The sequence below is a fragment of the Bradyrhizobium sp. GW821-FHT13H05 genome (genome assembly GCF_058804065.1).
Genome location: NZ_JBXAPO010000005.1, coordinates 396,792 through 507,839, shown reverse-complemented (window position 1 = coordinate 507,839; position 111,048 = coordinate 396,792). Strand labels below are relative to the sequence as shown.

Annotated in this window: 111 protein-coding genes and 2 tRNA genes (2 of these 113 running past the window's edge); 54 read left to right on the top strand and 59 right to left on the bottom strand. The window is 64.5% G+C overall.

Features of this window, described 5'->3' with window-relative positions; genetic code table 11:
• The 7 genes from AC1RR3_RS19095 to hemJ form a co-directional block, all read right to left on the bottom strand.
• On the bottom strand, positions 1–228 hold the beginning of the coding sequence (locus AC1RR3_RS19095; RefSeq protein ID WP_492824648.1) for a ParB/RepB/Spo0J family partition protein. Its footprint begins 660 nt before the window's first position; 228 of the gene's 888 nt are visible here — the first part of the coding sequence; it begins with the start codon at positions 226–228; its stop codon lies beyond the left edge, outside the window.
• Positions 229–377: 149 nt separating this feature from the next.
• A complete protein-coding gene (locus tag AC1RR3_RS19090; RefSeq protein WP_492824647.1) occupies positions 378–1,244 on the bottom strand; it encodes a ParA family protein in 867 nt (288 codons plus the stop codon).
• A gap of 30 nt (positions 1,245–1,274) precedes the next feature.
• Positions 1,275–1,946, bottom strand: a complete 672-nt coding sequence (rsmG, locus tag AC1RR3_RS19085; protein ID WP_492824738.1) for a 16S rRNA (guanine(527)-N(7))-methyltransferase RsmG — start codon at positions 1,944–1,946, stop codon at positions 1,275–1,277.
• Between the two features lie 111 nt (positions 1,947–2,057).
• Entirely contained in the window at positions 2,058–3,938 is a 1,881-nt protein-coding gene (mnmG, locus tag AC1RR3_RS19080) for a tRNA uridine-5-carboxymethylaminomethyl(34) synthesis enzyme MnmG (RefSeq protein ID WP_492824646.1), read from the bottom strand.
• Positions 3,939–4,504: 566 nt separating this feature from the next.
• Positions 4,505–5,809, bottom strand: a complete 1,305-nt coding sequence (mnmE, locus tag AC1RR3_RS19075; RefSeq protein ID WP_492824645.1) for a tRNA uridine-5-carboxymethylaminomethyl(34) synthesis GTPase MnmE — start codon at positions 5,807–5,809, stop codon at positions 4,505–4,507.
• Between the two features lie 311 nt (positions 5,810–6,120).
• On the bottom strand, positions 6,121–7,386 hold the full coding sequence (gene rho / locus AC1RR3_RS19070) for a transcription termination factor Rho (protein ID WP_011083462.1): 1,266 nt from the start codon (positions 7,384–7,386) through the stop codon (positions 6,121–6,123).
• A 247-nt stretch (positions 7,387–7,633) separates the two neighbouring features.
• Positions 7,634–8,068 (bottom strand): protoporphyrinogen oxidase HemJ, encoded by a 435-nt coding sequence (gene hemJ / locus AC1RR3_RS19065; protein ID WP_492824644.1) that lies wholly within the window; start codon positions 8,066–8,068, stop codon positions 7,634–7,636.
• A gap of 460 nt (positions 8,069–8,528) precedes the next feature.
• On the opposite strand from hemJ, the gene AC1RR3_RS19060 reads away from it, so the two are divergent.
• Genes AC1RR3_RS19060 through dnaQ form a run of 4 tightly spaced genes read left to right on the top strand, consistent with a single transcriptional unit; the run spans position 8,529 to position 11,356 of the window.
• The gene (locus AC1RR3_RS19060; protein WP_492824643.1) at positions 8,529–9,368 is read left to right on the top strand and encodes a pyruvate, water dikinase regulatory protein; all 840 of its coding nucleotides are present in this window, start codon (positions 8,529–8,531) and stop codon (positions 9,366–9,368) included.
• A gap of 9 nt (positions 9,369–9,377) precedes the next feature.
• Entirely contained in the window at positions 9,378–9,986 is a 609-nt protein-coding gene (locus AC1RR3_RS19055; protein WP_492824642.1) for a Maf family protein, read from the top strand.
• Positions 9,987–10,009: 23 nt separating this feature from the next.
• The gene (gene coaE / locus AC1RR3_RS19050) at positions 10,010–10,609 is read left to right on the top strand and encodes a dephospho-CoA kinase (RefSeq protein ID WP_492824641.1); all 600 of its coding nucleotides are present in this window, start codon (positions 10,010–10,012) and stop codon (positions 10,607–10,609) included.
• A 30-nt stretch (positions 10,610–10,639) separates the two neighbouring features.
• Positions 10,640–11,356 (top strand): DNA polymerase III subunit epsilon, encoded by a 717-nt coding sequence (dnaQ, locus tag AC1RR3_RS19045; RefSeq protein WP_492824640.1) that lies wholly within the window; start codon positions 10,640–10,642, stop codon positions 11,354–11,356.
• A 9-nt stretch (positions 11,357–11,365) separates the two neighbouring features.
• Here dnaQ and secB read toward each other — a convergent pair whose 3' ends face one another.
• Entirely contained in the window at positions 11,366–11,851 is a 486-nt protein-coding gene (gene secB, locus AC1RR3_RS19040; RefSeq protein WP_492824639.1) for a protein-export chaperone SecB, read from the bottom strand.
• A 414-nt stretch (positions 11,852–12,265) separates the two neighbouring features.
• On the opposite strand from secB, the gene AC1RR3_RS19035 reads away from it, so the two are divergent.
• The 3 genes from AC1RR3_RS19035 to AC1RR3_RS19025 are packed head-to-tail and all read left to right on the top strand — an operon-like array spanning position 12,266 to position 15,073.
• Positions 12,266–12,973, top strand: coding sequence for a Tim44/TimA family putative adaptor protein (locus tag AC1RR3_RS19035; protein WP_492824638.1), 708 nt, complete (start codon positions 12,266–12,268; stop codon positions 12,971–12,973).
• Positions 12,951–14,486 (top strand): murein transglycosylase A, encoded by a 1,536-nt coding sequence (gene mltA, locus AC1RR3_RS19030; protein WP_492824637.1) that lies wholly within the window; start codon positions 12,951–12,953, stop codon positions 14,484–14,486. Before AC1RR3_RS19035 ends, mltA begins: the two co-directional genes overlap by 23 nt.
• On the top strand, positions 14,483–15,073 hold the full coding sequence (locus AC1RR3_RS19025) for a Smr/MutS family protein (RefSeq protein WP_492824636.1): 591 nt from the start codon (positions 14,483–14,485) through the stop codon (positions 15,071–15,073). The genes mltA and AC1RR3_RS19025 overlap by 4 nt, the downstream gene beginning before the upstream one ends.
• Before the next feature lie 63 nt (positions 15,074–15,136).
• Here AC1RR3_RS19025 and AC1RR3_RS19020 read toward each other — a convergent pair whose 3' ends face one another.
• From AC1RR3_RS19020 to hslV, 4 genes are read right to left on the bottom strand one after another with little or no spacing between them, the layout of a single operon-like run.
• A complete protein-coding gene (locus AC1RR3_RS19020; protein WP_492824635.1) occupies positions 15,137–16,261 on the bottom strand; it encodes a hypothetical protein in 1,125 nt (374 codons plus the stop codon).
• Between the two features lie 28 nt (positions 16,262–16,289).
• Positions 16,290–17,603, bottom strand: coding sequence for an ATP-dependent protease ATPase subunit HslU (gene hslU, locus AC1RR3_RS19015; protein WP_492824634.1), 1,314 nt, complete (start codon positions 17,601–17,603; stop codon positions 16,290–16,292).
• Positions 17,604–17,652: 49 nt separating this feature from the next.
• A complete protein-coding gene (locus AC1RR3_RS19010) occupies positions 17,653–18,273 on the bottom strand; it encodes a DUF2585 domain-containing protein (protein ID WP_492824633.1) in 621 nt (206 codons plus the stop codon).
• A gap of 4 nt (positions 18,274–18,277) precedes the next feature.
• Entirely contained in the window at positions 18,278–18,838 is a 561-nt protein-coding gene (gene hslV, locus AC1RR3_RS19005; RefSeq protein ID WP_492824632.1) for an ATP-dependent protease subunit HslV, read from the bottom strand.
• A 242-nt stretch (positions 18,839–19,080) separates the two neighbouring features.
• Between hslV and hisB the strand changes: the two genes are divergently transcribed.
• From hisB to coaA, 7 genes are all read left to right on the top strand, one after another.
• Entirely contained in the window at positions 19,081–19,674 is a 594-nt protein-coding gene (gene hisB, locus AC1RR3_RS19000; protein WP_492824631.1) for an imidazoleglycerol-phosphate dehydratase HisB, read from the top strand.
• A gap of 64 nt (positions 19,675–19,738) precedes the next feature.
• The gene (locus tag AC1RR3_RS18995) at positions 19,739–20,269 is read left to right on the top strand and encodes a DUF2628 domain-containing protein (protein ID WP_492824630.1); all 531 of its coding nucleotides are present in this window, start codon (positions 19,739–19,741) and stop codon (positions 20,267–20,269) included.
• Positions 20,266–20,916 carry an imidazole glycerol phosphate synthase subunit HisH gene (gene hisH / locus AC1RR3_RS18990; protein WP_492824629.1) on the top strand — a complete coding sequence of 217 codons (651 nt, stop codon included), beginning with the start codon at positions 20,266–20,268 and terminating at the stop codon, positions 20,914–20,916. The genes AC1RR3_RS18995 and hisH overlap by 4 nt, the downstream gene beginning before the upstream one ends.
• Positions 20,913–21,647 carry a 1-(5-phosphoribosyl)-5-[(5-phosphoribosylamino)methylideneamino]imidazole-4-carboxamide isomerase gene (hisA, locus tag AC1RR3_RS18985; protein ID WP_492824628.1) on the top strand — a complete coding sequence of 245 codons (735 nt, stop codon included), beginning with the start codon at positions 20,913–20,915 and terminating at the stop codon, positions 21,645–21,647. The genes hisH and hisA overlap by 4 nt, the downstream gene beginning before the upstream one ends.
• A gap of 10 nt (positions 21,648–21,657) precedes the next feature.
• A complete protein-coding gene (gene hisF, locus AC1RR3_RS18980) occupies positions 21,658–22,434 on the top strand; it encodes an imidazole glycerol phosphate synthase subunit HisF (RefSeq protein WP_492824627.1) in 777 nt (258 codons plus the stop codon).
• A gap of 79 nt (positions 22,435–22,513) precedes the next feature.
• Entirely contained in the window at positions 22,514–22,840 is a 327-nt protein-coding gene (locus AC1RR3_RS18975; protein WP_492824626.1) for a phosphoribosyl-ATP diphosphatase, read from the top strand.
• A 21-nt stretch (positions 22,841–22,861) separates the two neighbouring features.
• The gene (gene coaA / locus AC1RR3_RS18970; RefSeq protein ID WP_492824625.1) at positions 22,862–23,818 is read left to right on the top strand and encodes a type I pantothenate kinase; all 957 of its coding nucleotides are present in this window, start codon (positions 22,862–22,864) and stop codon (positions 23,816–23,818) included.
• Positions 23,819–23,958: 140 nt separating this feature from the next.
• Here coaA and AC1RR3_RS18965 read toward each other — a convergent pair whose 3' ends face one another.
• From AC1RR3_RS18965 to AC1RR3_RS18955, 3 genes are all read right to left on the bottom strand, one after another.
• Positions 23,959–26,184, bottom strand: a complete 2,226-nt coding sequence (locus tag AC1RR3_RS18965) for a PAS domain-containing hybrid sensor histidine kinase/response regulator (RefSeq protein WP_492824624.1) — start codon at positions 26,182–26,184, stop codon at positions 23,959–23,961.
• Between the two features lie 126 nt (positions 26,185–26,310).
• Complete coding sequence (locus AC1RR3_RS18960; RefSeq protein WP_492824623.1) at positions 26,311–26,784, bottom strand: hypothetical protein; 474 nt, start codon at positions 26,782–26,784, stop codon at positions 26,311–26,313.
• 95 nt (positions 26,785–26,879) lie between these two features.
• Positions 26,880–28,418 (bottom strand): YifB family Mg chelatase-like AAA ATPase, encoded by a 1,539-nt coding sequence (locus tag AC1RR3_RS18955; RefSeq protein WP_492824622.1) that lies wholly within the window; start codon positions 28,416–28,418, stop codon positions 26,880–26,882.
• A 227-nt stretch (positions 28,419–28,645) separates the two neighbouring features.
• On the opposite strand from AC1RR3_RS18955, the gene AC1RR3_RS18950 reads away from it, so the two are divergent.
• Together AC1RR3_RS18950 and AC1RR3_RS18945 are read left to right on the top strand one after the other, a co-directional pair.
• Positions 28,646–28,891, top strand: a complete 246-nt coding sequence (locus tag AC1RR3_RS18950) for a PilZ domain-containing protein (protein WP_027534981.1) — start codon at positions 28,646–28,648, stop codon at positions 28,889–28,891.
• A 134-nt stretch (positions 28,892–29,025) separates the two neighbouring features.
• The gene (locus AC1RR3_RS18945) at positions 29,026–29,814 is read left to right on the top strand and encodes a tetratricopeptide repeat protein (RefSeq protein WP_492824621.1); all 789 of its coding nucleotides are present in this window, start codon (positions 29,026–29,028) and stop codon (positions 29,812–29,814) included.
• Positions 29,815–29,832: 18 nt separating this feature from the next.
• On the opposite strand, the gene AC1RR3_RS18940 is transcribed toward AC1RR3_RS18945, so the two are convergent.
• From AC1RR3_RS18940 to rsmI, 7 genes are all read right to left on the bottom strand, one after another.
• Positions 29,833–31,122, bottom strand: coding sequence for a CpaE/TadZ family protein (locus tag AC1RR3_RS18940; RefSeq protein WP_492824620.1), 1,290 nt, complete (start codon positions 31,120–31,122; stop codon positions 29,833–29,835).
• On the bottom strand, positions 31,119–31,853 hold the full coding sequence (locus tag AC1RR3_RS18935; RefSeq protein WP_492824619.1) for a CpaD family pilus assembly protein: 735 nt from the start codon (positions 31,851–31,853) through the stop codon (positions 31,119–31,121). The genes AC1RR3_RS18940 and AC1RR3_RS18935 overlap by 4 nt, the downstream gene beginning before the upstream one ends.
• 51 nt (positions 31,854–31,904) lie before the next feature.
• The gene (locus AC1RR3_RS18930; protein ID WP_492824618.1) at positions 31,905–33,422 is read right to left on the bottom strand and encodes a type II and III secretion system protein family protein; all 1,518 of its coding nucleotides are present in this window, start codon (positions 33,420–33,422) and stop codon (positions 31,905–31,907) included.
• Positions 33,423–33,435: 13 nt separating this feature from the next.
• The gene (cpaB, locus tag AC1RR3_RS18925; RefSeq protein ID WP_492824617.1) at positions 33,436–34,263 is read right to left on the bottom strand and encodes a Flp pilus assembly protein CpaB; all 828 of its coding nucleotides are present in this window, start codon (positions 34,261–34,263) and stop codon (positions 33,436–33,438) included.
• Between the two features lie 333 nt (positions 34,264–34,596).
• Complete coding sequence (gene gshB, locus AC1RR3_RS18920) at positions 34,597–35,541, bottom strand: glutathione synthase (RefSeq protein ID WP_492824616.1); 945 nt, start codon at positions 35,539–35,541, stop codon at positions 34,597–34,599.
• Positions 35,542–35,551: 10 nt separating this feature from the next.
• On the bottom strand, positions 35,552–35,953 hold the full coding sequence (locus AC1RR3_RS18915) for a YraN family protein (RefSeq protein ID WP_492824615.1): 402 nt from the start codon (positions 35,951–35,953) through the stop codon (positions 35,552–35,554).
• On the bottom strand, positions 35,940–36,890 hold the full coding sequence (rsmI, locus tag AC1RR3_RS18910) for a 16S rRNA (cytidine(1402)-2'-O)-methyltransferase (RefSeq protein ID WP_492824614.1): 951 nt from the start codon (positions 36,888–36,890) through the stop codon (positions 35,940–35,942). The genes AC1RR3_RS18915 and rsmI overlap by 14 nt, the downstream gene beginning before the upstream one ends.
• A gap of 348 nt (positions 36,891–37,238) precedes the next feature.
• On the opposite strand from rsmI, the gene AC1RR3_RS18905 reads away from it, so the two are divergent.
• Positions 37,239–38,468 (top strand): penicillin-binding protein activator, encoded by a 1,230-nt coding sequence (locus AC1RR3_RS18905; RefSeq protein WP_492824613.1) that lies wholly within the window; start codon positions 37,239–37,241, stop codon positions 38,466–38,468.
• A 101-nt stretch (positions 38,469–38,569) separates the two neighbouring features.
• On the opposite strand, the gene hemW is transcribed toward AC1RR3_RS18905, so the two are convergent.
• From hemW to rph, 3 genes are read right to left on the bottom strand one after another with little or no spacing between them, the layout of a single operon-like run.
• Positions 38,570–39,724, bottom strand: coding sequence for a radical SAM family heme chaperone HemW (gene hemW / locus AC1RR3_RS18900; protein WP_492824612.1), 1,155 nt, complete (start codon positions 39,722–39,724; stop codon positions 38,570–38,572).
• Entirely contained in the window at positions 39,711–40,346 is a 636-nt protein-coding gene (gene rdgB, locus AC1RR3_RS18895) for an RdgB/HAM1 family non-canonical purine NTP pyrophosphatase (protein WP_492824611.1), read from the bottom strand. The genes hemW and rdgB overlap by 14 nt, the downstream gene beginning before the upstream one ends.
• 11 nt (positions 40,347–40,357) lie before the next feature.
• Complete coding sequence (gene rph / locus AC1RR3_RS18890; RefSeq protein WP_492824610.1) at positions 40,358–41,071, bottom strand: ribonuclease PH; 714 nt, start codon at positions 41,069–41,071, stop codon at positions 40,358–40,360.
• 163 nt (positions 41,072–41,234) lie between these two features.
• On the opposite strand from rph, the gene hrcA reads away from it, so the two are divergent.
• Both hrcA and grpE read left to right on the top strand, forming a co-directional pair.
• Positions 41,235–42,323 (top strand): heat-inducible transcriptional repressor HrcA, encoded by a 1,089-nt coding sequence (gene hrcA / locus AC1RR3_RS18885; RefSeq protein ID WP_492824609.1) that lies wholly within the window; start codon positions 41,235–41,237, stop codon positions 42,321–42,323.
• A gap of 98 nt (positions 42,324–42,421) precedes the next feature.
• Positions 42,422–43,027, top strand: a complete 606-nt coding sequence (gene grpE / locus AC1RR3_RS18880) for a nucleotide exchange factor GrpE (protein WP_492824608.1) — start codon at positions 42,422–42,424, stop codon at positions 43,025–43,027.
• Between the two features lie 16 nt (positions 43,028–43,043).
• Here grpE and pncA read toward each other — a convergent pair whose 3' ends face one another.
• Together pncA and AC1RR3_RS18870 are read right to left on the bottom strand one after the other, a co-directional pair.
• A complete protein-coding gene (gene pncA, locus AC1RR3_RS18875; protein WP_492824607.1) occupies positions 43,044–43,766 on the bottom strand; it encodes a bifunctional nicotinamidase/pyrazinamidase in 723 nt (240 codons plus the stop codon).
• 269 nt (positions 43,767–44,035) lie between these two features.
• Positions 44,036–44,977 (bottom strand): hypothetical protein, encoded by a 942-nt coding sequence (locus tag AC1RR3_RS18870; protein WP_492824606.1) that lies wholly within the window; start codon positions 44,975–44,977, stop codon positions 44,036–44,038.
• Positions 44,978–45,370: 393 nt separating this feature from the next.
• Here AC1RR3_RS18870 and dnaK point away from each other — a divergent pair, with 393 nt between their 5' ends.
• The 8 genes from dnaK to AC1RR3_RS18830 all read left to right on the top strand — a co-directional run bounded on the left by dnaK (position 45,371) and on the right by AC1RR3_RS18830 (position 52,666).
• On the top strand, positions 45,371–47,272 hold the full coding sequence (gene dnaK / locus AC1RR3_RS18865; RefSeq protein ID WP_492824605.1) for a molecular chaperone DnaK: 1,902 nt from the start codon (positions 45,371–45,373) through the stop codon (positions 47,270–47,272).
• Positions 47,273–47,516: 244 nt separating this feature from the next.
• Positions 47,517–48,650: a molecular chaperone DnaJ gene (gene dnaJ / locus AC1RR3_RS18860; protein ID WP_492824604.1), complete on the top strand. Its 1,134-nt coding sequence runs from the start codon at positions 47,517–47,519 to the stop codon at positions 48,648–48,650.
• A gap of 88 nt (positions 48,651–48,738) precedes the next feature.
• Entirely contained in the window at positions 48,739–49,338 is a 600-nt protein-coding gene (locus AC1RR3_RS18855) for a class I SAM-dependent methyltransferase (protein ID WP_148743606.1), read from the top strand.
• A 57-nt stretch (positions 49,339–49,395) separates the two neighbouring features.
• A complete protein-coding gene (locus tag AC1RR3_RS18850; protein WP_492824603.1) occupies positions 49,396–49,974 on the top strand; it encodes an NADPH-dependent FMN reductase in 579 nt (192 codons plus the stop codon).
• A gap of 6 nt (positions 49,975–49,980) precedes the next feature.
• A complete protein-coding gene (pyrF, locus tag AC1RR3_RS18845; protein WP_492824602.1) occupies positions 49,981–50,691 on the top strand; it encodes an orotidine-5'-phosphate decarboxylase in 711 nt (236 codons plus the stop codon).
• 25 nt (positions 50,692–50,716) lie between these two features.
• Positions 50,717–51,028: a DUF1330 domain-containing protein gene (locus AC1RR3_RS18840; protein WP_492824601.1), complete on the top strand. Its 312-nt coding sequence runs from the start codon at positions 50,717–50,719 to the stop codon at positions 51,026–51,028.
• Between the two features lie 171 nt (positions 51,029–51,199).
• On the top strand, positions 51,200–52,015 hold the full coding sequence (dapB, locus tag AC1RR3_RS18835; protein ID WP_492824600.1) for a 4-hydroxy-tetrahydrodipicolinate reductase: 816 nt from the start codon (positions 51,200–51,202) through the stop codon (positions 52,013–52,015).
• Positions 52,016–52,042: 27 nt separating this feature from the next.
• Positions 52,043–52,666 (top strand): 2,3-bisphosphoglycerate-dependent phosphoglycerate mutase, encoded by a 624-nt coding sequence (locus tag AC1RR3_RS18830; protein ID WP_492824599.1) that lies wholly within the window; start codon positions 52,043–52,045, stop codon positions 52,664–52,666.
• Between the two features lie 45 nt (positions 52,667–52,711).
• Here AC1RR3_RS18830 and AC1RR3_RS18825 read toward each other — a convergent pair whose 3' ends face one another.
• Positions 52,712–53,608, bottom strand: a complete 897-nt coding sequence (locus AC1RR3_RS18825) for a methylated-DNA--[protein]-cysteine S-methyltransferase (protein ID WP_492824598.1) — start codon at positions 53,606–53,608, stop codon at positions 52,712–52,714.
• A gap of 56 nt (positions 53,609–53,664) precedes the next feature.
• Positions 53,665–54,198, bottom strand: coding sequence for a DUF2244 domain-containing protein (locus AC1RR3_RS18820; protein ID WP_492824597.1), 534 nt, complete (start codon positions 54,196–54,198; stop codon positions 53,665–53,667).
• 22 nt (positions 54,199–54,220) lie between these two features.
• Between AC1RR3_RS18820 and nth the strand changes: the two genes are divergently transcribed.
• From nth to AC1RR3_RS18805, 3 genes are read left to right on the top strand one after another with little or no spacing between them, the layout of a single operon-like run.
• Positions 54,221–54,988: an endonuclease III gene (gene nth / locus AC1RR3_RS18815; protein ID WP_492824596.1), complete on the top strand. Its 768-nt coding sequence runs from the start codon at positions 54,221–54,223 to the stop codon at positions 54,986–54,988.
• A 58-nt stretch (positions 54,989–55,046) separates the two neighbouring features.
• A complete protein-coding gene (locus AC1RR3_RS18810) occupies positions 55,047–56,183 on the top strand; it encodes an HlyD family secretion protein (protein WP_492824595.1) in 1,137 nt (378 codons plus the stop codon).
• On the top strand, positions 56,170–57,798 hold the full coding sequence (locus tag AC1RR3_RS18805; protein ID WP_492824594.1) for an MFS transporter: 1,629 nt from the start codon (positions 56,170–56,172) through the stop codon (positions 57,796–57,798). Before AC1RR3_RS18810 ends, AC1RR3_RS18805 begins: the two co-directional genes overlap by 14 nt.
• A gap of 136 nt (positions 57,799–57,934) precedes the next feature.
• Here the strand turns inward: AC1RR3_RS18805 and AC1RR3_RS18800 are convergent, their stop codons facing one another.
• Together AC1RR3_RS18800 and AC1RR3_RS18795 are read right to left on the bottom strand one after the other, a co-directional pair.
• The gene (locus AC1RR3_RS18800; protein ID WP_492824593.1) at positions 57,935–58,675 is read right to left on the bottom strand and encodes a sulfate transporter family protein; all 741 of its coding nucleotides are present in this window, start codon (positions 58,673–58,675) and stop codon (positions 57,935–57,937) included.
• Positions 58,676–58,762: 87 nt separating this feature from the next.
• Positions 58,763–59,935, bottom strand: a complete 1,173-nt coding sequence (locus tag AC1RR3_RS18795; RefSeq protein WP_492824592.1) for a phosphorylase family protein — start codon at positions 59,933–59,935, stop codon at positions 58,763–58,765.
• A 287-nt stretch (positions 59,936–60,222) separates the two neighbouring features.
• On the opposite strand from AC1RR3_RS18795, the gene AC1RR3_RS18790 reads away from it, so the two are divergent.
• Complete coding sequence (locus AC1RR3_RS18790) at positions 60,223–61,875, top strand: S53 family peptidase (protein ID WP_492824591.1); 1,653 nt, start codon at positions 60,223–60,225, stop codon at positions 61,873–61,875.
• A gap of 124 nt (positions 61,876–61,999) precedes the next feature.
• Here the strand turns inward: AC1RR3_RS18790 and AC1RR3_RS18785 are convergent, their stop codons facing one another.
• Positions 62,000–63,415 (bottom strand): MFS transporter, encoded by a 1,416-nt coding sequence (locus tag AC1RR3_RS18785; protein WP_492824590.1) that lies wholly within the window; start codon positions 63,413–63,415, stop codon positions 62,000–62,002.
• Between the two features lie 320 nt (positions 63,416–63,735).
• Positions 63,736–64,668 carry a LysR family transcriptional regulator gene (locus tag AC1RR3_RS18780; protein WP_492824589.1) on the bottom strand — a complete coding sequence of 311 codons (933 nt, stop codon included), beginning with the start codon at positions 64,666–64,668 and terminating at the stop codon, positions 63,736–63,738.
• 103 nt (positions 64,669–64,771) lie between these two features.
• Here AC1RR3_RS18780 and AC1RR3_RS18775 point away from each other — a divergent pair, with 103 nt between their 5' ends.
• Together AC1RR3_RS18775 and AC1RR3_RS18770 are read left to right on the top strand one after the other, a co-directional pair.
• Positions 64,772–65,950 (top strand): CoA transferase, encoded by a 1,179-nt coding sequence (locus AC1RR3_RS18775; protein ID WP_492824588.1) that lies wholly within the window; start codon positions 64,772–64,774, stop codon positions 65,948–65,950.
• The gene (locus AC1RR3_RS18770; RefSeq protein WP_492824587.1) at positions 65,947–66,894 is read left to right on the top strand and encodes a hydroxymethylglutaryl-CoA lyase-like TIM-barrel protein; all 948 of its coding nucleotides are present in this window, start codon (positions 65,947–65,949) and stop codon (positions 66,892–66,894) included. The genes AC1RR3_RS18775 and AC1RR3_RS18770 overlap by 4 nt, the downstream gene beginning before the upstream one ends.
• A 167-nt stretch (positions 66,895–67,061) precedes the next feature.
• On the opposite strand, the gene nikR is transcribed toward AC1RR3_RS18770, so the two are convergent.
• Positions 67,062–67,508 carry a nickel-responsive transcriptional regulator NikR gene (gene nikR, locus AC1RR3_RS18765; protein ID WP_008143982.1) on the bottom strand — a complete coding sequence of 149 codons (447 nt, stop codon included), beginning with the start codon at positions 67,506–67,508 and terminating at the stop codon, positions 67,062–67,064.
• Positions 67,509–67,647: 139 nt separating this feature from the next.
• Positions 67,648–70,113, bottom strand: a complete 2,466-nt coding sequence (locus tag AC1RR3_RS18760; protein WP_492824586.1) for a heavy metal translocating P-type ATPase — start codon at positions 70,111–70,113, stop codon at positions 67,648–67,650.
• 64 nt (positions 70,114–70,177) lie between these two features.
• On the opposite strand from AC1RR3_RS18760, the gene AC1RR3_RS18755 reads away from it, so the two are divergent.
• Entirely contained in the window at positions 70,178–70,453 is a 276-nt protein-coding gene (locus AC1RR3_RS18755; protein WP_492824585.1) for a metal-sensitive transcriptional regulator, read from the top strand.
• Between the two features lie 123 nt (positions 70,454–70,576).
• Here the strand turns inward: AC1RR3_RS18755 and AC1RR3_RS18750 are convergent, their stop codons facing one another.
• On the bottom strand, positions 70,577–71,551 hold the full coding sequence (locus tag AC1RR3_RS18750; protein WP_492824584.1) for a YiiX/YebB-like N1pC/P60 family cysteine hydrolase: 975 nt from the start codon (positions 71,549–71,551) through the stop codon (positions 70,577–70,579).
• 192 nt (positions 71,552–71,743) lie between these two features.
• On the opposite strand from AC1RR3_RS18750, the gene AC1RR3_RS18745 reads away from it, so the two are divergent.
• Positions 71,744–73,141: a flavin monoamine oxidase family protein gene (locus AC1RR3_RS18745; protein ID WP_492824583.1), complete on the top strand. Its 1,398-nt coding sequence runs from the start codon at positions 71,744–71,746 to the stop codon at positions 73,139–73,141.
• 99 nt (positions 73,142–73,240) lie between these two features.
• On the opposite strand, the gene AC1RR3_RS18740 is transcribed toward AC1RR3_RS18745, so the two are convergent.
• Genes AC1RR3_RS18740 through pheS form a run of 3 tightly spaced genes read right to left on the bottom strand, consistent with a single transcriptional unit; the run spans position 73,241 to position 77,495 of the window.
• Positions 73,241–74,011, bottom strand: a complete 771-nt coding sequence (locus tag AC1RR3_RS18740; protein WP_492824582.1) for a sulfite exporter TauE/SafE family protein — start codon at positions 74,009–74,011, stop codon at positions 73,241–73,243.
• Positions 74,008–76,416, bottom strand: a complete 2,409-nt coding sequence (gene pheT, locus AC1RR3_RS18735; protein ID WP_492824581.1) for a phenylalanine--tRNA ligase subunit beta — start codon at positions 76,414–76,416, stop codon at positions 74,008–74,010. Before pheT ends, AC1RR3_RS18740 begins: the two co-directional genes overlap by 4 nt.
• A complete protein-coding gene (gene pheS, locus AC1RR3_RS18730) occupies positions 76,413–77,495 on the bottom strand; it encodes a phenylalanine--tRNA ligase subunit alpha (protein WP_492824580.1) in 1,083 nt (360 codons plus the stop codon). The genes pheT and pheS overlap by 4 nt, the downstream gene beginning before the upstream one ends.
• Positions 77,496–77,646: 151 nt before the next feature.
• Between pheS and AC1RR3_RS18725 the strand changes: the two genes are divergently transcribed.
• Positions 77,647–78,060, top strand: coding sequence for a hypothetical protein (locus AC1RR3_RS18725; protein ID WP_492824579.1), 414 nt, complete (start codon positions 77,647–77,649; stop codon positions 78,058–78,060).
• Between the two features lie 8 nt (positions 78,061–78,068).
• Here AC1RR3_RS18725 and rplT read toward each other — a convergent pair whose 3' ends face one another.
• Together rplT and rpmI are read right to left on the bottom strand one after the other, a co-directional pair.
• Positions 78,069–78,428 carry a 50S ribosomal protein L20 gene (rplT, locus tag AC1RR3_RS18720; RefSeq protein ID WP_008143961.1) on the bottom strand — a complete coding sequence of 120 codons (360 nt, stop codon included), beginning with the start codon at positions 78,426–78,428 and terminating at the stop codon, positions 78,069–78,071.
• 80 nt (positions 78,429–78,508) lie between these two features.
• Positions 78,509–78,709, bottom strand: coding sequence for a 50S ribosomal protein L35 (gene rpmI, locus AC1RR3_RS18715; protein ID WP_007598540.1), 201 nt, complete (start codon positions 78,707–78,709; stop codon positions 78,509–78,511).
• A 274-nt stretch (positions 78,710–78,983) separates the two neighbouring features.
• On the opposite strand from rpmI, the gene AC1RR3_RS18710 reads away from it, so the two are divergent.
• The gene (locus AC1RR3_RS18710; protein WP_492824578.1) at positions 78,984–79,388 is read left to right on the top strand and encodes a hypothetical protein; all 405 of its coding nucleotides are present in this window, start codon (positions 78,984–78,986) and stop codon (positions 79,386–79,388) included.
• Between the two features lie 79 nt (positions 79,389–79,467).
• Here the strand turns inward: AC1RR3_RS18710 and infC are convergent, their stop codons facing one another.
• Entirely contained in the window at positions 79,468–80,007 is a 540-nt protein-coding gene (gene infC / locus AC1RR3_RS18705) for a translation initiation factor IF-3 (RefSeq protein ID WP_085969949.1), read from the bottom strand.
• A 272-nt stretch (positions 80,008–80,279) separates the two neighbouring features.
• Here infC and AC1RR3_RS18700 point away from each other — a divergent pair, with 272 nt between their 5' ends.
• Together AC1RR3_RS18700 and AC1RR3_RS18695 are read left to right on the top strand one after the other, a co-directional pair.
• A complete protein-coding gene (locus tag AC1RR3_RS18700; protein WP_492824577.1) occupies positions 80,280–81,068 on the top strand; it encodes an alpha/beta hydrolase in 789 nt (262 codons plus the stop codon).
• Positions 81,069–81,216: 148 nt separating this feature from the next.
• Positions 81,217–81,684, top strand: a complete 468-nt coding sequence (locus AC1RR3_RS18695) for a nuclear transport factor 2 family protein (RefSeq protein WP_492824576.1) — start codon at positions 81,217–81,219, stop codon at positions 81,682–81,684.
• Between the two features lie 9 nt (positions 81,685–81,693).
• Here AC1RR3_RS18695 and AC1RR3_RS18690 read toward each other — a convergent pair whose 3' ends face one another.
• The 3 genes from AC1RR3_RS18690 to AC1RR3_RS18680 form a co-directional block, all read right to left on the bottom strand.
• Positions 81,694–82,491 (bottom strand): acyl-CoA thioesterase domain-containing protein, encoded by a 798-nt coding sequence (locus AC1RR3_RS18690; protein WP_492824575.1) that lies wholly within the window; start codon positions 82,489–82,491, stop codon positions 81,694–81,696.
• 199 nt (positions 82,492–82,690) lie between these two features.
• A complete protein-coding gene (gene queG, locus AC1RR3_RS18685; protein WP_492824574.1) occupies positions 82,691–83,866 on the bottom strand; it encodes a tRNA epoxyqueuosine(34) reductase QueG in 1,176 nt (391 codons plus the stop codon).
• Positions 83,815–84,507, bottom strand: a complete 693-nt coding sequence (locus tag AC1RR3_RS18680) for a glutathione S-transferase family protein (RefSeq protein WP_492824573.1) — start codon at positions 84,505–84,507, stop codon at positions 83,815–83,817. Before AC1RR3_RS18680 ends, queG begins: the two co-directional genes overlap by 52 nt.
• A 169-nt stretch (positions 84,508–84,676) precedes the next feature.
• Between AC1RR3_RS18680 and AC1RR3_RS18675 the strand changes: the two genes are divergently transcribed.
• Entirely contained in the window at positions 84,677–85,483 is an 807-nt protein-coding gene (locus AC1RR3_RS18675) for an undecaprenyl-diphosphate phosphatase (RefSeq protein WP_492824572.1), read from the top strand.
• Positions 85,484–85,675: 192 nt separating this feature from the next.
• On the opposite strand, the gene AC1RR3_RS18670 is transcribed toward AC1RR3_RS18675, so the two are convergent.
• Entirely contained in the window at positions 85,676–86,641 is a 966-nt protein-coding gene (locus AC1RR3_RS18670) for a complex I NDUFA9 subunit family protein (RefSeq protein WP_492824571.1), read from the bottom strand.
• 151 nt (positions 86,642–86,792) lie between these two features.
• On the opposite strand from AC1RR3_RS18670, the gene AC1RR3_RS18665 reads away from it, so the two are divergent.
• A tRNA-Leu gene (locus AC1RR3_RS18665) sits at positions 86,793–86,879 on the top strand.
• 64 nt (positions 86,880–86,943) lie between these two features.
• On the opposite strand, the gene AC1RR3_RS18660 is transcribed toward AC1RR3_RS18665, so the two are convergent.
• Positions 86,944–88,134, bottom strand: coding sequence for a GAF domain-containing sensor histidine kinase (locus AC1RR3_RS18660; RefSeq protein WP_492824570.1), 1,191 nt, complete (start codon positions 88,132–88,134; stop codon positions 86,944–86,946).
• Between the two features lie 101 nt (positions 88,135–88,235).
• Here AC1RR3_RS18660 and AC1RR3_RS18655 point away from each other — a divergent pair, with 101 nt between their 5' ends.
• Positions 88,236–88,619, top strand: a complete 384-nt coding sequence (locus AC1RR3_RS18655) for a response regulator (protein ID WP_492824569.1) — start codon at positions 88,236–88,238, stop codon at positions 88,617–88,619.
• Positions 88,620–88,659: 40 nt separating this feature from the next.
• Here the strand turns inward: AC1RR3_RS18655 and AC1RR3_RS18650 are convergent, their stop codons facing one another.
• Positions 88,660–89,931: an MFS transporter gene (locus AC1RR3_RS18650; RefSeq protein WP_492824568.1), complete on the bottom strand. Its 1,272-nt coding sequence runs from the start codon at positions 89,929–89,931 to the stop codon at positions 88,660–88,662.
• A gap of 418 nt (positions 89,932–90,349) precedes the next feature.
• Here AC1RR3_RS18650 and AC1RR3_RS18645 point away from each other — a divergent pair, with 418 nt between their 5' ends.
• The 9 genes from AC1RR3_RS18645 to AC1RR3_RS18605 all read left to right on the top strand — a co-directional run bounded on the left by AC1RR3_RS18645 (position 90,350) and on the right by AC1RR3_RS18605 (position 99,804).
• Positions 90,350–91,873, top strand: a complete 1,524-nt coding sequence (locus AC1RR3_RS18645; protein WP_492824567.1) for a glycosyltransferase family protein — start codon at positions 90,350–90,352, stop codon at positions 91,871–91,873.
• Positions 91,874–92,006: 133 nt separating this feature from the next.
• On the top strand, positions 92,007–92,621 hold the full coding sequence (locus AC1RR3_RS18640) for a ribonuclease D (protein ID WP_212328139.1): 615 nt from the start codon (positions 92,007–92,009) through the stop codon (positions 92,619–92,621).
• 144 nt (positions 92,622–92,765) lie between these two features.
• Complete coding sequence (gene lptC, locus AC1RR3_RS18635; protein WP_492824566.1) at positions 92,766–93,497, top strand: LPS export ABC transporter periplasmic protein LptC; 732 nt, start codon at positions 92,766–92,768, stop codon at positions 93,495–93,497.
• 5 nt (positions 93,498–93,502) lie between these two features.
• Positions 93,503–94,234, top strand: a complete 732-nt coding sequence (locus AC1RR3_RS18630) for an LptA/OstA family protein (protein WP_492824565.1) — start codon at positions 93,503–93,505, stop codon at positions 94,232–94,234.
• 216 nt (positions 94,235–94,450) lie between these two features.
• Positions 94,451–95,473 (top strand): LPS export ABC transporter ATP-binding protein, encoded by a 1,023-nt coding sequence (gene lptB / locus AC1RR3_RS18625; RefSeq protein WP_492824564.1) that lies wholly within the window; start codon positions 94,451–94,453, stop codon positions 95,471–95,473.
• Between the two features lie 91 nt (positions 95,474–95,564).
• Positions 95,565–97,178: an RNA polymerase factor sigma-54 gene (gene rpoN / locus AC1RR3_RS18620; RefSeq protein WP_492824563.1), complete on the top strand. Its 1,614-nt coding sequence runs from the start codon at positions 95,565–95,567 to the stop codon at positions 97,176–97,178.
• Positions 97,179–97,262: 84 nt separating this feature from the next.
• Positions 97,263–97,874 carry a ribosome hibernation-promoting factor, HPF/YfiA family gene (gene hpf, locus AC1RR3_RS18615; RefSeq protein WP_492824562.1) on the top strand — a complete coding sequence of 204 codons (612 nt, stop codon included), beginning with the start codon at positions 97,263–97,265 and terminating at the stop codon, positions 97,872–97,874.
• Between the two features lie 229 nt (positions 97,875–98,103).
• On the top strand, positions 98,104–98,565 hold the full coding sequence (gene ptsN / locus AC1RR3_RS18610) for a PTS IIA-like nitrogen regulatory protein PtsN (protein ID WP_008141251.1): 462 nt from the start codon (positions 98,104–98,106) through the stop codon (positions 98,563–98,565).
• 120 nt (positions 98,566–98,685) lie between these two features.
• Positions 98,686–99,804, top strand: a complete 1,119-nt coding sequence (locus AC1RR3_RS18605; RefSeq protein ID WP_492824561.1) for a tetratricopeptide repeat protein — start codon at positions 98,686–98,688, stop codon at positions 99,802–99,804.
• A gap of 284 nt (positions 99,805–100,088) precedes the next feature.
• Here the strand turns inward: AC1RR3_RS18605 and AC1RR3_RS18600 are convergent, their stop codons facing one another.
• From AC1RR3_RS18600 to AC1RR3_RS18565, 8 genes are all read right to left on the bottom strand, one after another.
• Positions 100,089–100,361, bottom strand: coding sequence for a BQ00720 family protein (locus AC1RR3_RS18600; protein ID WP_129270350.1), 273 nt, complete (start codon positions 100,359–100,361; stop codon positions 100,089–100,091).
• Between the two features lie 51 nt (positions 100,362–100,412).
• Positions 100,413–100,838, bottom strand: coding sequence for an Hsp20 family protein (locus tag AC1RR3_RS18595; RefSeq protein ID WP_492824560.1), 426 nt, complete (start codon positions 100,836–100,838; stop codon positions 100,413–100,415).
• Positions 100,839–101,133: 295 nt separating this feature from the next.
• A complete protein-coding gene (locus AC1RR3_RS18590) occupies positions 101,134–102,219 on the bottom strand; it encodes a sn-glycerol-3-phosphate import ATP-binding protein UgpC (protein WP_492824559.1) in 1,086 nt (361 codons plus the stop codon).
• Positions 102,220–102,231: 12 nt separating this feature from the next.
• Complete coding sequence (gene ugpE / locus AC1RR3_RS18585) at positions 102,232–103,080, bottom strand: sn-glycerol-3-phosphate ABC transporter permease UgpE (protein ID WP_492824558.1); 849 nt, start codon at positions 103,078–103,080, stop codon at positions 102,232–102,234.
• On the bottom strand, positions 103,080–103,961 hold the full coding sequence (gene ugpA / locus AC1RR3_RS18580; RefSeq protein ID WP_492824557.1) for a sn-glycerol-3-phosphate ABC transporter permease UgpA: 882 nt from the start codon (positions 103,959–103,961) through the stop codon (positions 103,080–103,082). The genes ugpE and ugpA overlap by 1 nt, the downstream gene beginning before the upstream one ends.
• A 45-nt stretch (positions 103,962–104,006) precedes the next feature.
• Entirely contained in the window at positions 104,007–105,323 is a 1,317-nt protein-coding gene (gene ugpB, locus AC1RR3_RS18575; RefSeq protein WP_492824556.1) for a sn-glycerol-3-phosphate ABC transporter substrate-binding protein UgpB, read from the bottom strand.
• Between the two features lie 397 nt (positions 105,324–105,720).
• On the bottom strand, positions 105,721–106,923 hold the full coding sequence (locus AC1RR3_RS18570; RefSeq protein WP_492824555.1) for a CaiB/BaiF CoA transferase family protein: 1,203 nt from the start codon (positions 106,921–106,923) through the stop codon (positions 105,721–105,723).
• 174 nt (positions 106,924–107,097) lie between these two features.
• Entirely contained in the window at positions 107,098–107,523 is a 426-nt protein-coding gene (locus AC1RR3_RS18565; RefSeq protein WP_014490914.1) for an organic hydroperoxide resistance protein, read from the bottom strand.
• Positions 107,524–107,676: 153 nt separating this feature from the next.
• On the opposite strand from AC1RR3_RS18565, the gene AC1RR3_RS18560 reads away from it, so the two are divergent.
• The gene (locus tag AC1RR3_RS18560; RefSeq protein WP_492824554.1) at positions 107,677–108,135 is read left to right on the top strand and encodes a MarR family winged helix-turn-helix transcriptional regulator; all 459 of its coding nucleotides are present in this window, start codon (positions 107,677–107,679) and stop codon (positions 108,133–108,135) included.
• 5 nt (positions 108,136–108,140) lie between these two features.
• On the opposite strand, the gene AC1RR3_RS18555 is transcribed toward AC1RR3_RS18560, so the two are convergent.
• The 3 genes from AC1RR3_RS18555 to AC1RR3_RS18545 form a co-directional block, all read right to left on the bottom strand.
• Positions 108,141–108,377 carry a GIY-YIG nuclease family protein gene (locus tag AC1RR3_RS18555; protein WP_492824553.1) on the bottom strand — a complete coding sequence of 79 codons (237 nt, stop codon included), beginning with the start codon at positions 108,375–108,377 and terminating at the stop codon, positions 108,141–108,143.
• Positions 108,378–108,536: 159 nt separating this feature from the next.
• Positions 108,537–108,612, bottom strand: a tRNA-Ala gene (locus tag AC1RR3_RS18550).
• A gap of 96 nt (positions 108,613–108,708) precedes the next feature.
• A complete protein-coding gene (locus AC1RR3_RS18545) occupies positions 108,709–109,116 on the bottom strand; it encodes a TIGR02300 family protein (RefSeq protein ID WP_008141220.1) in 408 nt (135 codons plus the stop codon).
• 111 nt (positions 109,117–109,227) lie between these two features.
• On the opposite strand from AC1RR3_RS18545, the gene aroA reads away from it, so the two are divergent.
• Positions 109,228–110,613, top strand: coding sequence for a 3-phosphoshikimate 1-carboxyvinyltransferase (gene aroA, locus AC1RR3_RS18540; protein WP_492824552.1), 1,386 nt, complete (start codon positions 109,228–109,230; stop codon positions 110,611–110,613).
• Positions 110,610–111,048: the 5' portion of a (d)CMP kinase gene (gene cmk / locus AC1RR3_RS18535; RefSeq protein WP_492824551.1), read on the top strand. The gene runs 200 nt beyond the window's last position; 439 of the gene's 639 nt are visible here — the first part of the coding sequence; the start codon lies at positions 110,610–110,612; its stop codon lies beyond the right edge, outside the window. The genes aroA and cmk overlap by 4 nt, the downstream gene beginning before the upstream one ends.

Here is a 111,048-nt window from a genome sequence, read left to right as displayed (position 1 = left end):
ACGCACCACGATCGGCTGGATCACGCCATGCTGCTTGATCGAGTCGCTGAGCTCCTTCAGCTCCGCATCCGAAAACGTGCGGCGCGGATTGCGCGGGTTGGGCTTGATGAATTCGATCGGCACCTTGCGTTGCGCGCGCGGACGATCGACATGCTGAGCCTCGCCGCCGACGTCACCGATCAGACTTGCAAGACCCCGGCCCAGTCGCGAACGCGCTTCGTCGGCCATCGCCAGCTCCCTTGGATTCACGGTGCAGCACTCCAGAACTGAATTGTCGAAACCTGTAGGATGGGTAGAGCGAAGCGAAACCCATCGCTGTTCGTTCGTGTGGTGATGGGTTTCGCTGAGCTCTACCCATCCTACGAATCAACGTCGCTTCAATGCGTGACGCGCAGCTCGCGCTCGCGCTGGATCACCTCGGTGGCGAGCCGCAGGTACGCTTCGCTGCCGACGCATTTGAGATCATAGACCAGCACCGGCTTGCCGTAGGACGGCGCCTCCGAGATGCGCACGTTGCGCGGGATCATGGTCTTGTAGACCTTCTCGCCCATGAACTGGCGGACGTCGGCGACGACCTGGTTCGAGAGGTTGTTGCGCGAGTCGAACATGGTCAGCACGATACCGTGGATCGACAGGTTCGGGTTCAGCGTCGAACGCACCTGCTCCACCGTCTGCAGCAATTGCGACAGACCTTCGAGCGCGAAGAACTCGCACTGCAGCGGCACCAGGATCGCGTCGGATGCGGCCATCGCGTTCACCGTGAGCAGGTTGAGCGAGGGCGGGCAATCGATCAGCACATAGGTGTAGTCGGCATCCGGCGAAACGTTGTTGTTGAGCGCGCCGATCGCGTCGCGCAGCTTGAAGGCGCGGCCGGGCGTGGTGCCGAGCTCGAGCTCGAGGCCGGAGAGATCCATGGTCGAGGGCGCGATGTGCAGCCGCGGCACCGCGGTCGACACCACCGCTTCGCGCAAACTCGATTCGCCGATCAGCACGTCGTAGGTCGAACAGGAGCGATTGCGGCGATCGATGCCGAGGCCAGTCGAGGCATTGCCCTGCGGATCGAGATCGACGATCAGGACGCGCTCGCCAATCGCTGCGAGCGCGGTGCCGAGGTTGATCGCTGTGGTTGTTTTTCCCACACCGCCCTTCTGATTCGCCAGCGCCAGGATGCGCGGGTGGCCATGAGGCACCTCAGCCTTCTCTTGGGCCGTCTGCTCTTGCTGCGGCTCGTCAATCACGCTCATCGCAAATTCCCCACTCAGCCCCTGAACGCCTCACCCGCGCCGCTCGACGGAAGTCAGCTCGACGATCCAGCCGTCGCCTGTGCGGCTTTGGTGGAGCTGCGGCTGAATATTCCAATATTTAGCGGCTTCGGTCAATTCAGCCTCTACATCTTGACCCTTCGGAAATAGCGCCTTTGCGCCGTGGCGCATCAGCGGCTCCGCGAAGCCGATGAGTTGATGTAGCGGAGCCAGCGCACGCGCGGTGACGCAATCGACGGGGCCGGTGATTCTATCCACATTATCCCCGATCTCAGCGAGATGTACGACTCCCGGAGATGTGGTGATGCGAATCGCTTCGCGCAAAAACGCGGCCTTCTTGGCGATTCGCTCGACCAGATGGACGCGGGCGTCCGCCGTTCCGGCCATGACGCAGGCCAGCACGACGCCGGGAAAACCGCCGCCGCTGCCGAGGTCGGCCCAGCGCTTTGCCGCTGGGGCGAGATCGACGAGCTGAAGCGAGTCGGCGATGTGCCGCGTCCAGAGATGCGGCAGGGTCGAGGGCGCGACCAGATTGGTCTTGGCCTGCCACTCCCGCAGCAGCGCGATGTAGCGATCGAGCCGCTGTTCGGTTTCACGTGAAACGGGCGCGAGCTTGAGCGCCTCGCGCTTATCGGCAGCGATGACGGCGTCGAGCGCCTGATCGTTGGCGCTGGCCTTGTCGATCTTCGGACGAGCCGGCGACGGCTCGGATCGATGACCGGCGCCCTCACCTGCTGCAGGTCGTCGCGTTAGCGGCCTGTCCCCGCCCGGTCCGCGCTGTTTCACGTGAAACGCCTATGCAATTGCTTTGGAAGTCTTCCGTGCTTCACGGCGCAGATAAGCCGCGAGGATGCCGAGCGCCGCCGGTGTCATGCCATCGATCCGGCCGGCCTGGCCGACAGTGAACGGCCGCGCCTTCTCCAGCTTGGCGCGGACCTCGTTGGAGAGCCCGGGCACGAGCTGATAGTCGACCTCGGACAGCACCATTCTCTCATCGCGCCGGAAGGCTTCGACGTCGGCGCTTTGGCGCTCCAGATAGACGTCGTATTTCGCGTCAATCTCGAGATGGGTGGCGATAACAGCATCGATAGCGGACAGCTCCGGCCAGATCGCACGGACCTGGCTCCAGCCGATGTCCGGATAGGCCATCAGCTCGAAGGCCGAGCGGCGCTGGCCATCGCGGTTCAGAGACAGCCCGTGCTTGATCGCCTCGTTCGGGGTGATGGTCAGCGACTTCGACAGCGTCCGGGCCGCGTTCAGGCCGTCCATCTTGGCCCGATGATGCTGGGTCCGAGCGCTGCCGACGCATCCGAGCGCGATCCCCTTCTCGGTCAGGCGCTGGTCGGCATTGTCAGCCCGCAATGTCAGCCGGTATTCGGCCCTGGAGGTGAACATCCGATAGGGCTCGCTGATCCCGCGGGTGACGAGGTCGTCGATCATCACCCCGAGATAGCCGTCGGCACGGTCGAACACGGTTAGAGCGGCACCGCTGGCGGAGAGCGCAGCATTCAGGCCGGCCACGATGCCCTGCCCGGCGGCTTCTTCGTATCCGGTCGTACCGTTGATCTGTCCGGCCAGGAACAGACCACGCAGACGCTTGGTCTGCAGGGTCGGATCGAGCTCGCGGGGATCGATGTGGTCGTACTCGATGGCGTAGCCTGGGCGCACCATCTTGACTTGCTCCAGGCCAGGGATCGTGGCGAGGATCGCGAGCTGGACCTCCTCCGGCAGCGAGGTCGAGATGCCGTTGGGATAGACGGTGCTGTCGTCGAGCCCCTCCGGCTCCAGGAAGATCTGGTGGCCGTCCCGATCGCCGAAGCGGACGATCTTGTCCTCGATCGAGGGGCAATAGCGCGGACCGGAGCTCTTGATCTGGCCGGAATACATCGGCGAGCGGTGGACATTGGCCCGGATCACCTCATGGGTCGCCGCCGTGGTCCGGGTGATCCCGCACTGGATCTGCGGGGTCGTGATCCGCTCGGTCAGCACCGAGAACGGCTCCGGCGGCTCGTCTCCGGGCTGCATTTCGACCGCAGACCAATCGATCGTGGTGCCGTCCAGACGAGGTGGAGTCCCTGTCTTGAGCCGCCCAAGAGTGAAGCCGGCACGCTCAAAGGAGCGCGAAAGGCCCATCGCCGGCGCCTCCCCGACGCGACCGGCGGGCCAGTTCTTCTCACCGAGATGGATCAGACCACGCAGGAAGGTGCCGGTCGTGACGACGACTGCCCCCGCTCGAAGCTCGCGGCCATCAGCCAGGCGCAGTCCGGTCACCCGTCCCTCAACCACGATCAGCTCATCGGCTTCGCCTTCGATGACGGAGAGACCCTCAGTCTCCCGGATCGCGGTCTGCATGGCGGCGGCATAGAGTTTTCGGTCAGCCTGGGCCCTGGGACCGCGAACAGCCGGACCCTTGCGACGATTGAGGACCCGAAACTGGATACCGCCGGCATCACCGACCCGGCCCATCAGACCATCGAGAGCATCGACTTCGCGGACCAGATGTCCCTTGCCGAGGCCGCCGATCGCGGGATTGCAGGACATCGCACCGACGGTCGAGAAACGGTGCGTCACCAGAGCGGTCGTCGCACCCATCCGGGCAGACGCGGCCGCGGCTTCACAGCCGGCGTGGCCGCCGCCAATCACGATGACGTCGAAACTCTCTCGCTCTGTTCGCATGGGCGGACTTCTAGCTCAGAGAGCAAAAAGCCGGAAGTGGAAACTGGGGGAGGCGGGTGTTTCACGTGAAACAGGGCAGCTAGGGGCGAAATACATTTTCGCGAAAACAACCCCATGCACCGTAGGAAGGGCGCTGTTCCGTCTACTGTTTCACGTGAAACAAGACCGCCCACGAAGAAGAGCTAACGGCAGACCCCCGCTTCATTTGGCGCAGGTAGATGGGATGGCCAAAGTTACCCGCTTGCTCCGTCATTGCGAGCGCAGCGAAGCAATCCAGTCTCGCTCGGCGGCGACGGTCTGGATTGCTTCGTCGCAAGGGCTCCTCGCAATGACGGAGTGTGAGGAGCCGACGCCAATTCCCAACCGTCACTGGCGGCGAGGCGATATCAGATCACGAACCCCGCGACCAAGGCTGGTTCAACACGCTGCTGTTTCACGTGAAACAGGCTGGAACTCGCAAGGATGGTTCGCATGTGATTTGGGTGGAGCTGAACCCTTGCTGCCTGCGTTTCACGTGAAACACCAAGCAATGGAACAAGTGCTAGTTCTACAATGAAGAACTAGCGCTACTTTCCGATGCAGAATTTCTGGAAGATGGCCCCAAGGACGTCCTCGACATCCACCCGGCCCAGCAGCCGCCCCAAGGCATAGGCGGCGGAACGAAGTTCTTCGGCCGCGAGCTCCTCGCCCTCTTCTACAAGCTCCAGACTCCGGCGCAAGCCGTCCGATGCCTGGCGCAGCAGATCTCGTTGGCGAGCCCGGGTCACCAGCGCGCCCTCGGTGGTTCCAAAAAACTCGGCCGCGAATTTCACGAGCGCGTCGACCAGCTCAGGAATGCCATCGCCTCGGCTCGCCGAGATCCCGAACTCGCCGCCCGACCCCGCTCCACCGAGATCGATCTTGTTGCGGACGATCCAGACGTGGCCGCCCGACGGATCGACAGCCCGCTCGCCCTCCACCAGCCAAAGCACCAGGTCAGCGTCTTCGGCCCGCGCCCTCGCCCGGCGCACGCCCTCCTGCTCGACAGGATCGTCGGTCTCGCGAATGCCGGCGGTGTCGATCACCGTGACCGGATAGCCGTCGAGATCGAGATGCACCTCGATCACGTCGCGCGTAGTACCGGCGTGCGGTGAGACGATCGCGACCTCGCGGCGCGCGAGCTGATTCATGAGCGTCGACTTGCCGACATTCGGCTCGCCCGCGATGGCAACGACTAGGCCGTCGCGCAGGCGTTCAGCTTGTCCCTGTGCCGCAAGGACTTTTGCAATTTCGCCGTGCAGCGCCTTGATCGCTTTGACTGCCGGCGCCATCAATTCGGCGGGTACATCGCCCTCGTCTGAAAAATCGATGCCGGCCTCGATCAGCGCCGAAGCCTCGATGATGCGCTCGCGCCAGTCCCGCGCGCGATCGCCGAGCAGACCCTGCAACTGGCGCAGTGCCTGGCGACGCTGACGATCGGTGTCGGCGTGGATGAGATCATCCAGGCCCTCGGCTTCGGTCAGGTCGAGCTTGCCGTTCTCGAACGCCCGCCGCGTGAACTCGCCCGGCTCGGCCGCCCGCGTGTTCGGAATTAGCGAAATATTGGCAAGGAGCGCCGCCAGCACGGCGCGACCGCCATGGACGTGAAACTCGACGACGTCCTCGCCGGTCGCGCTTGCAGGCCCGGGAAACCAGAGCACGACCGCATCGTCGACCGGTTGGCCTGTCCCGTCACGGAGCAGCCGGCGGCTTGCCTGTCGCGGTGCCGGCAGCTTGCCCGCGAGCGTCGTCAGAACCGTGCCAGCTTGTGAGCCCGAGACGCGCACCACAGCGATCGCGCTCGGCGCCCGGCCGGACGACAGCGCAAAGATGGTCTGGTCTCGCGGATGCATGGCCTATTTGTCCGGCTCCCTTCGAAAAGGCAAACATCCGTTTCAGCCGGCCTATGACTGGATTTGCTGCACCAAATCTCGCAGCAAATGATCTATTGCAGTGCAATATAAGCGCAGCATTTTGCTGCAAAATGCTCCTCCCCGCAGAGGATAGGCCAAACAAAATTGAAGTATTATTTCGATATATCAATAGCTTAAAGGAAGCAAAGATCAGACGATCGATTAATCTTTATGCTGCAGATTCGCCGCAGCAAATGCCGCGAACAAAAAGGGCGCCCGAAGGCGCCCCTGAATTCTTTGCTGCACTGCACTCAGGTGTTCATCGAGTCGAAGAACTCTGAATTGCTCTTGGTCGAACGCAGCTTGTCGAGCAGGAAATCGATCGCGTCCATCGTACCCATCGGATTGAGGATGCGGCGGAGGACGTACATCTTCTTGAGCACCTGCGGGTCGGTGATGAGCTCCTCCTTGCGAGTGCCGGAGCGGGAGATGTCGATCGCCGGGAAGGTCCGCTTGTCCGAGACCTTGCGGTCCAGGATCAGCTCGGAGTTACCGGTTCCCTTGAACTCTTCGAAGATGACTTCGTCCATGCGGCTGCCGGTATCGACCAGTGCGGTCGCGATAATCGTCAGCGAGCCGCCCTCCTCGATGTTACGGGCGGCACCGAAGAAGCGCTTCGGGCGCTGCAACGCGTTGGCGTCGACACCGCCGGTCAGCACCTTGCCGGATGACGGCACCACAGTGTTGTAGGCGCGGCCGAGGCGCGTGATCGAATCGAGCAGGATCACGACGTCGCGACCGTGCTCGACCAGACGTTTTGCTTTTTCGATCACCATCTCAGCGACCTGGACGTGGCGCACGGCCGGCTCGTCGAAGGTCGAGGACACGACTTCGCCCTTCACCGAACGCTGCATGTCCGTGACTTCCTCCGGACGCTCGTCGATCAGCAGCACGATCAGATAGCATTCGGGATGATTGTGCGTGATCGAATGCGCGATGTTCTGCATCAGCACGGTCTTACCGGTGCGCGGCGGCGCGACGATCAACGCGCGCTGGCCCTTGCCGATCGGCGCGACGATGTCGATCACCCTTGCAGAAAGGTCTTTTCGCGTCGGATCGTCAATTTCCATACGGAAACGCTGATTCGGAAACAGCGGCGTGAGGTTGTCGAAATTGACCTTGTGCTTGGCCTTTTCCGGGTCCTCGAAATTGAGCGTGTTGACCTTCAGCAGCGCGAAATAGCGCTCGCCCTCTTTCGGGCTGCGGATGTGGCCTTCGATGGTATCGCCGGTGCGCAGGCCGAAACGGCGGATCTGCGAGGGCGAAACATAGATGTCATCAGGGCCCGGCAAATAATTCGCATCGGGCGAGCGGAGGAAGCCGAAGCCGTCGGAGAGTACCTCGACGACACCCTCGCCGACGATATCGGTCTCGGCGAGCGAGAGTTGCTTGAGGATGGCAAACAGCAACTCCTGCTTGCGCATGGTGCTGGCATTCTCGACCCCGTTCTCTTCCGCGAACGAGACGAGCTCGGCCGGCGTCTTCGACTTGAGGTCCTGGAGTTTAATTTCCCGCATTGGGGTGGTCCTGTGGGGTAACCTTGGGAGGGGGTGCGAGGAGGCTCTGAAATGCGGACGTGAGAAGATAAGGTCCGCAGGTCTGGCAAGGTGAGCGCCGGTGAGGCTTCAAACCTGATGCGGTGTCCGGCCTCTGGAAAGCTCGGACACAACCACATCCGCCTGCGTTAGGTGGGATATCGCTAATATAGAAAATCGCCCCTCGCTCCGCAAGCCGAAGCGCTGAGCGATCGTTCGCGATCGTTGCCTAGAACGGCTTCACGACCACCATGATCACGATGAGAATCATCAGGACGGTCGGCACCTCATTGATAATCCGATAGAATTTCTGGCTTCGCGGACGTCGGTCGGCGGCGAAATCCTTGACCCAGCGGGAAAAAAAGCCGTGGACCGCGGACATCGCCAGGACCAGTGCCAGTTTTACGTGCAGCCAGCCGAACGTGAACCAGTGGCCGGACCAGGCGAGATAGAGCCCGGCAAGCCAGGTCACGATCATGGCAGGGTTGATGATCGCCTTGAGCAACCGGCGTTCCATGACCTTGAACGTCTCCGACTGCTTCGAGCCGATCTCGGCCTCGCAATGATAGACGAACAGCCTGGGCAGATAGAGCATGCCGGCCATCCAGGAGATGACGGCGATCACATGCAGAGATTTGATCCAGAGATAGACGTCTTCAAACATTTTCAGCGTCCGGATTCCCGTCCAGCTCAGGGACGGCTGGGGATAGTAAGAACTCGTTAAGGTCTTACCCTGCACACATATCCGTCCGTAGCGCCTCTCCTAAATCTAAGAATCTTAGATTCTTAAGGTTTGAGTCTATGTGACCGTGGATAGGACTCACAAGATTCCTTCCGCACGTTCACGCGCGCTTGTTCACATTCATCAACATATCCCTGACGGCTCTGGCGGCTTCCGATAAGTCGGCCACCTTCAACGGCTTGCGGGTTTTTGTCGGCAGCTTATCAAAGGGGTTGTCCGCGCAATCCCGTGTCTGCATTTTCCGGGTGCCGAACTTGTTCAGACAGGCAGCGGTGTGAAGAAAATTGGCACTTGTCCCGCTCCTGGTGTCGCGCAACCCTTTCCGAGGGGTTAAGGTCCACAGAAATCCACAAACCACACCGCCTCCATACAAAGGGATTTTGTGCCGACCTCGAACAATTATTTCCATCTGCACCTGGTCTCCGACTCGACCGGCGAGACGCTGATCACTGTCGCGCGTGCCGTCGCGGCGCAGTACGCGAATGTCACCCCGGTCGAGCATGTCTATCCGCTGGTGCGCAGCCAGAAGCAGCTCGATCGCGTGCTCGACGAGATCGAGGAAGCGCCGGGGATCGTGCTGTTCACGCTGCTGGAGAAGGATCTGGTCGCCAGGCTCGAGGACAAGTGCAAGAACATCAATGTTCCGAGCCTGTCGATCATCGGCCCGGTGATGCAGCTGTTCGAGGCGTATCTCGGCGCCGCGACGACAGGGCGCGTCGGCGCCCAGCACGTGCTCAACGCGGAATATTTCAAGCGCATCGACGCGCTGAACTACACGATGATCCATGACGACGGCCAGCATGTCGAAGGCCTCGACGATGCCGATGTCGTGCTCGTCGGTGTCTCCCGCACGTCGAAAACACCGACGTCGATCTATCTCGCTAACCGCGGCATCCGCACCGCCAACGTCCCGCTGGTGCCCGGCATTCCGGTGCCGGCGCAATTGGAGACGCTGACGCGGCCTCTGGTGGTCAGCCTGCACGCGACGCCGGAACGGCTGATCCAGGTGCGCCAGAATCGCCTGCTCTCGATGGGCGCCGATTCCAGCAGCGACACCTATACCGACAGACAGTCGGTCGCCGAGGAGGTCGCCTTCGCCCGCAAGCTGAGCGCCAAGCACGACTGGCCCCTGCTCGACGTCACGCGGCGCTCGATCGAGGAAACTGCGGCCGCGATCATGAAGCTCTACAGCGATCGCCAGCGTAACCGGCCTACTGAGTAAGTGCCGGCAATGGGTCTGTGGCTCGGGAAAGCTCCGTTGATCCTGGCGTCGCAGAGCAGCGCGCGAAAGATGCTGCTCGCGAATGCCGGGTTCGAATTCGAAGCTGTCACAGCTGACATCGACGAGCGCGGCATTCAGGCCGCCTCCAAGCTTTCCAATCCGCGCGAGATCGGCCTGCTGCTGGCGCGCGAGAAGGCCAAGGCCGTCTCGGTCAATCGTTCGGGTAGCTACGTCATCGGCGCTGACCAGACGCTGGCGCTCGGCGAACGTCTCTTCAACAAACCCGCCGGCCGTGTGCAGGCGCTGGCACAGCTGCGGGATCTCGCCGGCAACAGCCATGAGCTGAATTCGGCGGTCGCCGTGGCGCATGACGGCAAGATTGTTTTCGAGGACGTTTCGGTGGCCCGCATGACCATGCGGAAAATGACCGAGGCTGAGCTTTCAGCCTATCTCGATGCCGCCGGCGCCGCCGTGACGACCAGCGTTGGCGCCTATCAGCTCGAAGGCCTCGGCGTCCACCTGTTCGAGCACATCGAGGGCGACCATTTCACCATTCTCGGCCTGCCGCTGCTGCCGCTGCTTGCGTTCCTGCGCAGCGAACAGCTAATTGCGGTGTAGATGCGAGAGAAGGCTCGGCACTGATGCGGATTCTCGGACTGACCGGCTCGATCGGGATGGGCAAATCCACCACCGCGAAATTGTTCGCGGAGGCTGGCGTGCCCGTCTACGACGCCGATGCGTCCGTCCATCAACTCTATGAGGGCGAGGCCGCGCCTGCGATCGAGGCCGCTTTCCCCGGCACCACCGTGAACGGCAAGGTCGATCGTCCCAAACTGTCCGCGCGCGTGGTGCATGATCCCGCCGCGATCAAGCAGCTCGAGCAGATCGTTCATCCGATGCTCGGCGCCTCCCGGCAAAAATTCTTTGCCGATGCGGAAGCAGCCAAGGCGCCGGTCGTGGTGCTCGATATCCCGCTGCTGTTCGAGACCGGCGGTGAAAAGCGGGTCGACGCCGTCGTTGTGGTATCGACCTCGCCGGAACTCCAGCGCGAGCGGGTGCTGGCGCGCGGCACGATGGACGAAGCCAAGCTCGATGCCATCATCGCCAAGCAGACGCCGGACGTCGAAAAGCGCAAGCGCGCCGATTTCGTGGTGGATACGTCACACGGACTTGAACCGGTGCGCGCCCAAATCACGCACATCCTGGCCGAGGTCGTTAAGATGCCGCAGCGGCGAGCCTGATTCGCTGCGCTCACACGGCGTCTAAAGATCATGCGCGAAATCGTTCTCGATACCGAAACCACCGGCCTCGATCCGCTCCGCGGCGATCGCCTGGTCGAAATCGGCTGTGTCGAGATGTTGAACCGGATGCCGACGGGGCAGACGTATCACGTCTATATCAACCCTGAGAGGGACATGCCGGCGGAAGCCTTTGCGGTGCACGGGTTGTCAGCCGAATTTCTGTCGACCAAGCCGTTATTCCACGAGGTCGTCGATGCGTTCCTGGAGTTCATCGGCGATGCGCCGCTGGTGATCCACAACGCCTCGTTCGATATCAGCTTCATCAATGCCGAGCTCGACCGGATCAAGCGCGCCGCGATCCCGCGTGAGCGGCTGGTCGATACGCTGCTGCTGGCGCGGCGTAAGCATCCCGGTGTGTCGAACCGGCTCGACGATCTCTGCTCGCGCTATTCGATCGACAATTCACGCCGTACCAAGCACGGCGCGCTGCTCGACGCCGAACTGCTTGCGGAAGTCTATGTCGATCTGGTGGGGGCGCGGCAGTCGCAGCTGCTGCTGGCTTCGGAAGCCGAGGACATCAGGGTCAATGCGGCTGGCGATGCGCCGCGGCGGCAGCGGACGGTGCCGCTCGCGCCGCGGATTTCCGATGCCGAGCGCGAGGCCCACCGGACCTTCATTGCGACGCTCGGCGACAAGGCGATCTGGAACGAGTTTTTGCCCGCTCCAGCTGCCCCTCCAGCCGGCTAGGCCGTTTGGTTAGGCTTGGCCTGCCTGGCCACCGGCGGCCATTTGCCGCTCCATGTTCTGACGATAGAGACCGACGAAATCGACCGGGTCCAGCATCAGCGGCGGGAACCCGCCGTCGCGCACGGCGGTGGCAATGATCTCACGGGCGAACGGGAACAGCAGGCGCGGGCATTCGATCATGACCAGCGGGTGCAGGTTCTCCTTCGGCACGTTGGTGATGCGGAACACGCCGGCATAGGCGAGTTCGAACGAGAACATGACCTTGCCTGCGGTCTCGGCCTTGCCCTCGACCGACAGCGTCACCTCGAACTCGGTTTCGCTGAGGTTGTTGGCGCCGACATTGATCTGGATGTTGATCTGGGGCGGCTGGCTCTGCTGCTGGAGCGAGCTCGGAGCGTTCGGATTCTCGAACGACAGGTCCTTGGTGTATTGCGCCAGCACATTGAGCTGGGGAGCCTGGGCCGCCTCGGGAGGGGTGCCGTTACCGTTGGTCATGAAAGTCTCTCCTTACCCGATTGGGGCTGAATTTCGCGGCGGTTGGCTAACATAGGGCTACCTCATTCCACAAGGACGAACGGCTCCGGATCGGGTGTCCGGGCCATGGCCACAACTGTGACGTTCAAGCCGGCCCGCCTGCCAAATCGCGCGTTAAACGATTGAAGATGCGCGATTTCCGGGCAGGATCGGGTTTCCCCTTAAGCATAAAACGCGCTACACTCGGCGCTGTGCCAATTGGCGCCATTGGCCGGGCAAGATTTCGTGCCTACATCCCTCGGACCTGACGCGGACCCAAAATGGTGATGTAGACTTGCCGTTCCCGTATGGAACGGTCTACTGGCCGGATCGATTTTCCCGGCGACGACCCTTCTAGTCGGCCCCTTCTTGAGAAGACCAGAAAGCGAATACGACGTGGACATCTACACCATTATCTTCCTGGCGCTGGCGGTCTTCATCTTTCTGAGGCTGCGCAGCGTGCTGGGGCAACGCACGGGCAGCGAGCGGCCGCCGTTCGACCATACCGCCGCCCGCAACGCGCTGGGTGGTGCCCAGGACAAGAACGTCGTGACCATGCCGGGCAAGGTGATCGACCAGGCCCCGCTGGCGCCGTCGGTGGAGCCGACCACGCCCTCCGACCGCTGGAAGGGCCTGACCGAGCCGGGCACCGTACTGGCGCAGGGCCTCGATGCCATCGTCGACAAGGATTCCACTTTCGATCCGCGCCACTTCATCTCGGGCGCCCGCGGCGCCTACGAGATGATCGTGCTGGCCTTTGCCAATGGCGACCGCCGCTCGTTGAAAGACCTGCTGTCGTCGGAGGTCTATGAGAGCTTCGACAGCGCGATCAAGGAACGTGAAAAGAACGAGCAGAAGACCGAGACGCGCTTCGTCTCGATCGACAAGGCCGAGCTCGTCGGCGCCGAGCTGCGGGATCGCACCGCCCAGCTCACCATCCGCTTCGTCTCGCAGATGATCTCGGCCACCCGCGACAAGGCCGGCAACATCGTCGACGGCAGCGCCGATACGGTTGCCGACATTACCGATATCTGGACTTTCGCCCGCGACACCACCTCTCGCGATCCGAACTGGAAGCTGGTTGGCACCGGAAGCGCGAATTAAGGTCTTCCTGAAGACCAGCGCGACGGCGCTTTGCGCGGGCGCCGTCGTGCTGTCGTCGTTTTCGCTCGGCGCCGAAGCGGCGCGGCGCCACTACCGCAGCCACCACCATCATGCCCCGCAATTGCCGGCCGCCCCGGCGAGGGCCTTGCCCTACCCGCAGCTTCCCCTGCCGTTCGAGATATCAGGCGCGCAATATCTGCCGCTGCCCTGGGCGGACGTGAAGGGGTGGAGCGACGACGATCATCTCGCGGCGTACAAGACGTTTCGCGCGAGCTGCAAGTCGATCAATGCGCAGACCGGTGCCTCTGAACCGAAGGCGCTGGCCGGCTCACTGAACGAACCTTGCCGAGCCGCCAAATCGCTCGAACTTGCCGACGACGCGAAAGCAAAGACCTTCTTCGAGGAAAATTTTGCGCCGCTGCGCATCTCGCGGCTTGGCGAGCCCGACGGCTTCGTCACCGGCTATTACGAGCCGGTGCTGGAGGGATCGCGGACGCAGACCGACATCTACAACGTTCCGGTCTATCGTCGCCCATCGAACCTGTTCGTGCGCGGCTATAAGCAGGATTCCGTCAGCCTGCCCAACAAGGGCCCGGTCTATCGCAAGATCGGCCGCCGCAAGCTGGTGCCCTATTACGATCGCGGCGAGATCGAGGACGGCAAGATCGCCGGCCGCGGGCTCGAAGTCGCCTGGCTGAAAGACCCGACCGATTTGCTGTTTGCGCAGATCCAGGGCTCGGCGCGGATCAAGTTCGAGGACGGCACGACGCTCCGGCTCAACTACGACGCCTATAACGGCTATCCCTACACGGCGGTCGGACGCATCCTGATCGAGCGCGGCATCATCCCGAGGGAAGAGATGTCGATGCAGAAGATCAGGGAGTGGATGGCCCAGAACCCCGACGGAGCCAAGGAGCTGCGGCGCCAGAACCGCGCCTATATCTTCTTCCGCGAGGTCAATCTCTCCGACAAGGACGAGGCGGTGGGCGCGCAAGGCATTCCGCTGACCGCCGGCCGTTCGATCGCGGTCGACAAGTCGCTGCATGTCTACGGTACGCCGTTCTTCATCGAGGGCGAGCTGCCGATCGACTCGGAGCGCTCCAAGACGCCGTTCCATCGGCTGATGATCGCGCAGGACACCGGCTCGGCCATCATCGGCCCCGCGCGTGCCGATCTCTATTTCGGCGCCGGCGCGGATGCCGGCCGCGTCTCCGGGCGGCTGCGCCATCCCATGCACTTTGTCATGTTGGTGCCGAAGGGTCTCGATCCCACGGCGCGCGCCGCGCGGCTGCCAGTGCCGGATCCGCGTCCCTCGGAGAAAATCGCAAAACTGTTCCCGCAAATCGATCCCGCGAAGGACAAACCGGCGGCTCCGGCCGCTGCCGTGGCGCAAGGCAAGGGCGAGACGGTCGCTATCGCGGGTCCAGTCCCATTGCCGGTGCCGCGTCCCGTGATCGAGCCCGCTTCCGAGCCGCGGCGGCCGGTGAAGAATCGTCCCCATCGGCAGCAATGAAGCGATCGTCCCGTCCGCCCGTGCTGGAGCCTCGCCCCTCGCCGCGCCGCCGCGCGCTGAGCGAGGAAGAGCGCGCGCTGTGGGACCTCGTTGCAAAGCAGGTCAAGCCGTTGAAGAGGCATCGCGCGGTCAAGGTCCATGCCCCGCCGCGCGCCGAGCCTGCACCTGCAGTGCCGGTTACGCGATCTGCGCCATCGCCACGTCCGATTGCTGCCGCGCCGGCGCCGCGCGTGGCAAAGCCGGCCATGCCGCCATTGGCTCCGCTCGGCAAGCGCGAGCGCACAAAACTGTCGCGCGGCCGCAGCGAGATCGAGGCACGGCTCGATCTTCACGGCATGACCCAGATGCGCGCCCATCGCGCCTTGACCGGTTTCCTGCACCGCGCTCATCATGATGGTCTGACCTTCGTGCTCGTCATCACCGGCAAAGGCCGCAGCGGCGGCGAAAGCGGCGTGCTGCGCCGCCAGGTGCCGGAATGGCTGAGCCTGCCGGAGTTTCGTGCGTTCGTGGTGGGCTTCGAGGAGGCCGCGATCGGCCACGGCGGCGAGGGCGCGCTTTATGTGCGGATCAGGCGGGCGAGATTTTAGTTGTTTACACCTCTCCCGCAAGCGGGGGAGGGAGTGCACCGCCGATGCGGCTCGAGCAGAGCGCTAAAACGGCCGGACGATTCCGACGCGCGGGATCAGCGTGAGGACCAGGCCGAAGATATTTGTCCTTTGATCCTCCGCCGGAATCGGCGGTGTCTCCCGCGCGGCCGGCAGCATCTTCACCGCATGCAGGATCAGGAACATGCAGACCGCCCAGTTCGAGATCCAGCGCGAATAGTCGAACACCATCGCGAACATCACGAGATAGGCGAGGCTGATGCCGGCCAGCGCCGCGACGACGAGGCGGCGATGCGTCGCGCTCGCGAGCGCGCAGATCAGGTTCGAAAAATAGCGCCACAGCGGCGTGTGCAGCCAGATCAGCAGGGCGAAGACCGGCACGCCGAGGATGTTGTGCGGCAGGCGCCCCCAGGTATCTGAAATCTCCTTCGCCAGCGGCTGATACCAGATGTAGGCGAATTGCAGCAGATCGGTGCGAGTTGGATCGGCCATCCGGGTTTTCAGGTACGCAACGAAGTCCGCTTCCGGGATCGGCATCGTTCCCCAGAATTGCGCGGCGAAGAACAGCGCGGAGACGACGGCGAGGGCGGTTATGCCGAACGCGACATTGGTGCGATTGCAGCCATAGGTCAGATAGTGCCTGATCCCGACGATGGTGATGATGACAGGCACATACATCAGGAGATGAATGTGATGGATCAGCACGAGCACGATCGCGAACAGCGCGGCCGTTGCCACGAACAGCAACGAGCCGGCGGGCATCAGCAGCAGGATGATCGCCAGCGCGCAGCCATAGATGTCGAAATGGCCGAGCGTGTGCATGAAATTCTTCAGGAAGAACGGCGAGCCCGCGATGAAGACGAACAGCGGCAGCGTCTTCGCGGTGAAGCCGAACGTCTTCTGGAATAGTCTTGCGTACAGCCCAAGCGTCACCAGCCAGGTCACGCCGCCGAGCGCGAACACCAGCCAGACCGGTACCTTGTCGGTGAACAGCGCGACGATCGCCCCGATCAGCGCGCGCTTGATGAAGCCGAAATGATAGTCGACGAGGAGGTGGATGTAGGGAACGTAAGGCGGCAGCTGGATCTTGTGGACGAACACGCCGACGATGACCGCCGCGTTGATCGCGAGCAGAATGCGCCAGGGGTTTTGCAGGATGCGTGCGGTCACGCCGCATCCATAGCGTGCCCGCGCGGAATTACAAAATGAACCGGCTCAGATCCGCGTTCTTGGCGAGATCGCCGACGTGCTTCTGCACGAAATCGGCGTCGACCTTGACGGTTTCGCCGTTGCGGTCGGGGGCGGTGAAGGAGATCTCGTCCAGCACCCGCTCCATCACGGTCTGGAGCCGCCGCGCGCCGATATTCTCGACGGTGGAATTGACGGCGACCGCGACGTCGGCGAGCGCATCGATGGCACTGTCGGTGATGTCCAGCGTCACGCCCTCGGTCTGCATCAGCGCGACATATTGCTTGATCAGCGACGCCTCGGGCTCGGTCAGGATGCGCCGCATGTCGTCGCGGGTCAGTGCCTGCAACTCGACGCGGATCGGCAGGCGGCCCTGCAATTCCGGCAACAGGTCGGACGGTTTTGCGACATGGAAGGCGCCGGAGGCAATGAACAGGATGTGGTCGGTCTTCACCGCGCCGTGCTTGGTCGAGACCGTGGTGCCCTCGATCAGCGGCAGCAGATCGCGCTGCACGCCCTCGCGCGAGACGTCGCCGCCGACGCGGCCGTCGCGGCCGTCGCGGGCGCAGATCTTGTCGATCTCGTCCAGAAACACGATGCCGTTGTTCTCGACCGCGCTGATCGCTTCCAGCGTCAGCTGGTCGGTGTCGAGCAGCTTGTCGGATTCCTCGTTGACCAGGATCTCGTGCGAGCCTTCCACCGTCAGCCGCCGCGTCTTGCTGCGGCCGCCGAGCTTGCCAAAAATGTCGCCGATCGAGATCGCGCCCATCTGCGCGCCCGGCATGCCCGGGATCTCGAACATCGGCATGCCGCTGCCGCCGCCCTGCGTCTCGATCTCGATTTCCTTGTCGTTCATTTCGCCGGCGCGCAGCTTCTTGCGGAACGATTCCCGCGTCGCGGCGCTGGCATTGGCGCCGACCAGCGCATCGAGCACGCGCTCTTCCGCCGCGAGCTGCGCGCGCGCCTGCACGTCCTTGCGCTTGCGCTCGCGCACCTGGGAGATCGCGACCTCGACGAGATCGCGGATGATCTGCTCGACATCGCGGCCGACATAGCCGACCTCGGTGAACTTCGTCGCCTCAACCTTCAGGAACGGCGCATTCGCGAGCTTTGCCAATCGCCGTGCGATTTCCGTCTTGCCGACGCCGGTCGGGCCGATCATCAGGATGTTCTTCGGCAGCACCTCTTCGCGCAGGGAGCCTTCGAGCTGCTGCCGCCGCCAGCGGTTGCGCAGCGCGATCGAGACGGCGCGCTTGGCATCGGCCTGGCCGACGATGAAACGGTCGAGTTCGGAAACGATTTCGCGGGGAGAGAAGTCTGTCATGTCTGCTTAGCTAGGGCGGGAGATGGTCGAGGACAAGCTGCATTTTAGGTCAGATGATGGGCGGACCCGATTGCCATTGTTTCACGGCCTCGATCGGATGGATCAGCATCAATACATTCAGCGTCAGATTGTCGCGAATGTGGAGCGCCAGCATGATTTCGAAGGCAAGCCCGAGCAGGACGATCACCGATACCGGGAGCATGCGCGCGGCCAGAAACCCGAGCATCATGAACAGATTGTCGGAGACCGAATTGACGATGCTGTCGCCGAAATAATCCAGCGAGATGGTGCCGGCGCGGTAGCGCTCGATGATGAAGGGCGAGTTCTCGACGATCTCCCAGGCGCCCTCGATCAGCATGGCGATGATCAGGCGGGCGGGCCAGGACAGGCGTAGCAACGGCAAACGCGCGAACAGGAGCCAGGTCAATCCGTAGAACAGGAAGCCGTGCAGGACGTGCGAGAAACTGTACCAGTCCGCGATATGCTGCGAATTCTCCGAGCTGTTCACCACCCCGTGCCAGAGCTTGACGTAGCCGCAGGTGCAGATCGGCACCCGCCCCATCGCGAACAGGATTAAGGCCTGCAGCGCCAGCAGCAACAGCGCGATGCCGACCCAGGCCAGCGGTGGAAACGCGGGTTGGGTCGAACCGGTGCTGCGGACCAATGTCATCCGCTCAGCCGGCCGACAGGGCTTCGATGGTGACGTTGCGGTTGGTGTAGACGCAGATGTCGGCGGCGATGTCGAGGGAGCGGCGGACGATGGTCTCGGCGTCCTTGTCGGTGTCGAGCAGGGCGCGGGCCGCGGCGAGGGCATAATTGCCGCCGGAGCCGATCGCCATCACGCCGGCCTCGGGCTCGAGCACGTCGCCGGTGCCGGTCAGCACCAGGGAGACGTCCTTGTCGGCCACGATCATCATGGCCTCCAGCCGCCGCAGGTAACGGTCGGTGCGCCAGTCCTTGGCCAGCTCGACCGCGGCGCGGGTCAATTGCCCCGGATATTGCTCGAGCTTGGCTTCCAGGCGCTCAAACAGCGTGAAAGCGTCGGCCGTGGCGCCGGCAAAGCCGCCGATCACGTCGCCCTTGCCGAGTTTCCGGACCTTCTTGGCGTTCGACTTGATCACGGTCTGGCCGATCGAGACCTGACCGTCGCCGCCGACCACCACCTTGCCGCCCTTGCGGACGGTCAAAATCGTGGTGCCGTGCCAGCCCGGCGAGCTGTTCTGGGAATCCTGCATGAAGTACCTCGTTGTCCGGCCTGATTTAGGCGGTCGGGGGCTGGGGCACAACGGGCCGATGCGGGCCCAATTTCGCTCACCATAGGCAGAAGTAGAGGCCCGGCCGGCCGTTCCCGCAGTAGCGAAGGTGTCATGGGGCTGTTAAAAGACCGGCGTTTTCGGCCCCCGAGCATGATCCGGAAAAGTGGGTACCGGTTTTCCGAGAAGGATCATGCTCAAATAGAAGCGAAAGCCAGCTTTCAATGCGCACCGCGACGATCAAGCGCAAGACCAAGGAAACCGAGATCGAGGTCAGCGTGAACCTCGATGGCACCGGCGTGGCCAATATCGCGACCGGCATCGGCTTTTTCGACCATATGCTCGATCTCCTCGCCCGCCATTCCCGCATCGACCTCACGGTCAAGGCGGTCGGCGATTTGCACATTGATCATCATCATACCACCGAAGACACCGGCATCGCGCTCGGCCAGGCGGTCAAGCAGGCGCTCGGCAACATGGCGGGCATCACCCGCTATGCCGGCGTGCACATGCCCATGGACGAGACGCTGTCGCGCGTGGTCATCGACATCTCGGGCCGCCCGTTCCTGGTGTTCAAGGCCGAATTCCCCCGCGACAAGATCGGCGAGTTCGATACCGAGCTGGTGCGCGAGTGGTTCCAGGCCTTCGCCATGAATGCCGGCGTGACTCTCCACGTCGAGACCCTATATGGCGATAACAGCCATCATATCGCCGAGTCCTGCTTCAAGGGTCTGGCGCGGGCGCTGCGCACGGCGGTCGCGATCGATCCGAAGGCTGTGGGCGAAATCCCGTCCACCAAGGGCTCGCTCGGCGGCTGATATCTCCGTTTTGCGGCAAACGCTGCTAGCGGCATCACTGAATTCTTGGGAACGAGGCATCACCATGCCTGTCTACACAGTTCATGCTCCCTCCCCTGCCGGAGCCGATCTGCGCGCGACCGACAAGTTCGTGTTCGTGCGCGACGGTTTCCATTTCTGGGCGATGATTTTCGGCCCGTTCTGGCTGCTGTGGAACCGGCTGTGGCTCGCGCTGATCGGCTGGATCGTCTTCCTGGCCGCGTTCGATGCTGGGCTGCACAGCCTCGGCGTCGGCCGCAGCTCGATCTTCTTCGCCAACATGATCGTTGCGCTGCTGATGGGCTTCGAAGCTTCAAGCTTGCGCCGCTGGACCCTGTCGCGCGGCAAGTGGCGGCAGCTCGATATCGTCGTTGCCGATGACGAGGATACCGCCGAGCGCCGCTTCTTCGAGCGCTGGAGCCAGAAGCAGCACGGCATCGTCAATGATCAATGGGCCGTCGATCGCGGCGGCCCGCCGCCGACCCGCAATTCGCCGGGCCAACAGTTTTCGAACCCGCCGCCCATTCCGGCCGGCGGCATCATTGGTTTGTTTCCCGAACCGGGAGGGTCACGATGAGCGTCGCCATCATCGATTACGGTTCCGGGAATCTGCATTCCGCCGCGAAAGCCTTCGAGCGTGCCGCGCGCAGCATGGAGAACCCGCAGAAGGTCTTCGTCACCAGCGATCCCGATCAGGCCTACAGCGCTGACCGCCTGGTGCTGCCGGGCGTCGGCGCCTTCGCCGATTGCCGGCGCGGGCTCGATGCGGTCAACGGCATGGTCGAGGCGATCACCGAGGCGGTGCGCGTCAAGGCGCGGCCGTTCTTCGGCATCTGCGTCGGCATGCAGTTGATGGCGAGCCGCGGCAAGGAGCATGTCACGACGGATGGTTTGAACTGGATCGGCGGCGACGTCGAAAAAATCACGCCGCGCGACGAGAGCCTTAAGATCCCGCACATGGGCTGGAACACGCTCGACGTGCTCAGGGAGCATCCGGTGCTGGAGAGGCTGCCGCTCGGCCCCAAGGGCCAGCACGCCTATTTCGTGCACTCCTACCACCTCAATGCCGCCAACGAGGCCGACGTGCTCGCGCGCGCCGATTATGGCGGGTCTGTCACCGCGATCGTCGCGAAGGACACCGCCATCGGCACGCAATTCCACCCCGAGAAGAGCCAGCGCTTTGGTCTGGCCCTGATCTCGAACTTTTTGCGATGGAAACCGTGATTCTCTTTCCCGCGATCGACCTCAAGAACGGGCAATGCGTGCGCCTCGAGCAAGGCGACATGGCGCGCGCGACCGTGTTCAATCTCAACCCGGCAGCGCAGGCGCAGAGCTTCGTCGAGCAGGGTTTTGAATATCTCCACGTCGTCGACCTCGACGGTGCTTTCGCCGGCAAGCCGGTGAACGCGCAAGCCGTCGAGGCGATGCTGAAGACGATCAAGATTCCGGTGCAGCTCGGCGGCGGCATTCGCGATCTCAAGACCGTCGAGGCCTGGCTCGACAAGGGCATCACCCGTGTCATCATCGGCACCGCCGCGGTGCGCGATCCTGAACTGGTGAAGGCTGCCGCGAAGAAATTCCCCGGCCGTGTCGCTGTCGGGCTCGATGCACGCGACGGCAAGGTCGCGGTCGAAGGCTGGGCCGAGACCTCGCAGGTCACGGTGCTGGAGATCGCACAGCGTTTCGAGGATGCCGGCGTTGCCGCCATCATCTTCACCGACATCGCGCGCGACGGCCTGCTCAAGGGCCTGAACCTCGACGCGACCATCGCGCTGGCCGACGCCATCTCGATTCCGGTGATTGCCTCCGGCGGCCTCGCCTCGATCGAGGACGTCAAGGCGATGCTGACCCCGCGCGCCAAGAAGCTCGCCGGCGCGATCGCCGGCCGCGCGCTCTACGACGGCCGGCTCGATCCGGCTTCTGCCCTCACCCTGATCCGCAACGCGCGCGGCTAGGAGACATCCGATGTTCAAGGTGCGCGTGATCCCCTGCCTCGACGTCAAGGACGGCCGGGTCGTCAAGGGCGTCAATTTCGTCGATCTGCGCGATGCCGGCGATCCCGTCGAGGCCGCGATCGCCTACGACGCCGCCGGCGCCGACGAGCTCACTTTCCTCGACATCACCGCGACCCATGAGAACCGCGGCATCATGCTGGACGTGGTCCGGCGCACGGCGGAGGCCTGTTTCATGCCTGTGACCGTGGGCGGTGGGGTGCGTGAGGTCAACGACATCAAGACGCTGCTGCGCGCCGGCGCCGACAAGGTCTCGATCAATAGCGCGGCCGTGTCGCGGCGCGAATTCGTCAAGGAAGCCGCCGAAAAATTCGGCGAGCAGTGCGTGGTGGTCGCGATCGACGCCAAGCGGGTCAAGCGCGCAGGCGGCGGCGAGCGCTGGGAGATCTTTACCCATGGCGGCCGCAACTCGACCGGCATCGATGCGATCGAATATGCCCAGGAAGTGGTCTCGCTCGGTGCCGGTGAAATCCTGCTCACCTCGATGGACCGCGACGGCACCAGGCAGGGTTTCGACATTCCGCTGACCCGGGCGATCGCCGACAGCATTCCCGTTCCCGTGATCGCCTCGGGCGGTGTCGGCAATCTCGACCACCTCGTCGACGGTATCCGCGAGGGGCATGCCACCGCCGTGCTGGCCGCCTCGATCTTCCATTTCGGGGAATTTACCATCCGCGAGGCCAAGGAGCACATGGCCCGGCGCGGCCTGCCCATGCGCCTGGATGCCTGACGACTCCGCTTCATAAAAATGCTACACAGGCCGGCGGGGAATGGCCTCCGTGGTCTTTGTGTGTTTCCGAGTAAGTCCGATGCCGCGCTTCACGATCCACGATCTGGCCGACACCATCGACGCCCGCGCCGCGGCCGGAGGCGAAGCCTCCTATACCCGCAAGCTCCTGGACAAGGGCGCCGAACATTGCGCCAAGAAGTTCGGTGAGGAAGCAGTCGAAACCGTAATCGCAGCAGTCGAAAACGATCGCGATCATCTGATCGCGGAAGGCGCCGATTTGCTCTACCATTTCCTTGTGTTGCTGAAGGCCCGCGGCGTAAAGCTGGATGAGGTCGAGGCCGCGCTGGACAAGCGGACCACGATGTCAGGGTTGGAAGAGAAGGCGTCGCGCAAAGGCGGCAGCTAGCCGAGGTGGAAAGGTCGCGTCATGGATATCCGCGCACCCGAGCAGCAATATAATCCCTACCGCGTCTATACGCGCGAGGAATGGGCGCGACTTCGCGACGATACGCCGATGACGCTGGAGCCGGGCGAGTTCGACCGGCTACGCTCGCTGCATGACCGCCTCGACCTCAAGGAAGTCGAGGACATCTATCTTCCGTTGTCGCGCCTGCTCTCGATCTATGTCGATGCGATGCAGCGGCTGTATTACGCCGAGCGCCAGTTCCTCAACATCCGCGACCGCAAGATGCCCTACATCATCGGCGTCGCCGGCTCGGTCGCTGTTGGAAAGTCCACCACGGCCCGCGTGCTTCAGGCGCTGCTGGCGCGCTGGTCACCGCGGCCGAAGGTCGAGCTGATCACCACCGACGGATTTCTCTATCCGAAGGCGCTGCTCGAGCAGCAAGGCATCTTGCAGAAGAAGGGCTTTCCCGAGAGCTATGATTTGCCGCTGCTGCTGAGCTTCCTGTCCGACATCAAATCGGGCCGTCGCCATGTGCGCTCGCCGGTCTACTCGCATCTGACCTACGACATCGTGCCGAACGAATGGGCGGAGATCGACCAGCCGGACATCCTGATCGTCGAGGGCGTCAACGTGCTGCAGACCGGCAAGCTGCCGCGTGACGGCAAGGCGGTGCCGGTCGTCTCCGACTTCTTCGATTTCTCGGTCTATATCGACGCCGACGAGACGGCGCTGCGCCGATGGTACATCAAGCGTTTCCTGGCGCTGCGCGACACCGCATTCACGGATCCAAAATCCTACTTCAACCGCTATGCGCTGCTGTCGGACGAGGAGGCCACCGCGACGGCCACCGCGATCTGGGAGCGCACCAACCTCGCCAATCTCGAGGACAACATTTTGCCGACACGCCCGCGTGCGACGCTGATCCTGAAGAAGGGCGCGGATCACGCGGTGGAGAGCGTGGCGTTGCGAAGGCTGTAAGCGACCCTACGAGATTCGTGCTTGAGGCACGCCTGTCCCCACATCGTCATTGCGAACGCAGCGAAGCAATCCAGAATCTCTCCGCGGAGACAGTCTGGATTGCTTCGCTGCGCTCGCAATGACGGGGGAGAGACTTCCCCCTACACCGCCAGATGCCGCGCCGCCGCCAGTCCCGCCAGCGCCTCGTCCAGCTTGTCGCGATCGAGCGGCTTGATCAAGAAGCCGTTCATGCCCGCCTCGAAGCAGGCGTAGCGATCCTCGACCAGCGTATTGGCGGTCAGCGCCAGGATCGGCGTGTGATGGCCGCCGGTGGCCGCTTCATGCGCGCGGATGCGTTTGGTCGCCTCGATGCCGTCGAGCTGCGGCATCTGGATGTCCATCAGCACGAGATCATAGGGCGTGCCGGCCGACGACGCGGCCAGCCAGGATTCCAGCGCGGCCTCGCCGTGCACGGCGATGACGACGCGGTGGCCGAGCTTTGTCAGCAACGAGCGCATCAGCAGCGCGTTGATCTCGTTGTCCTCGGCGACGAGGATTGAGAGGCCCTTTGCCGGCGTTCGGATCGCGGCGGGTTCGACAGGCTCCGGCGCGAGCTCGGGCGAGGCGATCTCCGGCGTCAGCGCGAGGCGTGCGGCCAGCGAGGCCGCGCGCAGCGGCTTCACCAGGAAGCCGGTGAAGGCAGGCGAAAGCTTTTCATGGCGCGAGCCCGACGTCAGCAGCACCAACCGTTGCGGCGCATGGGCACGGGCCATCTCGCCGAGCTGGTCCGCCGCGGCAGGACCGATCGCGCGATCGACCAGCACCGCGTGCCATGAGCGTTCCGGCAGCAGCGCCTCCGCCACGGCGACATCCGTCACCAGGCAGGTCTGACTGCCCCAGCGCTCCAGCCGCCGCGCGATCAACGAGGCCTCGATGCCCTCGGCGATCAGGAGGATCGACTTGCCCGTGAGGTCAGGGCTCGGGAATGCGGTCTGTCCCGCGCCGGTCTGTGCCGGCGTGAGCGGCACCGCGACCTCGAAGGTCGCGCCCTTGCCGGGCTCGCTCGTGAGCGTGATGCGGCCGCCCATGCGCTTGACGATGCGCTCGCTGATGGCAAGGCCAAGCCCGGTGCCGCCATAGGTGCGGGCGACGCGCTCGTCGGCCTGCTCGAATTCGCGGAAGATGCGCTGCTGTGCGTCCGTGGCGATGCCGATACCGGTGTCGCGGACCAGGAAGCTGATCTCGTTCGGCCAGATGCCGGGCTCGACGATCAGCGCCACGCCGCCGCTTGCGGTGAACTTGATGGCGTTGCCGGCGAGGTTGAGCAACACCTGGCGCAGCCGCGCGGCATCGCCGATGACTTCGAGCGGCAGGCGCTCGTCGACATAGGCGGCGATCTCGAGCGTCTTTGCCTGCGCGCGGGGCGCCAGCAACTCGGTGATCTCCTCGATCAGGGTCGAGAGCGCGAACGGGCGCTGCTCGAGATCGAGCTTGCCGGCCTCGATCTTGGAATAGTCGAGCAGCTCCTCGATCAGCGCCATCAGCGCTTCGCCGGAGGTTTTCACCGCCCTGGCATAGGTCGCCTGCTCCGGCGTCAACGTGGTGTCGAGCAAGAGGCCGCCCATGCCGATGATGCCATTCAACGGCGTGCGAATCTCGTGCGAGGCCATCGCGAGGAAACGCGATTTGGCGCGGTTGGCGGCATCGGCCTGGTCGCGCGCCTCCGACAGCGCGCGCTCGGTCTCGGTGCGGTCGGTGACGTCGCGTCCGACGCTCTGCAATTCGGCGGCCTGACCGGCATCGAGGCGGACATAGCCCTCGCGCCAGGCGATCCAGCGTGCGCCGAGCGGTGTGGTGATCCTCTGATCGTGGATGCGCGTGCCGTTGCTTTCCCGGGCGCTGTCGCCCTGCTCCAGCACGTCGAAATCGAAACGCGTTCCCACCAGCGCGCTGCGCGCCTGGCCGGTGAGCGTGCAATAGGCGTCGTTGGCGAAGGTGATGCGGCCCTGATGATCGCGCAGCACGATCAAATCGCCCTGCTGCTCGAACAGGCTGCGGGCGCGTTCCTCGGCTTCCTTGAGCTCCCAATTGCGGTCGATCAGCGCCTCGTTATGGACGGCGAGCTTGCGCATCCGCTTGTTGACGAAGCGCAGCCGCATGCTCAGCGTGGCAAGGCCTAGGCAGGCGATGGCGAACAGGAAGCTCGCGCCGATCGCAAAGGCGTTGGGATCGTAGCCGGAATTTTCAGCGCGGCTGCCCGTGACGAAGCCATAGGCGCCGCCGAACGTCGCCGAGAAGATCATGAAGGAGCGGATCGCGAAGGCGATCTTGGGATACTGCCGCCTGAAGCGGCGCATGCGCACCTTGATCCGGAACGTCCGACCCATCGCCACCGACCCCGACCCTTTCCCGAAAGCCCCGCCACTGCCGTGTGCGACGATGTCTCGCCGACCTTGCGAACAGCTTGAGGCTTTGGTTCTGCCTCCCAACAGGGTTAGCGAGGTGTTAACGCCTCAAAGCGAGGCGGCCTGCAGCGGGAGCGGGCGGTGGCCGCCATGGGCGCCGACGATCAGTGCCGCGGCCTCGCGCTGCGAGAACGTCTTCGAGCGCACATAGATGCGATAGTCGGCCGGCCCGTCGGTGGAGAGATAGATCACCGGTCCGCCGTCGACCGGCTGTGCGGCGATCGTGATGAGGCTGGTTTGCGGATTGGCCTGGCAGGAATCCGATTCTGACCCGAGGCCATCGTCCACGACCGCGAAGTCCGCACCGCCAGCATCGTCGGTGATCTGAACCCGCACCGTGGCGCGCGTGGGATCGTCGGTGAAGGCGACATGGACGCCGGCTGTCCAGAACAGGGTGGTCAGCTCGACGGAGGTGTCGCCCAGGGCGATGCAGGGATGCGAGACCGATCCGATCTCGCTGCGGGCAAACACCGCAGCTGCCAGCAGGGGAACAACCGAGGCCAGGATCTTGAAACGCAACATGACACTCTACTCGCCAGGCCCGGGGAACTTTCTGGGCCTTATGGTTTGCAGAGCGTAAAGGAAACTCGTTACCGCCGGGTTGATGCGCGGAATGATCAGGCCATCTGGCGCACATCCTCCGCGAGTGCGCGGTAGGACAGCGCCTCGGCGAGATGCAGCCGGCCGATCTTGTCGGCGCCGTCGAGGTCGGCCAGCGTGCGCGCCACGCGCAGCACGCGGTGATAGCCACGCGCCGACAGCCGCATGGTCTCGGCGGCATCGCGCAGCAGCTTGGCGCCTTGCGCGTCGGGCTTTGCGATCTCCTCAAGCACCGAGGCCGGCGCCTCGGCATTGGTGCGGACCTGCGGCAGGCCGATATCCGCGTAACGCGCAAGCTGGATATCGCGTGCGACCGCGACGCGCGCGGCGACTTCGGCGGACCCTTCGGCCGGCGGCGGCAGGATCAGATCGGCTGCGGTCACCGCCGGCACCTCGATGCGCAGATCGATGCGGTCCATCAGCGGGCCGGAGATCCGCGCCTGGTAGTCGCCGGTGCAGCGATCGATGCGGCCGCGCTTGCAGGCATAGCCGGGCTCGAACGCATGGCCGCAGCGGCAGGGGTTCATCGCTGCCACCAGCATGAAGCGCGCCGGATAAGTGACGCGGTGATTGGCGCGGGAGACGGAGACCTCACCGTTCTCCAGCGGCTGGCGCAGCGAATCGAGCACGCGCGGATCGAACTCCGGCAATTCGTCGAGGAACAGCACGCCCTGATGCGCGAGCGAGATCTCGCCGGGTTTTGCGCGCATGCCGCCTCCGGTGAGCGCGGCCATGCTGGCGGAATGATGCGGCGAGCGGAACGGCCGCCGCGCGGTCAGCGCACCGCCTTCGATCTCGCCGGCGACCGAGGCAATCATCGAGACCTCGAGCAATTCGCCCGGCGACAGCGGCGGCAGGATCGAGGGCAGGCGCGCCGCCAGCATCGATTTGCCGGCGCCGGGTGCGCCGATCATCAGGAGGTGATGGCCGCCGGCGGCCGCGATCTCCAGCGCGCGCTTGGCGCTCTCCTGGCCCTTGATGTCACGCAGGTCGAGCGTGGAGGCCGCGGCTTCATGCACCTTCGGCGAGGGCCGCGACAGCACTTGCGTGCCTTTGAAGTGATTGGCGATCTGGATCAGCGATTGTGCGGCGATGATCTGGATATCCGGGCTCGCCCATGCCGCTTCAGAGCCGCAGGACGCCGGACAGATCAAACCTTCCTCGCGCACATTGGCGCCGATCGCGGCAGGAAGAACGCCGGCGACGGGTGCGATCGATCCGTCGAGGCCGAGCTCGCCGAGCACGGTAAAGCCCGTCAGCGCATCCGGGGGGATCGCGCCGATCGCCGCCATCAGCCCGAGTGCGATCGGCAGGTCGTAATGGCTGCCTTCCTTGGGGAGATCAGCGGGCGCCAGATTGACGATGATCCGGCGCGCCGGCAGCGCCAGGCCTGACGCAATCAACGCCGAGCGGACCCGCTCGCGCGCCTCCGACACCGCCTTGTCAGGCAGGCCGACGATGGCAAAGGCCGGCAGGCCCGGCGCGACCTGCACCTGCACGTCGACCGCGCGGGCCTCGATCCCCTCAAAGGCGACGGTAGAAACCCGTTGAACCATGCCCGAACCAACCTGCCCTCTCGTACAATCGAGGGTAGCAGAGCGCAGCGTCTTCCGCAAGAACAATACGGGAACATATTCGGAGGCCCGGCAAGCCCTAACCGATCGTAAACGCAGGTCAGACACTACGCTTCGAATGCGAGCGGCTGTCCTCAGCACATTCCAACGAATGTCCGTTACTCCTAGGGGTGCGGGATGGGCCGTGATGTAACGGGTGAACAATTCAAATGCTTGCAAATCGCCGCAGAAGCGAACGTCGGGTGTGCACGCGGCTCGCCAAGATTCATTTTGGCGCGGGCTCGCTGCCGCGGGACTGCACGATCACGGATATCTCGGATGGGGGCGTGAAAGTGGTGGCGGAATTTCTGGAAGTGCCGCCGCAATTCACCATCATCTTCGCGCCGGACTATTCCCGCCAGTGCCGCCTGCGCTGGCGCATCGGCTGCGAATTCGGCGCTGAGTTCACCGATTGAGCGAGCATCATCCGGAAACGCGTGACGCGGTCTCCGGATCATGCCCAGACAATAGATCCCGAACCCCCGCGTCCTTAACGGGACTTTAGCGTTAATCGGTAAGCATCTCTGATCAGTTGCCGAGTGATCAGAGTATGTCCAAGCGTTCGTCCCTCGCCTCCTCCCCGGCGAGATTTCTGCTTCCCGCGCTCCTGGTGCTCGTCCTCGGCGGTTGCCAGACTGTGAGCCTGGAAGACGTGACCGGCGCGCTCGGCGGCAAGTCCGAGGCCGCTGCCAAGGTTGACGCCAAGGCCGACGCCAGGCCGGACATGGACGCGCTTCGCGAGCGCTATCGCGCCAAGCCGAGTGATCCCAACATTGCGCTCGACTACGGCAAGGCGCTGCGCGAGACCGGCCAGCGCGCCCAGGCGGTCGCGGTGCTCGAGCAGGCGGTGCTCGCCCATCCCAGCAACAAGGCGTTGCTCGCAGGCTATGGCCGCGCGCTCGCCGACAATGGCAATTTCCAGCAGGCGTTCGATGTGCTCGGCCGCGCGCATACGCCTGAGGATCCCGACTGGCGCATCCTCTCGGCGCAGGGCGCCGCGCTCGATCAGCTCGGCCGCAACGAAGAGGCGCAGCAATATTATGCGAGCGCGCTGAAGATCGTGCCCGACGAGCCGCAGGTCCTGTCCAATCTCGGCCTGTCCTACATGCTCCAGAACAACCTGCCGAGGGCCGAGGAAACGATGCGCCGCGCCCATGAGCGCAATCCCGCCGACCCCCGCGTGCGCGCCAATCTCGCGCTGGTGTTGGGGTTGGAGGGCAAGCAGGCCGAGGCCGAGTCCATCGTGAAGGGCGATCTGCCGCCTGATCAGGCCGCGGCCAAGGTCACGGCGCTGCGCCAGCTGCTGGCGAAGAAGCAGCAGCAGCGGGCGGACAAGTAGCCCGCCCTGTATTTGTGCTTACGACGCCTTGCGATGCGGGGCGGATCCGCGGCCCGTCCGGCCCTTCAGCTTCTTCAGCAGCGGTCCGAGCAGCGAGCGCTTCGGCTTCTTCACCTCGCCGCGACCGGCGAGACGGTTCGCCATGTTCTGGAACAGCTCGGTGGTGTGGTGGCTCCTGGAGACCTCCGCGATCATCTGGCCGTTGTTGGCCGCTGTCGAGAACAGCTTCGAATCGAACGGGATCACCGCGATCGGTTGGCTCTCCATCGTCTTGGCGAACGACTTCACGTCGATCTCCGCGCGCTTGTGCATGCCGACCTGGTTGATGCAGTACAGCGGCGGCCGGTCGTTTGGCCGTGCCGCCTTCAGCACGCTCAGCATGTTCTTGGTATTGCGCAAATTGGCGAGATCGGGTTCGGCCACGATCACGATGTCGTCGGCATTGACCAGCGCGCGGCGCGTCCAGCCCGACCATTGATGGGGAACGTCGAGCACGATGCAGGGCGTGGTCATGCGCAGCGTGTCGAACACAGCGTCGAAGGCCTCCGCGCCGAAATCATAGACGCGATCGAGCGTCGCGGGCGCAGCGAGGAGGCTGAGGCGGTCGGTGCATTTGGCGAGCAGGCGTTCCATCAGCGCGGTGTCGGGCCGGTCCTGCGACAGCACCGCGTTGGCGATGCCCTGCATCGGATCCTGGTTGTAGTCGAGGCCGGCGGTGCCGAAGGCGAGGTCGAGATCGATCACGACGGAATCGAGTGCGAGGTCGCGGGCGATGGTCCAGGCCACGTTGTGCGCGACAGTGGAGGCGCCGACGCCGCCTTTGGCGCCGACCACCGCGATGACGCGGCCGGTGATGATGGCTTCGGATGCCGAGAACAGGCTGCAGATCGAGCGGACCACGTCGAGGGTTTCGACCGGTCCGATCACATAGTCGTTGACGCCGCGGCGCACCAGCTCGCGATAGGGGGCGGTGTCGTTGGGATTGCCGATCACGACCACGCGGGTGCCGGGATCGCAGACGCCGGCGAGATCGTCGAGCCCTTCGAGGATGTCGCGCGTGCCGTCGGATTCGATCACGATCACGTTCGGCGTCGGCATCGTGTCATAGACTTCGATCGCCGCGGCAAGTCCGCCGCTCTTGGCGGTGAGATGCGCCTTGGCGAGCCGGCGGTCCTGACCGGCCGCGGTCACCGCTTTGAGCGTCTGATCGGTCTCGCAAAACGCCTGCACCGAGATGCGCGGAACCGGCGCAATGTGTTCCTCGGGGTGCTGCGGATCGTCCGCTTCTTCGTCGTTGAGGCTTGTCATTTGCCGGTGTCGCTGAGTTTGGCCTTGTCGGCATCGGGTGAGGCGGTGGAGATCGGGGAGCCCTTGCGGTAGCGCTCGAAGGCGATGTCGCGCCGCGCGGTATAGACCGGTGTTTCCGCACGCGGCTGCTCGAGGTCGGCGGGATTGTCGATCATCGCCGCGAGATTGCGTTGGGTGGCGCAGCCGAGATTGAAGTACGGCCGGTTCTCGTTGTAGCCGGGGTCGAGGATGGACGGACCGACGTCTTCCGGCCATAGCCCGCAGGGACCGGCGACCGCGGCGATCTGCGAATAGCTCAGGCGGATCGTGGGCAGCAGTCCGGGATCCTCGGGGCGATAGGGATGCTGTACGATGGCGCGTGACGGCACGCCGCCGGATCCCAGCACGGAACGGATTTCCTGATAGGTCGCCGCTGCCGCGCGCGAATTCGTGGCGTCGATCGGTACGTCGACGACGACCGAGCCGGTGCCTTCGCTCACCCAGTCCCGGGCGATGCCCGTGACGTCCGCGCGCTGCGCGGCCGTAAGGCCGCCGCGCGCCTTGCCGACGAAGATCACGATCGATTTCTTGGCTTCCTGCACCGCGATCGGATGACGCTGGCGATAGTCGGTCGGCACCGTCTGGGTGACGATCTCGCCGGTGGTGTTGCAGGCGCCGAGCAGGACGGAGAGCCCCGTCAGCGCCAGCGCTGCGCGCAGCTTGCGACGTCGATCCGCCATCGTCTTCGTCATCGCTTGATCCCCTCTTGCCCCGTTTCTTGCCCGGTCCCCAAACCGTTCGTCTCAGTCGATGATGAAGCCGAAATCGCCAGGCGTGCCGTTGATCGGATCGACGCGACGCGCGACACCATAGAGGCGGTTCATGCGGCCGAGCAGCGCCGATTGCGCATCGGACGACGGCGCGAACCCGTCATCGGGCCGTGACAATTCCTTCTGGGCGACGGCACGGACCACATAGGGCGTCACGATCACCATCAGCTCGGTCTCGTTGTTGACGTAGTCCTGGCTGCGGAACAGCGCGCCGAGGATCGGCACCTGGTCGACGCCGGGCAGGCCGTTGATCGCCTGCTTGGTCTGCTGCTGGATCAGGCCGGCCATCGCCATCGAGCCACCCGACGGGATTTCGAGCGTGGTCTCGGCGCGGCGGGTCTGGATCGAGGGAATGGTGATGGAGTTGCTGGCGGTCGACGACACCGCCTGCGTCACGGTGATCGCCTGCTGGTTCGACAGCTCCGAGACCTCGGTCATCACGCGCAGGCTGATCCGGCCCTCGCTGAGCACGACCGGCGTGAAGTTCAGCGAGATGCCGAACTTCTTGTAGGAAATCTGGGTGGTGCAGACATGCGTGGTCGGGTCGCAGGAATAGCCCGCAGGGATCGGGAATTCGCCGCCGGCAATGAAGGTGGCGGACTCGCCCGAGATCGCCGTCAGGCTCGGCTCGGCCAAAGTGCGCATCACGCCGGCGCTCTCCATTGCCCGCATGGTGGCGCTGACGGTGGCGACGCCCTTGGTGAGACCGGCGACGCCGAGCCCATTGCTGCTGACCAGCGGGCCGCCGGAGACCGAGAACGGATTGGAATTGTTGAAATTCACGACCGCGGTGCCGGCGTTGAGGCTGGCGCTGAGATCGACGCCCAATTGCTTGACGATGTCGCGGCGCACTTCGCCGACGACGACCTTGAGCATCACCTGGTCGCGGCCGCGCACGACGATGTTGTTGACGACCTTGTCGCTGCCGCCGACGAGCTTTGCGGCGACGTCGCCGGCCTGCTGCGCCTCGACCGGGCTCGACACCGAGCCGGTCAGCATTACGCTCTCGCCGACGCCTTCGATCTGCACACCCGGCAGCGCCGAGCGCAGCGCGGTACGCATGCCGTTGAGGTCGCGCTTCACCGCGATGTCGTAGGCGGCGACCTGCTGGCCGTCGGCGGTGAAGAACACGACGTTGGTCTGGCCGACCTGGCCGCCGATGATATAGGCGCGCTGGGCCGAGCGGATTACTGCGTTGGCGATCTTGGGATCGGCCACCAGCACGTCCTTGACCTCGCGCGGCAGGTCGATGACCACAGATTTGCCCACGCCAAGCGAGAGAAAGCGCGTCTTCGCCGGCGCGATCGTTCCGACCGTCGACACGCCGAGATCCGGCACCTGCATCGGCGCCTGGTCGCCGACCGGCGCATCCGCGGCGCTGACGACGTCAGGAGCCGCGAGCAGCCCCAGTATCAGCATTACCCCTGCCCAGAACGTGTGCGCGCGCTTCCCCCGAATGCGCATGCCCGTCCGATCATCCCCGTAGTTCATGGTATCCCCATCATCACTTCTGTGACGTCAGCTGCCGCGCCTGCACCCCGTAACGGATGATGTTCACGCCGCCCGGACGCTTGATCGACTGGTCTTCGGCGGTGCCGTCCACTGCATTGGCATCGACGATGCTCCGCAGCGCGAGCGTCAGCGTGCCGCCCTGGCGCGCGGCCGACAGCGTGGCAACCTGGTCGGGCTTGAGCTCGAGCGTGACGGTCTTGCCGACCACGGCGTTCTGGCCCTCCTTCTCTTTCGGCGCCTGATCGATCGCGAGCACGCGGATATTGGTCAGGAGGACTTCGGAGAGGACGAGGTCGTTGCCGCCGGTCGGGCCATTGTTGTTGTTGTTGGCGCCGTCAGGGTTCTTCAGGCGGCGGGTCAGGACGATGTCGACGCGGTCGTTCGGCAGGATGAAGCCGCCAGCGCCGGTCTCGGCGGAAATTTCGGTGGAGACGGCCCGCATGCCCGACGGCAGGATCGCAGCCATGAAGCCGGAGCCCTCGGCCTTGACCAGCTTCTGCTCGCGGATCGGTTCGCCCTGCATCAACGGCACGCGCGCGATCGAGCCGGCGATCTGGGTCTGGGCCTCGGGCCTGTTGTCGCGGCGGATGAACGCGTTGCTTGCGGTCCCTGCCGGCCAAGCCTGCCATTGCAGGTCCTCGGGCTTCAGGGCCTGGCCGAGCTGGATGTCGTTCTTGGCGACGAGAACCTCGACCGTCGGCAGCTTCTCGGCGACCGGGAGGACGGGCACGGGTGCGTTCTGGTAGCCGTTCGCCAGATACGCAGCGACGCCGCCGGCGCCCAGCGCGATGACGAGAACGACAATGCGTGCGGTGTTCATACGCTTCTACTCTTACGCGGGGTACTCGAACCGCACGTGGCGGGTTCCCCTGCATCGATGAGTAGGCAGTAAAAGTATAAGGGGTGTTGCGAGGCCGAGTGTGATGGCCCGTGACGATGCGCGTTCTCGGCAGATGGTGAACGTGGCGTTATCTAGTCGGCCAGCGGCCCCGTAGATTCACGCAAGGTCGGACGTTCGTTCGAATGATGCGCGGGGCGTCATGGTGAACGGGTGGTTAGTGATGCGCGCGCTGTGTTTCTGTTGATGTCGGTAGCCCGGATGGAGCGAAGCGCCCGGATTTCGCTGCGCTCCATCCGGGCTACAAGCCGGCGCTTACTTCGCCCGCTTCTGCTCGATGACGTCCCAGACCTTCGCCGCAACATCAGGGCCGCCGAGCCGTGCGATCGCGCGGATGCCGGTCGGCGAGGTGACGTTGATCTCGGTGAGGCTGCCGTTGATGACGTCGATGCCGACGAACAGGAGGCCACGCTCGCGCAGCGCCGGGCCGACGGTGGCGCAGATCTCGCGCTCGCGCGGCGTGAGCTCGGTTTCCTGGGCGGCGCCGCCGCGCACCATGTTGGAGCGGAGATCGTCGGCGGCCGGCACGCGGTTCACCGCGCCGGCGAACTCGCCGTTGACCAGGATGATGCGCTTGTCGCCGTGCTTCACCTCGGGAATGAACTGCTGGATCACCCAGGGCTCTCTAAACGTCACCGAGAACATGTCGAACAGCGAGCCGAAATTCATGTCCTGCGGCATCACGCGGAACACCGCCGCGCCGCCATGGCCGTGCAGCGGCTTCATCACGACGGCGCCGTGCTTGTCGCGGAAGGCGTTGATCTCGTCGAGGTCGCGCGAGATCAGGGTCGGCGGCATCAGCTGGGGAAAGTTCATCACGAACAGCTTTTCCGGCGCATTGCGCACCGAGGCCGGGTCGTTGACGACCAGCGTCTTCGGATGGATGCGCTCGAGCAGATGCGTCGAGGTGATGTAGGCGAGGTCGAACGGCGGATCCTGGCGCAGCAGCACCACGTCGAAGCCGTTCAGCGCTTCGCGCCTGGGCTCACCGAGGGTGAAGTGGTTGCCGGGCTCGTCGCGCACGGTCAGGAGCTGGACCGGCGCGACGATTTCCTCGCCGACCATCGAGAGCTTGTCGGGCGTGTAATAGGACAGGCCGTGGCCGCGCTTCTGCGCCTCCAGAAGCAGCGCGAAGGTGGAATCGCCCTTGATGTTGATGCGGGCGATGGGGTCCATCTGGACGGCGACGTTCAGTTTCATGGTCTGCCTTTCAGGTCGAGGCGTCGAATGCTGCCAACACATGGCGCGGAAGTGAGCGCGGCGCAATCAGCATGGCGTCGAATCGCAGTTCGAATTCGGCATGCTCGGGATGCGCTACGAGCCAGCCTTGCGCGGCATTGATGATGCGCTGCTGCTGGCGCGGCGTCACGGCATAGGCGGCGTCATCGAGGCTGGGGCGCGCCTTGACCTCGACAAAGGCGATCAGGTTGCGGCGGCGCGCCACGATGTCGATCTCGCCATGAGGGGTGCGGTAGCGTTTGGCGAGGATGCGGTAGCCCTTGGCCATCAGATAAGCGGCGGCGCGGCTCTCCGCGGAGATGCCGGTGCGGAACGCGGCGACACGCTCGGGCGAAGCGACTTTCGGTTCCTTCGCCCCTTCAGTCTTCGCCATCGCCGCCCCGCAGGTCTTTTGCGAGTTCGAGCGCGCGGGCATAGACCTCGCGGCGCGGCCGGCCCGACAGCGCGACCGCATGGGCGACCGTATCTTTGACGCTATGAGCGGCGAGCTGCGCGCGCAAGAGATCGTCGAGCGCGTCCGATGTCAGCACCTCGGCGTCGGCCGCTGGCGGAGCGATCACCAGCACGAATTCGCCGCGCGTCTCCAGTGTTGCGGCGTCGCGCGCCAGCTCGTTCAGCGTCGCGCGCGAAATCTCCTCGTGCAGCTTGGTCAGCTCGCGGCAGATCGCGGCCTCGCGCGTCCCCATGATCTCGGCGAGGTCGGCGAGCGTATCCTGCACGCGGTTGCCGGAGTCGAACATCACCAGCGTGGCATCGATGCGGGCGAGCTCGGCGAGGCGGCTTCGCCGCGCGGCGGATTTCGACGGCAAAAAGCCTTCGAAGAAGAAGCGGTCGGTCGGTAGCGCCGCGACCGACAACGCCGCCAGCACCGAGGACGGGCCGGGCAGCGCATAGACGGCATGGCCGGCGGCGCAGACCTCGCGCACCAGCTTGAAGCCGGGATCGGAGATCAGCGGCGTGCCGGCATCCGACACCAGCGCGACCGAGCCGCCTGCCGCAAGCGCCTCCAGGATTTTTGGGCGCGCGGCTTCGGCGTTGTGCTCGTGATACTGCTTGAGTTGTGCGGAGATGTCGTAGCGCTCGGTCAGGCGCCGTGTGATGCGGGTGTCCTCGCAGGCGATGATTTCGACGCCGGCCAGCGTCTGAAGTGCTCGCAGCGTGATGTCGCCGAGATTGCCGATGGGGGTCGCGACCAGATAGAGGCCCGGCGCCGCCTTCGGCGCCGTGAGCCGATGGGCGTCGATGGAGAAACCGCGCGGGGCGGCGTCTGTGCCTTCAGGCGTATTTATCGGGGCCGGCTTTGCGCGCATAATGAATTGAACTTAGGCATGATATCAGGGGCTGGGAACCGGTCCTTCGAAAAAGATCGCGGCTCCGCCTTGGGCGAGGATTGAGGAAGGACTGGAATGTGATCCATCCGGCATCACATTCCCGAGGGAATGCAGTGTCAGCGCCATATTCACGGCGGAAACGCCGCCTTGATGCTGGGTTACGGACGGCGGACAGCTGGCCGGGGCTTGAGGTGCGGTCGCGTTAAACGGTTATTATCCTTTTGTTTTGGTTAACTATTTGCCGACAATATGCCTGAATCTGCGGCTTGTGTCGCGGCAAAGTTTGTTGTGACCGGCTGGCGATCGTCGGTCAAAAGAGAAGCTGCCATGGGCCCGCGTGATCCGAAGTTTCCCGTTCAGGGGCCCCGCTTGTCGGGGGCGACCCGGCGGAGCGCGCTTGGCCTGTTGCTCGGCACACCGCTGCTGTCGGCCTGCGCCGGCGTGCAGCAGAGTCTCAGCCAGTTCTCCAACCCGTTTTCCAGCTCCCCGCCCCCGGCCCAGCCGGCAGGTCCGCCGCAACAGGCCACCACTGCCGGCTCTGGCGGGGTCAAGGTCGCCGTGATCCTGCCGCTCTCGGCCGCCGGCAATGCCGGCCTTGCCGCGCAATCCATGCGCAATGCCGCCGAGATGGCGCTGGCCGAATTCCAGAACCCGAACATCCAGCTTCTGATCAAGGACGACAATGGCAGCCCGCAAGGCGCGCAAGCTGGCGCGCAGCAGGCGGTCGACGAAGGCGCCGAGATCATTTTGGGGCCGTTGTTCGCGCAGTCGGTGCCAGCCGTGGCGCAGGTCGCGCGCACGCGCGGCATCTCCGTCATCGCGTTCTCGACCGATTCCAGCATCGCCGGTCGCGGCGTCTATCTGCTCTCTTTCCTGCCGGAGTCCGACGTCAACCGCATTGTCGAATATTCCGCCAGCATCGGAAAGCGCTCCGTCGCCGTGCTCGTGCCCGACAATGCCTATGGCAATGTCGTCGAAGCCGCGGTGAAGGCGGCGGTGCCGCGCCGTGGCGGGCGCATCGTCGCGTTCGAGAAATACGGCGCCGATCGCGCCACGCCGGCGCGCACCGTGGCGCAGCAGCTCGGCGGTGCGGATGCGCTGTTCATTGCCGATGATGGCGACGCCGTCGTCACGGTTGCGGATGCGATGACCGCGGCGGGCGCCAATTTGCGCAACATCCAGCTGCTCGGCACCGGCCTGTGGGACAACCCGCGTGTCTACGCCAATTCGAGCTTGCAGGGCGGTCTCTACGCCGCGCCCGATCCGGCCGGCTTCCGCGGTTTCTCCGGTCGCTACCGCACCAAATACGGCGCCGAGCCGATCCGCACCGCGACGCTCGCCTATGACGCGGTCGCCCTCGTCGCCGCGCTCGCGCGCACGCAAGGCCCCACGCGCTTCTCGTCCGACGTGCTCACCAACCCCTCGGGCTTCGCCGGCATCGACGGCCTGTTCCGCTTCCGCGCCGACGGCACCAATGAACGCGGTCTTGCGGTGATGAAGGTGACGACCGGCGGCGGTGTGGCAGTCGCGGGCTCGCCGAAGAGTTTTGGGGCTTGATCGCTTCGTAGCCCGGATGGAGCGCAGCGCAATCCGGGGCGGTCTCACCACGCGGACAGAACCCGGATTACGCTGCGCTCCATCCGGGCTACGGCGTCTTGTTAAGCCGCCAAATCCGCGACCACCGCGTCCAGCACCGGGAATCCGCTGCTCGTCACGCGCAGCCGTCCCGTCGCATCGACCGTAATCGCACCCTCTTCGCGCAGCAGCGCGATGCGCTTGGGATCGAGCGGGCGGCCGGAGAGCGCTTTGTAGCGCTCGGGATCGATACCCTCCGCCAAACGCAATCCCATCAGCAAAAATTCGTCGGCGCGCTCTTCGCTGTTGAGGAGATCGTCGGTGACGTTGCCATGGCCGTTGGTCTCGACCCGCATCAGCCAGGCTTCGGGGCGCTTCTCGGTGGCGGTGGCATGGCGCACGCCGTCGATATCGAGCCTTCCATGCGCGCCGGGGCCGATGCCGGCATATTCATCGCCGCGCCAGTAGACCAGATTATGACGACATTCAGCGCCGCGCCGTGCGTGGTTTGAAATCTCGTAGGCGGGCAGGCCGAGCTTGTCGCAGGTTTCCTGCGTGACATCGTAGAGCGCGCGCGCGACCGCCTCATCCGGCGTCTTCAATTTGCCGGCCTGGTGCAGGCCGAAGAACGGCGTGCCTTCCTCGATCGTCAATTGATAGAGCGACAGATGCTCGGCGGCCTCATTGATCGCGAGCTTGAGTTCATCGGCCCACATCGCCGGCGTCTGGTCGGGACGGGCGTAGATCAGATCGAACGAATAACGCTCGAACGAGCGGCGCGCGATGGCGACGGCATCGAGCGCCTCGCGCGCGCTGTGCATGCGGCCGAGCGCCTTCAGCGAGACATCGTCGAGCGCCTGCACGCCGAGCGAGACACGATTGACGCCGGCTGAGCGATAGCCGGCAAAGCGCGTGGCTTCGACGCTGGTGGGGTTTGCTTCCAGCGTGACCTCGACGTCGCCAGCGACTTTCCAGTGCTTGCCGATGGCATCGAGCACCGCGCCGACGGTCGCCGGCTGCATCAGCGACGGCGTGCCGCCGCCGAGGAAAATCGAGGTCACCTCGCGGCCGGGCGCGCGCTGCGCGGTGGTTTCGATCTCACGCGCGAAAGCTGAAGCGAAGCGCGTCTCGTCGATCGCGGCGTGGCGGACGTGACTGTTGAAGTCGCAATAGGGGCACTTCGACAGGCAGAACGGCCAGTGCACATAGACGCCGAAAGCTTTGTTAGCGCGGCTCAAGGCAGATCTCCGCCAGTTTCACGAAGGCGCGGGCGCGGTGCGATAGGGCAAGGCCGAGCGGCGGCAGGCCGTGCTTCTCGATGCTGGTCATCTCGCCGAAGGTGCGGTCATGACCATTGGGCAAAAACATCGGATCGTAGCCGAAGCCGGCGGTGCCACGCGGCGGCCAGACCAGCGTGCCATCGACGCGCGCCTCGACCTCTTCGAGGTGATCGTCGGGCCATGCGACGCAGAGCGCGGAGACGAAGTGAGCCTTGCGCTTGTCGGGCGTGGTCGCGCCGCGTTCCTGCAACAGCCGTTCGATCCGCGTCATTGCCGCGGTGAAGTCTTTGGAGGGGCCGGCCCAGCGTGCGCTGTAGATGCCGGGAGCGCCGTCGAGCGCATCGACCACGATGCCGGAATCATCGGCGAAGGCCGGCAGCTTGGTCGCCTGCGCCGCCGCGATCGCCTTGATCGCGGCATTGCTGCGGAAGTCGTTGCCGGTCTCGTCAGGCTCGGGCAGGCCGAGCTCACCCGCCGACACCGCCTCGATGCCGTAAGGTGCCAAAAGCTCCTTCATCTCGGCGAGCTTGCCGGGATTGTGGGTGGCGATGATCAGCTTTCCGGTGATTCGGCGGTGCATGGGCCTATTGACTACGCGACGGCCAGTTTCTGCAAGTCCACGAGGCGCGCGATGCCCTTCTGGGCCAGCGCCATCAGCGCCAGGAGCTCGTCCTGCGTGAACGGCTCGCGTTCCGCGGTTCCCTGCACCTCGATGATGCGGCCGTCGCCGGTCATGACGAAATTGGCGTCGGTCTGCGCTTCCGAATCCTCGGCATAGTCGAGGTCGAGCACGGGCGTGCCGTTGTAGATGCCGCAGGAGATCGCGGCGACGTTGTCGCGCAGCACCTTGGCCTTGATCATGTTGCGCGCCTTCATCCAGCTGATGCAATCGGCGAGCGCGACCCAGGCGCCGGTGATGGAGGCCGTGCGCGTGCCGCCGTCGGCCTGCAGCACGTCGCAATCGACCGTGATCTGGCGCTCGCCGAGCGCTTCGAGATCGACGATGGTGCGAAGCGCGCGGCCGATCAGGCGCTGGATCTCGACGGTGCGGCCGCTCTGCTTGCCGGCGGAGGCTTCACGGCGGGTGCGTTCCGAGGTCGCGCGCGGCAGCATGCCGTATTCGGCGGTGACCCAGCCGCGGCCCTGGCCCTTCAGCCACGGCGGCAGGCGGTCTTCCAGCGTGGCGGTAACCAGCACATGGGTGTCGCCGAATTTCACCAGGCACGAGCCTTCCGCATATTTGACCACGCCACGCTCCAGCGTCACGGGGCGCAATTCGTCGGGCGCACGGCGGCTTGGCCGCATGGGAAATCCTCCAAAACTCTCGGGAAAAGCCTATTCGCGGTGCTTGTAGGTGGGGTGAGGGTGGGCGGCAAGGCCTTTTCGGTCCCCAGCCAAGTGCAAAACCACGCTTGTCAGGGGCCGTTCCGATGGCCAAATTGTAAGCACCTGAGAGGAGTTGCCGTCTGTGGCCCATCACGATCCGATCCATCTGATCGCGCCGCGCGCAGGCCTCGCCCAGCTCAACGAGCGTTCCCGCGACATCTTTCGTCAAATTGTCGAAAGCTATCTGGCGACCGGCGAGCCGGTCGGCTCGCGCAATATCTCCCGGCTGATCGCGATGCCGCTGTCGCCGGCCTCGGTCCGCAATGTCATGGCCGATCTGGAACAGCTCGGCCTGATCTATGCGCCGCACACCTCGGCCGGTCGTCTGCCGACGGAACTCGGCCTGCGCTTCTTCGTCGACGCCTTGATGCAGGTCGGCGACCTCAATGACGCCGAGCGGCAGTCGATCCAGAGCCAGTTGACGTCGGTGGGCCACGCCCAATCGGTCGAGGCCGCGCTGTCGGAAGCGCTGACGCGGCTATCCGGGCTCACCCGCGCCGCCGCCGTGGTGCTGACGCCAAAATCCAATTCGCGGCTGAAACATCTCGAATTCGTCCGGCTGGAACCGGAGAAGGCACTGGTGATCCTGGTCGGCGAGGACGGCCAGGTTGAAAACCGCGTGCTGACGCTGCCGCCCGGAGTTCCCTCCTCGGCGCTGACAGAGGCCGGCAATTTCCTCAATGCGCGCATCCGCGGCCGCACGCTGGCCGAGGCACGGCTCGAACTCGAAACCGCGCTCGGGGAAGCCCGCGCCGAGCTCGATCAGCTGACCCAGAAGGTGATTTCGGCCGGCATCGCCAGCTGGTCCGGCGGCGAGAATGAGGATCGCCAGCTCATCGTCCGCGGCCACGCCAATTTGCTGGAAGATCTGCACGCGCTGGAGGATCTGGAACGCGTTCGGCTGCTGTTCGACGATCTCGAGACCAAGCGCGGCGTGATCGATCTGCTCGGCCGGGCCGAGACGGCTGAGGGTGTACGCATCTTCATCGGCTCCGAGAACAAGCTGTTCTCGCTGTCGGGGTCCTCCACGATCATCTCGCCCTATCGGGATGCCGCCGGCCATATCGTCGGTGTTTTGGGCGTGATCGGGCCGACGCGGCTGAATTATGCCCGTGTGATCCCGACCGTGGATTACGCCGCCCGCATCGTCAGCCGGCTTCTGGGGGGCTGACCGGCGGCTCCTTCGATCACGGGCGCTTGATTTTCGGCGCCCGAAGCACGATATCCGGGCCAGCAAAATCCCGTAAGACGAGTTCGAAAAGAGAGCCGATGACCGATCGAGACCGGCAACCCGAAGACACGACCGCGCCGACAGGCGAGCCCGTGGCGTCGAAGCCCTACATCATGCCCGACGATCCCGAGCCCGGCTCGGTCGAGCTGTTGCAGAAGGAGGCCGCCGAGGCGCGCGATCGCATGCTGCGGACGCTGGCCGAGATGGAGAACCTGCGCAAGCGCACCGCCAAGGAGGTCGCTGACTCCAAGCTCTACGGCGTCACCGGCTTTGCCCGTGACGTGCTCGACATCGCCGACAATCTCCAGCGCGCGCTCGATGCCGTTCCGGCGGAAGCGCGGGCCAATGCCGATGCCGGCCTGAAGGGGCTGATCGAGGGCGTCGAGCTTACCGAGCGCTCGCTGCTCAACGCGCTGGAAAAGCACGGCGTGAAGAAATTCGATCCGTCAGGCCAGAAGTTCGATCCGAACTTCCAGCAGGCGATGTTCGAGGTGCCTGATCCGTCAGTGCCCGCCGGCACCGTCGTGCAGGTCATGCAGGCCGGCTACACCATCGGCGAGCGCGTGCTGCGTCCCGCCTTGGTCGGTGTCGCCAAGGGCGGTGCGAAGGCCGCGCCCGCGGCGAACAGCAACGAAGCTAACTGAGCGGCGTAAGCGTCGCTTACGCGCTCGCCGCGATATCCGCGGACTGAATCCGCTTCACGCCGGCCTTGGCCATATCGGCCCAGGCCTTTGCGAGCGAGCCCTGCGTGTCGATGCCGCGGCAGGCGTCTTCCACGACGTAGACCTCAAAACCCGCCTTGCGCGCGTCGAGCGCGGTCCAGGCGACGCAGAAGTCTGTCGCGAGGCCTGCGACGAAGACACGCTTGATCTTGCGGCCTTTCAGATAGCCGGCAAGGCCGGTCGAGGTCTTGCCGTCGGCCTCGAGGAAGGCCGAGTAGCTGTCGACGTCCTTGTGAAAACCCTTGCGGATGATGAGCTCGGCGTGCGGGATCGCGAGATCCTTCGACAGCGCCGCGCCGTCGGTGCCCTGCACGCAATGGTCGGGCCACAGCACCTGCTTGCCGTAGGGAAGGTCGACGGTCTCGAACGGCTTCTTGCCGGAGTGAACCGACGCAAACGAAATGTGGCCGGGCGTGTGCCAGTCCTGCGTCATCACCACGTTCGAAAACGCCTTCGCCATCTTGTTGATGACGGGCACCACCTGCTCGCCTTCCTTCACCGCGAGGCTGCCGCCGGGCAGGAAGCAGTTCTGCACGTCGATCACGAGCAGCGCGGATGCATCATCGGGCTTGATCGATGCGGCCGCAAACAGCGCGGTTGGCATGAGGGTCGAAAGCGCCGTGGTCCCAAGCGCTGCCAGGATTTGTCGTCGATCGAGCATCGTTCGCCTCCCCTTGGGATGATCCAACGGGAGGCAAGCCTAGTTCCGTTCGTATACGAACAGAAGCCCGAAAATGCAGCCGGTTCTGGTGAGTAATCGAGCGTGAGCCGCACACTCGGTGCACCTCGCCCGCTTGCGGGAGAGGTCGGCGCGCGAAGCGCGGCGGGTGAGGGTTCTGTCCTCTGGGGGATTGTCCCGTTGCGGAAACACCCTCTCCGCCGCCCTCCCCCGCAGGCGGGGGAGGGAGTGCATCTCGTTCGGAGATGCAGCTAGCCCTTCGGCTGAATCCCGTCGCGCACGGCGCGGAAGCGGGTGAAGGCGGTGGGCCACTGCTCGCGCGGGGCGCTGGCGACGATACGCAGCGAGGCGCCGCCGTTGCTGAAGCGAATCCACTGCACCACGGTGACCGGGGTCTTGTCCTTGCCGCTGACGCCGTCGATCCTTGTCTCAAAGCCCTGCTGGCCGTTGATGCGGATCGGCTCCGACATGGTGACGCGCGATTCGCGCACGCCGGGAATCTGCAGCGCCGCCTCCTGGGCGAAGCGGGCGCGGTCGTCGGCGGCTTGCGGGGTGGCGCCGATCAGGCCGAGGATCATGAACGGCTTCGACTCGTAACCCGTGCTCTCGTCGCCGTCGGCCAGGATGATGCTGGAGCCCGGCGCCAGCGTGCGGATGTCCTTGAACTCGGCAAGATCGGTGATCTTGAACGGCATCAGAGCGATCTGCTCGTCGGCCGAGACCTGCTTGCGGGTGACGGTGCTCGCAAACATCTGCCGCACCGCCTCGTCGGTGTAGATCTTGGTCGCATTCTCGGGGATCTGCACCGCGACATAGCCGGAGAAGCCGGCGCCCGGCACGATCATCGAATAGCGCTTCACTGCCGTCTCGCCGGCCTTGCCGCTCTCGGTGGTGAAATAGGCAAGGCCAGCCGGCGTCTCGATCTTGTCCTGCTTGACGCCATTGGTGCCCGCCGGATTGGCGTTGAAGGCGCTCACGACCTCGCCATAGGCGGCCGGCGGCAGCTCGGTGATCAGCACCTTGACGCCGCCGTCCTCGCTCTCGAAGCCCGGAAAGGTTTTTGCCGTGCTCAGGCCGACCAGCGGCACCATGCCGAGACGAAGTCCGGGCGGGTAGACGGCGTCGGCGGCCATGGCCGGAAGCGCGGTGGCAATGAGGAGGGCGAGCGCGGCGAGGGGGCGGATCAGCTTCATGGGCACTCTGATTGGTTCACATTGAGGCCGTTCGATGGTCGGCCACCGGGCCGCTTTGTCGCGCGAAGCGGCCTCAGCGCGGCTGTCGGCCGGTCGCCTTTTAGCGGGTTTGGCCTTGCCGTAACAGGGTGGGGCAGATGGCGGTGGCGGGGTCCGCGAATTCCCGGACCTGTTAATATTTCCTCACCCGCAAGGGCGGTCGAGCCCGGATATGATCGTCCAAAACCCAATGTTTTCACGGCCGAAACGTAGCTTCGGTCCTTGCGGCCCCCTCCCCCCCTCCTATATGAGCGTCAACCATCGCAATATCGCGAATGTTTGATCTTAGGGGGTTTCGGTTCGGGTGCCTTCTGGGCCCAGCCAACCTGCCGCAAAAACAAGGATATCAGGACCATGGGAAAGGTCATTGGGATCGACCTCGGCACCACGAATTCGTGCGTCGCCGTAATGGATGGCAAAAACGCCAAAGTCATCGAGAATTCCGAAGGCATGCGCACGACGCCTTCGATCGTCGCCGTGACGGACGACGGTGAGCGCCTCGTCGGCCAGCCTGCCAAGCGCCAGGCCGTTACCAATCCGGAGCGTACGTTCTTCGCAGTGAAGCGCCTCATCGGCCGCCGCTACGACGACCCGATGGTCGAGAAGGACAAGAAGCTCGTTCCGTACAAGATCGTGAAGGCTTCCAACGGCGACGCCTGGGTCGAGGCCGACGGCCAGACCTACTCGCCCTCGCAGGTCTCTGCTTTCATCCTGCAGAAGATGAAGGAAACCGCGGAAGCCCATCTCGGCCAGAAGGTCGATCAGGCCGTCATCACCGTTCCCGCCTACTTCAACGACGCCCAGCGCCAGGCGACCAAGGACGCCGGCAAGATCGCGGGCCTTGAAGTGCTCCGCATCATCAACGAGCCGACCGCGGCCGCGCTCGCCTATGGTCTGGACAAGACCAAGGCCGGCACGATCGCCGTGTACGACCTCGGCGGCGGCACGTTCGATATCTCCATTCTCGAAATCGGCGACGGCGTGTTCGAGGTGAAGTCGACCAACGGCGACACCTTCCTCGGCGGCGAAGATTTCGACATGCGCCTGGTCGGCTACCTCGCCGACGAATTCCAGAAGGAGCAGGGCATCAACCTGCGCAACGACAAGCTCGCGTTGCAGCGCCTGAAGGAAGCCGCTGAAAAGGCCAAGATCGAGCTGTCGTCGACGACGCAGACCGAGATCAACCTGCCCTTCATCACCGCGGACCAGACCGGCCCGAAGCATCTGACGATGAAGCTCACCCGCGCCAAGTTCGAAGCGCTGGTCGACGATCTCGTGCAGAAGACGGTCGAGCCCTGCCGCAAGGCGATCAAGGACGCCGGCCTCACCGCCGGTGAGATCGGCGAAGTGGTTCTGGTCGGCGGCATGTCGCGCATGCCGAAGGTCCAGGAAGTCGTGAAGCAGCTGTTCGGCAAGGAGCCGCACAAGGGCGTCAACCCGGACGAAGTCGTGGCGATCGGTGCCGCGATCCAGGCCGGCGTGCTCCAGGGCGACGTCAAGGACGTGCTGCTGCTCGACGTGACCCCGCTGTCGCTGGGCATCGAGACGCTGGGCGGCGTGTTCACCCGCATCATCGACCGCAACACCACGATCCCGACCAAGAAGAGCCAGGTGTTCTCGACCGCTGAGGACAGCCAGAACGCGGTCACCATCCGCGTCTTCCAGGGCGAGCGTGAAATGGCGGCCGACAACAAGATGCTCGGCCAGTTCGACCTGATGGGCATTCCGCCGGCTCCGCGCGGCATGCCGCAGATCGAGGTGACGTTCGACATCGACGCCAACGGCATCGTCAACGTCTCGGCCAAGGACAAGGCCACCGGCAAGGAGCAGCAGATCCGCATCCAGGCCTCCGGCGGCCTGTCGGAAGCCGACATCGAGAAGATGGTCAAGGACGCCGAGGCCAATGCCGAGGCGGACAAGAAGCGCCGCGAGGCTGTCATGGCCAAGAACGAGGCGGATGGTCTGGTGCATTCGACCGAGAAGGCGCTTGCCGAGCACGGTTCGAAGGTCGGCGAGACCGAGCGCCGTGCCATCGAGGATGCCGTCGGCGACCTCAAGGAAGCGCTGAAGGGTGATGACGCCGAGGCGATCAAGGCCAAGACCCAGACGCTCGCGCAGGCTTCGATGAAGCTCGGTGAGGCCATGTACACGCAGCAGGCCGAGGCCGATGCCAAGAGGGATGCGGCCAAGGACGATGTCGTCGACGCGGAGTTCACCGAAGTCGACGACGACAAGAACAACAAGAAGTCCGCCTGATCCCAAGAGGGTCATGATGCGGACGGCTTGGACCCCACACGCGCTACCGGCCTCCCCCATCGAGGGGGAGGCCTTCGTGCCGGGCCGAACGGGCCACGCTCCCGTTACGATCGATCAATTTCCAGCCGTTATCCTGAATCCCGCCGTGCTGCCCTCTGCCGCAGGGCGGAGGGACGCCTATATCGTCGCATGGCGGCGTTGTTTCGCTCCGACTTGAATCGCGATTGGATAGACCGAGTTGAACATGTCCACGTCCACCAAGCGCTGCTATTACGAAACCCTCGAAGTCGAACGCACCGCTGACGATTCCGTATTGAAATCGTCCTTCCGCAAGCTGGCGATGAAGTTCCACCCGGACCGCAATCCCGGGGACGACACCAGCGAGGTCAAGTTCAAGGAAATCAACGAGGCCTACGAGGTCCTCAAGGACAAGGACAAGCGCGCCGCTTATGACCGCTTCGGCCATGCGGCCTTCGAGCAGGGCGGCCCTGGCGGCGGCGCCGGTTTCGGCGCAGGCTTCGCCTCCTCCTTCTCCGACATTTTCGAAGACCTGTTCGGCATGGCCGGACAGCGTGGCCGCGGCGGCCGCGAGCGCGGCGCCGACCTGCGCTACAACATGGAAATCACGCTCGAGGAAGCCTTTGGCGGCAAGACCGCGCAGATCGAGATCCCGGTCTCGGTCACCTGCGAGGCCTGCTCGGGCATCGGTGCCAAGGCCGGCACCAAGCCGAAGACCTGCTCGACCTGCGGCGGCGCCGGCCGCGTGCGGCAGTCGCAGGGCTTCTTCACGCTCGAGCGGACCTGCCCGGGCTGCCAGGGCCGCGGCCAGATGATCGAGGACGCCTGCCCGTCCTGCTCGGGCCAGGGCCGGGTCACGCGCGAGCGGAATCTGTCGGTCAACATTCCCCCGGGTGTCGAGGACGGCACGCGGATCAGGCTCGCCGGCGAAGGCGAGGCCGGCGTCCGCGGCGGTCCGCCCGGCGACCTCTACATCTTTCTGTCGCTGGCCCAGCACCAGTTCTTCCAGCGCGACGGCGCCGACCTGCATTGCCGGGTGCCGATCTCGATGGTGACGGCCGCCCTTGGCGGCGAATTCGAGGTGCCGACCATCGAAAAGGGCAAGGCCAAGGTGAAGGTACCTGCCGGGACCCAGTCCAACCGTCGATTCCGCATTGCATCAAAAGGCATGCCGGTGCTGCGCTCGCGCCAGACGGGCGACATGTACGTTCAGGTCGTGGTCGAGACCCCGCAGAACCTCACCAAAAAACAGCAGGAATTGTTGGCCGAGTTCGAAAAGCTCTCCTCCGGCAATACCCAGCCGGAATCCGAGGGATTCTTCGCCAAGGTCAAGGATTTCTTCGGTAATCGGGCGAATTGACCCGTCTTGACCGCATCGGTTTCGGCCTATACGTCTTTATGACCATTTTCTGACACGCCGCGGTCCTGCGGTCCCGTCCGGTCCAGACATGCCATTGCCATCGTCCGCGCGTGCGTTGAAGAAGCCTCGTCTCGATGATGAGGTGCGCTTTCTCAGATCGTGGATCGAAAAGCCCCTCCACATGGGCGCAGTGATGCCGTCGGGCAAGCTGCTGGCCCGGACCATGGCGCATTACGTCGACATCAATTCGGACGCACCTGTGGTCGAGCTCGGGCCCGGCACCGGCGCCATCACCTCGGCTTTGGTCGAGCGCGGCGTCGATCAGAAGCGTCTCGTCCTCGTCGAATACAATCCCGGCTTCTGCGCGCTGCTGCGCGACCGCTATCCGCAGGCCAAGGTGGTGCAGGGCGATGCCTATCGGCTGCGCGACACGCTCTGGAACGTACTGAGCGCGCCGGCTTCCGCGGTGGTCTCCGGCCTGCCGCTCGTCACAAAACCGATGCTGACGCGGCTGCGGCTCATTCGTGACGCCTTCACGGCGCTCGCGCCCGGCGCGCCCTTCGTCCAGTTCACCTATGCGGTGGTGCCGCCGATCCCGAAATCGCTGCCCGGCGTGTCCACAGAGGCCTCGGAACGGATCTGGATGAACCTTCCGCCGGCCCGCGTCTGGGTGTATCGCAAGGACTAATTCCGCCGGCATCTTTCTTTGCGCGGCGGGCTGGTTTCGCCGAACGCATGGAAGCGGATGTCCGCACCCAAGATCCTGGTTATTCCCGGCTCGCTCCGCACCGGCTCGCACAATGCGAAGCTGGCGACGGTGGCCACCCATGAATTCGCCCAGGCCGGTGTTGACGTCACCCGCATCTCGCTCGCCGATTTTCCGCTGCCGATCTACGACGGCGATCTCCAGGCCAAATCGGGCGTGCCCAAGCACGCGATCAACCTCAAGCGCATGATCGGCGCGCATCATGGCGTGTTGATCGTCTCGCCCGAATACAACGCCTCGGTGCCGCCGCTGCTGAAGAACGTGATCGATTGGGTCAGCCGCGTGCATGAGCTGCACGAGGCGCGCGGCGAGGTGTTCCGCAACCGCACCTTCGCGCTTGCCGGCGCCTCGCAGAGCCGGCTCGGCGCCGCCCGTGCGCTCCAGGCGCTCAGGCTGATCCTGACGTCCTGCCACGCCAATGTGATTGCCAGCCAGCTCACGCTCGCCTTTGCCGATCAGGCCTATGACGATATGGACAGGCTGAAGAACGAGGGTGATATCGCCGCGTTGAAGGAGTTGGTGCGGCAGTTGATCGACATTTCCCAACGCATGATGTGAGGTGACATGACGCCAGCCGAAATCGCCCCGAAAGACCGCCTGATCGTCGCGCTCGATCTGCCCAGCGTTGATGCCGCGGAGGCGATGATCGCGAAGCTCGGCGACAGCGTCACGTTCTACAAGATCGGCTATCAGCTCGCTTATGCCGGCGGCCTGCCGCTGATCGGCAAGCTCGCCGACAAGGGCAAGAAGGTGTTCGCCGATCTCAAGATGCACGACATCGGCAACACGGTGACGCGCGGCGTGGAGAGCGTGGCGAAGCTCGGCGCGACCTTCGTCACCGTGCATGCCTATCCGCAGACCATGAAGGGCGCGGTCGAAGGTCGTGGCAGTGCCAGACTGAAGATTCTCGCGGTCACGGTGCTGACCTCCTACAATGACGATGATCTGCATGCGGCCGGCTACCGGCTCAACGTCTCCGAGCTGGTCGAGGCACGCGCGCAGCAGGCGCAGGTGCTCGGCGTCGACGGCCTCGTGTCCTCGCCCGAGGAGGTCGGAGCCTTGCGCAAGATTGTCGGCCACCAGATGAGCCTCGTCACGCCCGGCATCCGGCCGGCGGGTTCGGCCAGTGGCGACCAGAAACGCATCATGACGCCGGGCCGCGCAATCACCGCGGGTGCCGATTATCTCGTGGTCGGGCGGCCGGTGGTGGAAGCCGCCGACCCGAGGGCTGTCGCAGACGCCATCCACGCCGAGATCGCGCAGGCGCTCGGCTAACCACCAACAACAAGGGAGAAGAACAATGGCAAAAGCCTACTGGATCGGACGCGTCGACGTGAACAATGACGAGGGCTACAAGCCCTATGCCGTTGCCAACGGTCCGATCTTCAAGAAATGGGGCGCCCGCTTCGTCGTCCGCGCCGGCAAGTTCACCACCGTCGAAGGTGCCAGCCGCACCCGCAACGTCGTGATCGAATTCCCCGACTACGAGACCGCGATCGCCTGCTACAACTCGCCGGAATACCAGGCCAACATCAAGGTGCGGCAGCCGCACTCGATCGCCGACCTCATCATCATCGAGGGCTATGACGGCCCGCAGCCGTCGGACGGCTGAGGCCAGATCAGCTTCGTCATGGCCGGGCTTGACCCGGCCATCCACGTCTTTGCCCCATCTGTGTGGCCCTTCGTGGATGCCCGGGACACGCCCGGGCATGACGGTGGAGTTTGCCCCTCGGTTGCCGGAACTGCCTCCCCCCGCTACAAACGGCGGTGAGAGGATTACACCATGTCCGACATGCGCCTGATTGTTGCTGGAGCCGGTGGCCGGATGGGCCGTGCGCTGACGCGGGCGATTTCCGAGAGCAAAGGCGCGGTCCTGGCGGGCGCGCTGGAGGCACCGGGTTCCGAGCTGCTCGGCAAGGATGCCGGCGTGCTCGCAGGCCTGCCGGCCAACGGCATCAAGCTCTCGGCCGATCTCTGGGCGATGTCGAAGGAGGCTGACGGTATCCTCGATTTCACCGTGCCGGCCGCGACCATCGCCAATGTCGCGATCGCTGCCGAGCGCGGCATCGTCCATGTCATCGGCACGACCGGGTTGTCGGGCTCCGACAACGCCGTGATCAAGAGCGTCACCAACCGCGCGGTGGTGGTGCAGTCAGGCAATATGAGCCTGGGCGTCAATCTGCTCGCCGCCGTGGTCAAGCGAGTCGCCAAGGCGCTCGACGAGAGCTTCGATATCGAGATCGTCGAAACCCATCATCGCATGAAGATCGATGCGCCGTCCGGGACGGCTCTGATGCTGGGACAGGCCGCAGCCGCCGGCCGCGGCGTCACCCTCGATGAACATTCCGAGCGTGGCCGTGACGGCATCACCGGCGCGCGCCGGCCGGGCAATATCGGTTTTGCCTCGTTGCGCGGCGGTACCGTCGCCGGCGAGCACAGCGTGAGCTTCCTCGGTCCGTTCGAACGCCTGACGCTGTCGCATCTGGCCGAAGACCGCATGCTGTTCGCGCACGGTGCGCTGAAGGCGGCGCTGTGGGCGCATGGCAAGAAGCCGGGGCACTACTCCATGGCCGACGTGCTCGGCCTCGCTGATCTCTGAACAAATGAAAGCAACGGAAAGCAGTCAATGAGTGAACGTCTTCTCGTGCTCGTGCGCCACGGCCAGAGCGAATGGAACCTGAAGAACCTTTTCACGGGGTGGAAGGATCCTGATCTCACCGAGCTTGGCGTGAAGGAAGCCACAGAGGCGGGCCGCAAGCTGAAGGCGCAGGGCCTCGTGTTCGACGTCGCCTACACCTCGGTCTTGACGCGCGCCCAGCACACGCTCGACCTCATCCTCGGAGAGCTCGGCCAGAAGGGCCTGCCGACCTCAAAGAACCTCGCGCTGAACGAGCGCGACTATGGCGATCTCTCCGGCCTCAACAAGGACGACGCTCGCAAGAAATGGGGCGAGGACCAGGTGCTGATCTGGCGCCGCTCCTACGACGTGCCGCCGCCCGGCGGCGAAAGCCTGAAGGACACGCTGGCGCGTGCGCTGCCCTATTACGTGCAGGAGATTTTGCCCGGCGTGCTCAACGGCAAGCGCACGCTGGTCGCCGCCCACGGCAACTCGCTGCGCGCGCTGATCATGGTGCTGGAAAAGCTGTCGCCCGAAGGCATCTTGAAGCGTGAGCTCGCGACCGGCGTGCCGATCATCTACCGGCTCAATGCGGATTCGACGGTGGCCTCGAAGCTGGATCTGGCGAGTTGACTTTCTTCGCCTCTCCCCGCTTGCGGGGAGAGGGAGTAGACCTGCCTACTGCATCCCCAGCTGCCCGGCTTCCCAACCCAGCATCGCCTGCTTGCGGGTGATGCCCCAGTGATAGCCGGTGAGCGTGCCGCTCTTGCCGAGGGCGCGGTGGCAGGGCACGACGAACGAGACCGGGTTCTTGCCGACCGCGGCGCCGACGGCGCGCGAGGCTTTCGGGCTGTCGATGTTGCAGGCGATGTCGGAATAGGACACCGCGCGGCCCATCGGGATCTTCAGCAGCGTCTCCCACACCCGCACCTCGAAATCGGTGCCGATCATCACCACGCGCAGCGGCTGGTCGGGCCGCCACAGTTTTGTGTCGAAGATGCGCTGCGCCAGCGGTGCGGTGCCTTCGTGGTCCTCGACGTAAGTTGCGTTCCGCCAGCGCCGCGTCATGTCGGCGAGCGCGACCTGCTCCTCGCCAGGGTCGGCGAAGGCGAGCCCCGACAGGCCGCGATCGGTCGCGATCACGATCGCCGTGCCGAATGGCGAGGGATGGAAGCCGTAGCGCAGTGTCAGGCCGGCGCCGCCGTTCTTCCATTCGCCCGGCGACATCGCTTCGTGGGTGACGAAGAGATCGTGCAAGCGGCCCGGACCCGAGAGTCCTGAGTCGAGCGCGGCATCGAGGATGCTCGCCGAATCCCGCAAGAGACCCTTGGCGTGGTCGAGGGTGAGCGCCTGCATAAAAGCCTTCGGTGTGATCGAGGCCCAGCGGCGGAACAGGTGGTGCAGCTCATCCGGGGTGACGCCGGCCGCATCCGCCATCGCCTCGATGGTCGGCTGCGTGCGCCAGTTCTCCGAGATGAAAGCGATCGCCCGGCGCACCGAATCATAGTCGCGCAGCGCGGCGTTCTGTGAGCCCGGCCTGGCCAGGCGCTGGTCATGTATGGCGAGTGTCATCATGAGCGGAAATGTAGGCGCGGCACCAACTCGAAACCACCCGATTTCCGACCCGGCGATCAGGTCACCGGATTGTAGGTCGGGCCGCGCCTGGCGGCGTTCAGGGCTTCAACCAAGCCTTTGTAGAAACTTGCTTTTTCGTCCGGTCCCAGGAAGCGGGCGATCTGGATCTGGTGACCGCGCGAGATCAAATAGAGATGCTCGATGCCGAAGTCCTCGTCGATTTCGGTGTCGAGCCGGACCCAGAGCGGGTTGAAGGTCCATTCGACGACCTCGCCGCGATGGCTGACGCGCCGCACCCGCAACTGCGTGGGCGTCACCACGATCTCCTCGCTCGCCCGGGCGCTGCGGAAATTGACCTTGAAGGCCCACCAGATCACCAGCACGTCGAGGCCGAAGAAGCCGAACACCGGCCACGCCCCCATCATCAGGAAGACGAGGCCGGTGACGAAGCTGACGACGCTCAGGAACAGCATCACGGCAAGAAAGCCGGTGCGGTTCAGCGAGCGGTGCGGCGTCAGCAGCGCCGAGAAGATTTGCAGCTCGCGCTGATCTTCAAAGTCTTTGCGCTCAATTTCGTTGCCTGTGCTCATCGTCCCTCAGTATATCCCGATCATGGCGAAAATCACCCGCAAGCCGGTCCCGCGCAAAGCCCCCGTGCCGAAGAAAAAGGCAAAGACGGCCGTCGCGACGCCGAAGGTACTGGCGAAGAAATCCCTCAAGGCGACCAAACCCAAGCCTGCCAAACCTTGGACGCCGGCTGAGGTTCGCGAGGTCTTCAGCCGTTTCCGCAAGGCCAATCCGGAGCCGAAGGGTGAGCTCGAGCACGTCAATCCGTTCACGCTGCTGGTCGCCGTGGTGCTGTCGGCGCAGGCCACCGACGCCGGCGTCAACAAGGCGACGCGCGCCTTGTTCGAGGTCGCCGACACCCCGCAGAAGATGCTCGATCTCGGCGAGGAGCGCCTTCGCGACTACATCAAGACCATCGGCCTCTATCGCACCAAGGCGAAGAACGTGATCGCGCTATCAGCGAAGGTGCTCAGAGATTTCGGCGGCGAGGTGCCGCGCACCCGCGCCGAGATCGAGTCATTGCCGGGTGCCGGGCGCAAGACCGCCAATGTCGTGCTCAACATGGCCTTTGGCGAGCACACCATGGCGGTCGACACGCATGTCTTCCGTGTCGGCAACCGCACCGGGCTTGCGCCCGGCAAGACGCCGCTCGAAGTCGAACTTGGGCTGGAAAAAATAATTCCGTCCGAATACATGCTGCACGCACATCACTGGCTGATCCTGCATGGCCGTTACACCTGCCTCGCGCGCAAGCCGCGCTGCGAGGTATGCCTGATCAACGATCTTTGCCGGTGGCCGGAGAAGACGGTGTGAGGCAATATTCGCCGTCGTTCCGGAACGATGTGAAGCAAGTCGGTTTTGGGAGCCTATCGTGAGTCAGCAGGAACAAATCTCGTCGTCGCCACCTGCTGCCACACCGGCGCCGCCGCCGAAGCCAACGCAGCCGCCGGCCAGCTCGCTGTGGAGCCGGCTCGCGATCCCGCTGTTCGCCGTCATTGTCGCGCTTGCCTTCGTCGCGCTGGCGACGTTGCGTTTCGACGAATGGGTCGGCAACGCCGCGGTCCAGACCACCAATGACGCCTATGTGCGCTCCGAGCTGACGCGGCTGGCGAGCCGTGTTTCAGGCGAGGTGCTGACTGTAGGGGTGACCGACTTCCAGCGCGTCAAGGCCGGCGATCTCCTGATCCAGATCGATCCTGCCGACTATCAGGCCCAGGTTGCGCAATCCGAGGCTGCTGTTGCCGCCGCGCAGGCCGTGCTCGACAATCTCGGCAACCAGATCGAGTTGCAATATGCGACGATCGCGCAGGCCGAGGCGGCGCGGCTGTCGGCGGAAGCGCTGGAGGTCGAGGCCAAGCAGGAGCAGGAGCGTCAGCAATCGCTGTCCCAGACGGAGTCCGGCACGCGGCAGCGTTTCGAGCAGGCAGTCGCAGGCTACGCCAAGGCGCAGGCTGACGTGCGCGCCAGCCGCGCCGTGATCGCGGCCCAGCAGCATCAGCTCGAGGTCCTGCAAGGCACCAGGAAGCAGCGCGCCGCCGATCTCGACGCGACCAAGGCGACGCTGGCGAGCGTGAAGCTCAAGCTTGGCTACACCAAGATCACGGCGCCGTTCGACGGTGTCGTCGGCGAGCGCCAGGTGCAACCCGGCGACTACGTCAATATCGGCACCAATCTGATCAACGTGGTGCCGCTGCCGAAAGTCTATGTGATCGCGAACTACAAGGAGACCCAGCTCACGCATGTGGCGCCGGGCCAGCCGGTCGAGATCACCGTCGACAGCTTTCCGCGGGAGAAGCTGCGCGGCAAGGTCGAGCGCATCGCACCCGCGACCGGCGCGCAGGTGGCGCTGCTGCCGCCCGACAACGCCACCGGCAATTTCACAAAAGTGGTGCAGCGCATTCCGGTGCGCATCCAGCTCGACGACAACCAGCCGCTCCTGACGCGGCTCGTGCCCGGCATGTCGGTCGTCACCAACATCGATACGAAGGCCGCGAATGGCGGGAAATGACGATTCCGGCCGCGGACCTCTCTCGCGCGGCGGCATCGCGCCACAACCCTTGTTTGCCGTGGCGGCGGTGCTGCTCGGCTCCTTCCTCGCCAATTTCGACAGCCGGCTGACCACGGTCGGCCTGCCCGATCTGCGCGGTGCGTTTGAGCTTACCTTCGACGAGGGCGCCTGGCTCTCCACCGCCGGTATCGGCTCGCAGATCTTCATCGCACCCGCGGTGGCCTGGCTCGCCACCGTGTTCGGCCTGCGCCGCGTGCTCGGGATCCCCAGCCTGGTCTATGCCGCGGTGTCGCTGACCATCCCTTTCGTGCGCGACTATCCGACACTGCTCGCGCTCAGCGTCGTGCACGGGCTTCTGCTCGGCACCTTCGTGCCGGCGACCCTGATGATCGTGTTCCGCAATCTGCCGATCCGCTGGTGGCTGCCGGCGATCTCGATCTATTCGATCCGCGTCGGCTTTGCATTGGACACCTCGACCTCCCTGGTCGGGTTCTATGTCGACCATCTCGGCTGGCAATGGCTGTACTGGCAGGGCGTCGTGATCGCGCCGCTGATGGGCTTGATGGTTTACCTGGGCACACCGAGCGAGCCGGTGAACCGCGGGCTGCTGCGCGGGGCCGATTGGGGCGGCATGCTGCTGCTCGGTGCGGGGGTCGCGATGATCTATGCCGGCCTCGACCAGGGCAACCGGCTGGACTGGCTCGGCTCCGGCACGGTGATGGCGCTGCTCGTCGGTGGTGGGGCGCTGTTCATGGCTTTCCTCGTCAACGAGTCGCTGGTGCGCCAGCCCTGGGCGCATGTGAACGTGCTGTTCTCGCGCAATATCGGGTTGTCGCTGGTCGTGATCCTGCTCTACACGCTGAGCAGTCTCTCCAACTCGTCGCTGGTGCCGAACTTCCTCGGCAATATCGGCCTGCTCAGGCCGGAGCAGAGCGGCCTGTTGCTGCTGACTTACGGCGCGCTGCCGATGTTCGTGCTGGTGCCGATCTCGATCTGGCTGCTCCGGCATTTCGACGCGCGCGTGGTGACGGTGCTGGGCTTTGCCTGCTTTGCCGCCGCCAACCTCTGGGGCACCCAGCTCACCCATGACTGGGCGCGCGAGGATTTTGTCGGCATCGTGCTGCTGCAATCGGTGGGTCAGTCGCTGACGCTGCTGCCGATCATCATCCTGGCGCTGTCGAACTCCGATCCGAGCCGTGCCACGTCGTTCGCCGCCTATATCCAGATCATGCGGCTCGGCGGCGCCGAGATCGGCGTGGCGCTGATGGGGACGTGGCTGCGCGTCCGCGAACAGGTCCATTCCTTCTATATCGGCCAGAACCTCGAGGTCGGCGATGTCAACGTGGTGCGCGCGCTCAAGCAGCTCGCCGACCATTTTGCCGCCCATGACGCCGGTCTGGCTCAGGCGCGCGCGGTCGGCACGCTCGCGGGCTTTGTCCAGCGTGAGGCCAATGTGCTCGCCTATATCGACGGCTTCTGGCTGTGCTTCTGGCTGGCGATGGCCGCGCTCGGCTGCATCGCGCTGATCACCCGCGCGCCGCCGGGCCCGTTCACGCCGGCGCCGTTCGGCTTCGCCAAGATGCTGCTGCGCAAGTGCGGAGTAAGGGTCGCGTAGCGCCCGGTCACCTCTCCCGCTTGCGGGAGAGGTCGGCACGAAGTGCCGGGTGAGGGTTCTCTCCGCTTGGGGATTGTCCCATTCCGGAGACACCCTCTCCCCGACCCTCTCCCGCAAGCGGGAGAGGTGGAGACCGTCACCGCATCTGGCGCGCCGGCTCGATCAGTTCGGGTCGCGGGCCCGATAGCCGCTTGTGCATGTGGACCATGAAGGCCATGGCGAAGATCGGCGTCGCCAGATTCAGGATCGGGATCGAGACGAAGGCCGCGATGAAGAGGCCGGCGGTGAAGATCGTGGCGGCATTGTCGCGCCGCATCGCCTTGGCTTCCTCCGGGGAGCGGAAGCGCATCGCCGCGAGCTCGAAATATTCCCGGCCGAGCAGCCAGGCGGTGGCGAGGAAGAAGATCAGGAAGCCGGCGCCGGCGAAAAGCACCAGCGGCAGTGCGGCGAGATAAACCAGAATCGTCAGCAGCGCGGTCTTGACGCCTTCGAAGATCGCCTGGCCGATCGGCAGCGCGACGCCGGGCCGCTCGGCGGGATAATGCTCGCGCTCGACGATATCGGCGACGTCGTCGACGAACAGGCTGGCCACCAGCGAGGTGATCGCCGGCATCAGGAAGACGCCGCCGAACACGACGCCGAGGCCGGCTGCGATCGAGACGATCCAGGACAGGACCTCGAGCGAGGAATGCCAGCCCGGCCCGAGCAGGCCTTCCAGCCAGACCTCGCCATAGGTCGCAAACCAGCTGAGCAGCCGCTGCAGGCCGATCGCCAGCACGGTGATCAGCACCAGCGCAAGCCCGATCGATCGCCACAGGATCGAGCGCATCGGCGGCGAAATCATTTGCGACAGCGCCTTCACGGCGGCATCCAGCATCGGAGTTCCTCTCACGAAAACCACCCGCGAGAGGTAGACACCCCGGGCCGCTTCGGCAAGGGACGCTGGCCCGCCTGCCGCTGCGACCTAAGCCTCCGCCACGATGCTGGCCCAGCAGGTGATGGCGCTGCAGACCGTGCTCCAGCGGCCGAACCCCTTGTAGATCTGGGCGGCGACCTGCTCCTGCTGCTTCAACGTGCCCTCGGCCTTGATCTGGGGGTCGGAGACGTTGCGGATCGCAAGCCAGCGCGGCGCCTTGTCGCCCATCTCCTGCGCCACGAGGCCAAGGACGGCGTCACCCATCTCGGAGACGTCGCCGAGCCCCTGGAGGTGGAAATGATTGTCCGAGGTGTCGAAGCCGAAGAAATCGGTGGTGACGACGGAGGAGGACAGCCCGCTCGGCTTCACCACGAAGATCTTTGGCCCCCTGGTGTTGTCCTTCGGCAATTGCCCGGCATTGGCCTTGAACAGCGTCTTGGCCTGCGCGAATTTCTTCGACACGGCCGGCCTGCTGGAGAAGTGCTCCTGCGCAAAGGGCTCCTTCTTGAACTTCGACAGGCAGTCGAAGCGAACGATCGGGCTGACGACGACGTCACCGACCTCGAATACTTTGCCAATGCCGCCGGCGGTACCCGTGGTGATCACCAGCGTCGGCTGCACCTCGGTGATGATCTGGCGCCAGACGTCGATGTTCGGCAATTGCGGACCGTCTTGCGACATGTGCGAGTCGGATTTGAAGATCACGCATTTCTTCTTCCCGATCGTCGTGGTCCAGTAGGTGCCGAGCCGCTTCAGCTCCTTGGCCGGGCAGCCATTGCGCATCTTCTTGGAGATCGTTGCGTAGTTGTGCGTGTACGGGACGTAGTCGTTGCGCGAATCCTTGCCCGGCGTCAGCACCCGGCTGAGCGCGTGACCTTCGTCGACGGTCCAGGTCACGACCAGCACGTCGGCGCGCGGCAGCGGGCCCTTGCCATTGCCCTTCGGCTTCGGCCCGGTCTGCGGCGCGAGCCCCTTCGGCCAGGGAATGTCGGTGAAGCGCGACAGGCCGGTCGAGGTCGAGAAGGCCATGAACGCGCGGCCCTCGGCCGATTCGGAATCGAAATCGATGATCTCGCGCCGAAAGTCTTCCGACGTGACTTTTGCGGTCTTCTTCACCGCGGCATCCTTCACGCGCTTCACCACGAAGGTCTCGGGCGGCGGCGGTGTCGTGATCGGATCGAAACCAAGATTTCTCTCAACCCATTTACGGTCAGCCAACATCGCATCGTCTCCGCCAGTTTGATTTTGACAAAGGTCTGATTGTGACAAGCATCTTCCATTGGTCGGCCAAGCGAGCCGACGGTTACAATCTTAGATCGAATTTGTTGGCATCGAATGGGTCGGGGCTATTGACCGATCCTGTGCCGGTCGGGTCGCTGATAATTTTTCCTGCTCGGCAGCGGTATTTCTGAAAAAATCTTACGCAGTATCTGAACCAATTGGCGCTCCAGATTACACCTATAGTTGAGGTGCGACAATCTGCCTTCCAATCACAAACGGAGGAAGTCATGGCAAGCTCGATCAAGCGTGTCGCGTTGGTGAACAGTGCCCGCAAATTGCCGAAAGGGGCCAAGCTCGTCGGTGCGGCCGATCCCAAGCAGGAAATCGAGATCAGCGTTCGGCTGCGTGCCAAGCGTACGCAGCCTGCTGAAGACGAGCAGATGATGGCGCTCGGCGCACAACCGCCGCGCGAGCGGCAATATCTCTCCCGTGCCGAATTCGGCGCAGAGATGGGCTCAGACACCGCCGACGTCGCCAAGATCGATGACTTCGCCCATCACCACGATCTCAACGTCAAGAGCGTGCATCTGGCGTCCCGCACCGTGAAGCTGACCGGCACGGTGAAGGCGATGAGTGCGGCCTTCGGCGTCAGGCTCAACAAGGTCCGGCACGAGGGCGCGACCTATCGCATGCGCAAGGGCAGCGTGCAGATTCCGGCCGAGCTCGAAGGGATCGTCGTCGGCGTGCATGGCCTCGACAACCGTCCGGTGGCGCAGCCGCATTTCCGGCGCAAGATGGCCAAGAAGGGCGTCACCGCGCGCGCCGCGCAGAGCGGCAGCTTCTCGGTCGAACAGATCGCCCAGCTCTACAACTTCCCGGGCGGCGAGACCGGTGCCGGCCAGTGCATCGCCATCATCGAGCTCAATGACATCGATCAGAAGGGCCACGCCACGGGCGCCGGCTACAAGACGTCCGACCTGAAGACCTTCTTCAAGAAGGCGGGCATCCCGATGCCGCAGATCGCGCCCGCCAGCGTCGACGGCGGGGCCAACAAGCCTGGCCATTCCGAGGCCGACGGCGAGGTCGTGCTCGACATCGAGGTCGCCGGTGCGATCGCGCCGGGTGCCAGGATCGTGGTCTATTTCGCGCCCAACACCACCAACGGCTTCATCGACGCGGTGAAGGCCGCGGTCCATGACACCGCGCGAAATCCCTCGGTGATCTCGATCAGCTGGGGTGGACCGGAAGACGAGGACGGCTCGCAGCAATTCGTCGACGGCCTGAACGAGGCGATCCGTGACGCCGCCGCGATGGGCGTCACCGTCTGCGTCGCCTCCGGCGATAATGGTTCGGCCGACATGGGCCAGGATTGGGACGGCAAGCCGCATGCCGACTTCCCGGCCTCCAGCCCCTTTGCACTGGCTTGCGGCGGCACCAATCTGAAGGCGCCGAACGGCCACATCCAGGAGGTGGTCTGGAACGGCGGGACGCAGGGTGGCGCCGGCGGCGGCGGCGTCAGTGTGGTGTTTCCGCGGCCGGCCTACCAGGCCCATGCCCACGTGCCGAAATCACCGGCGCATTCGGTCGGGCGCGGCGTTCCTGATGTCGCCGGCGATGCCGATCCCGCAACCGGCTACCAGATCTTCCTCAACGGTGTCGGCACCACGATCGGCGGCACCAGCGCGGTGGCGCCGCTGATGGCCGGACTGATCGCCCGCATCAACGAGGCCACGACGAAGAAGTTCGGCAAGACCGTCGGCTTCATCAACCCGCTGATCTACGCCTCGCATGCGCAGGGCGTGTTCCGCGACATCACGCAGGGCAACAACGACATCACCGGCGATCTGCACGGCATGTACAAGGCCGGCTCCGGCTGGGACGCCTGTACCGGCCTCGGTGTCCCCAACGGCGCGGCGCTGCAGAATCTGCTGGCGGCGTGATCGGATAGACGCTCTCTCCTCCGTCATTGCGAGGAGCTCTTGCGACGAGGCAATCCAGACTGTCCCCGCAGTGGGGTTCTGGATTGCTTCGCTCCGCTCGCAATGACGCGTGGAGAAACGCAGGCTACACCACATCCAGCGGCTTGCCGCGCACGTTCGGGCCGAACAGCGTCATCGCGATCACCACGATCAGCATCGCTGCGGTGATCAGGCCGAACACGCCGGTGACGCCGGCCTCCTTCAGCATGTAGGCGACGATGAAGCCCGAGAACGTCGCGGAGAGCCGGCTCATCGAATAGACGAGGCCGGAGGCTCGCGCCCGGATCTCGGTCGGAAACACCTCGGTCTGGTAGGCGTGATAGGCGTAGGACATTGTGGTGTTGCAGGCCGTCAGCAGCACGCCGCAGACGATCAGCAGCGCCGGCTCGGTCAATTGTGCGAACGCCATGCCGCAGACGATGATGGCGACGCAGGCGCCGGCGATGATCCAGCGTCGCTCGAATTTGTCGGCAAAGCTCGCGGCAAGCAGCGGCGCGATCGGATAGGCGAAGGCGACGATGAAGGAATATTGCAGGCTCTTGGTGATGGTGATGCCCTTCTCGACCAGCAGCGTCGGCACCCAATTGGCAAAGCCGTAGAAGCCGAAGGCCTGGCACAGATTGAACACCATGAAGAGGACGACGAGCGACAGATAGGGTGGGCGGAACAGGTCGGCGAAGCTGATGCGTGCCACGGGTCGCACCATCTGCCGTACAGACGGGATCACAGGCCGTGAGCCGGTGCCGCCGCTGGCGGCCTCCAGCGTGGTGAGGATGCGAAGCGCCTCCTCGTTGCGGCCGTGGCGCGCCAGCCACAGTGGGCTCTCCGGCAGGAACAGCCTGAGCACCCAGATGATCATGCTGGCAGCGGCGCCGATCAGCACCACCCAGCGCCAGCCTTCGACGCCGTAAGGCGACAGCGGCACCAGCCACCAGGCCAGCGCCGCGACGACGGGGACGGCGATGAACATGATCGACTGGTTCACCGCGAAGGCGCGCCCGCGCATCCGGCTCGGCACCAGCTCGGTGATGTAGGCGTCGATGGTGATGACCTCGACGCCGATGCCGATGCCGGCGAGGAAGCGCCAGAACAGCAGGCCTTCCGGAGAGGTCTGGCAGGCCATGATCACGGACGCCGCGGTGTAGCCGAGCAGCGCGGTGGTGAAGATCGCGCGCCGCCCGAAACGGTCGGCAAGGAAGCCGAGAAAGAAGGTGCCGACGAACAGGCCGGCAAAGGTCGCGGCAACGAAGGCGCCGATGCCGGAGAAGCCGAAAAACGCCGTCGTCGTGGTGCTCAGGAGCCCGCTGCGGCTCAGGCCCGGCGCGATATAGCCGGTGAGGAACAGATCGTAGATCTCGAAGCAGCCGCCGAGCGAGAGCAGGATGACGAGGCGCCAGACATAAGCCGTCCCCGGCATCGCCTCGAGCCGCCGCGAGATCTCGTCGGGCACGGACGGCGCAGCGCCGAGCTCAAAGCCTGTGTCGATACCGACAACGCTCATGATGTCCTCCCCGTGGCGCGCGGATTGCGCTGTTCCCGGCGGCTCATCTCTGTGGTGTGTCGTGAACTCTGCCGGACCGTCTCATGTTGGCCGGTCGAGGGCGGAAATCCAGAAGAACATATCGATGGAAGCGTTCGAGATTTTCGAACTCGGGGTTTCTTCGCCTCTCCCCGCGTGCGGGGAGAGGCCGGGATTTGCGTCAGCAAATTCCGGGTGAGGGGGAGTCTCCGCGAGTCCAACTGTCAGCCTTGTTGCGGAAGCAGCCCCTCACCCTAACCCTCTCCCCGTAAGAACGGGGAGAGGGGAACAGCAGCACCGCATCACCCCACCAACTCCGCTTGCCAGCCACCACCCCGCACCTGCTCTGCAATCAGCGCCAGCATCAACCGTCGCATCTCCTCCATCGCATAGGTCATCGGGCGGTTGCGCAGGCGGCAGAGATAGAGTGTGCGGGTCAGCTTCGGCTCGATCACCTTGCGTGCAACCAGGCGGCCCGCCGCGAGCTCCTCCCGCGCGAACAGCTTTGTCGCGATGGTGCAGCCGAGCCCCTCCACCAGCGCGCCGGTCATGCCGGTGATCGAGTTGGCGTGCAGGATGGCGCCGCCTTCCAGCCGCTTGAGCAGGACCGGATCGTCCAGCAGCGCGCGCGAGGACAGGCCGAGGCCGTAACGCAGCAGGATCAGCGGCAGCCGGTTCAGCTCCTCGAACCGGATCGGGGCCTTGCCCTTGCCGACCAGCTTTGGAATGCCGACCAGGAACATCTCCTCTTCGAGCACGGCTTCCGTGATCAGCTCCTTCTCCGACGGCGGATTGTAGACCAGCGCAAGGTCGACGTTGGAGATCATCAGGTGCATCAGCGTCGCGCCGGACAGGCTCTCGGTCAGCGACAGCTTGAGTTTTGGATATTTGATCAGCACGATGCGCATCAGCTCGACGCCGATCGCCTTGACGCCGGAGTTTGCCATGCCGATCGAGATCTCGCCGGCGATGACGCGGGCGCCCTCGCGCACCTCGGTCTCGGCCTCCGCCATCGCGCGCAGGATGATGCGGGCGTGCTCATAGAGCCGCTCGCCGGCCGCGGTCGGCTCCATGCCGCGCGACTTGCGTTCGAACAGCGGCGTTGCGAACTCGGCCTCCAGGTTCGAGATGTGATGGCTGAGCGCGGATTGCGCGACGTTGACCTGGTCGGCCGCGCGCGACAGGTTCCGCTGCTCGTAGACGGCGATGAAATAGCGGAGCTGGCGCGAATCCATGTTGGTCCAGCGTTCTAGAACTGCGAAGGTAATCTTCGACAGATTATATTTTTCAGATGGCTTGTGAAGGCCTAGTCTTCTCAATGAACGAACAGGAGTGCCCATGACCGAAACCGGATTGCCGCTCGAAGGCGTGCGGGTCGTCGAGATGACCCACATGGTCATGGGCCCGACCTGCGGCATGATCCTCGCGCAACTCGGCGCCGAGGTGATCAAGGTTGAGCCGCCCTCCGGCGACAAGACGCGAAGTCTCGGCGGCATGGGCACGGCGTTCTTTCCGCTGTTCAACCGCGGCAAGCGCAGCGTCGTGCTCGACTTCGAGAAGCCGGGGGATCGCGACACCATGCACCGGCTGCTGGAGACGGCCGACGTGTTTCTCGAAAACTTTCGCGATGGCCAGCTCGAAAAGCAGGGGCTCGGGGCCGCGGAATTGCGCAGTCGGCATCCGCATCTGATCGTCGCCGGCCACAAGGGCTTTCTGTCTGGCCCCTATGAGCATCGCCCCGCGCTCGACGAGGTCGTGCAGATGATGTCGGGGCTGGCTGCCATGACCGGCACCAAGGAGAAGCCGCAGCGCGTCGGTTCCTCCGCCAACGATATCATGGGTGGCATGTTCGGCGTGATCGCGATTCTGGCCGCGCTCTATCAGAAGCGCGGCGGCAAGCGCGATGGCGCCGACATCCGCATCGGCCTGTTCGAGAACTGCCTGTTCCTGGTCGCCCAGCACATGGTCGAATACGAGATGACCGGCAACAAGCCGCGCTCGATGCCGGAGCGCGAGCACGCCTGGCCGATCTACGACATTTTCGATGCCGCGGGCGATGGACGCATCTTCATCGGCGTCGTGACCGAGGGCCATTGGCAGAGCTTTTGCCGTGAGTTTGGCCTGACCGATCTTCTCGATGATCCCAGCTTGCGGACCACGACCGATCGCATCCTGGCGCGGCCGAGGATCCTTCCGCGCGTGGCCGAGATCATCCGTCAGTGGGATGTGGCGGAGCTGTCGCAAAAGCTCGATGCGCTCAATATCTGCTTCTCGCCGATCAACCGTCCCGAGGATCTGCTCACCGATCCCCATGTGCTGCGGCCGGGCGGGCTCGTTACCAACGTTGCCGCCGACGGCAAGCCATTCCATGTGCCGACGCTGCCGCTGGAATGGAACGGCAGCCATTTTGGCGAAGGCCTGAAGGTCGCGCCGCTCGGCGCCGACACATCAGCCGTTCGCGCCGAGATCGATGATAACGACGATATCACGTCAAAAGCCGCTGGGAGGCGCGCATGAGCCGGATCGAGACGATTTACCCCTCAGACCGCGTCAGCCTGCGCGAGGTCGGCCTGCGCGACGGGCTTCAGCTCGTGAAGACGATTCCGTCGACCGAAGCCAAGCAGCGCTGGGTGCGCGAGGAATACGCCGCGGGCGTCCGGCATTTCGAGGTCGGCTCGTTCCTGCCCGCAAAAACCTTTCCGCAATTCGTAGACGTCCGCGATGTCATCGGGACCGTGGCGAGCCTGCGTGGAGCCCACGGCATTGCGCTTGCGCTCAACGAGCGCGGCGTCAACGAAGCGCTGGAATCCGGCGTCGGCGAGATCGCGTCGGTGGTCTCGGCCACGGAGGAGCACAGCCAGGCCAACGCCCACCGTTCGCGCGATTCCGCAATCGCTAATGTGAAGCGGCTCTGCGAAATGCGTGATGCCAGTGCTCACAAGCCGCTGGTGAATGCCGCGATCTCGATGGCGCTGGGCTGCTCGATAACAGGCGCGGTCGAGCCCGCCGAGGTGCTGCGGCTGGTCGACAAGTGCCTGGAGGCCGGTGTCGATTTCGTCGCGATCGCCGATACCGTCGGCTATGCCGGCCCGAAGCAGGTGGGCGAACTGACTCGCGGTGCGGTCAAGCTGTCGGGATCGAAGCCGATCTGCATCCATCTCCACGACACCCGCGGCATGGGTATCGCCAACGCCTCCGCCGCGCTGGATGAAGGCGCGCGCATCCTCGACGGCTCCCTCGGCGGTCTCGGCGGTTGTCCCTTCGCACCCGGCGCGACCGGCAATGTCGTGTTCGAGGATCTGGTGTTCCTGTGCGAGAGCAAGGGGTTTGCGACGGGCATCGACCTCGACAAGCTGATCGCGGTGCGCAGGATCTTGCGTGATGAGATGCCGAACGAGCAGCTGTACGGCGGCGTGGCGAGGGCAGGGTTGCCCAGCGGGAATGCCTCGAAGGCGGCGTGATCCTGGAGCCTTAAATGTCGCTCTCGTGTCCCGGACGCGGCGCGGCATGAAATGACGCGACGCAGAGCCGGGACCCAGAAACTTGCGCCAGCGGTGAGATGGGCCCCGGCTCTGCAGCGCACCGCTGAAGAAGCGCTGCGCTGCGTCCGGGGCACGAGAGCGTGGGCTCACTCATGCCGATGCCCGTGCTTGCGCGCCTTCGCCGGCTTGCCTTCCCCCGTCGGAATCATCACCACACGGCCATAGCGCACGCCGCGTTCGGCGATGATATGGTCGGCGAAATGCTTGACCTCGTCGGCCGAGCCCTTCAGTGCCGTCATCTCCATGCAGTTGTTCTCGTCGAGATGGACATGCAGCGTCGCCAGCGCGAGGTCGTGATGGCCGTGGAATTCCTGCACCAGGCGCTTCGAGAGGTCCCGCGCGGCGTGGTCGTAGACATAGACCAGGCCGGCGACGCATTGGCCGGTCTGCGCGGTGTCCTCGGCGGATTGCTGCAGCCCGGCGCGCGCGAGGTCGCGGATGATCTCGGAGCGGTTCTGGTAGCCGCGCGCCTCGGCAGCGGCATCGATCTCCGCCAGAAGGTCGTCCTCGATCGTGATCGTAATCCGCTGCATCAGGTCCTCTCCGCGCGTGCCGCTCATGTCCGCTGAACCGTAGCCCGGATGGAGCGTAGCGCAATCCGGGGCGGTGCCGATACGTTAGCAGACCTCGGATTTCGCTTCGCTCCATCCGGGCTACGCAGATCCTGGCCCTTCACAGCCGCGTCGCACGAAGCCGCAGCGCGTTGCCGACCACGCTCACCGAGGACAGTGCCATCGCGGCGGCCGCGATGATCGGAGACAGCAGCACGCCGAACGTCGGATAGAGGATGCCGGCCGCGATCGGAATGCCGGCGGCGTTGTAGATGAAGGCGAAGAACAGGTTCTGGCGGATATTGCTCATGGTCGCCTGCGACAGCTTTCGCGCGCGCACGATGCCGACAAGGTCGCCCTTGAGCAGGGTGACGCCGGCACTCTCCATCGCCACATCGGTGCCGGTGCCCATGGCGATGCCGACCTCGGCCGCCGCCAGCGCCGGCGCGTCGTTGACGCCGTCGCCGGCCATCGCGACGCTGCGGCCGGCCTTTTGCAGCTTCGTGACCACCGCGCTCTTTTGGTCCGGCAGCACCTCGGCCTCGACCTCGGCGATGCCGAGTCGGCGCGCCACTGCTTCCGCCGTGGTGCGGTTGTCGCCGGTCAGCATGATCACCTTGATGCCCTCGGCCGCGAGCGCCTTCAGCGCCTCCGGCGTCGAGGCCTTGACCGGATCGGCGATCGCGAACAGGCCGGCAAGCCGGCCGTCGACGGCCATGTTGATGACCGTCGCGCCATCGCCGCGCAGCCGTTCGGCTTCGGTGTCGAGTGCCCCGGTGTCGATCCCGATCGACGACAGATATCGCGCATTGCCGAGCACGATGGTCTTGCCGTCGACCTTGCCGGTCGCGCCCTTGCCCGTCGGTGAATCGAACTGCTCGACCTGGCCGAGTGTGAGCTGCCTCTCCTTTGCCGCGCGCATGATGGCGTCGGCCAGTGGATGCTCGCTGGCACGCTCGACGCTGGCTGCGAGCCGAAGGATGTCGTCTTCGGTAGAGCCGGACGCGGACACGATGGCGACCACCTTGGGCTTGCCTTCGGTCAGCGTACCTGTTTTGTCGACCACGAGCGTGTCGATCTTCTCCATCCGCTCCAGCGATTCCGCGTTCTTAATCAGCACGCCCGCTTGCGCGCCGCGGCCGACACCGACCATGATCGACATCGGGGTTGCCAAACCAAGCGCGCAAGGGCAGGCGATGATCAGCACGCTGACGGCGGCGACGAGGCCGAAGGCGAGCCGCGGCTCCGGTCCGAACCAGGCCCAGGCGGCGAAGGCGGCGATGGCGACGACGATGACGGCGGGGACGAACCAGCCGGCAACCTGGTCGGCCAGCCGCTGGATCGGTGCGCGCGAGCGCTGCGCGTCCGCGACCATCTGCACGATCTGCGACAGCAGCGTCTCGCGCCCGACCTTGTCGGCGCGCATGATGAAGCTGCCGGACTGGTTGAGCGTGCCCGCGATCACCTTCGCGTCGACCTCTTTGGTCACCGGCATAGATTCACCGGTGACGAGGGATTCATCGAGCGAGGAGCGGCCTTCAAGGATGACGCCATCGACCGGCACTTTCTCACCGGGACGAACACGCAGGCGATCGCCGGCATGGAGCGTATCGATCTCGACCTCATGCTCGCTGCCATCGGCGTCGACGCGGCGCGCGGTTTTTGGCGCGAGCTGCAACAGCGCCTTGATCGCGCCCGACGTGGCATCGCGGGCGCGCAGCTCCAGCACCTGACCGAGCAGCACCAGTACGGTGATGACGGCAGCGGCCTCGAAATAGACGGCGACCGCGCCTTCATGGCCACGGAAGGTCGCGGGAAAAATCTGCGGCGCGATGGTACCGATCAGGCTGTAGGCATAGGCAACGCCGGTACCCATCGCGATCAGCGTGAACATGTTGAGGTTGCGCGTCACCAGCGACTGCCAGCCGCGAACGAAGAACGGCCAGCCAGCCCACAGCACCACCGGTGTGGCGAAAACGAGCTGGATCCAGTTCGACAACGTCGCATCGATCCAGTTGTGCGGGCCCACGAGATGACCGCCCATCTCGAGTACCACCGGGGGCAGCGCCAGCGCGCCGCCGATCCAGAATCGCCGCGTCATGTCGGCGAGCTCCGGATTGGGCCCGGTCTCCAGGCTTGCGACCTCCGGCTCCAGCGCCATGCCGCAAATCGGGCAGGTGCCGGGGCCGACCTGGCGGATCTGCGGATGCATCGGGCAGGTGTAGATCGTGCCGGCAGGCATCTCCGGCTCGCTCGCCTTGTGCTCTTCGTTTTTCTTGACGAGGTATTTGGCGGGATCGGCGGCGAATTTGGTCCGGCAGCCGGCCGAGCAGAAATGGAACGTCTCGCCCTGATGCTCGAACCGGTGTTTTGACGTCGCGGGATCGACCGTCATGCCGCAGACGGGATCGCGCACCTTCGTCGCGGCGTCACCATGGGTGTGTTGATGGGCGTGGCCGGAATGATCGCCGTGCCCGCCGCAGCACGAGGCAGCAGGTTTGGCAGCCGGTGTCGCGGCCTTGCTCGAACAGCCGCATCCGGTGTGACCGTCGGCGTCGTGATGATGTTCGTGTTCTGCGTCGTTCATTCCTATGCTCCGGCCTGGCGCCCAGGGTCTTGCAACCCATACCCGGTAGGGGTATATAGGCCTCATGCGCAAGGACATCAAGGCATCTGTCGGAAAACGCCTCGGTCGGATCGAGGGCCAGGTTCGCGGCCTGTCGAAAATGGTCGAGGAGGACCGCTACTGCATCGACATCGTGACGCAGATCTCTGCGGTGCGCGCGGCGTTACGCAGGGTTGAGGAGGAGGTCTTGAAGGACCACGTCGCCCATTGCGTCGAGCACGCCATCACGAGCGGCGACAAGGCGGATCAGCGCGAGAAGATCGCGGAGCTGATGGCGGTGATCGGACGGGCGGAAAGGTAGCTTCTCACCGTCGTCATTCCGACCGAAGCGAAGCAATCCAGACTGCCTTCGCGGAGGTAGTCTGGATTGCTTCGTCGCTGCGCTCCTCGCAATGACGGAAGAGAGAGACGGACGACAGCAGGGCTACGCCGCCATCTCCTGCGCTCGTCCCCGCGCGCGGTACATCGCGAGCTCGCTCAGCAGCACGAAATGCTCGGAGCAGGTGGCGTCCATCTCGGCAGCCGCCTCACGCATCATTTGCCCAGCCGAAACTTCATCCGGCGCCGCTTCGTCAACCGCTTCAGGAACGAGCGGCGGCGCACTGAACGTTTCTGGAAACACACCGAATGAGCCCGCTACCTCCTCGAGCGGCTTTTGCTTGTCGGCCCAGTGCAGAGCTGTGTAGTCGAAGCCGTGCACGATGGTGGGTTTGACCACTTCGAAATAGGGCGAGATGTCGAAGTCGCGGGGCATGTAGAGCGAGGAATCGCGGATGTGCAGGATCTCGCGGCGGGCGGCGCGGCTGCCGGCCTTGGTGATCTTGGGCAGGATCGGATAGCGCACGGCGTCGAACGCCTGCGCGATCAGTGCCGAGCAGATGATCTTGGTCGGATCGCCCGAGCCGATCGCGATCATGCGGCGCCGCCAGCGCTGCGGGATCGGCAGCGGAAACAGGAAGCGCATCAGGTCGATGATGTTCTTGGTGTCGTAGCCGAAGCCGATGCGGTTGATCGCATAGCGGCAGACCGTGGTGCGGTCCTCATAGGACAGCCCGACCGGGCGGCAGACGCGGGTGTGATAGGGGAAGTATTTCGACAGCGGCGCGGAGGTGACGCCCTCGCCGATATTGGCCTCGATCAGCACATGCGGCTCGCCATCGGGCTCTTCGGCGCCCTCGATCGGGCCGACATAGAGCGCGGCATGCGACCAGGTCGACTGGGTCAGGTATTTGATGATGCCGGAGATGCGGTTGTTGCCCTCGACCAGCAGCACGTCGCCGGCCTCGATGACGCCGCGCAGGTGCTCGGGGTCGCTCGGCGTGAACGGCTCATAGCCCGGCACCTCCTTCGAGAGGTACGCGGCAATCAGCTTGCCGACTGAATCCAGGACCGTCCCCATATCGAACTCCCCCACGGCCTTTTCCGGCCGTCTTTTTTCCCTTCTCTATCATGGTGCAAACGTGTTGCAATTCGGTTCATCAGTCTGTGAGATCAAGCACGATTGATTCACCATGATGGTTGCCGTGCAACATGAGATACGGCAAGGTTCGCGGGCTGTTCCCGTTCGCCGCAAGTCTCCGGAAACCATGACATGACAATCACGCGCCGCGATTTCCTTGTCGCGTCGGCGGCTCTTGCTGCGATGCCGGTCCTGCGCGCAACCGCCGCACCTCTGCCGCGCGAGGCTGACATTGTCGTGATCGGTGCGGGGGCTGCCGGAATCGCTGCGGCGCGGCGCATCATGGCGGCCAACCGCAAGGTCGTGGTGGTCGAAGCGGCCTCGCAAGTGGGCGGCCGTTGCATTACGGACAGCACGACCTTCGACGTGCCGTTCGACCGCGGTGCGCGCTGGATGCACAATCCCGAGACCAATCCGATGATCCGGTTGGCGCGCAGCGCCGGGCTCGACGTGCTGCCGGCGCCATCGGGCCAGAAAATGCGCATCGGCCGCCGCAATGCGCGTGCCGGAGAGACCGAGGAATTTCTGGCGGCGCTGGTACGTGCCAACCGCGCCATCGACGAGGCCGCGCGCGGCAAGCTCGATACCGCCTGCGCCTCCGTGCTGCCGAAGGATCTCGGCGACTGGGCCGGCGCGGCCGAGTTCATGCTAGGCGCCAGCTTTGCCGGCAAGGATTTGAAGGAGTTTTCTGCGATCGACAAGGCGCGCGCGCAGGACCGCAATGCCGCGATCGCCTGCCGCCAGGGCCTGGGCACGCTGATCACCAAGCTCGGCGAGCAGGCGCCGGTTGCGCTGTCGACGCCCGCGAGCCGGATCGTCTGGAGCAACCGTGACGTCAGCGTGGAGACGCAATCCGGCAAGATCGCCGCGCGCGCCGCCATCATCACGGTCTCGACCAACGTGCTGACATCGGGCGCGATCAAGTTCGCACCTGATATTCCCAAGCGTACGTTGGATGCGGCGTCAAAGCTCACCCTCGGCAGCTACGACCACATCTTGCTGCAACTGCCCGGCAATCCGCTCGGCCTCTCACGCGACGACATCCTGATTGAGCAGAGCAATTCGACGCGGACGGCGCTGATGTACGCCAATATCGGGGGATCCTCGCTGTGCTCGATCGACGTCGGCGGCTCGTTCGGCCGCGACCTCTCTGAGCAGGGCGAGGCGGCGATGGCGGCGTTCGCAAAGGAGTGGATCGCAAAGCTGTTCGGCAGCGAGGTCGCTGCCACGGTGAAGAAAACCAGCGCCACGCGCTGGAATGCCTCGCCCTTCGTGATGGGCGCGATGTCGGCGTCCTCGCCCGGCGGCCAGCTCTCGCGAAAGATCCTGGGCGAGCCGATCGGCAATCTGTTCCTCGCTGGCGAAGCCACCCACGAGACGTTGTGGGGGACGGTCGACGGCGCCTGGGAAAGCGGCGAGCGCGCGGCGGATGCGGCCTTGCGCAAAATCGGTGCGCTCAAGGACGAGTCGGCCGACGTGCCGACCCAGTCGACCAAGAAGCGCCGCGCGCCGCGGCAGCAGGCCAACTAAAGCGTTTTCGAGCGAAGTGGATACCGGTTCGCGTGAAGAAAACGCGTCAAAACAAGAATCTAGAGCTTCGGTTCTGATTCAATCAGAACCGATAATGCTCTAGCGCAAAATCCCGTCCAGCGCCGGAAGCCCGAAAATGACGGCCATCGCGATCAGCGCGTAACAGATGCCGCGAAACACGGTCTCGCTCGCGCGGCCGAACAGCGAGGCGCCGAAAGCGACGCCGACCGCGTAGACCGGGCCGACGATTAGCGAGAGCAGCAGCGATTCGCGTGAGATCAGGCCCGTCGTTGCGTAGCTGACCATCGAGAAGAAATCCGACGCGCCAAAGAACAGCAAGATGTTGGCGCGCGCGACGATCGGCGCGATCGGGCGGCCGAGCCAGTAGCCGACGATCGGTGGGCCGCCGGTCTGCGCGAGGCCACTGCAGAACCCCGAGAGGCCGCCGATGCCGACCGAGAGCCAGGCGTGGTCCTTGCCGCGATAGCGCCAGCCCGACAGCAGCAGAAGCAGGAGCGCTGCGACGAAGCAGGAGATGATCCAGCGCGTGGTGACGGGTTCGAGCACGCTGAGGAAATAGGTGCCGACGGGCACGCCGATCAATGCGCCCAGCACGATCACCGCGGTAGCCTTGCGGTCTGCCTTCCGCCACGCGTCCGGCAGCAGTGGCGCGGCCGCGACGAAATCGATCACGAGGAGCAGGGCAGCAACGAGCCGCGGCGCGGCGAAGCTGCTCGCCAGCGGCATGAAGATCAGCGCCGAGCCGAAGCCGGAGAAGCCGCGCGCGGTGCCGGAAACGAAAGCGACGGCGCAGAGCGCCATCGCAATGGTGAGGCTGACGTCCTTCGGAAGAAAATCCGCAAGGGTCATCCGCGCAAGACGCCGCCGGTCTTCTTCGTCACCTCGGCAACGATCTTCGCCGCGACGGCTTCGATCTCCTGGTCTGTCAGGGTCTTCTCGCGCGGCTGGAGCGTGACCGCGATGCCGATCGACTTCTTGCCGTCATCGATGCCCTTGCCTTCGTAGACGTCGAAGACGTTGACGCCGGTAATCAGCTTCTTGTCGACGCCTTGGGCTGCGCGCACGATGTCGCCGGCCTTGACGCCGCGATCGACGATGAAGGCGAAATCGCGCGTAACAGGCTGGAATGCCGACAGCTCGATCAGGGGTTTCGCGCGGGTCGGTTTCTTCTTGGCCTCGGGGACGCGGTCGAGGATCACCTCGAACACCATCAACGGGCCGTCGACGCCGAGCGCTTCGAGCGCGCGCGGATGCACCTCGCCGAAAGTGCCGAGCACGTTCTGCGGGCCGATCTGGATCGTGCCGGAGCGTCCCGGATGCAGCCATGCCGGCCCACCGGCGACGATCTGCAGCGCCTGCATGGGCGCGCCGGCCGCAGCCAGCACGGCGAGCGCATCGGCCTTGGCATCGAACACATCAGCCTGCGCCGAGCCCGTCCAGTGCCGGCCAAGTCCTTCTGCGGACGCAAAGCCGCGGCGTACGCCGCTGGCTGCCATGAACTGGTCCTGCGGGCGGTCGCCCCTGAACACCTGGCCGACTTCAAACAGCGCGACATCGCTGACGCCGCGATTGGCATTGGCCTGTGCGGCAGCGATCAGGCCCGCCAGCAGGGTCGGGCGCATGTCGGAGAGATCAGCCGCGATCGGGTTGGCCACTTCGAGCTCGCGCTGCCCGCCGCCGAACAGTTTTGCCGCAGACTTCGTGATGAAGGACCAGGTCACGGCCTCGATGATGCCGCGGCTCGCGAGCGCGCGCCGCGCGCGGCGGGTGCGGAGCTGAAGCGGCGTCAGCACCGGCTTGCGCGCGTCTTCGCCGCGTTCGAACGGCGTCATCGGCACCTTGTCGACGCCATAGATGCGGACGACTTCCTCGACGATGTCGGCCTTCCCATGCACGTCAGAGCGCCACGACGGCACCGCGACCTTCACGACCGGGCCGGGGCCCGCCATCATGAAGCCGAGATGGGTCAGGATGCGCTTCATCTCCGGCTGCGGCACTTCGATGCCGGAGAGACGCTTGACCTCGGTCACAGGGAAATCGATCACGCGGTCGTCGCCAAAGGCCTTGCCGACCACGATGGTCTCGGACGGCGCGCCGCCGCACATCTCCATCACGAGTTTCGTCGCGAGCTCCAGACCCGGCACCATGAAGGCCGGATCGACGCCGCGCTCGAATCGGTAGCGCGCATCCGAATTGATGCCGAGCTTGCGGCCGGTCTGGGCGATGTTGATCTCGTTCCACAACGCCGATTCGATCAGCACGTCCGTGGTGGTCTCGTCGCAGCCCGAGGCCTCGCCGCCCATGATACCGGCGAGCGATTCGACGCCGTGCTCGTCCGCGATCACGCACGTCGTAGAATCGAGATTGTAGGTGCGGCCGTCGAGCGCCAGCAGCGTCTCGCCGTCGCGGGCGTGGCGCACCACGAGATCGCCTTTGACCTTCTTGGCGTCGAACACATGCAGCGGCCGCGCGCGATCGTAGGTCATGAAATTGGTGATATCGACCAGCGCGTTGATCGGGCGCAAGCCAATCGCGGTCAGCCGTTTCTGCAGCCATTCCGGCGACGGCCCGTTCTTGACGCCGCGCACGAGGCGCAGTGCGAAGCCCGGACACAGCGTGGCGTCCTCGACCGTGACCTTCACCGGGCAGGGGAATTCACCCTTGATCGGCTTGATGGTGGGGTCCTTGAACTTGCCCATGTCGGCAGCGGCGAGATCGCGCGCGATGCCGTGCACGCCGGTGCAGTCCTGCCGGTTCGGCGTCAGATTGATCTCGACCACGGGATCGCCGAGCGCGGCCCATTCGGCGTAACCCGCACCGATCGGCGCATCCGCCGGCAATTCCATGATGCCGTCGTGGTCGTTCGAGATCTGCAGCTCGGCCGCCGAGCACAGCATGCCGCGGCTCTCGACGCCGCGGATGGTGCCGACGCCCAGCGTGATGTCCTTGCCCGGAATATAGGTGCCGGGGGGCGAGAACACGCTGACGAGACCCGCGCGCGCATTCGGCGCGCCGCACACGACCTGCACCGGCGCAGCACCGTTTCCGGTGTCGACCATGCAGACGCGCAAGCGATCCGCATTCGGATGCTGCTCGGCCGAGATCACCTTCGCGATGGTGAAAGGCTTCAGCGCCTTCGCCTTGTCCTCGATGTTCTCGACCTCGAGCCCGATCATGGTGAGCTTGTCGGCTAGTTTTTCCAGCGGCTCGTCGGTGTCGAGATGATCCTTCAGCCAGGAGAGGGTGAATTTCACGAGCTCAGCCCTCCGGCAAGCGTTGGCACTTCGAGCGGCTTGAAGCCGTAATGGGACAGCCAGCGGACGTCGCTGTCGAACAGCTGGCGCAGATCGGCGATGCCGTATTTCAGCATGGCGATACGGTCGATGCCCATGCCCCAGGCAAAACCCTGGTACTCGTCGGGATCGATGCCGCAGGCGCGCAGCACGTTCGGATGCACCATGCCGCAGCCGAGAATCTCCAGCCAGTCCTCGCCCTCGCCGAAGCGGATCTCGCCCTTGTCGCGGCGGCACTGGATGTCGACTTCCAGCGACGGCTCCGTGAACGGGAAGAACGACGGGCGGAAGCGCATGTTGATGTGGTCGACCTCGAAGAACGCCTTGCAGAACTCGTGCAGGATCCATTTGAGGTGGCCGAGATGCGAGTGCTTGTCGATGACGAGGCCTTCGACCTGGTGGAATTGCGGCGTGTGGGTCGCGTCCGAATCGATGCGGTAGGTGCGGCCCGGGCAGATCACGCGGATCGGCGGCTTCTGGCTCAGCATGGTGCGCACCTGCACCGGCGAGGTGTGGGTTCGCAGCAGCATGCGCGAGCCGTCCTCCTTCGGATGGAAGAAGAAGGTGTCGTGCATCTCGCGCGCGGGATGGCCTTCCGGAAAATTCAGCTTGGTGAAGTTGTAGTCGTCGGTCTCGATGTCAGGACCTTCGGCGACCGAGAAGCCCATGTCGGCGAAGATCGTCGTCAGCTCGTCCCAGACCTGGCTCAGCGGATGGATGCGGCCGGCCTCCGCCGGTGCGTCGCGCAGCGGCAGGGTGACGTCGACGGTTTCGGAGGCGAGCCGCGCATCGAGTGCGGCCGATTTCAGCACGTCGCGCCGTGCGGCGAGCGCCTCGGTGACCTTGTCCTTGGCCTGGTTGATCGCGGCGCCCTGCGTCTTGCGCTCGTCGGGCGACATCTTGCCGAGCGTGGCAAGCAGTGCCGAGATCGAACCCTTCTTGCCGAGGGCCGCGACGCGCACCGCTTCGAGCGCGGCTTCATCGCCGGCGGCGGCGATCTGGTCGAGGATGGATGTTTCGAGCGTTGCGAGGTCGGACACTGTCAAATCCTTGGCTCTAAATTCGGCTGGGTTGTCGCCGCCCGAAGGCCGTAACGTCAAGCAAAAAGCCGGTCATTTCGGGCTCGGGAACGGCTGGGTTGAACCTCACGCGGGGGGCCGGCACCAACGGGGGTACGAGGAGACTCTTGCGATGCTTTCGAGATCCTGCCTGGCTGTTCTCGCCGTCGTTCTGTCCGTCGTGAGCACCCCGGCGCGCGCCATGGTTTGCATGGAAAAATCCATGACGCTGGACGAGGTCGCCGACACCATCAGTGCCCAGAAGGGCTGCGAAAGCGCGATGAAGGTCTTCAAGGATTGCGAATTGACGGCGAGCGGCGACGTCGAACTCGGTGCCGCCGTCGAGAAGAAGTGCGAGGCGGACTTCAAGCCCGGCCTCAGCCCGGCGCAGACACAGGCCTACCAACGCGAGATGCGCGTGTGCGACGGCAAGTACCGGAACAAGTCCGGCACCATGTATCTCTCGTTCACGGCATTCTGCCGGGCGGAGGTCGCCCGGCGTTACTCGCAACGCGCACTGAAGGCTGCGGGCCGGAAGGCCCGCTAGTGCAAGCCTCAGGCGGCGAGCGCGGCCTTGGCCTTCTCGGCAATCGCCTGGAACGCCGCGGGCTCGCTGATCGCGAGATCCGACAGCACCTTGCGGTCCACGGTGATCCCGGACTTGGCCATGCCGTCGATAAATTTGCTGTAGGTCAGGCCGAACGGACGGACCGCGGCGTTGATGCGCTGGATCCAGAGCGCGCGGAAGGTCCGCTTCTTGCGCTTGCGATCGCGGAACGCGTACTGCTGGGCCTTCTCCACGGCCGGCTTGGCGGCGCGGATGGTGTTCTTGCGGCGGCCGTAGAAGCCCTTGGCGGCCTTGTAGACTTTCTTGTGCTTGGCGTGGGCGGTCACACCGCGTTTGACGCGAGACATGACAAATATCCTTCAGAGATGACTTGGTTTTCGGATCGCCGCGTGGAACGCGGCGGAGATGGCAATGATCGTGGACGCGATCAGGCGTTCGGCAAGAAGTACTTCTTGACGTTGTCGCCGTCGGTCTTGAACAGCACGGCGGTGCCGCGCAGCTGACGGATCTGCTTCTTCGTCCGCTTGATCATGCCGTGACGCTTGCTGCGATGAGCGAACATCACTTTGCCGGTGGCAGTCACCTTGAAGCGCTTTTTAGCGCCCGATTTGGTCTTCAGCTTGGGCATTTTGCTCTCCTAATGGCCAACGAAATCCGCCCGCGAAGGCGGCTTGGCCGTCAAAAATGCTCGTTAGAGCGTTGATTGTGCTCAGGTTCTACGAACAAGCGTGAAACCCGCACGAAACACCGCCACGGCAGCCCTTAATCAGCCGGGCGATGAAGGCCGGGCTTATGACAGAGAACGGGCGAATTGGCAACGATGAACCGCTGGAACCTGGCCGTCGACTATCCGGAATTGCTACTCTCATTGTCCAAGTCGTGTCGCCTGGAGCAGGACCCAAATGGCCCATTTCCCGCAATTTCCCTCCTTTCGGACTGATTTCGCCCGCCAGCGCCATCTGGCGCTGCTCGCCGTGCTTGCCACGGCCGTATTGCCCTCGACCGCCGACGCCCGCGTCGGCGGATATGACGGCATCTGGAACGTCACCTTCGCCACCACCCGCGGCAATTGCAGCTCGGGCTACAGCGTCCCCTTCACCGTGACAGGCAGTCGCGTCTCGTCCGCCGGCGGCGGCCGGGTCTCGGGCGCCGTCAAGCGCTCTGGCGCCGTCGCGGTCCAGGTCTCGGTCGGTGCATCCCATGCCAATGGTGGCGGCCGGCTGGCCGGCGCGAATGGCGCCGGTTCGTGGAAGGGCATCATTTCCGGCGATCAGTGCAGCGGCACCTGGCAAGCGACGCGGAGCTAGCCTCGCACCTCGGCAAAACAAAACGGCCCGCCGGAGATCTGGACGGGCCGTTGAACTCTCAAGTCCTGACGCGCGGTTCTCAGCGCGGTGCCAGCACCATGACGACCTGGCGACCTTCGAACCGTGCGTCCTGCTCGACCTTGGCGAGCTCGGCGACGTCGGTCTTGATCTTGTCCAGCAGCTTGGTGCCGATCTCCTGATGCGCCATTTCGCGGCCGCGATAGCGCAGCGTAATCTTGACCTTGTCGCCCTCTTCGAAGAACCGCTGCATCGCGCGCATCTTCACGTCGTAATCATGATCGTCGATCATCGGGCGGAGCTTGATCTCCTTGATCTCGACGGTCTTCTGCCGCTTGCGGGCTTCCGCGGCTTTCTTCTGAGCCGAATACTTGTACTTCCCGTAGTCCATGATCTTGCAGACGGGAGGGCTGACATTCGGCGAAATCTCAACCAGATCCATGCCCGCTTCCTGGGCCATCTTGATGGCGAGGACGGTCTCGACCGTGCCCTTGTTGTCACCGGTCTGATCAATCAGCTGGATCTGCGCATTGCGGATATCATCATTGATGCGCGGCCCGTCTTTGCTGGCAGCGGGCGGAGCTTTATTAGGACGGCGAATGGGTGGTTCTCCAAAGTTGTGAAAGAGGCAGCTACTTTGCAGGAAGATGTGTTTGCCGGCAAGCAATTCGCTCGTGCGAGGGGCGAAAAAGCCTCAAATGCGAGGCATTTCGGTCACGCCCATCGGCACGGTGACGGACATAGACACCTTGCCTCTGTTCCGCAAGCGTCCCCTGGTACCAATGCAAGGACTAATAAAAGGGTCAACACCGATGCCGCGCCTGCGGAAACACGTCCGGACAGCTCAAACCGCGCGGCCAGAGTAAACGTTCCATGACCGATGCAATTCCCGATGCCGTGCTCGACTTCATCGAATTGGGCGAGGGCCCGTCCGCGCGCAGGATCGCGGTGCGCCGCCGCGCCGGACGCGGCCCCGGTCTCGTCTGGCTCGGCGGGTTCAAATCGGACATGCAGGGCGGCAAGGCGGTGGCGCTGGACGCCTGGGCCGGCGAGCACGGCCGCGCCGCGGTCCGGTTCGACTATTCCGGCCACGGCGAATCCAGCGGCGATTTTGCCGATGGAACCATCGGACGCTGGCTCGCGGACAGCGTCGCCGTGGTCGAGCGGTTCTGCGACGGCCCGCAAGTCCTGATCGGCTCCTCCATGGGCGGCTGGATGGCGCTGCTGCTCGCCCGCGAGATCAGGAAGCGTTCTGGTAAGGCGTCGCTCGCGGGGCTGGTGCTGATCGCGCCCGCGCCCGACTTCACCGAAGAGCTGATGTGGAAGAATTTCTCGCCCGCGGTGAAGCAGGAGATCGAGACCAAGGGCTTCTGGCTGCGGCCGTCCGACTATGGCGACGGCTCGCCCTATCCGATCACGCGCAACCTGATCGAGGAGGGCCGCAATCATCTCGTGCTCGGCAGCGCCATCGATCTCGGCTGCCCCGTCCGCATCCTGCAAGGCGCGCAGGACCCTGATGTGCCCTGGCAACACGCCTTCGCGCTGACGCATCGCCTGCCGGCCGATGACGTCGTGCTGACCCTGATCCAGGACGGCGACCACCGCCTCTCGCGCCCGCAGGACATCGCGCGCATTCTTGCCGCGGTGGCCGAGATCGGGTGAAATCGCAACCCAACACTCGGTGTCATCGCCCGACTTGATCGGGCGATCCAGTATTCCAGAGGCGGTCGTGCTCAAGCCGAGAAGCCGCGGCGTACTGGATGCCCCGGTCAAGCCGGGGCATGACAGAAACGGGGAAGGAGAAGCGCCGATGTCCACCACCGCCATGCTGCGCGCCTTCTGCGACGCGGTCGAGCAGCGCAACGGCAAAGCCTTCGCGGACCTCTTCACCGAGGACGGCGTCTATCACGACGTCTTCTACGGCGCCTTCGCAGGCCGCGAGAAGATCGCCGCGATGATCGACGACTGGTTCTATCGCACGGCGACCGATTTCCGCTGGGACATGCACGACCCCGTCACCGACGGCACCACGCTCTATGCGCGCTACACCTTCAGCTACAAATCAACCTTGCCGGAAGCAGGCGGCGCGCGGGCGATGTTCGAGGGCGTTGCGATCGTGACGCTGCGTGACGGCAAGATCGTGAGCTATCACGAGGTCGCCAACACCGCGCCGGCGTTTGTCGATCTGAAATTCGCGCCTGAAAGGATCGCGAAAATCGTCGGCAAGCAGGGCGCGGAGCTGAAGGCGCGGCCGGAGATGAAGCGGCACCTCGCGTGACGGCATCGCCTACGGCGCTGCCGGCTTCGCCATCGGCTTGCGCTGTGCGAGCGCCGCGACCGTCGCGGTGCCGATCGGGCCCTGCTCGTCATAGAGCCAGCATTCGCCGATCGCGACGCCGTCCGTGGCCTGGTGGTTCACCACATCGAAGCCGATCCAGTTCGTCACCGGCAGGCGGTGCAGATAGATCGTCACGTCGCTGTTGATATAGCCGAGCCCCTTGTCGCCGGCATTCGCAAATGGGCTCGCAAAGTCCGCACCAACCGCGACATGGACGAACGGCGTCATCGGCACGCCCGCAACGAGCTCGCGCACCTCGCTCATCCACAGCCGCCGCGGTCCGAGCGAGCCCATATGGCCGACGATCGGCCGCGTCGTCCATTTGCCGTGCATGCCGAGCCGGGGATCGGTCGGCCTGGGAATGTCAGCCGGCTTCGGCACGTCCCAGTTTGGCGGCGACCAGACATTGCCGTCCGGATTCTGCGTCCGCCGCAGCAACTGGCACGAGGCGCGCGCCATGCTGACACCGCCGGAGAGAAATTCCGCCTCGACCACGCGGATGCGTAGTCCGTCGCGCACCAGCCGCGTCGTCACTTCGATCGGCTTGTCGATGGTCGGTAGCCGAAACATGTCGACGGTCAGTCGCGCCGGCACGAGGTCAGGACCGGAATGGCGCTCCTCGATGGCAAAGCCAAGCAGGCCGATGATGACGCGTCCGTGCAGCGATTTCGGATCCCATGGACCGTTGGCGACTTCCGTCGGATGGAATGTATCGCCGTCGCGCGTGAAGAAAGGCATGTTTGTCATGGCACGCGACTTTGCGGGAACGGGTGGGGAAATCAAGTCTCTGACCCTCATGGTGAGGGGGCGCGAAGTGCCGTCGCCACAACAACGGTGTCATCGCCCGGCTTGACCGGGCGATCCAGTACTCCGAGGCGGTCGTGATTGAATCGATAGGCCGCGGCGTACTGGATGCCCCGCCTTCGCGGGGTATGACAGCGGAGGGTTAGGCGGCGGTGTGCCACTCCTGCCTCACACCTTCATCGCGTTCTGCGCTCATCGCGGCAGACTTCATCGCATCGAACTCGCTGCGCCCCACCAACTGCCCCAACGCCCATACAGCAGCCCCACGCACCAGCGGGCTCGCGTCGTCGAGCAATCGCCGCGCCTCCTCGGCCAGCGCCATCTCCCCCGAGTTGCCAATCGCAATCAGCACATTCCGCAAGAACCGGTCGCGGCCGATGCGCTTGACCGGGGACTTGGTGAACAGCGCACGAAACGCCGCATCGTCGAGCCGTGCCAGCTCGGCGAGAGAAGGCGCCCGCAACTCGTCGCGTGCCGCGAGCTTCGCCTCGCGCCCTTCCTGTGCGAACTTGTTCCAGGGACAGGCGGCGAGGCAATCGTCGCAGCCATAGATGCGGTTGCCGATGGCTTTGCGAAACTCGCGTGGGATCGGTCCCTTGTTCTCGATGGTGAGATAGGAGATGCAGCGCCGCGCATCGAGCTTGTAAGGCGCGGGAAACGCCGAGGTCGGACAGATGTCGAGACAGGCCTGGCACGAGCCGCAATGATCGATCTCGGCGCCGTCGCGCGGCAGTTCGAGCGTGGTGTAGATCGCGCCGAGGAACAGCCATGAGCCGAACTCGCGCGAGACGAGATTGGTGTGCTTGCCCTGCCAGCCCAGATGCGCGGCTTGCGCCAGCGGCTTCTCCATCACCGCCGCGGTGTCGACGAACACTTTCACTTCCGACGGCGCGGTCGCGACCAGCCAGCGCGCCAGCGCCTTCAGCCGCTTCTTGATCAGGTCGTGATAGTCGTCGCCCTGCGCATAGACCGAGATCGCCGCGCGCGTGCGCTGTTGCAGGATTTTCAGCGGATCAGAGTCGGGGCCGTAATTGACGCCGAGCATGATCACCGAGCGCACGTCGGCCCACAGCCCGCGCGGATCGACGCGGCGCTCCGGCTGTGCGGCGAGCCAGTCCATGTCGCCATGGCCGCCCGAGGCGATGAATTCGAGGAAATGCTTTCCAGCGTGCTCGATCGTGCCTGGTTCGGTGATGCCGATGCAATCGAAGCCGAGCGTACGCGCTTCGCGCGTCAGCGCCGTCTTCAGGTCAGTCGGGTCGGCGTTCAGAAATCCAAATCCACATAGGTCCGCGACGCCGGCACGCCCGCGAGCCATTCGCTCAGCAGCGGACGGAACGACGGACGGGATTTCACCCGCGCGTACCACGCCTTTGCCGCGTCGTCCTCGCTCCATGGCACGTCGCCCAGATAGTCGATCGCCGAGAGATGCGCCGCGGCGGCGAGATCCGCGTAGGTGAGCCGGTCGCCGGCGAGGAAGTTACGCGTCTGCGCCAGCCAGCCGATATAGGCCAGATGATAGCGCACATTGGCCCTGGCGGCGCGCAACACGTCGGCCGAGGGCGCACCGCCGCCGCTCTCCTCGCTCATGAAGCGCTTGTAGATGCGCTCGGTGACGAGAGGATTGGACGCCTCCTCGAAGAATTTTTCATTGAACCAGGCCATCAGCCGGCGCACTTCGACGCGCTCGGCGATCGTCTCCGGCATCAGGCGCTTCGGTCCCATCTCGGCGCCATAGGCTTCGTCGAGATACTCCGCGATGATGGGAGCGCCCGGTATCGGCGGCTGCTCGTCGTCCAGCAGGACCGGTGTCGTGCCCGCCGCATTGAGCAGCAAAAATGCCTCGCGCCGTTCCCAGCTGCGCTCCTCGACCAGCTTGAGGTCGAGCCCGTACTCGCCCGCGATCAGGCGGATGAAGCGCGAATGCGGACAGAACGGATGATGAAACAGCGTAAACATGAAGCCTTTGACTATGTGATGGTGCTTAAGATTCCATCAATGTTTGTGCGGCGCCACACTAGTCCTTCAAAACCGCGAAGCAAGAGCGTGATGGCGCATTTTGCGATTGCAGCATTTGGGGGAATAGGCGAGAAGAACCCGGTTTTTCCAGCGGAAATGGACCGTAAATATGTCAGATGCAATACGGGCAGTGATCCTCGGCATCATCGAGGGTGTGACCGAGTTCCTTCCCGTTTCCTCGACCGGCCACCTGCTGCTAGCCGAGCGTTTCTTCCATCTTGGTGAAGGCGCGTTCTGGGATTCGTTTACGGTTCTGATCCAGTTAGGGGCGATCCTCGCGATCGTCGTGCTGTACTTCAAGAAATTGTGGGATGTCGCGGTCGGCATGTTCACCGGCGACGCCGATGCGCGCCGCTTCGTGATCGGCGTGCTGGTGGCGTTCCTGCCCGCCGTCATCGTCGGCCTCGTCGCCGGCAAATATATCAAGAGCCTGCTGTTCAATCCGTGGGTCGTGTGCTTCTCGCTGATCGTCGGCGGCGCCATCCTGCTATGGGTCGACCGGCTCGATCTCAAGGCGCGCGAGCATGACGCCACCCGCTTCCCGCTGCTGATGTATCTCTATATCGGCATCGCACAGTGCATAGCGATGATCCCGGGTGTGTCGCGCTCCGGCGCCAGCATCGTCGCCGCGATGTTCCTGGGCGCCGACAAGCGCGCGGCGGCGGAGTTTTCGTTCTTCCTCGCCATCCCCACCATGATCGGTGCGTTCGCCTACGATTTCTACAAGAACCGCTCCGAGATGACGATGGACCACATGGGCATCGTCGCGATCGGCTTCGTGGTGTCGTTCATCACCGCGATCATCGTGGTGAAGACGTTCCTGAGCTACGTCACCCGCCACGGCTTCGTCGTGTTCGCCTGGTGGCGCGTCATCGTCGGCACGCTCGGCCTGATCGCGCTGGCGCTGGGGCGGTAATCTCTCGCACACGCGCACCGCGGATCGAAGCTGAGGTTCTCAAGTGCCGCCGCAATGACGGTGCGCCCCCTCGCCCGCTTGCGGGAGAGGGTTGGGGAGAGGGTGTCTCCACGGAAAGACTCACCTAGAGGATAAAGCCCTCACCCGACGCTTCGCGTCGACCTCTCCCGCAAGCGGGAGAGGTGAGCAAGCCTACGCGCTTTTGCGCTGGAACTGACCCTGTGGGCGGAAACGCCAGAGATATTGCGGGGCGATCGCTTCCAGCGAGTCGGCCGTGATGCCGAGGCCTTCCAGCGTCAGGCCTGCCGCCTTCGCCGCATCCGACACGATGTTGTCGCGCTCGAGCAGCGTGACCTGGTCCGGCGTCAGCTTGAAGGCGCCCGGCGCGAATTGCAGGAAGTTGGCCTTGAAGCGGGCGAGGCCGAACGGCAGCGGCACCAGCATCGGCTTGCGATCGGCGATGGCGACGATGGCCTCGATGATCTCGCGCATGGTCAGCACTTCCGCGCCGCCGAGCTCGTAGGTCGCGCCCGCCTTGGCCTTGCCGTCGACGGCATCCGCGATCGCGGTGGCGACGTCGCCGACATAGACCGGCTGCATCTTGGTCTCGCTACCGATCAGCGGCAGCACCGGCGACATCCGCGCTAGCGCCGCGAAGCGGTTGGTGAACTGGTCCTCGGGGCCGAACATCACGGAGGGGCGGAAGATCGTGGCCGACGGTACCGCCGCCAGCACCGCGGCCTCACCGGCTGCCTTGGCCTTGGCGTAGCGCGAGGGCGAATCAGCGTCGGCGCCGATCGCGGAGACATGCACCAGACGGGCTCCGGCGGCAGCAGTCGCCTTGGCGACCGTCTCGGCGCCCTTGGCCTGGACGGCGTCGAACGTCTGTGCGCCGCCCTCGGCGAGGATGCCGACCAGATTGATCACGACATCCGAATCACGCAGCGCCGCCTCGACCGAGGCCGGGAAGCGCAGATTGGCCTGCACCACATGGACCTGGCCGACCTTGCCGGACGGCTGGAGGAAGCCGGCCAGTTCAGGCCGCCGCACCGCAACACGGACCCGGTAATCCCGCCGGCACAGCGCGCGGACGACATTCCGGCCCAAAAACCCCGATCCGCCGAAAACCGTGACGAGAGTTTCCGAATTCGATGCCATGGGGGTCCATTCCTGCGGGTGAGTAGCGCGTTATCAGGCTTGTATCGGTCCGGTTTGCGATGCGCAATCCGCATCCCCGCGCAGGTGCCAAGCAGCATTTGACAACCGCGTCACCGAACCTTAGTAACCGCCTCCGTGCCCCAAACGGCATGCCCAGGTGGTGGAATTGGTAGACGCGCTGGCTTCAGGTGCCAGTGGCTTAACGGCCGTGAAGGTTCGAGTCCTTTCCTGGGCACCATTTTTTTCTGGATACACTGCAATTCCAGATAGATAAGCCCTTTCATAGTGCTGCACTGGCCCGCTCAGATCGGCATCTCGAAAGAGAATGTCGTTTCGCTTGCGGTCGAAACCGCACTCAGCTTGCCGCCATGGGCCTGGGCGATCTGCGAGGCGATGTAGAGGCCAAGGCCGAGGCCGTGCTGGCTGGGCCGGTCGCCGCGCGTGTAGGGCTTGAAGAGATTCGCCAGCGCCTTTTCGGATATCGGTGGCCCTTCGTTGGACACCGTCAGATCGAACGTTCCGTCGGAGGTCTTGGCGGCGACGTGGATCGGTCGTCCCTGGTCACCATACGTCACCGCATTCCCGAGCAGGTTCGAGAACAATTGTCCCATCTTGCCGCGATCGCAGTTGATGGGCTCTGCGATCCGGATCGATGAACTGATCGTCACGTTTGGCCAGGCCGTCCTGAATTCAGCGATGATCTGCTCCAGCACTGGCGTCAGCGGCTGCATCGCGTCTCGCTGGATCGTCAGGCCGCCGCCGAGGCGGCCTCGTGCGAAATCCATGATGTTTTCGACCATGCCGGCCATGCGATGAATGGCCTTTTGAACGCCAAGTGCGATTTCAGGCGCGTGCCCGGTATCGAGATTCTTCAGCAGCAGGCGCATGCCTGCATCGACGGCGGCCAGCGGATTGCGAAGATCGTGCCCCAACACGCCGATGAACTGCTCGCGCAGCTCGGCCGTCTTGCGCTCGTCGACAAGGTCGGCCTGGCTGGCGTGAAGGTCGGTCTGGCTCCGCTCCAGGCGTTGATTGAGCTCGAGCTGCGCAGCGATCAGCTCGGCCAGCAGCTGAAACGTGGTGAGGATTTCGGGCGTGCGCAGCTCTCGCGGCGTGGGGTCGATGGCGCACAGCGTTCCCCAGACAGTTCCGTCGAGCAGGATGATGGGCGCGGAGATATAGCTGCGAAATCCATACATCGCCGGTGTCGGGTGATCGCAGAAGGCGCCGTCCGTCTGCACGTCGTTGATGACGACCGTGTTGCCGTGCTGCCGGATCTCGTTGCAGATGGTCGTCTCGACACGCAGCTCTCCGCCGGGCTTAAGGCCGAAGGCGATGCTGTCCCGAACGGCGCAGCAAACCCACTGATCCGACGTAACGCGAGCGATCGCGATGAAGCCCATGCCCGTCACGCGTGCGGCCAAATCCAGGATCTTGGGAACTGCCCCGATCTGCTGGACGGCATCCACGTCCGCCTTGATGTCAATTGTCATGGTGAACCCTGGCCCTGTTCCAACCAACGCGGTTCTCCGCAAGACGTTCGGCGGAACAAAGCGGCCATTCGGACCTTATGCTCGGTTATGCCGGAGCGTAAGTGTCCAATCTCAGCAAGCATATTGACGTGATCCTGGTCGTCGAAGACGACCTCCTCATCCGCATGAATGCGGCTGACATGGTACGGGATATGGGCTTCGACGTTCTGGAAGCCGCGGATGCGGACGAGGCCGTCAAGCTTCTCGAGACCGTGCCTGAAATCACCGTCGTCTTCACCGATATCCAGATGCCGGGATCGATGGATGGTCTTCGGCTTGCGGAGGTGATCAGGCACCGGTGGCCACCCGTGCTGCTTCTGATTACGTCAGGCCAGCTCAGCCCGGTCGCTGATGACATCCCGCGCGGGGCGCGGTTCATGCCCAAGCCGTATCTTCCGACCCAGCTTCACGACCAGCTTGAAATGCTGGCCGATGCGCGCGCGTAGCGGGCGGGGCCTTCAGCGCGACAAACCAGCCGCTTGTCCCTCATACCACGCTTCTGCCTGCCCGCTCCGCCACCCCCTTCTGCACAAAATACATGGCGACCAGTGTGATGATCGTCGTCGTGACGACGACGTAGCCGATCCGCTCGAAATGGAGCAGCGAGCCGTCCGGTTGCTGCGCGATGATCGCCGCGGCGAGCACCGAGCCGAGCCCGCCTGAGAGCTGCTGCAACGAGGCGCTGACCGCGCTGAACGAGCCGCGCTGGCTGGGATCGGGGATCGCCGAGATCAGCGCCTGCGACGGGATCATGCGCGAGAAGATGCCGACGAACATCAGGACGTTGACGATGATCGCGGTCACCAGCGAGACGTGGCCGAGATGGGTGTAGATCAGCACCATGACGACGGTCATCACGCAGCCGAACACGAAGGTCGGATATTTGCCGAAGGTGTCGCTGGCGCGGCCGACCAGTGGTCCGGTGACGATGCTGAACAGGCCGGAGACCAGATAGATCGTCGGCAGATGCACGATGTCGATGCCGATATTGTTCACGGTGAAGGCGCTGGAATACGGCATCAGCATGTAGCCGCCGGTCGCCAGCAATGTCGTGACCGCGAAGGCCAGCGTGTAGCGCGGCTCTCCGATCGTCGCGACCAGATGGTGGAACGGGTTTCTGTCCTGCTTCAGTTTCAGATGCGCGTCGACCGGCTCCATGGCGAAGGCGATGATGGCGATCGCCAGGATCGACAGGCCGACGATCGCGGCGAAGCAGACGTGCCAGTTCCAGTGATTGGCGAGAAATAGCCCGGCCGGAACGCCGAGCACCTGGCTTGCGGCAAACGCAGTCTGGACGAATCCCATCACGCGACCGCGCAAATGCAGCGGAAACAGATCGGTGACGATGGCCAGCACGATCGAGCCGATCACGCCGCCGAACAGTCCGGTCACGACGCGGCCGATCAGCAGCACATGGTAAGTCTGCGCCAGCGCGCAGAGCAACGTTCCGAGCGTGAAGCCGACATAGAAGAACAGCAGCAGGCGCTTGCGATCGAACCGGTCGGCGAAGCCGGCGGCAAGGATGCCTGAAAGTCCGGCGCTGAACGCGTAGGCCGACACCGCGACGCCGAATTGTCCGGCCGTGATGTCGAGCGAGGGCATCATGATGGCGCCGAGCGGGGACATGATGATGAAATCGAGAATGATCGTGAACTGAGCGAATGCAAGCAGCGCCACGAGGAGTGACTGGTAGCGCGAAAAGCCGCGCTGGCGGTCCGATTGATCGTCGATAGGCGCAGCGAGCGTCTGTTCGGTCATGTCATTTTCATTCACGGTGAAGGGGAGCGAAGGGCGCGGGAGGCTGGCAACAGATAGGGTGCGCCGCGACGATTTTCACCGGGCGCCTGGTGCAGGTTCCGGTGGCGCAACGCTCGAGAGGCTTCCGGGTCTTGCCGACTCCCCCTAATTAATTGAAATTGCTTGCATATTATCTGTTCACCGTCCGAGCCGGGAGCAGCAAGGACGCGCAAAGGCTTGCGCGCGGTCGAGGTTGGGACCCAATTGCAGGACCGGAATTTACGCGACCTTAGACAAGTTCCCCTAAGTCACGATCAGGCGCGCATCGGACGACAAGCGAGCGCACAGACCGGCACCGTCAGGACCGTCTGCGTCGGGGCGCCAGTTTTGCCGCGGGACCCAGGGAACGCCGAAGCAGGAACGCTGAAGCTCAAGAGCAATGACAAGTCGCGCTGCAGTTCTGCCCACCGCCATCGTGCCTCCGGCCAAGACCGAAAGCTTCGCGGCGCGGTATGGCATTCTCTGCGCATTGCTGCTGTTGGCTGCGGCCGTCCGACTGCCGCTCGCCTTCTGGCCGAACATCAGTCACAACGATGAGATCTATCAGTATCTGGAGCCGGCCTGGCGTCTGCTCGGCCATCAGGGCGTCGTCACCTGGGAGTGGCGCGACGGCATTCGCAGCTGGTTTCTGCCGACCCTCTTCGCCGGGCCGGTCGCTCTCGGCGATTGGCTTGCGCCGGGCGGTTGGGGTGCCTTCGTCGTGCCCCGGCTGGTCGTCGGGTTCGCCTCGCTGTCGATTGTGGTGACGGCCTGGCATTTCGGCGAACGCATCTCGAGGTCGCATGCCATCGTTGCAGCGCTTGCCGCCGCGGTCTGGTTCGAGCTGGTCTATTTCGCACCCCACACGCTGAGCGAACCGCTGGCGACGGCCGTGATCTTGCCGGCAGCCTATCTGCTGACCGGTGAACTCTCGCAAAAGCGTCTCTTCATCGCCGGCGGGCTGCTCGCGCTCGCCTGTGTGTGGCGCTTCCAATATGCGCCGGCCTGTGCGGTGTTCGCACTGGGGGCGTGCTGGCGGAATCCGCGACACGCGGTGGCCTTGATAGCCGGCGGATGCGTCGTGCTGGTGCTCGCCGCCGGCGTCGATGTGGCCCACGGCTCGGCGCCGTTTGCGTGGCTCGTCCTGAACATTCAGCAAAATCTCCTGCACGACCGCGCATCGGAATTCGGTGTCGCGCCGGCGTTCGCCTACGTCCACCTCATTTCGGTTCTGTGGTCGGGCACGACGCTGCTGATGCTGCTGGCGCTCTGGCGCGGCTGGCGACATGCCCCTCTGCTGATCGTCGCGGCCGTCGTGAATATCGCGTTTCACAGCATGATCGTGCACAAGGAATACCGCTTCATATTCCTGTCGATCGTGCTGCTGGTCGTCGCCGCGGCACTCGGCTCGGCCGATTGGGTCGAGATGATGCGCCGTCAGCGCGCGTGGCGCTTCCGGGCACGTCCTGTGGTCTGCGCCGGCTGGGTTCTGCTGTCGCTGGGTCTGTCGGGCGCGACCCATATCATGCACGACAATTGGATGCGGGGCATCGGCGAGGCCCGTCTGGCGGCGGACCTCGACGCCGATCCGGAATTCTGCGGTCTGGCCCTGTACGGCATGCACGATCCCTTCGTGCCTGGGCGCGGGCAGCTCGCGGCCCGCAAGCCCGTCTATTCCTTCTACCCGACCGATCCTCTGGCCAACGGGCAGCTTCCGGCCCTGGTGAAGCAGCACCAACGCGAATTCAACCGCGTCATCGGCCCGGCGAGACTGGCAAGTGAATTGCCGGCGGATTTTGCGCGACGAAGCTGCGCAATGACGAGTGATGAAACCGAGTCCTGCGTCTTCGCGCGACGCGGCGCTTGCGATGTGGGGGTCAGCCCCTTCGGCATCAACGACGTGCTGGTGCGCCTCAACTACTAGAGCGTTTTCGAGGCTCCAGCCCGATGCTTGCGCCGGCGACCGCCAGCGGATACATCGCGGCCAGCTCTCGCCAGCGTCTGTCCGGGGTATTAGCCTGCCAGAGCGCACCGATTCGATTGAGGTTTTGAACGCCATGACCGTACGCCTGCATCGCGGCGACCTGCCCGACCTGTCCCGCTACACCGGAGCGGTTGCGATCGACACCGAGACCATGGGGCTGAACCCGCACCGTGACCGGCTCTGCGTCGTGCAGCTCTCGCCGGGCGACGGCAGCGCCGATGTGGTGCAGATCCCCAAGGGCCACACCGACGCGCCGAACCTGAAGGCGCTGCTGGCCAATCCCGCCATCACCAAGATCTTCCACTTCGCGCGCTTCGACGTCGCGGTGCTGTACCAGAGCTTCGGCGTCATGACGGGGCCGATCTACTGCACCAAGATCGCCTCGCGCCTGACCCGCACCTATACCGACCGCCACGGCCTCAAGGACCTCGTGCGCGAGGTGCTCAATGTCGATCTCTCCAAGCAGCAGCAATCCAGCGACTGGGGGTCCGACAGCCTGACCGAGCCGCAGCTCGCCTACGCCGCCTCCGACGTGCTGCACCTGCATGCCTTGCGCGAGCGGCTCGATGCCATGCTGGTCCGGGAGGGCCGCACCGCGCTGGCCAAGGCCTGTTTTGACTTCCTGCCGACCCGCGCTCTGCTCGACCTCCAGGGCTGGGAGGAAGAGGACATTTTCGCGCATTCCTGACACCTCAATCGGCGGCTAGGTTGGGCCAATCGCCCCGTTTCGGACACTTTCGTATCGGCCTGTCCGAGGCTGCATATTCAGGCGGCGCCGGGTACAATGGCGCGCGTTTGACCCGAGAAGGCGAGCGACACCTCAGGAGCCCAGGTGAATTCGGCCCAGAATCCCACCTACGACGCCGCGCTTGCGGCGAAGTTTGCCAGCGCGGCGCGCCACAGCCGCCTGGTGCGGATTCTGCGCGTCGCGGTGCCGGGCGCGGTGCTGCTGTCGATGGCCGCGATCGTCGGCGTGTCGATCTTCAATCCGTTCCGCATGCTGATGCCGAAGCTGCCGCTCGATTCCGGAAACCTGGTGGTATCAGGCACCAAGATCACGATGGAATCGCCGCACATGTCCGGCTTCACGCCGGATCAGCGGCCCTACGAGCTCTGGGCCAAGACCGCCACACAGGACATCACCGATGCCGACCATGTCGATCTCACGGACCTGCGCGCGAAGGTGCTGATGGAGGATCAATCAACCTTGTTCCTCGATGCCCGCACCGGCCGCTTCGACAACAAGCAGCAGCAGCTCGACCTGCACAAGGACATCTTCCTGCGCACCTCGACCGGCTACGAGGCGCGGCTGAACTCGGCCTTCGTCGACATGAACAAGGGCACCGTCTCGTCGGACGAGCATGTCGACGTCAAGCTGACCAATGGCACGCTGACGGCCGATCGCCTGCGGATTACGGAAGGCGGCGACGTCATCCGCTTCGAAGGCAATGTCGTGATGCATCTGGACAGGCTGGACGATCCCGCTGCTCAGCCCGCGCCGGTCGAGCCCGCGCCGCCGGTGAAGACGCGTACGCCCCAGAACAAGTCTGCCAATTCAAAGTGATTTTCATGATCAGGTTTTTTTCGCGCAACGACAACAAGCGCAGCGCCATCGTCAGTGCGGCCGCGCTTGTCCTGGGTCTCACGCTGGTCACAACGGCTTCGGCACTCGCGCAAGCCGTGACGCAGGGCGTGCCCAACGCCATGCAGGGCTTCTCGCAAAACCGCGATCAGCCGATCCAGATCGACGCTGCATCGCTGGAGATGCGCGACAAGAAGAAAGAGGCGACCTTCTCCGGCAACGTGAAGGTCGTGCAGGGCGACACCACCATGACCTCGAAGACGCTGGTGGTGTTTTACGAGTCGAGCGGCGGCGACAAGCCGGCGACGCCGCAGCCTGCGCCCGCCAAGGGCGCGAAGACCGCGCCAATGCAGTCGGCGACGCCGGGCCCGGGCGGCAGCTCCTCGATCAAGCGGCTGGAAGCGCGTGGCAATGTCGTGGTCACCCAGAAGGACCAGGTGGTGACCGGCGAGACCGCGGTGTTCGACACCAAGACCAATCTCATCACCATGCTCGGCGGCGCTGGGAGCCAGGTGGTGCTGACCCAGTGCCAGAACGTGCTGCGCGGCGACCGCCTGCTGGTCGATATGACCACCGGCGTGTCGCGGGTGGAGTCCGACAGCGGCAGGGTGCAGGGCCTGTTCATCCAGTCCCAGGGCGGACAGAACGGAAAATGCGGGACGCCGGTGGCCCCGGGCGCGGCCCCGCCCCTGCAACTGCCCGGCGCCGGCAAAAAGTAAATTCCAAAAGCTAGTTCAACGGCTTGGCTCTGATGCGGCCGATCCGAGGTTGAAGCTTGCCCGGCGAGACTGTATCTAGCGCGCAGGGCTTTCGAAGCGGGGTCCGCCGCTTTTCGGGCGTGTTTCACTGGGCATGAGACATCCCTACATTGATGCTGCGTCGGCGAAGGGCCGGCGCGGCGGATCGCGTATACCGCGAAAGGCTAGAAGGCGGGGATGGTCGATCTCTTCAGCATGTTCCGTCGGCGCCCCGCCAAGCGCGGCCGGCCAGGATTTGCACGTCAGGACATCACAGCGCTCGGCGACAGCGTCGGCGGTCTCGTGGCGAGCCCGGTGCGGGACGCGCCACCGATCGCCCGGGACCAGCCGGTGCGTGCGCCAGACCAGTTCCAGGGTGACTATCAGGCCGATTATCAAGTCGACTATCAAGCCGAGCCGCAGCGTGCCCAGGTGGTCCATCCGGTCAGGGCTGCCGCCCGGCCGAACGGCGCCGGCGGGCCGCAACTTTTGAAGCGGCCGGGCTTCCTGGCTGTGCATAGCGTGGAAAAGGCCTTCGGCAGCCGGCAGGTGGTGCGCGGCGTCAGCATCTATGTGCGCCGCGGCGAAGCGGTCGGCCTGCTCGGTCCGAACGGCGCCGGCAAGACCACCGTGTTCTACATGATCACTGGCCTGATCAAGGCCGATCGCGGCGCGATCGAGCTCGACGGTCACGACGTCACCAAGCTGCCGATGTATCAGCGCGCGCGACTCGGCATCGGCTATCTGCCGCAGGAAGCCTCGATCTTCCGCGGCCTCACCGTCGAGCAGAACATCCGCGCCGTGCTCGAAGTGGTCGAGCCGTCACGCAAGAAACGCGAGGCGCAGCTCGACTCGCTGCTCGACGAATTCAACATCACGCGCCTGCGGAAATCGCCTTCGATCGCGCTGTCGGGCGGTGAGCGCCGCCGCGTCGAGATCGCGCGCGCGCTGGCGACGCGTCCGAACTACATGCTGCTAGACGAGCCCTTCGCCGGCATCGATCCGATCGCAGTCGGCGACATCCAGGATCTCGTCCGCCATCTCACCAATCGCGGCATCGGCGTGCTCATCACCGATCACAATGTGCGCGAGACGCTCGGCCTCACCGATCGTGCCTATATCGTCTATGCCGGTGAAATCTTGACCGAGGGCAGTCCGGATGAGATCGTCGCTGATCCGGACGTTCGCCGTCTTTACCTTGGCGAGGAATTCCGCCTCTAGCCCTTTTTTCGATTTCGTCAAGGCGTGTACATCGGCCTTAGACTAGGATAAGCAAAAATCGGACCAACTTTTTGGGATCGGTTCTTGCTTCATGGCGCTCACGCAGAGATTAGAGTTCCGGCAATCGCAGTCGCTGGTCATGACGCCGCAGCTGATGCAGGCGATCAAGCTGCTGCAATTGTCCAATCTCGATCTCACGACCTTCGTGGAAGAGGAACTCGAGCGTAACCCGCTGCTGGAACGGGCCAATGACGAGCCCGCCGCGGGTGAAGCCACGGCCGAAGCCAGTCAGTTCGGCGATTCCGACGGCGGCCACAATGATGAGCCGGGCGGCGGTCCGGGCGAAGCGTTCGAGCCGGGCCAGGAAGAGTGGATGAGCAAGGATCTCGGCACCCGCGCCGAGATCGAGCAGACCCTGGACACGGGCCTGGACAACGTCTTCTCCGAGGAGCCCGCCGAGGCGGCTGCCCGTACCGCCCAGGACGCCGCGCCGACCACCTATACGGAGTGGGGCGGCGGCGCCTCCGGCGACGAGGACTACAATCTCGAGGCCTTCGTCGCCGCCGAGATCACGCTCGGCGACCATCTTGCCGAACAGCTCTCGGTCGCTTTCACCGGGCCGGCGCAGCGCATGATCGGCCAGTATCTGATCGACCTCGTCGACGAGGCCGGCTATCTGCCGCCGGACCTCGGCCAGGCTGCCGAACGTCTTGGCGCGTCGCAGCAGGACGTCGAGGACGTCCTTGCCGTGCTGCAAAAATTCGATCCGCCCGGCGTCTGCGCGCGCAATTTGAGCGAATGCCTGGCGATCCAGCTGCGCGAGCTCGACCGTTACGATCCCGCGATGCAGGCCCTGGTCGAGCATCTCGATCTTCTTGCCAAGCGCGATATCGCGGGCTTGCGCAAGCTCTGCGGCGTCGACGACGAGGACATCGCCGACATGATCGGCGAGATCCGCCGCCTCAACCCCAAGCCCGGCATGAAGTTCGGCTCGGCCCGTTTGCAGACCATGGTGCCTGACGTCTATGTCCGTCCGGGTCCCGACGGTGGCTGGCATGTCGAGCTCAACAGCGACACCTTGCCGCGCGTGCTGGTCAACCAGACCTATTACTCCGAGCTGTCGAAGAAGATCGGCAAGGACGGCGACAAGTCCTATTTCACCGACGCGCTGCAGAACGCGACCTGGCTGGTGCGTGCGCTCGACCAGCGCGCCCGCACCATCCTGAAGGTGGCGACCGAGATCGTGCGCCAGCAGGACGGCTTCTTCACCCATGGCGTGGCGCATCTGCGGCCGCTGAATCTGAAGGCCGTCGCCGACGCCATCCAGATGCATGAATCCACGGTGTCGCGCGTCACCGCCAACAAATACATGGCGACAAATCGCGGCACATTCGAGTTGAAATATTTCTTCACGGCCTCGATCGCCTCGGCCGACGGCGGCGAGGCGCATTCGGCCGAAGCCGTTCGCCACCACATCAAGCAGCTGATCGATTCGGAAGCGCCCGCCGCGATCCTGTCGGATGATACCATCGTGGAACGGTTACGCGCCTCGGGAATTGATATTGCCCGCCGCACGGTCGCGAAGTACCGCGAAGCCATGCGCATTCCCTCCTCGGTGCAACGCCGCCGTGACAAGCAGAGCGCTCTTGGCAACGTCCTTTCCACCGCAATGTCCGACCGCTCCCGCAACACCGAGCCGGCCTGATTGCGCTGGCGCCAAATCGCGCTACTCTCGTCCCCCCAATGCGACCGATCCAAGCTGGGCACGTAAAACCAAGCGAGGCATCACATGACTCTTCGGATTTCGGGCAAGAGCGTCAGCGTCGGCGAGGCCCTGCGCGGCCGCGTTTCCGACCGGACTGAAGAGGTCCTGCGCAAATATTTCGACGGCAATTATTCCGGCCACATCACGCTCTCCAAGGACGGTTTCGGCTTCCGCACCGATTGCGCGCTGCACCTTGATTCGGGAATTACGCTGGAGGCCGATTCGAACGCGCCGGACGCCTATGCCAGCGCCGACCAAGCCTTGATCATGATCGAGAAGCGGCTCAAGCGCTACAAGAGCCGGCTCAAGGACCGCTCGGCCCGCAAGGCCCATGTCGCCTCCGCCGCGCTCGCCGCCATGGATGCCACCAGCTACGTGCTGGAGGCGCCGGGCGAAGGCGAGGACGAGGAGGAGGTCACCGGCTACAGCCCCGTGATCATCGCCGAGGCCACCACCTCCCTGAAGCTGCTCTCGGTCAGCGAGGCCGTCATGGAACTGGACCTCAGCGGGGCACCCTGCCTGGTATTCCAGCATGGTTCCAGCGGCCGGGTGAACATCATCTACCGCCGGGCCGACGGCAATGTGGGCTGGATCGACCCGCCGGGGGCCAAGGCCGACGGCAAAGCGGGCGGTTAGGGCCGGGACCGGCCCCGTACGATCCGCAGCCCTTAACAATGACCGTGGCAAAGCCGCACGCGGGAGTTGGCACCGGGATTGCGTTGGAGTAGAAGCGCCCCACATCAGGACCTAACGGGACTTGGGCTAAGTCCCCCTCCTGCTTCACCTTCTTGACGCCGGCCCGGCTCGGTTTGACTGAGCAGGCCAATTCGGAACCTGACGGTTTAATTCACCTCGGAAACCATCCATGCCGATTACCGATCTGGTCGCGCCCGAGGCGATTCTCCCGGCATTGAAGGTCAACAGCAAGAAGCAGGCGCTCCAGGAGCTCGCGGCCAAGGCCGCCGAGCTGACCGGGCAGAACGAACGCTCCGTGTTCGAGGTACTGCTGCAGCGTGAGAAGCTCGGCACCACCGCGGTCGGCTATGGCGTCGCCATTCCCCACGGCAAGCTGCCCAAGCTGGAAAAGATTTTCGGTCTGTTCGCCCGTCTCGATCGCCCGATCGATTTCGAGGCGATGGACGGCCAGCCGGTCGATCTCGTCTTCCTGCTGCTGGCCCCCGAAGGTGCCGGCGCCGATCATCTGAAGGCGCTCGCCCGCATCGCCCGCCTGCTCCGCGACCAGGACATCGCCAAGAAGCTCCGCGCCTCGCGCGACGCCCAGGCGATCTATTCGGTGCTGGCCCTGCCGCCGGCGACCGCGGCTTAACCCTCCTCGTTCGAACCCGCGCCGCGCCGTCTGCGACTTATTGTGCAGCCGGACGCTGCGATATTTCGTCGCCACGTCCATCTGCGGCCGGCACGGTTTCGGCGCTGGGAATGTTGCGACATGAATTGCGGTTTGATCGGCCGGGTGTTCGGTCTGGGTTTGGCTTGCTCGGTCACCATTGCAGCTACGACAGTGGCCCGCGCCGACGACGCGTCGAATGATCGCGTCATCGCGGAAAAGACCGCGATCATCGCGGCCGAACCGACCAATGCGCAGGCCTACGAGCTGCGCGGCGAAGCCTATTACATGAAGCGCGATCGGGACCGCGCCTTCGAGGATTGCAACGCCGCGATCCGGATCGATCCGAATTTCGGCCGCGCCTACAACTGCCGCGGCCGCGCCTATTCGGCCAAGGGTGATCGGGTTCACGCGATGGCTGATTACAATGAAGCCATTCGCCTCGATCCGAGCTACGGACCGTCCTACACCTCGCGGGCGCAGGAATATTTCTACAAGGGCGATTTGGATCTCGCCATCGCCGGGTTCACCGAGGCGATCGAACGCAATCCCAAGCAAATCTACTTTGCGACCCTCATGAGAGGGCAGGCGTATGCGGCGAAGAGCGATACCGATCGCGCGGTGGCCGATTACAACGAAGCGATGCGACTGAATCCGGCCGCCGCATGGCCCTACGAGCTGCGAAGCAACGTCCGTGTCAACAAGGGCGAATTCGATGCGGCTCTCGACGACTGCAACAACTCGATTCGTCTGGAGCCAGGGAGCGCCGGGGGCCACTTTTGCCGGGCCGTCGTTCTTCTCAAGAGGGACGACGCCGATGGTGCCATCCAGGAGTTCGACGAGGTCACAAGGCTCGATCCGACTTTCATGAGGGCCTATTCCGCTCGCGCGCTCGCCTGGCACAAGAAGGGCGACGATAAACGTGCCGTTGCCGATTTCGATGAAGCGATCAGGCTGCAGCCGGGAAATGCGACGGGATATAAAAATCGGGCCATGGCGTTGCGCGAAATGGGAGAGCACGATCGCGCGCTCGCCGATTACAACGAAGCGCTTCGAATCAATCCCAGAGACCAGGATGCCTTGGTCAACAGGGCTCTCCTCTACATGATGATGTCCGACACCAAACACGCGCGCGCTGATTTCAACAGCGTGCTCGCACTGCCGCCGAACGACAAATGGGCCGTGGACACGGCGCGCGAAGGGTTGGGGTTTGTGAAATAGCAGCTTCGAGTGAGCGTGCACCTCCGCTCTCGTGCCCCGGACGCAGCGCAGCGCTTCTTCAGCGGTGCGCTGCAGAGCCGGGGCCCATGTCACTGCGCCTTCCCGTGTTGCCTTCTGGGTCCCGGCTCTGCGCAGCAACGCTTGTGCGTTGCTGCTTGTCCGGGACACGAGAGCGGCGCGCTCGCAATGACGACGCGGAAACACCGTCGGATCAAATAAAAGCGGGCACGCCTTCGTGCGAAGGCATGCCCGTCTGAATTCCTATTCGTGCGACGTCCGTGCGCTCAGTGCACGCTTACCGCTTGCAGCTCGTTGCTCCAGGCGTTGGCGACCGCGGCTTCGCGGCTGTCGGTCAGCATGATCGGCGTGCCGTCGGCGGCGTGGAGTGCGAAGAGCTTGAGGCCCGGCGCGATTTTCGGCGCTTCGGGAAACAGGCCCGGAACGTCTTCGGAGCGGATCTGCTTCACATAGGCGATGTGACCTTCGCCGAGGTTCGCCAGCGTCTCGGGCGAGGCGTTCCTGGCTTCGTATTCGAACACAACGTGACCTTCACTCATGGTCTCGACTCCTTCACAGAAACTAAGCGGTCGAGTCCGCTACTCGTTCCATTATTCGTGCTCATTGATAGCGATTGTCTTAACGATCCTCTCCGGTTCAGGCCGGGCAAGATCGACCGACAACAGCCCGTTCTTCAGATCCGCACCCAGCACCAGCATCCCCTCTGCCAGCACGAAGGTGCGCTGGAAGTGGCGCGCGGCGATGCCGCGATGGATGTATTGCCGGGTCTTGTCGTCCTGCTGCCGCCCGCGGATCACGAGCTGGTTTTCCTCAATGGTTACATCGAGTTGGTCGCGGGTGAATCCGGCGACCGCCAGCGTGATGCGCAACCGCTCGGGCTGGCCGTCCGCTTGGCCGCACCTCTCGATATTGTAGGGAGGGTAACCGTCGGCGCCTTTGACGACGCGGTCGAGCACGCGCTCGATCTCGTCGAAGCCCAGAAGGAACGGACTGGAAAGCGTGGGAACACGAGACATAGTTTACAAAGTCCTCTCGAAGCGACTTTGGCATTTCAGGGCCCTGAAACGGCGCCCCTTGGTCAGCAATATGGGCATATCCCCGTGGGGGTTCAAGGACGTAGCGGGGGGCCTGTGGATGGGGCGAGACGCCGCCCGCCCTCTGCCATCGCACAAAATGCTTACAGTTTGGCGCGGCCCGGGGGCGCATGGCAGGACGAATTGGCAGGGCGATTTATCCCAATGAAAACAACACCCCTTCTACTGTGCATGGGGTTGTTTTCGCATTTTTGTTCGCCGACCCTCGCGGAACCCTTCAGGCCTCGATCCGCGTCCGCCCGTCGCCGCTGAAAAGGTGCAGCTTCGGCCGCACGGCGGCGACGCGGATCCTCTCACCGATGGCGGGGGCCTCGGTTCCGGGAATGCGGACGATGACCTCGCCGGGCGGCAGCTCGCCGGGATTGGCCGCGATGCGCTGCTCGTCCTGCGCCCGCGAGCCATAGATGAAGGTTTCGGCGCCGACCCGCTCGATCGCTTCCACGGTCAGCGGGAGCGCGACGCCGCCGGCGGGCGTCTGGTCGGTGATGACAAAATCTTCCGGGCGGATGCCGAGGATGCCGGCTTCACTCGCGCTGCCACTGAGCTGCGACTTGATCTCGTCTGATCGCGTCGACATCAGGTTCATCGGCGGTGCGCCGATGAAGGAGGCGACGAAGGTCGTCGCCGGCTTCTCGTAGATCGCCAGCGGATTGCCGATTTGCTCGACCTGGCCGCCATTCATCACGACGAGCACATCGGCGAGCGTCATCGCCTCGAGCTGGTCGTGGGTGACGTAGATCGACGTCGTCTTCAGCCGGCGCTGCAATTTGCGGATCTCGACGCGCATCGCGATGCGCAGCTTTGCGTCGAGATTGGAGAGCGGCTCGTCGAACAGGAACACTTTTGGCTGGCGTACGATGGCACGGCCCATGGCGACGCGCTGGCGCTGGCCGCCGGAAAGCTGGCGCGGCTTGCGCTCCAGCATCGAGGTGAGCTCGAGCACGCGCGCGGCTTCGTCGACGCGAGTCTTGACCTCGGCCTCCTTCATGCCGCGGTTGCGCAGGCCGTAGGCCATGTTGTTGAACACGCTCATATGCGGATAGAGCGCGTAGTTCTGGAACACCATCGCGATGTCGCGATCGGCGGGCTCGATCTGGTTGACCACGCGGCCGCCGATGTCGATCTCGCCGCCGGTGACGGTCTCGAGGCCTGCGACCATGCGCAGCAGGGTGGACTTGCCGCAGCCGGAGGGACCGACCAGCACGCAGAACTGGCCGTCGGCGACGTCGACGTTGACGCCTTTGATGGCCTCGAAGCCGCCGGTGTAGGTCTTGCGGACGTTGCGCAGGGTGACGTTAGCCATGAAAACTCGCTTCTACTTTTCCGTCTCGACCAGGCCGCGCACGAACAATTTCTGCATGACGACGACGACGAACACCGGCGGCAGCATCGCCAGCACGGCGGTCGCCATCACGATCGGCCATTCGGTCAGCGCGTCGGTGGTGGTGATCATCTTGCGGATGCCGACCTGGATGGTCTGCATGTCGTCGCGGGTGGTGATGAGCAGCGGCCAGAGATATTGATTCCAGCCGAGGATGAAGAGGATCACGAACAGCGCCGCCATGTTGGTGCGCGACAGCGGCAACAGCGTGTCCCAGAAGAAGCGCAGGGGCCCGGCACCGTCGATGCGCGAGGCTTCCAGCAGCTCGTCCGGCACGGTCATGAAGAACTGGCGGAACAGCAGCGTTGCGGTCGCCGACGCGATCAGCGGCAGCGCGAGGCCCGCATAGCTGTCGAGCATGTGCAAATCGGCGACGATCTTGTAGGTCGGATAGATGCGCACCTCGACCGGCAGCATCAAGGTGATGAAGATGATCCAGAAGATCGGCATCCGGAATGGAAAGCGGAAATACACGATCGCATAGGCCGAGATGATCGAGATCGCGATCTTGCCGACCGCGATCAACAGCGCCATCACCAGCGAGTTCAGCATCATGTTGCCGACCGGCTCGCGGGTCGAGCCGCTCGTGCCGACGAAGATGGTCTGGTAGTAGACCTCGAAGAAATGCCCGCCCGGCAGCAGCGACATCTGCCCGTTCGCGATCAGCGCGTTGTCCTGGGTCGATGCGACGATCGCGATGTAGACCGGGAACGCGACGATCGCGATCCCGATCCAGAGGATGAAATGGGCGACGTAGCGCCGGATGCCTTCGTCCTCGACCATCAGTAGGTCACCTTGCGTTCGACGAAGCGGAACTGGATTCCGGTCAGCACGATCACCATGACCATCAGGATCACCGATTGCGCCGCCGAGCTGCCGAGATTGCCGCCGAGCAGGCCGTCGGAATAGACCTTGTAGACCAGCGTCACCGTCGACGTTCCAGGGCCGCCGCGAGTCATGGTGTCGATGATGCCGAAGGTGTCGAAGAAGGCGTAGACGATGTTGACGACCAGCAGGAAGAAGATGGTCGGCGACAGCAGCGGGAAGGTCACGGTCCAGAACCGCCGCATCGGCCGCGCGCCGTCGATCGCGGCGGCCTCGAACACGCTCTTCGGGATCGCTTGCAGGCCGGCGAGGAAGAACAGGAAGTTGTAGGAGATCTGCTTCCAGGCGGCGGCGAGGATGATCAGTGCCGCGGCCTGGTCGCCATCGAGCAGCGGATTCCAGTCGACGCCCAGCGCGCGCAGATAGCGCGCGAGCACGCCGAGCGAGGGATGCAGCATGAAGATCCAGAGCACGCCGACCACGGGCGGCGCCACCGCATAAGGCCAGATCAGCAGCGTGCGGTAGAGCATCGAGCCGCGCAGCGGCTTGTCCGCCATCACGGCGAGCAGCAGCGCAAGGGACAGCGACGAGACGGCGATCGCGAACGAGAAGAAGAAGGTCCGGACGATCGCTTCGAAATAGGCGCGATCCTTGAAGAGCTCGATGTAATTGTCGAACCAGACGAAGGTGGTCGAGAGGCCGAAGGCATCCTGCAGCAGGAACGACTGGATCACTGCCTGCAAGGCCGGCCAATAAAAGAAAACCAGCACGATCGCGAGCTGCGGCGCGACCAGCGCGTAAGGCAATAGCCTGGATTGGAAAATGGCTTGCTTTTGCATGATGGACGGCACCGGCAGGCCGCGTGGCCTGCCGGCGCCTTCGCCTTATTTTACGGCGGTCTTTTCGAACTGACGCAGCATCGTGTTGCCGCGCTCGACGGCGGCGTCGAGCGCCTGCTTGGCGGTCTTCTTGCCGGCCAGCGCCTGCTCGATCTCTTCCGACCAGACGTCACGCAGCTGAACCATGTTGCCGAGACGCAGGCCGCGCGAATTGTTGGTCGGCTCCTTGTTGGTGAGCTCGATCAGCGGGGTCTCGAGATAGGGCTGATCCTTGTAGAAGCCCTCTTCCTTCGCCTTGGCGTAGGCCGCCTTGGTGATCGGCAGATAGCCGGAGGCCTTGTGGATGTAGACCTGGCGATCGGTGTCCGACAGGAAGGTCAGGAATTTTGCGACCCCCTTGTATTCGTCGGCCGACTTGCCGCCCATCACCCAGAGCGAGGCGCCGCCGATGATCGAGTTCTGCGGTGCGCCCTGGACGTCGGGGTAGTACGGCATCGGCACGGCGGTGAAGTTGAACTTGGCCTGCGCCTTGACGTTGCCGAAGAACGCCGACGAGGTCAGGTAGATCGGGCATTCGCCTGAGGTGAAGCGGCCTTCGCCGGTGTTGGTGCGGCCGGCATAGTCATACGTCTTGGTCTTCTGGAGCTCGACCAGGGTTTCGAGATGCTTGACCTGAAGCGGTCCATTGAACTCGAGCACGGTGTCGAAGCCGTCGAGGCCGTTGGCTTTGCTGGCGAGCGGTACGTTGTGCCAGGCGGAGAGCTGCTCGAGATTGACCCAGGTGACCCAGGAGCCGGAGAAGCCGCAGGTGTCATGACCCGCAGCCTTCAGCTTCTTGGCGGCCTCGAACGTTTCGGGCCAGGTCTTGGGGATCTCGACATTCGCCTTCTTCAGCTCGTCGAGGTTGACCCACATCACGGTCGAGGACGAGTTGAAGGGGAACGACAGCATCTCGCCCTTCGATGTCGAGTAGTAGCCGGTGATGGCGGGCAGGTAGATCTTGGGATCGAACTTCTCGCCCGCTTCGGCCATCAGCTTGTAGACGGGTTTCACGGCGCCGGTCGCGGCCATCATGGTCGCGGTGCCGACTTCGAACACCTGCATGATGTGCGGGGCGTTGCCGGCGCGGAACGCGGCGATGCCGGCGTTCATCGTGTCGGGATAGTTGCCCTTGTAGGTCGGGATCACCTTGTAGTCGGTCTGCGACGCGTTGAAGTCGGTGGCGAGCTTGACGATGACGTCGTTGTTGGCGCCGGTCATCGCGTGCCACCACTGGATCTCGGTCACGGCCAGGGCCGGTGAGGCCGACATGCCGACCGTGAGTGCAAATGCGGCAGCCGCCCCAAAGTGTCGAAGAGCCATCAAGTAAACCTCCCTTGGCCGTCAAAAAGATCGCTTGCGCTAGCAGCGCCATATGACGTTCACATGACTGTGTAAGCGGCCGAAACGAAAGCGGCAAGCGCGGGAAAAGGGAAGCCGTCAAATAGGCGGAGGCGAAGCGGGCAGCCTCCTCCGTTCGCGCTGCACGCGCGTGGGTCGCGCCGCAGTGCGGCATTACCTGGATGATGCGGACACTCAGGCCACGGGCTCGAACACCTCTCCCGCTTGCGGGAGAGGTCGGCGCGTCCCGGGCGATGCGAAGCATCGTCCGCGCGCCGGGTGAGGGCTCTGTCCTCTTGGGGATCGTCCCGATGCGGAGATACCCTCTCCCCAACCCTCTCCCGCAAGCGGGAGAGGGAGCGCACTTGCGCTCCAGGCTTTAGCGCTTGCGCTCGGGGCCGCAGACGGTGCCCTTCTCGACCATCGCGTCGATCTCCGCCTTCGAATACCCGAACTCGCCCAGCACCTCCGCCGCGTGCTGGCTGAATTTCGGCGGCAGGCGGCGCAGGCTCGGCTTGCTGCGATCGAGCCGGATCGGTGAGGCCACGCCCTTGTACCAATCCTTCTCGATAATATCGCCGCGGGCGATCGTGTGCGGGTTCTGCAACGCCTGGTCGATCTTCTGCACGGGGCCTGCGGGCAGGCCCGCCGCGAGCAGACGGTTGCACAGCGGCTCGGCCTCGTGCTGGCTGAACACGGCGGCCAACTCTGCGCGCAGCGCCTCGCGATTGGCGATGCGGTCCTTGTTGCGGGCAAAGCGCGGATCGGTGCCGAGCTCGGGCTTGCCGATCTCCTTGGCGAGCTTGCGGAAGGTGCCGTCATTGCCGACGCCGATGAAGATGTTGTCGGTCTTGGTCGGGAAGATCGCGTAAGGCACGAGGTTCGGATGCTCGTTGCCGGTGAGCGAGGGCGGCTTGCCATGCATGAAATAGTTCGCGGTGTGCGGATGCATGATGGCAAGGCCGGTCTCGTACAGCGTCGTCTCCAGGAACTGGCCCTTGCCCGAGCGCTGCCGCTCCGACAGCGCCATCAAAATGCCGATCGCCGCATAGAGCCCGGTGCCGATGTCCACCAGCGGCACGCCGATCCGCATCGGCCCGCTCTCGGGCGAGCCGGTCGCGGCGATCATGCCGGTCATCGCCTGGATGATGGCGTCATAGCCGGGATTGCCGCCGCGCGGACCGTCGGCGCCGAAGCCGCAGATCCGGCAATGCACGAGGCGCGGGAATTTTGTGCTGAGCACATCGTTGCCGATGCCCCATTTCTCCAGCGTGCCCGGCTTGAAATTCTCGATCAGGACGTCGGCCGTCTCCAGCATCTTGAGCAGCACGATGCGGCCGCCTTCGGAGGCGAGGTCGAGGCCGATCGAGCGCTTGTTGCGGTTGATGCCGATGAAATAGGCCGCGTCCTCCTCGTGGAAGGGAGGGCCCCAGTCGCGCACCTCATCGCCGGCGGGCGGCTCGACCTTGATGACGTCGGCGCCGTGGTCGGCGAGGATCTGGGTGCAGTAGGGACCGCCGAGCACGCGCGTGAGATCGATGACGCGCAGTCCGCTCATTGCGCCCAAAACGGCTTCAGTCATGCCTTCGCTTCCCCTGTGTCGATATTGATCACAGGCCTAGCGAGGTTTTTTTGCGCCAGCAATGGGCTGCCGCGTAGGGCCGCATGCGCCGCCGCCGCGCAATCCCGCAATGTGGGAAATCAGCGGAAGCGGCCGGCCCGAGGGGGATCTCGGGCCGGCCAATTCGCCGTGTGATCAGACGACCGTCAGGCGAACGTCGACATTGCCGCGCGTGGCATTGGAATAGGGGCACACCTGGTGCGCCTTCTCGACCAGCGCCTCGGCCTCGGCGCGGGCAAGGCCCGGCAGCGAGACGGCGAGGTCGATGTCGAGGCCGAAGCCGCCGGCCGAGCGCGGGCCGATGCCGACGGTCGAGGTGACGGAGGCGTCAGCCGGAACCTTCGGGCCGCCCTGCGAGGCCACGAACTTCATCGCGCCGATGAAGCAGGCGGCGTAGCCGGCCGCGAACAGCTGCTCGGGATTGTTGCCGGCGCCGCCGCCGCCACCGAGCTCCTTCGGCGTGGTGAGCTTGACGTCGAGCGCGCCGTCGAGGGTCGCAGCATGGCCGTCGCGGCCGCCGGTGGCTTTTGCGCTGGTCTTGTAGAGGACGTTCACGGACATTTTCGTCTCCTCGGTCTTCCGGTTGGGGTGCAGCCTCTATCGCAAACAATTAGATTGTGCGCAATTGAAATTTGCATGCCTCACATTTAATTGTTCGCAATTGAATGTGGCGCCGGCCGGCCCCAGAATGGAGGAAACCGCGTGAGATTCTCTATGCCCCGGAAAATATCGACCCTGGACCCGCAGCGCCTCGACAACCAGATCTGCTTCGCGGTCTATTCGGCCGCGCATGCCTTCAACCGCGTCTACAAGCCGCTGCTCGACCGGCTCGGCCTGACCTATCCGCAATATCTGGTGATGCTGGTGCTGTGGGAGCGCGACGACGTGCCGGTCAAGGACATCGGCGAGAAGCTATTCCTGGATTCGGGCACGCTGACGCCGCTGCTCAAGCGGCTTGAGGCCGCCCATCTCGTCAAGCGCACCCGCTCGAGCGAGGACGAGCGGCAAGTGCTGATCGCGCTGACGCCGCAGGGCCACGCGCTGAAGGAGAAGGCGCGTGCCGTGCCGCAGTCGATCCTGGCGGCATCGGACTGCTCGGTCTCGGAGCTGGTCGCGATGAAGGACGAGATCGTCGCGCTGCGCGATCGGCTGAATGCGGTGATTGGGGAGTAGGCCCGTCAGAGGCGCTTCTTGGCGAACGCGCGACCCGACGCGGACTTCAGGTACCTCTCGAAGGCGACGGCCTGCTGCTCGTTGCTGAACGCAACGTAGGTCTTCAGACGCCAAGGCCCGTATTTGGAAGTGTGGGGCACCTCGCCAGCGTTGTGCTTTGCCAGTCGGGCGCGCAGGTCGTCGGTAATGCCCACATAGAAGTGCAGGGTATCGAGGCTCTCGAGGATGTAGACGTATTTCACGGCACGCTCCCCAGTTGTCGAGAGAGGAGCTTACATCCGCATTTTATCTGCTGAAGCCCGGCTTCGCCCTTTGGGCTACGCCGCGGCAGCCTTCGCTAGCTTCGCTACGAGGGACTTCCCCAGGCTTGCCGAGCCGAAGCTCGCGAAGCGAGCGAAGGCTGGTGGAGCCAGGCGGGATCGAACCGCCGACCTCTTGCATGCCATGCAAGCGCTCTCCCAGCTGAGCTATGGCCCCTTAAGTCCAGATGGGAGGATCCTGGGGGATCCTTCCCGGCCGGCGAGCCCTGAGCGACTCGCGCGGTGCACCCTTTTTCACAGATCAGGGCTGATCTCAAGTCTCTTCATCACCGCCGACGTCACCAATGATGTCGGTCACGTCCTCATCGCCTTCTTCTTCGTCGGCAATGAAGGTCGAATCATCGTCATCGTCGTCATCGAGGGTCTCGTCGACCTCGATATCGTCCTCCGATTCGGGCACGACGGCCTTCACCTTGCCGGTGTTCTCTTCGGCATCGGCCTCCTCGAGCGAGACCTCCTCGACCTCGGCCGGCTCCGGCGTGGTATCGGCGGCTGCTGCATGGCGGGCTTCGGCGCCACGAGGCACGCGGGCCGGCGCCACGGGCGCGATCGGCACGACTTCGCCGGTGTAGGGCGAGATCACCGGATTCTTGTTGAGGTCGTAGAACTTTTTGCCCGTGGTCGGGCAAATACGTTTGGTTCCGAGTTCGGACTTGGCCACGGCAGAGGAATCCTGGAATGTCTGAAAAGCGGTGTTTCACTTGGCTAGTTGGCGGCCCGCTGTCAATAGCGCATTACGAGAGAACGACATGCCCGTGACGTCGGGGAGACCATGTGGTACCTGCCCGCGAGCCTCCAGGGTGCATCCAAGGACACAATCTTGACCCAATCCGACAAGCCCACGCCGCTGAAGTCGCGTGCCAGCGGCCCCCTGACCGGGAAAGTACGGGTGCCCGGGGACAAGTCGATTTCCCACCGCGCCCTCATCCTGGGCGCGCTCGCGGTCGGTGAAACCCGGATTACGGGCCTGCTTGAGGGCGAGGACGTCCTCAACACCGCCAAATCCATGCAGGCGCTGGGTGCGACGGTCGAGCGTACCGGCGATTTCGCCTGGAAGGTGAACGGGGTGGGTGTCGGCGGCTTTGCCCAGCCCAAGGCGGCGCTGGATTTTGGCAATTCCGGTACCGGCTGCCGGCTGGTCATGGGTGCCGTGGCCGGCTGCCCGATCTCGGCGGTGTTCGACGGTGACGCCTCGCTGCGCAGCCGTCCGATGCGCCGGATCCTCGATCCGCTCGAAAAGATCGGCGCCAGGGTCGTCTCCGGCGGAGAGGGCGGCCGGCTGCCGCTGACCGTCCGGGGCGCCCGCGATCCGTTGCCGATCACCTACAAGACGCCGGTCGCCTCGGCCCAGATCAAATCGGCGGTGCTGCTCGCGGGCCTGGCTGCGCCGGGCACCACCACCGTGATCGAGAGCGAAGCCAGCCGCGATCACACTGAGCTGATGCTGAAGCATTTTGGTGCCGACATCAATTCGGTGCAGGAGGGTCAGCACGGCCGCCGCATCACGCTGGTGGGCCAGCCCGAGTTGCATGGCGCCACTGTTGTGGTGCCCGCCGATCCCTCTTCCGCGGCATTCCCCATCGTTGCGGCGCTGCTCGTCGAAGGCTCCGACATCGTGCTGTCCGACGTCATGACCAACCCGCTGCGCACCGGTCTTTTCACGACGCTGCGTGAAATGGGCGCCTCGATCGAGGAAAGCGAAGTGCGCGGCGATGCCGGCGAGCCGATGGCGCAGCTGCGCGTGCGTGCTTCAAAATTGCGCGGCGTCGAGGTGCCGCCGGAGCGCGCGCCCTCGATGATCGACGAATATCTGGTGCTGGCGGTGGCGGCCTCCTTCGCCGAAGGCACGACCATCATGCGCGGCCTGCAGGAGCTGCGCGTCAAGGAATCCGACCGCCTCGAAGCCACCGCCGACATGCTCCGCGTCAACGGCGTCAAGGTCGAGGTGTCCGGCGACGATCTGATCGTCGAAGGCCGCGGCCACGTCCCCGGCGGCGGCACTGTCGCCACCCATATGGACCATCGAATCGCGATGTCGGCGCTGGTGATGGGCTGCGCCTCCGACCAGCCGGTGACCGTCGACGACACCGCCTTCATCGCCACCAGCTTCCCGGACTTCATTCCGATGATGCGTTCGCTTGGGGCCGAGTTTTCATGATCATCGCTATCGACGGGCCCGCGGCCTCGGGCAAGGGGACGCTCGGCAAGCGTCTCGCCCACCATTATGGCTATCGTCACCTCGATACCGGCGTGATCTATCGCGCGGTGGCCTATGCCCTGATGGAGTCCGGTCATGATCTCCGGGATGAGGCGGCCGCAGTGCAGGCTGCGTTCGAGCTCGACCCCGAAAAGTTCGGCAATCCCGCCCTGAAGACCCAGGAGGCTGGTGAGGGCGCCTCGATCGTTTCGGCGATCCCCAGGGTTCGCGAGGTCCTGCTCAATTTCCAGCGCCAGTTCGCCGCCGATCCGCCGGGGGCGGTGTTGGATGGCCGGGATATTGGAACCGTGATCTGCCCCCATGCCGACGTGAAGATCTTCGTCGTGGCCGACCCCAGGGTCCGCGCCCATCGCCGGACCATGGAGGCCAGGGCAA

Excerpts from the sequence above, each read along its gene's own strand:
- AC1RR3_RS19090 (WP_492824647.1), bottom strand. The coding sequence starts at position 1,244 with ATGAGCGTGATTGACGAGCCGCAGCAAGAGCAGACGGCCCAAGAGAAG.
- mnmG (WP_492824646.1), bottom strand. The coding sequence starts at position 3,938 with ATGCGAACAGAGCGAGAGAGTTTCGACGTCATCGTGATTGGCGGCGGC.
- mnmE (WP_492824645.1), bottom strand. The coding sequence starts at position 5,809 with ATGCATCCGCGAGACCAGACCATCTTTGCGCTGTCGTCCGGCCGGGCG.
- rho (WP_011083462.1), bottom strand. The coding sequence starts at position 7,386 with ATGCGGGAAATTAAACTCCAGGACCTCAAGTCGAAGACGCCGGCCGAG.
- hemJ (WP_492824644.1), bottom strand. The coding sequence starts at position 8,068 with ATGTTTGAAGACGTCTATCTCTGGATCAAATCTCTGCATGTGATCGCC.
- AC1RR3_RS19055 (WP_492824642.1), top strand. The coding sequence starts at position 9,378 with ATGGGTCTGTGGCTCGGGAAAGCTCCGTTGATCCTGGCGTCGCAGAGC.
- coaE (WP_492824641.1), top strand. The coding sequence starts at position 10,010 with ATGCGGATTCTCGGACTGACCGGCTCGATCGGGATGGGCAAATCCACC.
- dnaQ (WP_492824640.1), top strand. The coding sequence starts at position 10,640 with ATGCGCGAAATCGTTCTCGATACCGAAACCACCGGCCTCGATCCGCTC.
- secB (WP_492824639.1), bottom strand. The coding sequence starts at position 11,851 with ATGACCAACGGTAACGGCACCCCTCCCGAGGCGGCCCAGGCTCCCCAG.
- AC1RR3_RS19025 (WP_492824636.1), top strand. The coding sequence starts at position 14,483 with ATGAAGCGATCGTCCCGTCCGCCCGTGCTGGAGCCTCGCCCCTCGCCG.
- hslU (WP_492824634.1), bottom strand. The coding sequence starts at position 17,603 with ATGACAGACTTCTCTCCCCGCGAAATCGTTTCCGAACTCGACCGTTTC.
- AC1RR3_RS19010 (WP_492824633.1), bottom strand. The coding sequence starts at position 18,273 with ATGACATTGGTCCGCAGCACCGGTTCGACCCAACCCGCGTTTCCACCG.
- hslV (WP_492824632.1), bottom strand. The coding sequence starts at position 18,838 with ATGCAGGATTCCCAGAACAGCTCGCCGGGCTGGCACGGCACCACGATT.
- hisB (WP_492824631.1), top strand. The coding sequence starts at position 19,081 with ATGCGCACCGCGACGATCAAGCGCAAGACCAAGGAAACCGAGATCGAG.
- AC1RR3_RS18995 (WP_492824630.1), top strand. The coding sequence starts at position 19,739 with ATGCCTGTCTACACAGTTCATGCTCCCTCCCCTGCCGGAGCCGATCTG.
- hisH (WP_492824629.1), top strand. The coding sequence starts at position 20,266 with ATGAGCGTCGCCATCATCGATTACGGTTCCGGGAATCTGCATTCCGCC.
- hisF (WP_492824627.1), top strand. The coding sequence starts at position 21,658 with ATGTTCAAGGTGCGCGTGATCCCCTGCCTCGACGTCAAGGACGGCCGG.
- AC1RR3_RS18975 (WP_492824626.1), top strand. The coding sequence starts at position 22,514 with ATGCCGCGCTTCACGATCCACGATCTGGCCGACACCATCGACGCCCGC.
- coaA (WP_492824625.1), top strand. The coding sequence starts at position 22,862 with ATGGATATCCGCGCACCCGAGCAGCAATATAATCCCTACCGCGTCTAT.
- AC1RR3_RS18965 (WP_492824624.1), bottom strand. The coding sequence starts at position 26,184 with ATGGGTCGGACGTTCCGGATCAAGGTGCGCATGCGCCGCTTCAGGCGG.
- AC1RR3_RS18960 (WP_492824623.1), bottom strand. The coding sequence starts at position 26,784 with ATGTTGCGTTTCAAGATCCTGGCCTCGGTTGTTCCCCTGCTGGCAGCT.
- AC1RR3_RS18955 (WP_492824622.1), bottom strand. The coding sequence starts at position 28,418 with ATGGTTCAACGGGTTTCTACCGTCGCCTTTGAGGGGATCGAGGCCCGC.
- AC1RR3_RS18950 (WP_027534981.1), top strand. The coding sequence starts at position 28,646 with ATGCTTGCAAATCGCCGCAGAAGCGAACGTCGGGTGTGCACGCGGCTC.
- AC1RR3_RS18945 (WP_492824621.1), top strand. The coding sequence starts at position 29,026 with ATGTCCAAGCGTTCGTCCCTCGCCTCCTCCCCGGCGAGATTTCTGCTT.
- AC1RR3_RS18940 (WP_492824620.1), bottom strand. The coding sequence starts at position 31,122 with ATGACAAGCCTCAACGACGAAGAAGCGGACGATCCGCAGCACCCCGAG.
- AC1RR3_RS18935 (WP_492824619.1), bottom strand. The coding sequence starts at position 31,853 with ATGACGAAGACGATGGCGGATCGACGTCGCAAGCTGCGCGCAGCGCTG.
- AC1RR3_RS18930 (WP_492824618.1), bottom strand. The coding sequence starts at position 33,422 with ATGAACTACGGGGATGATCGGACGGGCATGCGCATTCGGGGGAAGCGC.
- cpaB (WP_492824617.1), bottom strand. The coding sequence starts at position 34,263 with ATGAACACCGCACGCATTGTCGTTCTCGTCATCGCGCTGGGCGCCGGC.
- gshB (WP_492824616.1), bottom strand. The coding sequence starts at position 35,541 with ATGAAACTGAACGTCGCCGTCCAGATGGACCCCATCGCCCGCATCAAC.
- AC1RR3_RS18915 (WP_492824615.1), bottom strand. The coding sequence starts at position 35,953 with ATGGCGAAGACTGAAGGGGCGAAGGAACCGAAAGTCGCTTCGCCCGAG.
- rsmI (WP_492824614.1), bottom strand. The coding sequence starts at position 36,890 with ATGCGCGCAAAGCCGGCCCCGATAAATACGCCTGAAGGCACAGACGCC.
- AC1RR3_RS18905 (WP_492824613.1), top strand. The coding sequence starts at position 37,239 with ATGGGCCCGCGTGATCCGAAGTTTCCCGTTCAGGGGCCCCGCTTGTCG.
- rdgB (WP_492824611.1), bottom strand. The coding sequence starts at position 40,346 with ATGCACCGCCGAATCACCGGAAAGCTGATCATCGCCACCCACAATCCC.
- rph (WP_492824610.1), bottom strand. The coding sequence starts at position 41,071 with ATGCGGCCAAGCCGCCGTGCGCCCGACGAATTGCGCCCCGTGACGCTG.
- grpE (WP_492824608.1), top strand. The coding sequence starts at position 42,422 with ATGACCGATCGAGACCGGCAACCCGAAGACACGACCGCGCCGACAGGC.
- pncA (WP_492824607.1), bottom strand. The coding sequence starts at position 43,766 with ATGCTCGATCGACGACAAATCCTGGCAGCGCTTGGGACCACGGCGCTT.
- AC1RR3_RS18870 (WP_492824606.1), bottom strand. The coding sequence starts at position 44,977 with ATGAAGCTGATCCGCCCCCTCGCCGCGCTCGCCCTCCTCATTGCCACC.
- dnaK (WP_492824605.1), top strand. The coding sequence starts at position 45,371 with ATGGGAAAGGTCATTGGGATCGACCTCGGCACCACGAATTCGTGCGTC.
- dnaJ (WP_492824604.1), top strand. The coding sequence starts at position 47,517 with ATGTCCACGTCCACCAAGCGCTGCTATTACGAAACCCTCGAAGTCGAA.
- AC1RR3_RS18855 (WP_148743606.1), top strand. The coding sequence starts at position 48,739 with ATGCCATTGCCATCGTCCGCGCGTGCGTTGAAGAAGCCTCGTCTCGAT.
- AC1RR3_RS18850 (WP_492824603.1), top strand. The coding sequence starts at position 49,396 with ATGTCCGCACCCAAGATCCTGGTTATTCCCGGCTCGCTCCGCACCGGC.
- pyrF (WP_492824602.1), top strand. The coding sequence starts at position 49,981 with ATGACGCCAGCCGAAATCGCCCCGAAAGACCGCCTGATCGTCGCGCTC.
- AC1RR3_RS18840 (WP_492824601.1), top strand. The coding sequence starts at position 50,717 with ATGGCAAAAGCCTACTGGATCGGACGCGTCGACGTGAACAATGACGAG.
- dapB (WP_492824600.1), top strand. The coding sequence starts at position 51,200 with ATGTCCGACATGCGCCTGATTGTTGCTGGAGCCGGTGGCCGGATGGGC.
- AC1RR3_RS18830 (WP_492824599.1), top strand. The coding sequence starts at position 52,043 with ATGAGTGAACGTCTTCTCGTGCTCGTGCGCCACGGCCAGAGCGAATGG.
- AC1RR3_RS18825 (WP_492824598.1), bottom strand. The coding sequence starts at position 53,608 with ATGATGACACTCGCCATACATGACCAGCGCCTGGCCAGGCCGGGCTCA.
- AC1RR3_RS18820 (WP_492824597.1), bottom strand. The coding sequence starts at position 54,198 with ATGAGCACAGGCAACGAAATTGAGCGCAAAGACTTTGAAGATCAGCGC.
- nth (WP_492824596.1), top strand. The coding sequence starts at position 54,221 with ATGGCGAAAATCACCCGCAAGCCGGTCCCGCGCAAAGCCCCCGTGCCG.
- AC1RR3_RS18805 (WP_492824594.1), top strand. The coding sequence starts at position 56,170 with ATGGCGGGAAATGACGATTCCGGCCGCGGACCTCTCTCGCGCGGCGGC.
- AC1RR3_RS18800 (WP_492824593.1), bottom strand. The coding sequence starts at position 58,675 with ATGCTGGATGCCGCCGTGAAGGCGCTGTCGCAAATGATTTCGCCGCCG.
- AC1RR3_RS18795 (WP_492824592.1), bottom strand. The coding sequence starts at position 59,935 with ATGTTGGCTGACCGTAAATGGGTTGAGAGAAATCTTGGTTTCGATCCG.
- AC1RR3_RS18790 (WP_492824591.1), top strand. The coding sequence starts at position 60,223 with ATGGCAAGCTCGATCAAGCGTGTCGCGTTGGTGAACAGTGCCCGCAAA.
- AC1RR3_RS18785 (WP_492824590.1), bottom strand. The coding sequence starts at position 63,415 with ATGAGCGTTGTCGGTATCGACACAGGCTTTGAGCTCGGCGCTGCGCCG.
- AC1RR3_RS18780 (WP_492824589.1), bottom strand. The coding sequence starts at position 64,668 with ATGGATTCGCGCCAGCTCCGCTATTTCATCGCCGTCTACGAGCAGCGG.
- AC1RR3_RS18775 (WP_492824588.1), top strand. The coding sequence starts at position 64,772 with ATGACCGAAACCGGATTGCCGCTCGAAGGCGTGCGGGTCGTCGAGATG.
- AC1RR3_RS18770 (WP_492824587.1), top strand. The coding sequence starts at position 65,947 with ATGAGCCGGATCGAGACGATTTACCCCTCAGACCGCGTCAGCCTGCGC.
- nikR (WP_008143982.1), bottom strand. The coding sequence starts at position 67,508 with ATGCAGCGGATTACGATCACGATCGAGGACGACCTTCTGGCGGAGATC.
- AC1RR3_RS18760 (WP_492824586.1), bottom strand. The coding sequence starts at position 70,113 with ATGAACGACGCAGAACACGAACATCATCACGACGCCGACGGTCACACC.
- AC1RR3_RS18755 (WP_492824585.1), top strand. The coding sequence starts at position 70,178 with ATGCGCAAGGACATCAAGGCATCTGTCGGAAAACGCCTCGGTCGGATC.
- AC1RR3_RS18750 (WP_492824584.1), bottom strand. The coding sequence starts at position 71,551 with ATGGGGACGGTCCTGGATTCAGTCGGCAAGCTGATTGCCGCGTACCTC.
- AC1RR3_RS18745 (WP_492824583.1), top strand. The coding sequence starts at position 71,744 with ATGACAATCACGCGCCGCGATTTCCTTGTCGCGTCGGCGGCTCTTGCT.
- AC1RR3_RS18740 (WP_492824582.1), bottom strand. The coding sequence starts at position 74,011 with ATGACCCTTGCGGATTTTCTTCCGAAGGACGTCAGCCTCACCATTGCG.
- AC1RR3_RS18725 (WP_492824579.1), top strand. The coding sequence starts at position 77,647 with ATGCTTTCGAGATCCTGCCTGGCTGTTCTCGCCGTCGTTCTGTCCGTC.
- rplT (WP_008143961.1), bottom strand. The coding sequence starts at position 78,428 with ATGTCTCGCGTCAAACGCGGTGTGACCGCCCACGCCAAGCACAAGAAA.
- rpmI (WP_007598540.1), bottom strand. The coding sequence starts at position 78,709 with ATGCCCAAGCTGAAGACCAAATCGGGCGCTAAAAAGCGCTTCAAGGTG.
- AC1RR3_RS18710 (WP_492824578.1), top strand. The coding sequence starts at position 78,984 with ATGGCCCATTTCCCGCAATTTCCCTCCTTTCGGACTGATTTCGCCCGC.
- AC1RR3_RS18700 (WP_492824577.1), top strand. The coding sequence starts at position 80,280 with ATGACCGATGCAATTCCCGATGCCGTGCTCGACTTCATCGAATTGGGC.
- AC1RR3_RS18695 (WP_492824576.1), top strand. The coding sequence starts at position 81,217 with ATGTCCACCACCGCCATGCTGCGCGCCTTCTGCGACGCGGTCGAGCAG.
- AC1RR3_RS18690 (WP_492824575.1), bottom strand. The coding sequence starts at position 82,491 with ATGACAAACATGCCTTTCTTCACGCGCGACGGCGATACATTCCATCCG.
- queG (WP_492824574.1), bottom strand. The coding sequence starts at position 83,866 with ATGGCTCGCGGGCGTGCCGGCGTCGCGGACCTATGTGGATTTGGATTT.
- AC1RR3_RS18680 (WP_492824573.1), bottom strand. The coding sequence starts at position 84,507 with ATGTTTACGCTGTTTCATCATCCGTTCTGTCCGCATTCGCGCTTCATC.
- AC1RR3_RS18675 (WP_492824572.1), top strand. The coding sequence starts at position 84,677 with ATGTCAGATGCAATACGGGCAGTGATCCTCGGCATCATCGAGGGTGTG.
- AC1RR3_RS18670 (WP_492824571.1), bottom strand. The coding sequence starts at position 86,641 with ATGGCATCGAATTCGGAAACTCTCGTCACGGTTTTCGGCGGATCGGGG.
- AC1RR3_RS18660 (WP_492824570.1), bottom strand. The coding sequence starts at position 88,134 with ATGACAATTGACATCAAGGCGGACGTGGATGCCGTCCAGCAGATCGGG.
- AC1RR3_RS18650 (WP_492824568.1), bottom strand. The coding sequence starts at position 89,931 with ATGACCGAACAGACGCTCGCTGCGCCTATCGACGATCAATCGGACCGC.
- AC1RR3_RS18645 (WP_492824567.1), top strand. The coding sequence starts at position 90,350 with ATGACAAGTCGCGCTGCAGTTCTGCCCACCGCCATCGTGCCTCCGGCC.
- AC1RR3_RS18640 (WP_212328139.1), top strand. The coding sequence starts at position 92,007 with ATGACCGTACGCCTGCATCGCGGCGACCTGCCCGACCTGTCCCGCTAC.
- AC1RR3_RS18630 (WP_492824565.1), top strand. The coding sequence starts at position 93,503 with ATGATCAGGTTTTTTTCGCGCAACGACAACAAGCGCAGCGCCATCGTC.
- lptB (WP_492824564.1), top strand. The coding sequence starts at position 94,451 with ATGGTCGATCTCTTCAGCATGTTCCGTCGGCGCCCCGCCAAGCGCGGC.
- rpoN (WP_492824563.1), top strand. The coding sequence starts at position 95,565 with ATGGCGCTCACGCAGAGATTAGAGTTCCGGCAATCGCAGTCGCTGGTC.
- hpf (WP_492824562.1), top strand. The coding sequence starts at position 97,263 with ATGACTCTTCGGATTTCGGGCAAGAGCGTCAGCGTCGGCGAGGCCCTG.
- ptsN (WP_008141251.1), top strand. The coding sequence starts at position 98,104 with ATGCCGATTACCGATCTGGTCGCGCCCGAGGCGATTCTCCCGGCATTG.
- AC1RR3_RS18605 (WP_492824561.1), top strand. The coding sequence starts at position 98,686 with ATGAATTGCGGTTTGATCGGCCGGGTGTTCGGTCTGGGTTTGGCTTGC.
- AC1RR3_RS18600 (WP_129270350.1), bottom strand. The coding sequence starts at position 100,361 with ATGAGTGAAGGTCACGTTGTGTTCGAATACGAAGCCAGGAACGCCTCG.
- AC1RR3_RS18595 (WP_492824560.1), bottom strand. The coding sequence starts at position 100,838 with ATGTCTCGTGTTCCCACGCTTTCCAGTCCGTTCCTTCTGGGCTTCGAC.
- AC1RR3_RS18590 (WP_492824559.1), bottom strand. The coding sequence starts at position 102,219 with ATGGCTAACGTCACCCTGCGCAACGTCCGCAAGACCTACACCGGCGGC.
- ugpE (WP_492824558.1), bottom strand. The coding sequence starts at position 103,080 with ATGGTCGAGGACGAAGGCATCCGGCGCTACGTCGCCCATTTCATCCTC.
- ugpA (WP_492824557.1), bottom strand. The coding sequence starts at position 103,961 with ATGCAAAAGCAAGCCATTTTCCAATCCAGGCTATTGCCTTACGCGCTG.
- ugpB (WP_492824556.1), bottom strand. The coding sequence starts at position 105,323 with ATGGCTCTTCGACACTTTGGGGCGGCTGCCGCATTTGCACTCACGGTC.
- AC1RR3_RS18570 (WP_492824555.1), bottom strand. The coding sequence starts at position 106,923 with ATGACTGAAGCCGTTTTGGGCGCAATGAGCGGACTGCGCGTCATCGAT.
- AC1RR3_RS18565 (WP_014490914.1), bottom strand. The coding sequence starts at position 107,523 with ATGTCCGTGAACGTCCTCTACAAGACCAGCGCAAAAGCCACCGGCGGC.
- AC1RR3_RS18560 (WP_492824554.1), top strand. The coding sequence starts at position 107,677 with ATGCCCCGGAAAATATCGACCCTGGACCCGCAGCGCCTCGACAACCAG.
- aroA (WP_492824552.1), top strand. The coding sequence starts at position 109,228 with ATGTGGTACCTGCCCGCGAGCCTCCAGGGTGCATCCAAGGACACAATC.